The organism is Pseudonocardia hierapolitana, from assembly GCF_007994075.1.
Taxonomy (GTDB): Bacteria; Actinomycetota; Actinomycetes; order Mycobacteriales; family Pseudonocardiaceae; genus Pseudonocardia; species Pseudonocardia hierapolitana.
In genome coordinates this window covers 1920302-2035644 of sequence record NZ_VIWU01000001.1, presented here as the reverse complement: position 1 = coordinate 2035644, position 115343 = coordinate 1920302, and the positions used below count along the sequence as shown (strand labels likewise).

104 protein-coding genes and 1 pseudogene (2 of these 105 running past the window's edge) are annotated in these 115343 nt (G+C 72.5%); 45 read left to right on the top strand and 60 right to left on the bottom strand.

Translation table 11 applies throughout. The features are described 5' to 3' along the window. Both FHX44_RS09545 and FHX44_RS09540 read left to right on the top strand, forming a co-directional pair. Positions 1-930 carry the 3' portion of a tripartite tricarboxylate transporter permease gene (locus tag FHX44_RS09545; RefSeq protein ID WP_212612398.1) on the top strand. Its footprint begins 576 nt before the window's first position, so only the last 930 of its 1506 coding nucleotides appear in the window; its start codon lies beyond the left edge, outside the window; it ends in the stop codon at positions 928-930. A gap of 51 nt (positions 931-981) precedes the next feature. Further along, complete coding sequence (locus FHX44_RS09540; protein ID WP_147255149.1) at positions 982-2391, top strand: Nramp family divalent metal transporter; 1410 nt, start codon at positions 982-984, stop codon at positions 2389-2391. Here FHX44_RS09540 and FHX44_RS09535 read toward each other — a convergent pair. After that, positions 2384-3103, bottom strand: a complete 720-nt coding sequence (locus FHX44_RS09535) for a FadR/GntR family transcriptional regulator (protein ID WP_170308853.1) — start codon at positions 3101-3103, stop codon at positions 2384-2386. The two genes, FHX44_RS09540 and FHX44_RS09535, sit on opposite strands and share 8 nt — an antisense overlap. A 74-nt stretch (positions 3104-3177) precedes the next feature. On the opposite strand from FHX44_RS09535, the gene FHX44_RS09530 reads away from it, so the two are divergent. Beyond that, positions 3178-4890: a GAF domain-containing SpoIIE family protein phosphatase gene (locus FHX44_RS09530; protein ID WP_246170919.1), complete on the top strand. Its 1713-nt coding sequence runs from the start codon at positions 3178-3180 to the stop codon at positions 4888-4890. A 213-nt stretch (positions 4891-5103) separates the two neighbouring features. Next, on the top strand, positions 5104-5616 hold the full coding sequence (locus tag FHX44_RS09525; RefSeq protein WP_212612397.1) for a hypothetical protein: 513 nt from the start codon (positions 5104-5106) through the stop codon (positions 5614-5616). A gap of 55 nt (positions 5617-5671) precedes the next feature. Here the strand turns inward: FHX44_RS09525 and FHX44_RS09520 are convergent, their stop codons facing one another. The 3 genes from FHX44_RS09520 to FHX44_RS09510 all read right to left on the bottom strand — a co-directional run bounded on the left by FHX44_RS09520 (position 5672) and on the right by FHX44_RS09510 (position 7443). After that, positions 5672-5965: a WhiB family transcriptional regulator gene (locus tag FHX44_RS09520; RefSeq protein ID WP_142105004.1), complete on the bottom strand. Its 294-nt coding sequence runs from the start codon at positions 5963-5965 to the stop codon at positions 5672-5674. A 139-nt stretch (positions 5966-6104) separates the two neighbouring features. Further along, positions 6105-6518: an STAS domain-containing protein gene (locus FHX44_RS09515; protein WP_147255145.1), complete on the bottom strand. Its 414-nt coding sequence runs from the start codon at positions 6516-6518 to the stop codon at positions 6105-6107. 133 nt (positions 6519-6651) lie between these two features. Continuing rightward, positions 6652-7443 (bottom strand): coiled-coil domain-containing protein, encoded by a 792-nt coding sequence (locus FHX44_RS09510; RefSeq protein WP_147255144.1) that lies wholly within the window; start codon positions 7441-7443, stop codon positions 6652-6654. 394 nt (positions 7444-7837) lie between these two features. Here FHX44_RS09510 and FHX44_RS09505 point away from each other — a divergent pair, with 394 nt between their 5' ends. The 4 genes from FHX44_RS09505 to FHX44_RS09490 all read left to right on the top strand — a co-directional run bounded on the left by FHX44_RS09505 (position 7838) and on the right by FHX44_RS09490 (position 12317). Beyond that, complete coding sequence (locus FHX44_RS09505) at positions 7838-9148, top strand: alkaline phosphatase PhoX (protein WP_147261038.1); 1311 nt, start codon at positions 7838-7840, stop codon at positions 9146-9148. An 8-nt stretch (positions 9149-9156) separates the two neighbouring features. Then, the gene (cds1, locus tag FHX44_RS09500; RefSeq protein ID WP_212612396.1) at positions 9157-10263 is read left to right on the top strand and encodes an L-cysteine desulfhydrase Cds1; all 1107 of its coding nucleotides are present in this window, start codon (positions 9157-9159) and stop codon (positions 10261-10263) included. 58 nt (positions 10264-10321) lie between these two features. Next, positions 10322-10648, top strand: coding sequence for a hypothetical protein (locus tag FHX44_RS09495; protein ID WP_147255143.1), 327 nt, complete (start codon positions 10322-10324; stop codon positions 10646-10648). Positions 10649-10943: 295 nt separating this feature from the next. Next, a complete protein-coding gene (locus FHX44_RS09490) occupies positions 10944-12317 on the top strand; it encodes an alkaline phosphatase PhoX (protein WP_147255142.1) in 1374 nt (457 codons plus the stop codon). A 224-nt stretch (positions 12318-12541) separates the two neighbouring features. Here the strand turns inward: FHX44_RS09490 and FHX44_RS09485 are convergent, their stop codons facing one another. The 12 genes from FHX44_RS09485 to FHX44_RS09430 form a co-directional block, all read right to left on the bottom strand. Next, positions 12542-13912 (bottom strand): amidase, encoded by a 1371-nt coding sequence (locus tag FHX44_RS09485; protein WP_147255141.1) that lies wholly within the window; start codon positions 13910-13912, stop codon positions 12542-12544. A gap of 91 nt (positions 13913-14003) precedes the next feature. Beyond that, positions 14004-14402 (bottom strand): STAS domain-containing protein, encoded by a 399-nt coding sequence (locus FHX44_RS09480; protein WP_246170287.1) that lies wholly within the window; start codon positions 14400-14402, stop codon positions 14004-14006. Between the two features lie 130 nt (positions 14403-14532). Then, positions 14533-15885: a right-handed parallel beta-helix repeat-containing protein gene (locus FHX44_RS09475; protein WP_147255140.1), complete on the bottom strand. Its 1353-nt coding sequence runs from the start codon at positions 15883-15885 to the stop codon at positions 14533-14535. Between the two features lie 26 nt (positions 15886-15911). Continuing rightward, on the bottom strand, positions 15912-17900 hold the full coding sequence (locus FHX44_RS09470; RefSeq protein ID WP_147255139.1) for a right-handed parallel beta-helix repeat-containing protein: 1989 nt from the start codon (positions 17898-17900) through the stop codon (positions 15912-15914). After that, positions 17897-19183, bottom strand: a complete 1287-nt coding sequence (locus tag FHX44_RS09465; RefSeq protein WP_147255138.1) for a glycosyltransferase — start codon at positions 19181-19183, stop codon at positions 17897-17899. The genes FHX44_RS09470 and FHX44_RS09465 overlap by 4 nt, the downstream gene beginning before the upstream one ends. Further along, entirely contained in the window at positions 19180-20127 is a 948-nt protein-coding gene (locus FHX44_RS09460; protein WP_147255137.1) for a 2-dehydropantoate 2-reductase N-terminal domain-containing protein, read from the bottom strand. The genes FHX44_RS09465 and FHX44_RS09460 overlap by 4 nt, the downstream gene beginning before the upstream one ends. 455 nt (positions 20128-20582) lie before the next feature. Further along, complete coding sequence (locus tag FHX44_RS09455) at positions 20583-21368, bottom strand: polysaccharide lyase family 7 protein (protein ID WP_170308852.1); 786 nt, start codon at positions 21366-21368, stop codon at positions 20583-20585. Positions 21369-21519: 151 nt separating this feature from the next. After that, entirely contained in the window at positions 21520-22878 is a 1359-nt protein-coding gene (locus FHX44_RS09450; RefSeq protein WP_170308851.1) for a right-handed parallel beta-helix repeat-containing protein, read from the bottom strand. A 44-nt stretch (positions 22879-22922) separates the two neighbouring features. Continuing rightward, entirely contained in the window at positions 22923-23825 is a 903-nt protein-coding gene (locus FHX44_RS09445; protein WP_212612395.1) for a polysaccharide lyase, read from the bottom strand. 7 nt (positions 23826-23832) lie between these two features. Further along, on the bottom strand, positions 23833-26034 hold the full coding sequence (locus FHX44_RS09440) for a right-handed parallel beta-helix repeat-containing protein (RefSeq protein ID WP_147255134.1): 2202 nt from the start codon (positions 26032-26034) through the stop codon (positions 23833-23835). Further along, positions 26031-27281, bottom strand: coding sequence for a glycosyltransferase (locus FHX44_RS09435; RefSeq protein ID WP_147255133.1), 1251 nt, complete (start codon positions 27279-27281; stop codon positions 26031-26033). The genes FHX44_RS09440 and FHX44_RS09435 overlap by 4 nt, the downstream gene beginning before the upstream one ends. After that, positions 27278-28261 carry a nucleotide sugar dehydrogenase gene (locus tag FHX44_RS09430; RefSeq protein ID WP_147255132.1) on the bottom strand — a complete coding sequence of 328 codons (984 nt, stop codon included), beginning with the start codon at positions 28259-28261 and terminating at the stop codon, positions 27278-27280. The genes FHX44_RS09435 and FHX44_RS09430 overlap by 4 nt, the downstream gene beginning before the upstream one ends. A 704-nt stretch (positions 28262-28965) precedes the next feature. Between FHX44_RS09430 and FHX44_RS09425 the strand changes: the two genes are divergently transcribed. Together FHX44_RS09425 and FHX44_RS09420 are read left to right on the top strand one after the other, a co-directional pair. Continuing rightward, positions 28966-29928, top strand: coding sequence for a patatin-like phospholipase family protein (locus FHX44_RS09425; protein WP_147261035.1), 963 nt, complete (start codon positions 28966-28968; stop codon positions 29926-29928). A 19-nt stretch (positions 29929-29947) separates the two neighbouring features. After that, positions 29948-31228: a competence/damage-inducible protein A gene (locus tag FHX44_RS09420; protein WP_147255131.1), complete on the top strand. Its 1281-nt coding sequence runs from the start codon at positions 29948-29950 to the stop codon at positions 31226-31228. Between the two features lie 736 nt (positions 31229-31964). Here FHX44_RS09420 and FHX44_RS09415 read toward each other — a convergent pair. From FHX44_RS09415 to FHX44_RS09405, 3 genes are all read right to left on the bottom strand, one after another. Further along, on the bottom strand, positions 31965-32633 hold the full coding sequence (locus FHX44_RS09415) for a transposase (protein WP_147255130.1): 669 nt from the start codon (positions 32631-32633) through the stop codon (positions 31965-31967). Beyond that, complete coding sequence (locus FHX44_RS09410; protein ID WP_147254181.1) at positions 32633-33070, bottom strand: IS110 family transposase; 438 nt, start codon at positions 33068-33070, stop codon at positions 32633-32635. Before FHX44_RS09410 ends, FHX44_RS09415 begins: the two co-directional genes overlap by 1 nt. 295 nt (positions 33071-33365) lie before the next feature. Further along, on the bottom strand, positions 33366-33968 hold the full coding sequence (locus tag FHX44_RS09405) for a superoxide dismutase (protein WP_147255129.1): 603 nt from the start codon (positions 33966-33968) through the stop codon (positions 33366-33368). Positions 33969-34056: 88 nt separating this feature from the next. Here FHX44_RS09405 and FHX44_RS09400 point away from each other — a divergent pair, with 88 nt between their 5' ends. Then, on the top strand, positions 34057-34344 hold the full coding sequence (locus FHX44_RS09400) for a hypothetical protein (protein WP_147255128.1): 288 nt from the start codon (positions 34057-34059) through the stop codon (positions 34342-34344). 179 nt (positions 34345-34523) lie between these two features. Beyond that, complete coding sequence (locus FHX44_RS09395; RefSeq protein ID WP_147255127.1) at positions 34524-34949, top strand: hypothetical protein; 426 nt, start codon at positions 34524-34526, stop codon at positions 34947-34949. A 7-nt stretch (positions 34950-34956) separates the two neighbouring features. Here the strand turns inward: FHX44_RS09395 and FHX44_RS09390 are convergent, their stop codons facing one another. From FHX44_RS09390 to FHX44_RS09355, 7 genes are all read right to left on the bottom strand, one after another. After that, positions 34957-36258 (bottom strand): hemolysin family protein, encoded by a 1302-nt coding sequence (locus tag FHX44_RS09390; RefSeq protein ID WP_147255126.1) that lies wholly within the window; start codon positions 36256-36258, stop codon positions 34957-34959. Positions 36259-36268: 10 nt separating this feature from the next. After that, positions 36269-38047: a PDR/VanB family oxidoreductase gene (locus FHX44_RS09385; RefSeq protein ID WP_246170286.1), complete on the bottom strand. Its 1779-nt coding sequence runs from the start codon at positions 38045-38047 to the stop codon at positions 36269-36271. Between the two features lie 106 nt (positions 38048-38153). Next, the gene (locus FHX44_RS09375; protein ID WP_147255125.1) at positions 38154-38759 is read right to left on the bottom strand and encodes a PadR family transcriptional regulator; all 606 of its coding nucleotides are present in this window, start codon (positions 38757-38759) and stop codon (positions 38154-38156) included. Between the two features lie 6 nt (positions 38760-38765). Then, positions 38766-39899, bottom strand: a complete 1134-nt coding sequence (locus tag FHX44_RS09370) for an epoxide hydrolase family protein (RefSeq protein ID WP_147255124.1) — start codon at positions 39897-39899, stop codon at positions 38766-38768. Next, entirely contained in the window at positions 39899-40657 is a 759-nt protein-coding gene (locus tag FHX44_RS09365; RefSeq protein ID WP_147255123.1) for an SDR family NAD(P)-dependent oxidoreductase, read from the bottom strand. Before FHX44_RS09365 ends, FHX44_RS09370 begins: the two co-directional genes overlap by 1 nt. A 10-nt stretch (positions 40658-40667) precedes the next feature. Continuing rightward, a complete protein-coding gene (locus FHX44_RS09360) occupies positions 40668-41669 on the bottom strand; it encodes an acetamidase/formamidase family protein (protein WP_147255122.1) in 1002 nt (333 codons plus the stop codon). A 66-nt stretch (positions 41670-41735) separates the two neighbouring features. Continuing rightward, complete coding sequence (locus FHX44_RS09355) at positions 41736-42536, bottom strand: IclR family transcriptional regulator (RefSeq protein ID WP_147255121.1); 801 nt, start codon at positions 42534-42536, stop codon at positions 41736-41738. Positions 42537-42614: 78 nt separating this feature from the next. On the opposite strand from FHX44_RS09355, the gene FHX44_RS09350 reads away from it, so the two are divergent. The 4 genes from FHX44_RS09350 to FHX44_RS09335 are packed head-to-tail and all read left to right on the top strand — an operon-like array spanning position 42615 to position 45510. Then, positions 42615-43787: a 4-hydroxybenzoate 3-monooxygenase gene (locus tag FHX44_RS09350; protein WP_147255120.1), complete on the top strand. Its 1173-nt coding sequence runs from the start codon at positions 42615-42617 to the stop codon at positions 43785-43787. A 49-nt stretch (positions 43788-43836) separates the two neighbouring features. Next, positions 43837-44565, top strand: a complete 729-nt coding sequence (gene pcaH / locus FHX44_RS09345) for a protocatechuate 3,4-dioxygenase subunit beta (protein ID WP_147255119.1) — start codon at positions 43837-43839, stop codon at positions 44563-44565. After that, on the top strand, positions 44558-45106 hold the full coding sequence (pcaG, locus tag FHX44_RS09340) for a protocatechuate 3,4-dioxygenase subunit alpha (RefSeq protein WP_147255118.1): 549 nt from the start codon (positions 44558-44560) through the stop codon (positions 45104-45106). Before pcaH ends, pcaG begins: the two co-directional genes overlap by 8 nt. An 11-nt stretch (positions 45107-45117) precedes the next feature. Continuing rightward, positions 45118-45510, top strand: coding sequence for a nuclear transport factor 2 family protein (locus FHX44_RS09335; protein WP_147255117.1), 393 nt, complete (start codon positions 45118-45120; stop codon positions 45508-45510). A 7-nt stretch (positions 45511-45517) separates the two neighbouring features. On the opposite strand, the gene FHX44_RS09330 is transcribed toward FHX44_RS09335, so the two are convergent. The 3 genes from FHX44_RS09330 to FHX44_RS09320 are packed head-to-tail and all read right to left on the bottom strand — an operon-like array spanning position 45518 to position 47883. Next, complete coding sequence (locus FHX44_RS09330; protein ID WP_147255116.1) at positions 45518-46123, bottom strand: response regulator transcription factor; 606 nt, start codon at positions 46121-46123, stop codon at positions 45518-45520. Continuing rightward, a complete protein-coding gene (locus FHX44_RS09325) occupies positions 46123-47238 on the bottom strand; it encodes a sensor histidine kinase (RefSeq protein ID WP_147255115.1) in 1116 nt (371 codons plus the stop codon). The genes FHX44_RS09330 and FHX44_RS09325 overlap by 1 nt, the downstream gene beginning before the upstream one ends. 9 nt (positions 47239-47247) lie before the next feature. Further along, positions 47248-47883, bottom strand: a complete 636-nt coding sequence (locus FHX44_RS09320) for a VC0807 family protein (RefSeq protein ID WP_147255114.1) — start codon at positions 47881-47883, stop codon at positions 47248-47250. A 188-nt stretch (positions 47884-48071) separates the two neighbouring features. Between FHX44_RS09320 and FHX44_RS09315 the strand changes: the two genes are divergently transcribed. The 4 genes from FHX44_RS09315 (at position 48072) to FHX44_RS09305 (ending at position 50929) form a co-directional block, all read left to right on the top strand. After that, positions 48072-48569, top strand: coding sequence for a GtrA family protein (locus FHX44_RS09315; protein ID WP_147255113.1), 498 nt, complete (start codon positions 48072-48074; stop codon positions 48567-48569). Next, positions 48551-48706: a hypothetical protein gene (locus tag FHX44_RS42080; RefSeq protein WP_170308850.1), complete on the top strand. Its 156-nt coding sequence runs from the start codon at positions 48551-48553 to the stop codon at positions 48704-48706. Before FHX44_RS09315 ends, FHX44_RS42080 begins: the two co-directional genes overlap by 19 nt. A 37-nt stretch (positions 48707-48743) precedes the next feature. Beyond that, complete coding sequence (locus tag FHX44_RS09310) at positions 48744-49742, top strand: glutathione S-transferase family protein (RefSeq protein ID WP_147255112.1); 999 nt, start codon at positions 48744-48746, stop codon at positions 49740-49742. A 62-nt stretch (positions 49743-49804) separates the two neighbouring features. Then, positions 49805-50929, top strand: coding sequence for a glycoside hydrolase family 3 N-terminal domain-containing protein (locus FHX44_RS09305; protein WP_147255111.1), 1125 nt, complete (start codon positions 49805-49807; stop codon positions 50927-50929). Between the two features lie 37 nt (positions 50930-50966). On the opposite strand, the gene FHX44_RS09300 is transcribed toward FHX44_RS09305, so the two are convergent. Then, positions 50967-56600 (bottom strand): ATP-binding protein, encoded by a 5634-nt coding sequence (locus tag FHX44_RS09300; RefSeq protein WP_281287882.1) that lies wholly within the window; start codon positions 56598-56600, stop codon positions 50967-50969. A gap of 115 nt (positions 56601-56715) precedes the next feature. On the opposite strand from FHX44_RS09300, the gene FHX44_RS09295 reads away from it, so the two are divergent. Both FHX44_RS09295 and FHX44_RS09290 read left to right on the top strand, forming a co-directional pair. Then, positions 56716-57585 (top strand): alpha/beta fold hydrolase, encoded by an 870-nt coding sequence (locus FHX44_RS09295; protein ID WP_246170285.1) that lies wholly within the window; start codon positions 56716-56718, stop codon positions 57583-57585. Positions 57586-57748: 163 nt separating this feature from the next. After that, positions 57749-58114, top strand: coding sequence for a VOC family protein (locus FHX44_RS09290; RefSeq protein WP_147261032.1), 366 nt, complete (start codon positions 57749-57751; stop codon positions 58112-58114). On the opposite strand, the gene FHX44_RS09285 is transcribed toward FHX44_RS09290, so the two are convergent. Both FHX44_RS09285 and FHX44_RS09280 read right to left on the bottom strand, forming a co-directional pair. Next, on the bottom strand, positions 58038-58496 hold the full coding sequence (locus tag FHX44_RS09285) for an NUDIX hydrolase (protein ID WP_147255109.1): 459 nt from the start codon (positions 58494-58496) through the stop codon (positions 58038-58040). The genes FHX44_RS09290 and FHX44_RS09285 overlap by 77 nt on opposite strands. 68 nt (positions 58497-58564) lie before the next feature. Further along, the gene (locus FHX44_RS09280) at positions 58565-59992 is read right to left on the bottom strand and encodes an MFS transporter (protein ID WP_246170284.1); all 1428 of its coding nucleotides are present in this window, start codon (positions 59990-59992) and stop codon (positions 58565-58567) included. Positions 59993-60233: 241 nt separating this feature from the next. On the opposite strand from FHX44_RS09280, the gene FHX44_RS09275 reads away from it, so the two are divergent. The 9 genes and pseudogenes from FHX44_RS09275 to FHX44_RS09235 all read left to right on the top strand — a co-directional run bounded on the left by FHX44_RS09275 (position 60234) and on the right by FHX44_RS09235 (position 70220). Further along, the gene (locus FHX44_RS09275; RefSeq protein WP_147261031.1) at positions 60234-61568 is read left to right on the top strand and encodes an ATP-dependent 6-phosphofructokinase; all 1335 of its coding nucleotides are present in this window, start codon (positions 60234-60236) and stop codon (positions 61566-61568) included. Positions 61569-61809: 241 nt separating this feature from the next. Continuing rightward, complete coding sequence (locus tag FHX44_RS09270; RefSeq protein ID WP_170308849.1) at positions 61810-62619, top strand: MBL fold metallo-hydrolase; 810 nt, start codon at positions 61810-61812, stop codon at positions 62617-62619. Further along, positions 62616-63212 (top strand): DedA family protein, encoded by a 597-nt coding sequence (locus tag FHX44_RS09265; RefSeq protein WP_147255107.1) that lies wholly within the window; start codon positions 62616-62618, stop codon positions 63210-63212. Before FHX44_RS09270 ends, FHX44_RS09265 begins: the two co-directional genes overlap by 4 nt. Beyond that, positions 63212-65323, top strand: a complete 2112-nt coding sequence (locus FHX44_RS09260; RefSeq protein WP_147261029.1) for a phage holin family protein — start codon at positions 63212-63214, stop codon at positions 65321-65323. Before FHX44_RS09265 ends, FHX44_RS09260 begins: the two co-directional genes overlap by 1 nt. Continuing rightward, positions 65320-66021: an alpha/beta fold hydrolase gene (locus FHX44_RS09255; RefSeq protein ID WP_212612394.1), complete on the top strand. Its 702-nt coding sequence runs from the start codon at positions 65320-65322 to the stop codon at positions 66019-66021. The genes FHX44_RS09260 and FHX44_RS09255 overlap by 4 nt, the downstream gene beginning before the upstream one ends. A 93-nt stretch (positions 66022-66114) precedes the next feature. Beyond that, positions 66115-66570, top strand: a pseudogene (locus FHX44_RS09250) (FHA domain-containing protein); the annotation flags it as partial. A 62-nt stretch (positions 66571-66632) separates the two neighbouring features. After that, positions 66633-67121 (top strand): MarR family winged helix-turn-helix transcriptional regulator, encoded by a 489-nt coding sequence (locus tag FHX44_RS09245; protein WP_147255105.1) that lies wholly within the window; start codon positions 66633-66635, stop codon positions 67119-67121. A gap of 66 nt (positions 67122-67187) precedes the next feature. Then, positions 67188-68594, top strand: coding sequence for an MFS transporter (locus FHX44_RS09240; protein WP_147255104.1), 1407 nt, complete (start codon positions 67188-67190; stop codon positions 68592-68594). Between the two features lie 456 nt (positions 68595-69050). Continuing rightward, a complete protein-coding gene (locus FHX44_RS09235; protein WP_147255103.1) occupies positions 69051-70220 on the top strand; it encodes a CaiB/BaiF CoA transferase family protein in 1170 nt (389 codons plus the stop codon). A 63-nt stretch (positions 70221-70283) separates the two neighbouring features. On the opposite strand, the gene FHX44_RS09230 is transcribed toward FHX44_RS09235, so the two are convergent. The 6 genes from FHX44_RS09230 to FHX44_RS09205 form a co-directional block, all read right to left on the bottom strand. Beyond that, complete coding sequence (locus FHX44_RS09230) at positions 70284-71681, bottom strand: S1C family serine protease (protein WP_212612393.1); 1398 nt, start codon at positions 71679-71681, stop codon at positions 70284-70286. 125 nt (positions 71682-71806) lie between these two features. Then, positions 71807-73399, bottom strand: a complete 1593-nt coding sequence (locus tag FHX44_RS09225) for a trypsin-like peptidase domain-containing protein (RefSeq protein WP_147255102.1) — start codon at positions 73397-73399, stop codon at positions 71807-71809. Between the two features lie 121 nt (positions 73400-73520). Continuing rightward, a complete protein-coding gene (locus FHX44_RS09220; protein ID WP_246170282.1) occupies positions 73521-74330 on the bottom strand; it encodes a carbohydrate ABC transporter permease in 810 nt (269 codons plus the stop codon). Further along, entirely contained in the window at positions 74327-75286 is a 960-nt protein-coding gene (locus FHX44_RS09215; RefSeq protein WP_147255101.1) for a carbohydrate ABC transporter permease, read from the bottom strand. Before FHX44_RS09215 ends, FHX44_RS09220 begins: the two co-directional genes overlap by 4 nt. A 34-nt stretch (positions 75287-75320) precedes the next feature. Next, positions 75321-76484, bottom strand: a complete 1164-nt coding sequence (locus FHX44_RS09210; protein ID WP_212612392.1) for a sugar ABC transporter substrate-binding protein — start codon at positions 76482-76484, stop codon at positions 75321-75323. Between the two features lie 530 nt (positions 76485-77014). Continuing rightward, entirely contained in the window at positions 77015-77737 is a 723-nt protein-coding gene (locus FHX44_RS09205) for a GntR family transcriptional regulator (RefSeq protein WP_147255100.1), read from the bottom strand. A 135-nt stretch (positions 77738-77872) separates the two neighbouring features. On the opposite strand from FHX44_RS09205, the gene FHX44_RS09200 reads away from it, so the two are divergent. Further along, positions 77873-79096: a TMEM165/GDT1 family protein gene (locus FHX44_RS09200; protein ID WP_147255099.1), complete on the top strand. Its 1224-nt coding sequence runs from the start codon at positions 77873-77875 to the stop codon at positions 79094-79096. Between the two features lie 43 nt (positions 79097-79139). Here the strand turns inward: FHX44_RS09200 and FHX44_RS09195 are convergent, their stop codons facing one another. The 4 genes from FHX44_RS09195 to FHX44_RS09185 all read right to left on the bottom strand — a co-directional run bounded on the left by FHX44_RS09195 (position 79140) and on the right by FHX44_RS09185 (position 81995). Beyond that, positions 79140-79616 carry a hypothetical protein gene (locus FHX44_RS09195; protein ID WP_147255098.1) on the bottom strand — a complete coding sequence of 159 codons (477 nt, stop codon included), beginning with the start codon at positions 79614-79616 and terminating at the stop codon, positions 79140-79142. After that, positions 79613-80500 (bottom strand): ParA family protein, encoded by an 888-nt coding sequence (locus tag FHX44_RS09190; protein WP_170308848.1) that lies wholly within the window; start codon positions 80498-80500, stop codon positions 79613-79615. The genes FHX44_RS09195 and FHX44_RS09190 overlap by 4 nt, the downstream gene beginning before the upstream one ends. Before the next feature lie 356 nt (positions 80501-80856). Continuing rightward, positions 80857-81021: a hypothetical protein gene (locus FHX44_RS42075; RefSeq protein WP_170308847.1), complete on the bottom strand. Its 165-nt coding sequence runs from the start codon at positions 81019-81021 to the stop codon at positions 80857-80859. 80 nt (positions 81022-81101) lie between these two features. Continuing rightward, positions 81102-81995 carry a TIGR03620 family F420-dependent LLM class oxidoreductase gene (locus FHX44_RS09185; protein ID WP_147255096.1) on the bottom strand — a complete coding sequence of 298 codons (894 nt, stop codon included), beginning with the start codon at positions 81993-81995 and terminating at the stop codon, positions 81102-81104. A gap of 60 nt (positions 81996-82055) precedes the next feature. Here FHX44_RS09185 and FHX44_RS09180 point away from each other — a divergent pair, with 60 nt between their 5' ends. Further along, positions 82056-82619, top strand: coding sequence for a TetR/AcrR family transcriptional regulator (locus FHX44_RS09180; protein WP_147255095.1), 564 nt, complete (start codon positions 82056-82058; stop codon positions 82617-82619). Positions 82620-82659: 40 nt separating this feature from the next. On the opposite strand, the gene FHX44_RS09175 is transcribed toward FHX44_RS09180, so the two are convergent. The 4 genes from FHX44_RS09175 to FHX44_RS09160 all read right to left on the bottom strand — a co-directional run bounded on the left by FHX44_RS09175 (position 82660) and on the right by FHX44_RS09160 (position 86873). Then, a complete protein-coding gene (locus tag FHX44_RS09175) occupies positions 82660-83535 on the bottom strand; it encodes an alpha/beta fold hydrolase (RefSeq protein ID WP_147255094.1) in 876 nt (291 codons plus the stop codon). A 122-nt stretch (positions 83536-83657) separates the two neighbouring features. Beyond that, positions 83658-83969 carry an integration host factor, actinobacterial type gene (gene mihF / locus FHX44_RS09170; RefSeq protein ID WP_147255093.1) on the bottom strand — a complete coding sequence of 104 codons (312 nt, stop codon included), beginning with the start codon at positions 83967-83969 and terminating at the stop codon, positions 83658-83660. A 141-nt stretch (positions 83970-84110) separates the two neighbouring features. Then, positions 84111-85013: an SMP-30/gluconolactonase/LRE family protein gene (locus tag FHX44_RS09165; protein ID WP_147255092.1), complete on the bottom strand. Its 903-nt coding sequence runs from the start codon at positions 85011-85013 to the stop codon at positions 84111-84113. A gap of 516 nt (positions 85014-85529) precedes the next feature. Further along, positions 85530-86873 carry a cation:dicarboxylate symporter family transporter gene (locus tag FHX44_RS09160; protein ID WP_147255091.1) on the bottom strand — a complete coding sequence of 448 codons (1344 nt, stop codon included), beginning with the start codon at positions 86871-86873 and terminating at the stop codon, positions 85530-85532. A 157-nt stretch (positions 86874-87030) separates the two neighbouring features. Between FHX44_RS09160 and FHX44_RS09155 the strand changes: the two genes are divergently transcribed. Together FHX44_RS09155 and FHX44_RS09150 are read left to right on the top strand one after the other, a co-directional pair. After that, the gene (locus FHX44_RS09155; RefSeq protein ID WP_147255090.1) at positions 87031-88605 is read left to right on the top strand and encodes a sensor histidine kinase; all 1575 of its coding nucleotides are present in this window, start codon (positions 87031-87033) and stop codon (positions 88603-88605) included. Continuing rightward, a complete protein-coding gene (locus FHX44_RS09150; RefSeq protein WP_147255089.1) occupies positions 88602-89288 on the top strand; it encodes a response regulator in 687 nt (228 codons plus the stop codon). Before FHX44_RS09155 ends, FHX44_RS09150 begins: the two co-directional genes overlap by 4 nt. A gap of 145 nt (positions 89289-89433) precedes the next feature. On the opposite strand, the gene FHX44_RS09145 is transcribed toward FHX44_RS09150, so the two are convergent. Continuing rightward, positions 89434-91062 (bottom strand): LCP family protein, encoded by a 1629-nt coding sequence (locus FHX44_RS09145; RefSeq protein WP_170308846.1) that lies wholly within the window; start codon positions 91060-91062, stop codon positions 89434-89436. A 657-nt stretch (positions 91063-91719) separates the two neighbouring features. On the opposite strand from FHX44_RS09145, the gene FHX44_RS09140 reads away from it, so the two are divergent. Continuing rightward, positions 91720-92448 (top strand): IspD/TarI family cytidylyltransferase, encoded by a 729-nt coding sequence (locus FHX44_RS09140; RefSeq protein WP_246170281.1) that lies wholly within the window; start codon positions 91720-91722, stop codon positions 92446-92448. Positions 92449-92506: 58 nt separating this feature from the next. Continuing rightward, entirely contained in the window at positions 92507-92992 is a 486-nt protein-coding gene (locus FHX44_RS09135) for an STAS domain-containing protein (protein WP_147255086.1), read from the top strand. A 1-nt stretch (position 92993) separates the two neighbouring features. On the opposite strand, the gene FHX44_RS09130 is transcribed toward FHX44_RS09135, so the two are convergent. The 4 genes from FHX44_RS09130 to FHX44_RS09115 form a co-directional block, all read right to left on the bottom strand. Further along, complete coding sequence (locus FHX44_RS09130) at positions 92994-94220, bottom strand: D-arabinono-1,4-lactone oxidase (RefSeq protein ID WP_212612391.1); 1227 nt, start codon at positions 94218-94220, stop codon at positions 92994-92996. A 210-nt stretch (positions 94221-94430) separates the two neighbouring features. Beyond that, complete coding sequence (locus FHX44_RS09125; protein ID WP_147255085.1) at positions 94431-94811, bottom strand: hypothetical protein; 381 nt, start codon at positions 94809-94811, stop codon at positions 94431-94433. Positions 94812-95049: 238 nt separating this feature from the next. Next, entirely contained in the window at positions 95050-95838 is a 789-nt protein-coding gene (locus FHX44_RS09120; protein WP_147255084.1) for a PP2C family protein-serine/threonine phosphatase, read from the bottom strand. A gap of 85 nt (positions 95839-95923) precedes the next feature. Beyond that, a complete protein-coding gene (locus FHX44_RS09115) occupies positions 95924-96274 on the bottom strand; it encodes a nuclear transport factor 2 family protein (protein WP_147255083.1) in 351 nt (116 codons plus the stop codon). Between the two features lie 209 nt (positions 96275-96483). Between FHX44_RS09115 and FHX44_RS09110 the strand changes: the two genes are divergently transcribed. The 3 genes from FHX44_RS09110 (at position 96484) to FHX44_RS09105 (ending at position 99003) form a co-directional block, all read left to right on the top strand. Further along, positions 96484-98079 carry a non-homologous end-joining DNA ligase LigD gene (locus FHX44_RS09110; protein ID WP_147255082.1) on the top strand — a complete coding sequence of 532 codons (1596 nt, stop codon included), beginning with the start codon at positions 96484-96486 and terminating at the stop codon, positions 98077-98079. 90 nt (positions 98080-98169) lie between these two features. Continuing rightward, entirely contained in the window at positions 98170-98343 is a 174-nt protein-coding gene (locus FHX44_RS42070; protein ID WP_170308845.1) for a hypothetical protein, read from the top strand. Between the two features lie 27 nt (positions 98344-98370). Further along, complete coding sequence (locus tag FHX44_RS09105) at positions 98371-99003, top strand: TetR/AcrR family transcriptional regulator (protein WP_246170280.1); 633 nt, start codon at positions 98371-98373, stop codon at positions 99001-99003. Positions 99004-99007: 4 nt separating this feature from the next. Here FHX44_RS09105 and FHX44_RS09100 read toward each other — a convergent pair whose 3' ends face one another. Beyond that, positions 99008-100000: an ABC transporter substrate-binding protein gene (locus FHX44_RS09100; protein ID WP_147255081.1), complete on the bottom strand. Its 993-nt coding sequence runs from the start codon at positions 99998-100000 to the stop codon at positions 99008-99010. A 105-nt stretch (positions 100001-100105) separates the two neighbouring features. Here FHX44_RS09100 and FHX44_RS09095 point away from each other — a divergent pair, with 105 nt between their 5' ends. Next, the gene (locus FHX44_RS09095) at positions 100106-101551 is read left to right on the top strand and encodes an FAD-dependent oxidoreductase (protein ID WP_170308844.1); all 1446 of its coding nucleotides are present in this window, start codon (positions 100106-100108) and stop codon (positions 101549-101551) included. Positions 101552-101635: 84 nt separating this feature from the next. Beyond that, positions 101636-101863 carry a hypothetical protein gene (locus FHX44_RS09090; protein WP_147255079.1) on the top strand — a complete coding sequence of 76 codons (228 nt, stop codon included), beginning with the start codon at positions 101636-101638 and terminating at the stop codon, positions 101861-101863. A 52-nt stretch (positions 101864-101915) separates the two neighbouring features. On the opposite strand, the gene FHX44_RS09085 is transcribed toward FHX44_RS09090, so the two are convergent. Next, positions 101916-103307: a cytosine permease gene (locus FHX44_RS09085; protein WP_147255078.1), complete on the bottom strand. Its 1392-nt coding sequence runs from the start codon at positions 103305-103307 to the stop codon at positions 101916-101918. A gap of 116 nt (positions 103308-103423) precedes the next feature. Here FHX44_RS09085 and FHX44_RS09080 point away from each other — a divergent pair, with 116 nt between their 5' ends. Beyond that, positions 103424-104983 carry a PucR family transcriptional regulator gene (locus FHX44_RS09080; protein WP_246170279.1) on the top strand — a complete coding sequence of 520 codons (1560 nt, stop codon included), beginning with the start codon at positions 103424-103426 and terminating at the stop codon, positions 104981-104983. Here the strand turns inward: FHX44_RS09080 and FHX44_RS09075 are convergent. Further along, a complete protein-coding gene (locus FHX44_RS09075; RefSeq protein ID WP_147255076.1) occupies positions 104960-105826 on the bottom strand; it encodes a polysaccharide deacetylase family protein in 867 nt (288 codons plus the stop codon). The two genes, FHX44_RS09080 and FHX44_RS09075, sit on opposite strands and share 24 nt — an antisense overlap. Continuing rightward, entirely contained in the window at positions 105823-106464 is a 642-nt protein-coding gene (locus FHX44_RS09070; RefSeq protein WP_147261023.1) for a DUF1989 domain-containing protein, read from the bottom strand. Before FHX44_RS09070 ends, FHX44_RS09075 begins: the two co-directional genes overlap by 4 nt. Before the next feature lie 130 nt (positions 106465-106594). Between FHX44_RS09070 and FHX44_RS09065 the strand changes: the two genes are divergently transcribed. After that, positions 106595-107119: a pyridoxamine 5'-phosphate oxidase family protein gene (locus FHX44_RS09065; RefSeq protein WP_147255075.1), complete on the top strand. Its 525-nt coding sequence runs from the start codon at positions 106595-106597 to the stop codon at positions 107117-107119. 167 nt (positions 107120-107286) lie between these two features. On the opposite strand, the gene FHX44_RS09060 is transcribed toward FHX44_RS09065, so the two are convergent. The 5 genes from FHX44_RS09060 to FHX44_RS09040 all read right to left on the bottom strand — a co-directional run bounded on the left by FHX44_RS09060 (position 107287) and on the right by FHX44_RS09040 (position 114093). Further along, positions 107287-108159, bottom strand: a complete 873-nt coding sequence (locus tag FHX44_RS09060; protein ID WP_147255074.1) for an alpha/beta fold hydrolase — start codon at positions 108157-108159, stop codon at positions 107287-107289. A gap of 68 nt (positions 108160-108227) precedes the next feature. Continuing rightward, positions 108228-109343 carry an oxidoreductase gene (locus FHX44_RS09055; RefSeq protein ID WP_147255073.1) on the bottom strand — a complete coding sequence of 372 codons (1116 nt, stop codon included), beginning with the start codon at positions 109341-109343 and terminating at the stop codon, positions 108228-108230. A gap of 78 nt (positions 109344-109421) precedes the next feature. Further along, positions 109422-110072: a SanA/YdcF family protein gene (locus FHX44_RS09050; protein ID WP_246170278.1), complete on the bottom strand. Its 651-nt coding sequence runs from the start codon at positions 110070-110072 to the stop codon at positions 109422-109424. Next, the gene (locus FHX44_RS09045; protein WP_147255072.1) at positions 110069-112120 is read right to left on the bottom strand and encodes an NAD(+) synthase; all 2052 of its coding nucleotides are present in this window, start codon (positions 112118-112120) and stop codon (positions 110069-110071) included. The genes FHX44_RS09050 and FHX44_RS09045 overlap by 4 nt, the downstream gene beginning before the upstream one ends. A gap of 89 nt (positions 112121-112209) precedes the next feature. Next, positions 112210-114093, bottom strand: a complete 1884-nt coding sequence (locus FHX44_RS09040; protein WP_246170917.1) for an ABC transporter ATP-binding protein — start codon at positions 114091-114093, stop codon at positions 112210-112212. Between the two features lie 429 nt (positions 114094-114522). On the opposite strand from FHX44_RS09040, the gene FHX44_RS09035 reads away from it, so the two are divergent. Further along, a protein-coding gene (locus FHX44_RS09035; protein WP_147255070.1) for an Nramp family divalent metal transporter crosses the window boundary here: on the top strand, positions 114523-115343 show its 5' portion. Its footprint extends 676 nt past the window's final position; only the first 821 of its 1497 coding nucleotides appear in the window; its start codon is at positions 114523-114525; its stop codon lies off the right edge, out of view.

The window sequence follows — 115343 nt, the reverse complement described above, 5'->3', positions numbered from 1 at the left end:
GGCAGCACCGACCTGCTGCAGGGGATCAGCTTCATCCCCGCAATGATCGGACTTTTCGGGCTGTCGGAGGTGCTGCGTGGCGTGCTGCGCCCGGGTGGCCCGGTGCACGTCGCGCGGTTGCGCACGCAGGGGATGTTCCGCGAGACCCTGCACACGCTCCGCCGGTACTGGCGCGGCGTGGTCAGCGGGAACGCCATCGGAAGCGTGATCGGGGCGCTGCCCGGCGCGGGCGGTGACATCGCCGCCTGGGTCTCCTACGCCGCCACGAAGAACGCCTCCAAAGAGGGGCACCTCTTCGGCAAGGGGGAGGGCCACGTCGAGCCGATCGTCTCCGCGGGTTCGGCGAACAACGCCGCGCTCGCGTCGGCGTACGTCCCGACGCTCGTGTTCGGCATCCCCGGCGACACGATCACCGCGATCCTGCTCGGCGTGCTGCTGGTGAAGGGGGTCCAGCCCGGTCCAGAGCTCTTCAACACCGACGCACCGCTGCTCTACGGCATATACCTGATCTTCATCCTGGCGAACCTGCTGCTGATCCCGCTCGGGTACCTGGCGATCAAGGGCAGCTCGTGGCTCCTGCGGGTGCCGACGTCGGTGCTGATGCCCGTGATCGTGGCGTTCTGCGTCGTCGGCTCGTTCTCGATCAACAACGGCTACCTCGAGATCGTGATCATGCTCGTGCTCGGGGTGCTCGGCTACCTGCTGGAGCGTTCCGGCTTCCCGCTGGCGCCGGTGGTGCTCGGGCTCGTGCTCGGGCCGATCGTCGAGAAGAACTTCATGCAAAGTGTGATCAAGACCAACTGGGACCTCAGCCAGTTCCTGACGCGGCCGATCAGCGCGGTGCTGGTGGCCCTGACCGTGCTCGTGCTGGTCTATCCGCTGCTGCGCGGGCTCGTTCGGCGCAGGTCCGCGGTTGACGCTTCCGGGTGATGGGTACCACGATCCCCCAGACATCTGATGAGTGAGCTTGAGAGGACGAGGATGTCCGAGAGCACCGAGAAGCCAACGGGGATCGAGACCACCGACCCGTACACGCTCACCGCGGACGGGATCAAGGAGCCGCCGGTCGGCTGGCGGGCGAGCATGCGGTACTTCGGCCCCGGCCTGATCCTCAGCGCCTCGATCGTGGGGTCCGGTGAGCTGATCGCCACCACCGCACTCGGCGCCCAGGCCGGGTTCGTGCTGCTCTGGCTGGTGATCGTCAGCACGCTGGTGAAGGTGGCGGTCCAGATCGAGCTGGCGCGGTGGACGATCGCCACGGGCCAGCCCGCGCTCACCGGCTATGCCAAGGTCCCCCCGAAGATCTTCGGGATCGGCTGGGTGAACCTGCTGTGGGCGGTGCTGGCCCTGTCCAAGCTGTTGCAGCTCGGCGGGATCATCGGTGGCACGGCCGTCGCGTTCAGCATCCTGCTGCCGATCGGCGGCGACCCGCTCGCATTCATCTCCCTGCTGTTCTGGACCACGGTCCTCGCCATCGCCAGCATCGCGCTGCTCTACTCCAACCGCTACTCGCTGATCGAGCGCGGCGCGGCGCTGCTCGTCGTGACGTTCACGGCCATCACGGTGCTCATCGCGCTCGGCCTGCCGGCCACCCCGTTCGCCTACGGGCTCGACGACCTCGGCAGTGGTCTCGCGTTCCTGATCCCGGCCGGGGCGCTCGGCGCGGCCCTGGCGATGTTCGGCATCACCGGCGTCGGCGCGGACGAGATCACCTTCTACACGTACTGGTGCGTGGAGAAGGGCTACGCGCGCTGGGTCGGCCCGAACGACGGCAGCGAGGCGTGGGTCCGGCGGGCGAACGGCTGGATCCGGGTGATGTACAAGGACGCGATGGTGTCCTGGGTGATCTACACCTTCGGGACGATCGCGTTCTACCTGATGGGCGCGGCCGTGCTGCACCCGCAGGGCCTCGCCCCCCAGGGCAACACGATGATCACCACGCTGTCCCGGATGTACACCGACACCCTCGGTGAGTGGGCGAGCGTCGTCTTCCTGCTCGGCGCGATCGCGGTGCTCGGGTCGACGATGTGGGCGGCGATCCCCAGCTGGTCGCGCATGTACACGAACCTGCTGGCCACGTTCGGGGTGCTGGACTGGCAGGACCCGGTCGCCCGGCTCAAGTGGATCCGGATCTTCACCGTCGCGCTGCCACTGCTGTGGGGCGTGATCTACCTGACGATCCAGTCGCCGGTGATCATGGTGCAGATCGCCGGCGTGATGACGGGGATCTTCCTCATCGGCGTGGTGTGGGCCGTGTACTGGCTGCGCCGGAACGAGACCGACTCACGCCTGCACGGCGGGCGCGCGTTCGCGGTGTGCCTCGCCGTGAGCAGCGTGGCGATCGCCATGCTCGGGGTGTACTCGCTGCTCGACGTCGTCGGGATCATCTAGTGCCTGCGCCCGCCGGGTCGAGGTAGCGCTCGACGTCCTCCTCGGTCTGCTGCAGGTGGGCCTCCATCGCCGCCCGCGCCTGCACGGGGTCGCCCGCCTCGATCGCGCGCAGGATCGCGGCGTGGCGGTCGAGGGCGTGGCTGCGGAAGTCCGGCACCGCGGAGGTCTCCTCGCGCATCGCGCGCAGCACGGAGGTGAGCGGCTCGAACAGCGCGTCGAGGAAGACGTTGTCGGCCGCCTCGAAGAGCGCGGTGTGGAAGGCGAGGTCGGCGTCGGCGGTGGCGGCCACGTCGCCGCGGGCGTGCCCGTCGAGCATCTGCTGGTGCAGCGTCCGGAGCCGCTCCAGGTGGTGCTCCTGGCGGCGCACCGCGGCGAGTTCGACGATCGCGACCTCGACGGCCCTGCGGGCCTCCATCAGCCGCCGCGGCAGCAGCAGCGGGTCGCCGCCGGCGCGGCTGCGGGCCAGGAGCAGCCTGCCGTCGAGGGGGGACCACAGGCTGGTGGGGTTCACGAGGGTGGAGCGCCCCTGCTGCACGTCGAGCACGCGGGTGGGGACGAGCGAGCGGATCGCCTCGCGCACCGTGAGGCGGCTGACGCCGAACCGGGCGGCGAGCTCGGACTCGCTCGGCAACGGCCCGCCGACCGGGAACGTGCCGTCGACCACGAGGTCGAGCAGCTGTTCGGCCACGACGTCGGCTCGCCCGGGGCGCATCCACCCACCATAGAGGGGTGGCCGGGGCGTGAAGGGCGCGCCTCCCGTGACCATTCTCCTACTCTGGGTGCGTGATGGATCGCGGCGAACGGCAGCTGGAGGGCCTCGGCGAACGTGCCGTCATCGCCACCCACCGGTCGTTCACGATCACCGACCCGCGGCAGGTCGACAACCCGCTGGTGTGGGTCAACCCGTCGTTCACCGCGCTGACCGGCTACCCGGCGGAGGAGGTGGTCGGGCGTAACTGCCGGTTCCTGCAGGGCCGCAACACCGACCGCGTCGCTGTGTCGCGCGTCGCGGACGCGTTGCGGCAACACCGCCCGATCACCGAGGTGCTGCTGAACTACCGCCGGGACGGCACGGCGTTCTGGAACGAGATCGCGATCTCCCCGGTCTTCGACAGCACAGGTGATCTCGTCAACTTCGTCGGTGTGCAGGGCGACGTCACCGAGCGGGTCGTCGTCGAGCAGGAGCGGCGGGCCGCGCTGGCCGAGGCCGAGGAGGCCCGCGGGCAGCTGCGGATGCTCGCCGAGGCCACCACCCAGATGACCGCCGCGCTCGGCGTCGTGGACGCGTGCGAGCGACTGGCCCGCAGCCTCGTACCGGCGCTCGCCGACCTGTGTGCGGTGGACGTGCTCGACGTGCCCGGACGCGGGGTGCCGCGCCGGCTCGTCGTCGCCGCGCGGGACGCGGTGGACGAGGAACGGCTGCGCGACCTCGGGCGGCTGCGCAACTACCACGTGGGCGGCGGCAGCGACACCGGCCACGTCCTGGCGGGCGATCGTCCGGTGCTCGTGCCGGACCTGCCCGAGCGCGGCGCCGACCGCTACCCGGAGGACCCCGCCGCTGCGGGCGTCTACGACACGTTGCGCCTGCGGTCGGTGATGGTCGTGCCGGTGCGGGCCCGTGGCCGGGTGCTGGGCGCGCTCACGCTGCTCACCCAGCATCCCTACGGTCGTCGCTACGGCCCACGCGACCTGCACCTTGCCACGGACATCGCCGGCCGGGCCGGGCTCGCGATCGACAACGCCCGGCTGTACGAGGCCGACCACGCCGCCGCCGTCACGCTCCAGCGCAGCCTGTTGCCCGCGGTGTCGGACGTCGACGGAGTGCAGGTGGCCGCCCGGTACCTGGTCGGCGTCGACGGCAACCAGGTCGGCGGCGACTGGTACGACGTGCTCGACCTGCCCGACGGCGCGCTCGGCCTCGCCATCGGCGACGTCGCGGGTCACGATCTGCGCGCCGCCGCCGCGATGGGTCAGCTGCGCGGCGTGCTGCGGTCCTACGCGTGGGACGGAGGGCACCCCGGTTCCGTGCTCGACCGGTGCGATCAGCTGGTGCAGGGCCTGGAGATGGCGGCGATGGCCACGGCCGTCTACGCCCGTGTCGAACCGCCCGACCCGGACGGCGCGCGGATCCTCTGCTACGCCAACGCAGGCCATCCGGCTCCGTTGCTGGTCGAACCCGACGGCACGCTGGTGCGGCTGGACGAGCAGCGGTCCCCGATGATCGGAGCGATCCGCGGGCTCGGCAGGCGCGCCGGCCCCGGCCGGGCCGAGGCGGTGCGCCGCTGTCTGCCCGGCACGCTGCTCCTGCTCTACACCGACGGGCTCACAGACGTCGCGGGCGAGGACGCGGACGGGCGGACCTCGCTGCTGGAGCGGACGCTCGCACAGCTGCCGCTCGACGCCGCGGCGGACGACGTCGTGGAGCGGGTTCTCGAGGTGTGCAGCCCGCGGCGCCTGCGCGACGACGTCGCTCTGCTGGCCGTCCGCCTCGATCGCTGACACGGAGTCTGCGCAGGTGGGAGCGCCGAACGGCGTTCACCTGCCGTTCCACCGCCTACCCCGCCGTAAGGCGCCACTCACGGATCACGTACCGCCGCTCGCCGTACGGACCGTCGGTACGGCGGTGCCAGGGCCTCGCGTGGGAGTTGACTCTGCGTGGATCGTCTGTCCCCGGGGGCGGGGCGGCGACCGTTCGAGGGGGACACGTTGCAGATGGTTGCGGTTCCGGAGATGCCGGTCTCCGAGCCGGTGGCGGGGGTCGTCACCGGCGGCTCGGCCGTTCCCGCATCGCGGGCAGTAGCCGTCACCGTCAGCCCGATGGAGCTGTTGCGCCCCGAGTCGCATCTCGCCGAGCTCATCGCGGGTTTCCCGCAGGTCGAACTGCTCGTGGCGGTCGACGACAGCAGGCCCGACCCGGAGGACGACCTCGACGAGGTCGGTGAGGAGCTGCGGGCGAGCGCATCCCGGCTCGGGCTGTCCGGGCTCGCGTTGCACCGGCTCGGCCTGCCCAACCCGCTTCCCGCCACCGCGGAGAGCGATCTGGTGGCGGCGATGAGCGAGCTGGTGGGCTTCGACCCGGAGCCGGGCCTGTACTGCCTGGCCCCCGCTCCGGCGCCCGCAGACCCGGCCCGCAGCGTCGTCGAGCGCGCGGTGCAGCGGATCGCCCGGGTGTACGGGGTCCCGCTGCTGCGCTACCGGTGCCTGGAGCTGGCCGTCGTCACGTAGACCGAGCGGACACGAAGGGCGGGTCCGCTCGGACCCGCCCTTCTCGTTCGACCGCTCAACTGGCCATCGCGATGCCGCGCTGTTCGAGGATCACCCGTCGCTCGGCTTCCGCGAGACCGCCCCACACGCCGAACGGCTCCCTGGTCTGGAGCGCGAACTCACGGCATTGCTCGATCACCGGGCAGCGCCGGCACACTTCCTTGGCCTGCGCGGTGCGCCGCGCGCGTGAGGGGTTGCGCTCCCCGTCGGGGTGGAAGAAGACGCCGCTGTCCATGCCCCGGCATGCCCCTAGACGCTGCCACTGCCACGCGTGGTCCATGGGGCCGGGGAGCCGCGAAACGTCGCTCATCGTCACCTCTTGTCGTTCGTGCCCGACGTTCCGGGCGACCGAGGTGCTTCTTCCCAGGCCGATCGACGACCAAACACGTCAGAACGCGCACCACCCAGATGTGAGCCAGCTCACATCGGCCGCGATGTTTCTCCGCTGGTCAGGTGGCCGCGAGCGCGCGCTCCACGGTGTCGTGGATGTCGAAGAGGGGAATGAGGCCTGCGATCGTCAGCGGCCGGAGCACGCGACGGGCGGTGCAGGCCAGCCGCAGCTCGACGCCGGCGGTGTGGGCGGCCTCGCGCACCTCGATGAGCACCGCGAGGCCGCTGGTGCCCAGGAAGGTGACCCCGTCGAGGTCGAGTACGACGAGCTCCACCCCGGCGTCGGGCTCGAACTGGTCGAGCACTGCGAAGCGCAGCTGTGGGGAGGTGAGCATGTCGACCTCGCCGCCGACCTCGATGACGACCTGCCCGTCGGCCGGGCGGGTGGTCGACAGCGTGATTTGGTCGTCGGCATCGCCGCCTCGTCGAATCGACGAGGGGTCAGCCTGCAGGTTCTCGCGCGTCTCGGACATCGGTCGCAACCGTAAGGCTATGAGCCGTCCCGTGCCACCGGAAGCGGCAGACGGCCCGGACGGGTCAGGTGGAGGGACCCGTCCGGGCCGTCTGCGGGGTGCGGATCGGAACGGACGATCAGCGCTGCCGCGGCTACGCGCGGGCGGTGACGGCGTTGCGTTCCGCGGAGTCGTTGTTGGTGTTGGTGGTGGTGCGCGTGAGGGCCTCGCCGAGCTCGGTGCCGAGGAGCTTGTGGAGCCGGGCCATCTCGTTGCGCACGCCCTCGTGGAGCGAGCCGATGCGCCGCAGCTCCTGCTCGGCGGCCTCACGGCGACGCTTGAGGTCCTGGTCGCTGCGGTTGAGCACCTCCTTGGCGCGGGCCTGCGCCTCGGAGAGCACCTTGTCGGCCGCGGCGCGCGCGTCGTCGGTGATGCGGCTGGCGTCCTCGCGGGCGGCCGCGAGCATGGCGGCGGCCTGCTGCTCCCGCTCCTGGATGGCCACGTTGCGCTGGGCGGCCTCCTGGTCGAGCTCGGCCGACCGTGCGATGAGCTTCTGCTCGACCTCGTGGCGGTGCCGCTCGGCGTCGGCACGGGCCTGCTCCACGAGCGCGGTGGCCTCGTTGGCGGCGCGGCTGCGGACGTCGGCCGCCTCGTGCTCGGCGAGTCGCAGGATCTTCTCCGCGCGGAACCCGAAGCTCTCCTGGGAGATGGGCCCGTCCGGCTGCTGCGCGCGGGCGGTGCGCAGTTCGCCCTCGAGGGCCCGCGCGTGCTGCTCGGCGGCCTTGCGCGCCGTCTCGGCGGCGTTGATGCGATCACGGAGCTCGCGCACCTGCGCATCGACCTGGTCGCGGTCGTAGCCGCGGCGGACGATGTCGAACGACGCTCCTGCTGGGGACGGGACGCCCCCACTGCTGTGGACGGAGTTCTGGGGGGTGCTGATCGTCACGGCCGGTAGTGTGTTCGCTCGAACCGGTGTTCCTCCATATGGCGTCGGCGGGCGGGTGTCCTCCTGCGTCCGACGGTGTTCGGCATCACTGCAGCGCACGGCCTTGCGGGGCGTGCGGTCGACGAGCTGCGGCCTGCGGCGCCCCCGCCGCATGGGGCACGTGACGTGCGAAGATCGCTTTTCGGAGGCGCCGCGCGCTCGTGCGACGTGACTTCAGAGCGTGATTGTGCACTAACCCAGGGTGGAGCGACTGCTTCACCCACCCCGGCGCGGACTTCACACGAGGCCGGCACCGTGTGAAGTCCGGGCCGGGGTGGGTGAAGTCGCCCCGATGGAGGTACGTGACCGCACGTCGTGGCCCGCCTCGCGCCGTCCGTCCGCTTTCATCGGACCCATGGGGCTGTCGCGGCGTTCGTTCCTCCGGCGGTCGGCGGCGGGGGTCCTGCTGGCCGGGAGCACCGACGTCCTGCGGATCGCCGCACCGCCTGCCGGGTACGGGCCGGTCGTCGACGACCCAGCGGGGCGGCTGGCGCTGCCCGAGGGGTTCACGTACGCGGTCGTCACCGAGGCGGGGTTGACGGCGCTGGAGACAGGGGAGCCCACCCCGCGCAACCACGACGGCACGGGCGCGTTCGCCGCCGCAGGTGGCGGCACGGTGCTCGTGCTCAACCACGAGATCCGCGAGGGGGCGGGCACGGAGCTCGCCGTGCCGCACCTCGACGGGCTGGTCTACGACCCCGGGGCGGCGGGCGGCTGCACGATCGTCACGACCGACGCGCAGGGACGGCGGATCTCCGAGCGCGTCGGGATCGCGGGCACGTCCACCAACTGCGCGGGCGGCGTGACGCCCTGGCAGACCTGGCTGACGTGCGAGGAGACCGAGGCGCGCGCCGGTGAGCGCGGTTACGACCGCGACCACGGCTACGTCTTCGAGGTGGACCCGTTCGACCGGGCGGCGATCGTCGACCCGCGCCCGGTGAAGGCACTGGGCCGCTACTCCCACGAGGCACTCGCGGTGGACCCGGCCACCGGCGGCATCTACCTCACCGAGGACGCTTCCGGGCCGAACGGGCTCGTCTACCGCTGGATGCCGCCCACGGGCTTCCAGGGCGGCCGTGGGGCGCTGCGCGGGCTCGGAGACACCGACGGCGTGCTGGCGGCCATGCGCTGCACCGACGAGGCAGACAGGCACGTGGACGACCTGTCGCGGGCCACCTCGCCCGGCACCATCTACGCCGTGGAATGGGTGGAGGTGCCGGACCGCGACGCCCGGGAGGAGTCGGTGCGCAAGCAGTTCGACGACGGCCGCGTCACCCGGGCCCACAAGCTGGAGGGCGCGTGGTGGGGCAACGGGGGCGCGTACATCGTGTCGAGCTTCTCGAGCAGCCACCGCGGGCAGGTGTGGTTCTACGACCCGCGCCGCTCGACGTTCACCTTGCGGCTGCTGTTCACCGGCGAGGACGACGGTGCCGACGGGCCGGACAACATCAGCGTCTCCCCGCACGGGGGCGTGATCATCGCCGAGGACGGGAACGGGGGCAACCACCTCGTCGGCGCCGCCGAGGACGGCACGACGTTCCGGCTCGCCCGCGGCGAGCGCGGCAGCGAGTTCACCGGCCCCGTCTTCAGCGCGGACGGCCGCGTGCTCTTCGCCAACGTGCAGGTGCCGGGCACGATGTTCGCCATCACGGGCCCCTGGGGTTGACTGGTGGCGTGTCCGGACCCGTCGACCGCTCCTGTGACCGCACCCGCGCCTGGGTCACCGAGGCCATCCGGCGCGTCGAGGCCGACGCCAACCGCTCCGCGGACACCCACCTGCACGTCTTCCCGCTGCCGCCGGAGTGGGGCATCGACGTGTACCTCAAGGACGAGTCCGTGCACCCCACGGGCAGCCTCAAGCACCGGCTCGCCCGCTCGCTCTTCCTCTACGCGCTGACGAGCGGCTGGATCGTCGAGGGCACCACGGTGGTGGAGGCGAGCTCGGGCTCCACGGCCGTCTCCGAGGCGTACTTCGCGCAGCTGATCGGGGTGCCGTTCGTGACCGTGATGCCGCGCACCACGAGCCCGGAGAAGATCGCGCTGATCGAGCGGTACGGCGGGCGCTGCCACTTCGTCGACCGGGCGCCGGACATGTACGCGGAGGCCCAGCGGCTCGCCGACGAGAGCGGCGGGCACTACATCGACCAGTTCACCTACGCCGAGCGGGCCACCGACTGGCGGGGCAACAACAACATCGCCGAATCGATCTTCGAGCAGCTGGCGATGGAGCGGTTCCCGGTGCCGGAGTGGATCGTGGTGGGCGCGGGCACCGGCGGCACGTCGGCGACGATCGGGCGGTACCTGCGCTACCGCCGCCACCCCACCCGCCTGGCCGTCGTCGACCCGGAGAACTCGGCGTTCTTCCCCGGCTGGACGCTCGACGCCCCGGAATACGCCACCGGCATGCCGTCGCGGATCGAGGGGATCGGCCGGCCCCGGATGGAGCCGAGCTTCGTGCCCACCGTGATCGACCTGATGGTCCCCGTGCCGGACGCGGCGAGCGTGGCGGCGGCCCGGCACCTGCACGCGGTCACCGGGCGCTGGGCGGGCGGGTCGACGGGCACCAACCTGTGGGGCGTCTGGCAGCTGGTGGCGCGGATGCGGGCGGACGGCGTGCGGGGCAGCGTCGTCACGCTGATCTGCGACGGCGGCGACCGCTACCAGCACAGCTACTACGACGACGCCTGGCTGCAGCGGCAGGGGATGGACCTCACGCCGTACACGACGACGCTGGAGCACTTCCTCGCCACGGGGGAGTGGAAGCCGCCCGCGCAGGCATGATCGATCGATCATTGCTGCGGGTGGAACCGGATCGGACCGGGCGGCGTCAGTGCGGGCCATGCCGATCGATCTGTGCCGGCCGTTCCGCGGGACCGACGCCGTCGCCGCCGGGCTCGTCACGCCCAAGGTCCTGAGGGGCCCGCGTTTCCGCCGCCTGTTCACCGGGATCTACGTCCGCGCCGACGTCGAGGTCACTCCGGAGGTGCGCTCGCGTGCCGCCCACCTGCTCGTCGACGGCCGTGGCGTGCTCGGCGGGTTCTCCGCGGCCGAGCTGCTGGGTGCGTCGTGCTGGCCACTGGACCTCCCCGCCGAGGCGCTCGGCCGCATCCCGAGCCGCGCACTGATCGTTCCCAGCTACGGCCTGCCGCCCTGGCGAGGGCGCTGAGCGCGATTTCGGAACGATCACGGGCCGGTGATCCGTCCGAGATCGGTGGATCCGCCCTCGCCAGGGCGTAAGGCCGCATCTCGCATCGATCACGGCTCGTTGATCGATCCCAGTTTCACCCGAATTGCCTTCTCCCGGGCGCTGTGCCGTATTTCGGAGCGATCAGCGCTCGCCGGTCCGACCGCCGCCGGACGGGCGGCGTTCACCTGTTCGTCGCAACCGCGGGTCACGATCTCCGCCGGCCACCACTCGGTCGGGTGAACCCGACCGGCCGCTCCCCGAACTGGAGACCACCATGACCGAGGCTCTGTCCCGCCGCGGGTTCCTCAGCCGAAGTGCCGCCGCCGGGTTCGGCGTCGTGCTGCTCGGTGCCAGCGACGTGCTGCTCACCGCTCCCAACGCCGCTGCCGCGCCGGCGGCCCCGGGGTACGGGCCGCTGATCCCCGACCCGGCCGGACGTCTCGCGCTGCCGCAGGGCTTCCGCTACTCGATCGTCACCGAGGCCGGCGTCACCAAGCTCGACTCGGGCGAGCCCACCCCGAGCCACCACGACGGGGCGGGCGCCTTCCGGGGGCGGGCGGGCGGCACCACGATCGTCTACAACCACGAGATCCGTGACCCCCTCGCCACGACCCCGTTCCCGGTGCCGCACCGCGACGGCCTCACCTACGACCCGGGCAGCGCGGGCGGCTGCACGATCGTCGAGACCGACCGGGACGGCAACCGCGTGCGGGAGTACGTGGGGATCGCCGGGACGTCCACGAACTGCGCCGGCGGGATCACCCCCTGGAACACCTGGCTGACCTGCGAGGAGACCGAGGACCGGGCCGGAGCGGGCGGGCGGGTGAAGGACCACGGGTACGTGTTCGAGGTCGACCCGTTCGACCTGGCTGCCAACCGGGACCCTGAGCCGATCAAGGCGCTCGGACGGTTCTCGCACGAGGCCGTGGCGGTCGACCCGCAGCGCGGCGACATCATCCTCACCGAGGACGCGTCGAACCCGAACGGGCTGCTGTACCGATGGGCACCGCCGCGGGGCTACCGCGGTCGGAAGGGCGGGCTGCGCGCGCTCGGCCCGACCGACGGTGACTTCGGCGCGATGCGGTGCACCGACGCGGCCGGGGCGCACGTGGACGACCTGTCGCGCGGCATCGAGGTCGGCACCACTTACGACGTGACATGGGTCCCCGTCCCGGACCGCGACGCGCGCACGACGTCCACCCGCAGCCAGTTCGGCCCCGGCGAGATCACCCGCGGGCGCAAGTTCGAGGGCGCCTGGTGGGGCGACGGCGGGGCCTACGTCGTCACGAGCTTCGCCCGCGAGGAGAGCCCGGTGCCGCACGACGGGCAGGTGTGGTTCTACGACCCGAGGCGGTCGACGCTCACCCTGAAGCTGCGGTTCGCACCGGGTGGCGAGCTCGACGGCCCGGACAACATCACCGTCTCCTCGTGGGGAGGGCTGATCCTCGCCGAGGACGGCGAGGGCACTCAGCACCTCGTGGGCGTCACCGAGGGCGGCGAGGCGTTCGAACTGGCCCGCAACCAGGTGGCGGGCGACTCCGAGTTCGCCGGCCCCGTCTACTCGCACGACAAGAAGGTGCTGTTCGCGAGCATCCAGACGCCGGGCATCATGTATGCGATCACCGGCCCGTGGCGGAACCAGCGCTGACCCGCGAAGGGCTTCCCGCCGCCGGCAGCAGGTGGCCTCGGGATCGATGCCGCCGTGATCGGCAGATCGGTGCGAGAACGGCCGGATCCGGCTGCGTTCGCGTCGAGCCGCTGATCACGGCTGGCGTTGGTCTGTTCCGCGGAACGCACCCGGTGCCGCTGTGGGGCCGAGCCGTTTCGTGGGCGCGGCCGCCGCCGAACGGGCCGCACACCATGTTCACGGAACTAGGCGTACACCCTGGGCGCCGCCGCGCCAGCCGTCGGCACCGCCCGGCGCTCCAGCTTCGCCGCCGCCGCCAGCAGGGCGGCCTCAGCGCCCGGGCGGCCGACCAGCTGGACGCCCACGGGGCGTCCGCCGATGAGGACCGGGGCCACCACGGCGGGCAGGCCGGCGAGGTTCCAGGCGGGGGTGCAGGAGAGCCGGGTGGCCGTGGTCAGCAGGCTCGAGGTGTAGCCGTGCCCGAGCATCGCGCCCGCGCGGAGCGGCGGCTGGGCGGTGGCCGGGCCGAGCAGCACGTCGTAGCCGCCGTCGTCCATCCAGCCGAGCACGCGCTCGCGCCACGCGGTGGCGGTGTCCGGGCGGGGCGGTGCGACGCGCAGGATGCGGCGGCCCTTGCGCACGACGGTGGCGGTGCACCGCTCCGCGGCGCCCATGTCGAGGTCGAGCGCCTCGGCGTCCAGGGCCACTCCCGCCTGCCAGCGGCGCAGCCACTGGGTGGCGAGCCCGCGGGGGTAGGGCGGGTCGGCGAAGCTGACGATCGCGCCGCCGGGTCCGGCGCGCAGCCGGGCGGCCGCGCCGATCGCGGCGGCCCGGTGGTCGGCGTGCAGCCCGCGGGACGGCCACGGCCCGCGCAGCGACAGTGCGATGCGGCGCGGGCCCGGCACGTCGAGGTCGATCGGGTCGCCTGCGAGCACGCCCAGCATCAGAGCGGCGTCCTCCGCGGTGCGCGCGATGGGACCGGTGGCGCCGAGCCCGCACCAGTGCTCGTCGGCCCCGCGGGGAAGCGGCACGACGTGCGGGCCGGGCTTGAGGCCGACGAGGCCGCAGCAGGCCGCTGGGACCCTGGCCGCGCCACCGCCGTCGGTGGCGAGCGCCAGCACCGCCATCCGGGCGGCGACGGCCGCTGCGGCGCCGGAGCCGCCCGGGTCGAGGGAGAGGTCGAGGGGGTTGCGCGGTGCCGCTTGAGTGGCCTGGGTGAACGCCCACGCCGCGAGCTCGGGCATCCGCGCCTTCCCCACGACGACGGCGCCCGCGGCGCGCAGCCGCTTCACCAGATCGTCGTCGCGGCGGGCCGGCTCGGCCGACGTCGCGGCCGACCCGTGGCGGGTGGGGTATCCCGCGACGTCGATGTCGTCCGGCACGGCGACCGGCACGCCGGCGAGCGGGAGCGCGAAGCGGTCGGGGCGGGCGTCGACACCACCGGCCTCCGCGAGCACCCGGACCGGGTCGTGCTCGGCGAAGGCACCGACCTCGGGGTCGTACTCGGCGATCCTGGCCAGGTGGGCGCGGGCGACGTCGACCGCGCTGCTGCGCCCGTCACGCACCCGCGCAACGATCTCGGCGGCGGTGAGCCCGGTCAGGTCGAGGGCGTCCATCGCGCAACCATGGCACCAAAAGCGCTGATCATGGGGAGGACCCGCCGGACAGACCCCCGGTCGGGGGTGTCGATCCGGCGGTCCACCTCGCTCAGCCCGCGGGCTCGAGCGCCTGCGGCACGCCCTCGGCGATGTCGAAGATCCCCAGCAGTCCGGTGGCCTCGAGGGCGCGGGTGACGATCCGCGAGCCGGGCACGAGCCGCAGCGTGTGCCGCCTGCGGTCGGCCTCGTCCTTGGCCGCGACGAGCACGGCGAGGCCGGCCGAGCCGAGGAACGTGACGTCGGTGAGGTCGAGGACCAGCAGCGGCACGGCCGCGACCTGCTCGTCGAGGCGGGTGCGCAGCACCGGAGCGGTGAGGGTGTCGATCTCCCCGACGACGTGCACGACCCGTGCGTCGGGGCCGTGGCTGACCACGTCGAACCGTACGACCTCGCCGATCTCGTCGCTGTCGTCCATGGGTCCGTGGTCGGCGGGGATGTCGCCGCTCATGCGCACCGGCTCCTCGATGTGGGTGTCGTGGACTCGGGGGGCGGTCTGTCCTCGCGGGCCGCTGTTCAACCCTACGGACGGCCTCGGAGGCGCACAACAACACCCCCCTTCGCCCGCCGGGCGGCTCGGCTCAGCCCGCGATGATCGCCGCTTCGTGGTTGTCGAAGATCGCGTTGTCGCCGTCGGGAACGACCGCGGAGCCCTTCAGCATGATCCCCGACCGGTTGGCGAAGATCAGGTTTCCGGCGATGTCGACGTCGCCGTCGATGTCGACGTACACGCCGTACCGCCCGTTCTCGCCGAGCGTGTTCGCGCGCACCGTGGTGAGAGCCGCCTCGCTCACGACGCGGATCCCGTCCTGCTGGTTGCCGCGGCTCTGGTTGTTCTCGACGAGGTTGTTCTGGGACGTCTGCGTGATGCCGATCCCGGACTCGATGTTGTCGTAGACCCGGTTGCCGCGGATGGCGTTGTCGTTGGACTCGTTGACGTTGATGCCCTGCGCTGCGTTGGCGAAGGTGTCGTTGCCCTCGACCGTGTTCCGGTCCGACCGCAGGTAGACCACGATGCCGTGGTGGTTGTTGCGGTACACGACGTTGTCGCGGATGACGTTGTCGACGCAGTCCTCGGCGAGGATGATGCCGTGCTTGCCGTTGTCGTGGACGACGTTGCGTTCGATCGTGAGGTTGTGTGAGCCCGTGTGCGGGTCGATGCCGTAGAGGACGTTGTCGTGGAACTCGTTGTCGGCCACGACGAGCCCGCCCACCTCGTAGCTGTACAGGCCGAAGTAGTTGTGCGACACGATGCTGTCGGTGATCTTCCCGCCGGTGCCCTCGGTGCGCCAGGACAGGCCGTAGGACTCGACCTCCCCGTGGCCGAGGTAGCGGATCTCGGCGTGGTCGATGGTCATCTGCGTGCCGTCACGGGCGAGCAGGAAGCCGCGGCCGTCGGCGGGCTCGGTGTCGACGGTGCCCTTGGCCGGGTCCCAGGAGGTGATGCAGACGCCGCTCACGTCGACGTTGCCACCGAAGGCCTTCACGGAGGCGTACCGGCCCGCCGTGCTGAGCAGCTTGAGCCACCGGGTGGTCGGGGCGGCGAGCTGCAGGGAGGTGCCGGGCAGCACCGCGAGGTCCGCGCCGAGCAGCCACTCGCCCGGCGCCTCCTCGCGCAGGAGGTCCGGGTTGCCCACGGCCTGTGCGAGCGCCGGCATGGTCACGCCCTGCCCGGCCGAGAGCACAACGGCGTTCTGGGCCGGGTCGAAGCGGGCCTGCACGCCCGCGGGCGGCGGTGCTGCCGGCCCTTCGGGCGCCTCCCGGCTGCAGGGCCGGGCCGGGTCGATCTGGACCGCGGCGGCCGCCTCGTGCCGCACCAGCTGCTGCGGCTCCGGAGGGATGCTCCCGACCACGGCGAGCACGACCGCGCTGCCGAGCACCCCGAGCGTCGCCACGAGGAGGGCGGCCCGGGCCGGTATCTGTGACGTGTTCATGGTCCCTCCTCGGCAGGCGGCGCGGGTCAGCTCGTCGCGCCGACGGGCACCGGCGGCAGCCGGCGCCTGCGGATGCCCGCCCGCCGCTGCCGGGTGGTGTGCACCTGCTCGAGCACGATGGCCAGCAGGATCAGCGGCACGCCGATCGCGCTGAGCAGGTTGAGCGGCGGCAGGCTGAGGTCGTTCGTGCCGTGCTGCTGGATCGGCCCGCGCAGCGCCTCGAGCGCGTGCACGCTGGAGCCGGTCAGGTGGAACGAGCTCCCCGGCGCGGCGTTGACGCCGAGGCTGAGCGCGTCGATGCGCATCTCGTCGGCCCGCACGAGGTCGGGCGACCGGGAGTGGATGCCCTCGGCGGCGCCGTCGATCGTGACACCGGAGATCGTGCTGGCCGCCGCGACGTCGATGCCCGTCGTGCCGCCGGTGATGCGCCCGCCGATGATCTCGGCGTCCGTGCTGGCGGTCCGCACCGCGTCCGACTCCACGTTGCGTGCCACGAGGTCCGCGATCACCACGCCGGTGGTGCCCGGGGTGGCCACGATGCCGTCCCGCCCGCCGTCCACGACCAGCCCCGCGAGGCGGATGCCCTCCGCGCCGCGCTCGACCCGCACGGCGGCGCGCGAGTCGCTGATCTGCACACCGCTCAGCAGCACGTGCTTGCCGCCGATCCCGACGCCGGCCACGCGGGCGCCGTCGATCGTCGAGTCGCGCAGCTCGAACCCGTCGGTGCTCTTCTCGACCACCACACCGCGCCTGCCGCCCGAGGTCCGCACGTGGTCGAGCGCGATCCGCGCGCTGCCGACGTGGACGAACACGCCTGCCGGCTGGTCGGTGGCGCTGAGGCCGGACACATGGACATCGGTGGAGCGATTGATCCGCAGGCCGCCCGCCTGGTCGGCCGTGGTGGTGATCCCGGAGAGCTCGGTGCGCGCCTGGCCGACCACCACCACGCCGTAGCCGCCGTTGCCGTTCGTCGTGATGTCGGTCACCGGACGGCCGGTGCTCTCCCCGGCGACCACCACGCCGTTGTCGCCGTTGCCGAGGGCCCGGATGCCGCGCATCGTCGTGCCGCGATCGCCGGTGAGCACGAGCCCGTCCCCGACCGAGTCGGTGAACGTGACGTCCTCGAGGTGCACGGCATCGGACCGGGACAGCTCCACGCCCGTGGTGTTGCGCTGCACCGTGGTGCGCACCAGCGAGCCGGTGGCGCCCTGGTTGAACGTCACGCCTGCCCGGCCCCCGTCGATCCCGGTGGACGGGGTGCCGAGGTCGCTGATCGTCGAGTCGACCGCGTCGAGCCGGCCGCGCGCGGAGACGGCGAAGAAGGGCCGGCCTGCGGCTGTGGGCGTCACGGCCTGCCGGGTGGCCGGATCGGCCGAGGTGACGGTGACACCCGTCAGCGACACCCGGCCGCTGCCGGTGTAGATCGCCGCCGCGTCCTGCGCGGTGGCGCCGCCGATCAGCTCGAGCCGCTTGATCGGGTCGCCCACCTCGAGCGCGGTCCCCGGGGTGAGCACGATCGCCGCGCTGAGCGTGGCGGTGCCCTCGGACGTCGCCAGCCAGTCGCTGGGCAGCGCCCGGTCGAGCGTGTTGATCGAGATGGAGCCGCCGCCCCGGCCGACCTGGCGGGTGAGGCGGCCGTCGGTCACCACGTCGATCCGGTTCGATCGCACGACGGCCATCCGGTGCGGCCGGCCACGCTTCTCCCAGGTCACACGGACCTTCCTGGCCGCTTCGGCGCGCTTGGCGGCCGCCCGGGCGGCCCGCGCCGCGGCCTGCGCCCGTGCCCGCGCTTGAGCCGCGGCGCGCTCGGCGGCTTCCGGGTCGGGCTGGGGTGCCTGCAGCGGTGCCGCGACCGGAGCAGCGGCAGGGGCGGCTGCAGGCGCCCGGACCGGCGCGGGTGCCGCGTTCGCGACGCCGCCGAACACTCCGAACACCTCGCCGCTCAGCAGGACGCCGACGGTCCCGAGCACCGCACCGGCGGCGGCCAACCTGCCGATCCGGTGGCGCCCGGTCATACCGCCGCCTCCGTGCGGGACTGGCTCGGCCTCTGCTGCTCCCGGCCCTCGGCCCGCGCCTGCGCTTCTGGCTCCTGCTGCTGGTGCAGGTGTGCGCCCGGCTGCGACGTGCGCACCACCTCGCCGTTCTCGACGGCGACCTGGCGGGTGAGCCAGCGCTGGCGGCGGATGGTGAGAAGCGCCTGGATCTTGATCAATGCCATGACCCAGGAGACGAAGACGTAGCCGGGCACCAGGAAGAAGCTGGACGGCCTGCGCCTGATGTGCGGCAGCAGCTTGGCCGAGCGGCTGATCTGCCACCACAGCGCGAGCACGGCCGCGAAGATCCAGTTCTGGTGGACGAGCGCGACGACCATGAAGATCGGGCCGAGCAGGAGCGTGAAGCCGCTGACGGCCTTGTCGACCATCGTGTAGGCGAGGAACGGATGGCGCCACACCCAGGGCCGCGACAGCGCACGCAGGTCCGAGCGCCAGGTGTTGCGCGCCCAGCGCAGCCGCTGGCGGAAGAAGATCCGCCACTGGTCCGGGAAGGTGGACCAGACCTCGGCGGTGCGCTGCATGTAGGTGAGGTGGCCGCGTTCGAGGATGAGCGTCGTGAGGCGCTTGTCGTCACCCGACAGGCAGGGCACACCCCAGAACGTCTCGTCCATGAAGTCGTCCTCGATCTCCAGCAGCAGGTGGCGCCGGTAGATCGCGGTCCGCCCGGAGAGGCACGAGACGGACCGGCCCAGGTAGGTCTGGCTGGCGTTCTCGTCGAAGTAGCGGTGGTCGAGGAACATGTCGGTGATCCGCGCCAGGAACCCGCGTGCGCCGTAGACGGACTGCCGGGTGCCGACACCGCCGATGCGGGGGTCCGCGAACGGCTTGCACACCTCGATGGCGACGTCGGGGGCCCACACGGTGTCCGAGTCGACCAGCGCCACCAGGTCGGTCGTCGCCTTGCGCCAGCCCCGGCGCAGTGCGTCCCGCTTGCCGGGCACGGTGGTGACCACGACCGTCACCGGATAGCGGCGGGCGATCTCCTGGCAGATCCGGTCCGAGGCGTCGATGACGAGGATGACCTCGTCGACGTCGTTGGCCAGCCACGACTCGATCGCCGCCGCGAAGATCTGCGGGTCCTCCTGGTAGACCGGCACGACCAGGCTCATCGACAGGCGGTGCTCGGCGAGGACGGGCCGGTAGAGCACCGCCGGGATGCGCCGGGCGAGCCAACAGGCCCAGCGGAACAGGCCGAGGACCCCCAGCGGGGTGCCCAGCACGTAGTAGTAGACGGGAAGGTTCATGCCGACTCGCGGTCGGAGCCCGCCATCGCGCGGGCCCGCATCTGGTCGGCGGCTGCGGCCTGGTTGGCGATCTCGTGGTCGACGAATTCTGCGAGGCGGTCGTTCGTCTCGACCACCGCGGAGAGCAGCGGCATGTCCACCCCGATCGTGTCGGCGAATCCGAGGAAGCCCTTGGTGTCCTTGGGCAGGCACACCCCGCCGTAGGGGGCGCCGCCGCGGATTCCGTACTGCGGGTTGATCGAGCCCTCGGCCGAGCGGGCCACGGTGGCGGCGATCGGGTCGAGGTCGAGGCCGAGCTTGCGGGCGACCAGCCACATCTCGTTCCAGAAGCTGATCTTGGTGGCGTTGAAGATGTTGTGCGCGCACTTGACGAGCTCGGCCTCGGCCGGATCCGCGAACGTGCGCAGCTCACCGCCGAAGGGCGACAGCAGGTCCCGCAGCCGCTGGACGGTCTGCGGATCGCGACTGGCGATCACGGTCATCCACGGGTGGGCGAAGTCCTCGGCCGCGGACACCGCGCGCAGGAACTCGGGGTTCGACGCCAGCCCGAAGCCCTCGCCCACGGCGCGGCCGGATTGCTCCTCGAGCACCGTGCGGACCAGGCCCTCGGTGGTGCCGGGCGGCACCGTGGAGCGCACGACGACGGTGTGGTGCGCCCGTGCCGTGGCGAGGGCGCGGCCGACGGCGGCGGTGCCGGCGGTGAACGCGGACAGGTCGTAGCGGTGGCCGTCGTTGGGTGTGGGCAGGGTCAGGAAGATGAGCGACTCCGGTTCGCCGGTCAGGTCGATCTCGGTGCGCACGTCCAGGCCACGCTCCCGCAGCTCGCGCACCCGCTCCGGTGCGATGTCGATGAACGTGACGTCGTGACCGGCCGCCAGGAAGCCCTCACCCGTCGCCGTTCCCACGACGCCCGAACCGACGATGAAGATCCTCGACGACTGCATGGAATTGCACCTTCCCCTATTTCTGAGCGGCCGAACCCGTCGCGTCAGGGGAGATGGTTCCGCAATCGAGCGGCTCCACGATCGTGTAACTGCTGATTACGCTTCGTATCCGGGCACTGTGGGCTATTGGTAGGTCGGTAGCCTGTTGGGGCAGCTCAGGGGTGAGATATGGGCCTCACCGGCGCCTCGAGGGCGATCGTGGCGACGGATGTCGTTCAACCAAGGGTAACCATGATTGTGATGTGGGTCACTAAAAAATACACCTGGTCCGGTGAATCCAGAGCAATTGCCGGGTCACCCGTATCCATCCGGAAAACACCCATTCGGGTGGCCGCGGGTCGCCACCCGGCGCAAAAATGACCCCCTGTGCGACCGCTCGGCGACCTGTCGCCCGGTCGGGCGCACCCCGGCGGCGGAAGCAGCGTTTGCCGGCGGCGCAGGCGCACCGGATCCGTTCACCCAGAGTGCTCGACCTCGAGGGAGTACAGGACGACCTCGGCGACGGCGTCCGGAGCCTCGCCGCGTTCCGGATTGGACTGGACGTAGCTGCCGGTCTTGAAGTACCAGCCGTCACCGCTGATCGGGAGGTCGGCGACCAGCCTGTCGTCGTGGAAGACCTCGACCTCGCGGTTGGCGGCCACGATGCGCAGGTCGTACGGGGTCCCGAGCTCGTAGTGCGGGTCGATGACGATCTCGCTGCGGCCGTCGTCGTACTCGACCTCGAGCTGCGTGCCCTCGAGCCGCACCATCACGACGTCGTCGTCCTCGTCGTGGATCTGTGCCGTCACGACGTGCGGCTTCGCCTGCGGCAGCTTCGTCACGGCCTGCCGGAGCCTCATGGTGTGGGTGCCGGACTCGTTCGACCAGCTCGCCGGCGCACCGCCCCGCATCTCCCGCAGCTCCGAGCGCGGGTACTTGCTGTTCCTGGTGGTGGCACCGCCTGCGTGGGCGCAGAACACGATGCCGTCGCGCGCGTCGTTCAGCCGGAACCAGTCGCCGACGAAGGAACCGAGGGCGGGCGGGTAGACGTCGTCCGGGTCGCCCTTCTCGCCCGTGGGCAGCGTGAGGTACCAGTTGTCGAGGTCGACCAGGTCCGCGGGGAACTTCACGTCGCGGATCGGGCTGAGCGCCCGTTCCCACAGCTGGCCCAGCAGCGGACCGATGCCCGGTCCGGGGTCGGGGATCGGGACCGGTGGGAGCGCGACGACCAGCGCGGCGAGGAGCGGGGAGATGCGCGGCACGAGACCCTCCCGGTCGGACGTCGATCGGGCGCACAAGATCGGCCCGGGCGCATCAGGTTAGATGTGCCCGGGCCGGCCCCGCCCGTGATCGGGCGGCTCGTTCGGGTGGAACGCGGTCCCGGTCAGGTGATGACGCGGAACCTCGGCGCGCTCAGTCGTTGACGATCGGGGCCTGCTGGTTGTCGAAGATCGAGTTCGTTCCGTCGGGCACGACGGCCGAGCCCTTCAGCATGATCCCCGACCGGTTGGCGAAGATCGTGTTGTCCGCGATGTCCACGTCGCCGTCGATGTCGACGTACACGCCGTACCGGCCGTTCTCGCCCACCGTGTTGGCGCGGACCGTGCTCCGGGCCGACTCGCTCACCACACGCACACCGTCCTGCTTGTTCCCCCGGACCTGGTTGTTCTCGACGAGGTTGTTCTCGGAGGTCTGGGTGACGCCGATGCCGGACTCGTTGTTGTCGTAGACGCGGTTGTTCCGGATGACGCTGTCGTGCGACTCGTTGATGTTGATGCCCTGGGCGGCGTTGGCGAAGGTGTCGTTGCCTTCGATCGTGTTCCGGTCCGACCGCAGGTAGAGCACGATCCCGTGGTGGGCGTTGCGGTAGACGGTGTTGTTGCGGATGACGCTGTCGGTGCAGTCCTCGGCGAGGATGATGCCGTGCTTGCCGTTGTCGTGGACGACGTTGCCCTCGATGGTCATGTTGTGTGACCCGGTGTGCGGGTCGATGCCGTACAGCTGGTTGTCGTGGAACTCGTTGTTGGTGATGACGAGCCCGTTCACCTCGTAGCTGTAGAGGCCGAAGTAGTTGTTGGACACGACGCTGTTGGTGATCTTCCCGGTCGTGCCCTCGGTGCGCCAGGAGAGCCCGTAGGACTCGACCGTGCCGTTGCCGAGGAAGCGGAGCTCGGCGTTGTCGATGTCCATCCGCGCGCCGTCGCGGGCGAGCAGGTAGCCGCGGCCGTCGTCGAGGTTCGTGTCGGCGGCGTTCGCTCCCGGGTCCCACGACGTGATGCAGGAGCCGACGACGTCCAGGCCCCCGCCGGAGGGCTTCAGCGATGCGAACTTGCCGTTCTCGCTGATCAGCTTGAGCCACTTGACCTCGGGCGCCGCGATCCGCAGCGAGGCCCCGTTGAGGATGGCGATGTCGGCGCGCAGCTCCCACACGCCGTCGCCCGTGTCGCGCAGCGTGTTGCCGCTGACGCGCTGGGCCAGCGCAGGCAGCGTCACCCCCTCGCCTGCGGTCAGGTTGATCGTGTTCGAGGCGGCGTCGAACCGGGCGGTGGGCGCGCCACCCCCCTCTTCGCCTCCACCGCCGCCCGAGGCGTCCCGCACGCACGGCTGGGCGGGGTCCACCTTCTCGTTGGGTGGCGCCTCCTTCCGCGTGAGCGGGTCGGGGGCCGGGTTGCCGCAGGCGCTCGCCAGCAGTGCGGCGACGGCCAGGAGTACCCCGAGCACGGCGGTCCGGCCACGGGGACGGGCAGCGTGGGAGGCGGTCGGTCGAGACATCGTCTGGGTCATCCTCGGGTCTGCACCGGATGTGACGCCGGTGGTCATGATGCGCCCGGGGTGCCGCAGTCGCTGTCGTCGTCGGACGCAGGCGGCTCCCCCGGTGGGGGCTCCGAGCCCTCGGTGAGGTCGAACTCGGCGAAGTCGGCGTACTGGTCCGCGGGGCTCGCCCAGGACGAGTCGCCGCCGCCGAAGAAGGTGGAGAAGAAGAGCCCGTCGATCCGGAGCGCGCCGCCGGTGCGGAACTGCAGGTCGCCGCGGTCCAGCACGAGCCGGTCGTCCTGCCAGACCGAGATCCGGCCGTCGGACTCGTCAGGGGTGTTCAGCTGCACCCGCTGCCGGATGGTGGTCCACAACCCGGGCGCGAACGACCAGCACCCCCGCCCGAGCGACGTGCCGTGCTCCTCGGAGGTCGGGAGGTACGCGTACACCTCGCCCGCGCCGTCGGCCCGCCACATGTAGCGGGTGGAGAAGCCGTCGCTGCCGTCCGGTATCTCGCCGCCGCTGTTGCCCGCGCCGCCGTAGAGCCCGGGCAGCTTGCCGCCCTTGACGAAGTCGAAGCCCTCCGGGAACCGCACCTGGTAGGTCAGATCGACCACGTCGGTGGGTCCGGGCAGTCGCATGCGCGCCTGCATCCCGCCGTCGGGCCCGTCGGTGCCGCGGCTCGCCGACCCGGCGGGGTAGAACGCGCGCAGCAGCTCCCCGCTCGGCGCGTCCGGGTCCTCCACCACCTGGGAGATGTCCAGTCCGAACCCACCGTCCCCGGTGTGGCGCAGCCCGTTGCCGAGGAACTCCTCCAACGCCGCCGGTTCGACGCCGCTGCCGGTGGTACCGGGGGCCGGGGGCTCCGCGTCCGAGGACGACGCACCGCCGCCGCAGCCCGCGACGCCCACGAGCAGGACGCCGAGGACCGCGGCGGCGGCGCGCCGGGACGGAGATCTGGACATCGCGTTCCTAGCCGGCACCCACCGGGATCGCCGGGGGCAGGCGCTTCTTGTTGCCGCCCACCTTGCGCTGGCGGAATGAGTGCACCTGCTCCAGCACGATGGCCAGCAGGATCAGCGGCACGCCCATGGCGGCCAGCAGGTTGAGCGGGGGAAGGCTGATGTTGTTCGCGCCTTCCGGTGTGAACACCCCGCGGACGGCCTCCAGCGCGTGCACGCTCGAGTTGGCGAGCACCATCTGGCTACCGGGCGACACGTCGAGCCCCAGGTCGGTGGCCTCGATCGCGACGTTCTCCGCGCGCACCATCTCGGACGAGCGGACCCGCATGCCCGCGCTGGGCCCGTTGATCGCCACCGCGGTGATCGTGGCCGGTCCGGTGACCTGGATGCCGGTGGCACCACCGTTGATCGTGCCGCCGCTGACCACGGCGTGCGGGGTGCCGAGACGGATCGCGCCGTCCTCGACGTTGTTGGCCGTGAGGTCGGTGATGGTGACGTCCTGCGCACCCGGCGAGGAGACGACCCCGTCGCGACCGCCGTCGATCGTCGTGCCGGTGAGCTTGACGTGCGCGGCGCCGCGCTCGACGCGCACACCCGCCTTGGCGTCGGTGATCTGCACGCCGTTGACCTGGATCTCCTTGCCACCGACGTTCACGCCGGCGACCCGGGCACCCTCGATGGTCGAGTTCTTCAGCTCCAGGTTGGTGGTGCTCTTCTCGACCACCACGCCCCGGCGCCCGCCGTTCGTGCGGACGTTGTCGAGCACGATGCCGGTGCTGCCGACGTGGGTGAAGATGCCGATCGGCTGGTCGGTGGCTGCGAAGTCGGTGACCGTGACGTTCTCCACCTGGTTCAGCCGCAGGCCGCCCGCCTCGTCGGCCTCGGTGCTGATGCCACTGATCTTGGTGCCCTTCTGCACCGTCACGACCAGGCCGTAGAGCTTGTTGTTCAGCGTGGTGAGTCCGCTGATCGGCCGGTCGGAGTTGTCCCCGCCGACGAACATCCCGTTGCCGCCGTTCTTCTCGGCGCGGAGATTGGCCATGCGGGTGCCCCGGTCGCCGTTGAGGACGATGCCGTCGCCCTCGGACTCGGTGACCGTCAGCCCGTCGAGCTGCACGCCCTGGGCCTTCGAGACCTCCACGCCGACGTTGTTGCGCTGCAGCGTGGTGCGGACGAGCGATCCGGTGCTGCCCGGGTTGAAGCCCACGGCGGGTTCCGCGGTCGCCTGGCCGTGCTCGGGGACGCCCATGTCGGTGATGGTGACGTCCGTGGCGTTGATCTCGCCGCCGCCCGCCGCTTCGAGGAAGGGCCGGCCGACCGCGTCCATCGGCAGCTGCTGCCCGCCGCGGTCGACGCCCGAGAGCGTGGTGTTCTTCAGCGTCAGCCGCCCGCTGCCGGTGTAGATCGCGGAGGCGTCCGGCACCTCGGGTCCACCGGTCAGCTTGACGGTGGGGATGTCGGCGATCTCGAAGTTGACGCCCGGCGTCAGGACGATGGCCGTGTTCACCGTGGCGGTGTCGCCGTCGATGGTGATCCAGTCGGCCGGCAGCATGCGATCGAGCCCCTGCAGGTCCAGCGAGCCGGGGCGCCGCGGGACGAGGGTGGTGAGCCGCCCGTTGTCGACGACCTCGACGCGGTCCGTGCGGATGGTGACCATCTGGCGGGGCCGGCCGCGCTCGTCCCACGACGCACGCGCCTTGGCTGCCTGCTCGGCGCGCTCGGCGGCCTCTCGCCGCTGCCGCTCGATCTCCTTGAGGCGCTTCTCCTCGGCCTTGCGGGCAGCTTCGGCCGCCTCCTTCGCGGCCTTCTCCTCCGCCTTGCGCTGCTCCTCCTGCTGGCGCTTCTCTTCGAGCTCCTGCTGGGAGGGTCCGGTGGGCCTCGGGGTGACGGCGCGCGGTGGGTCGGGGTCGGGGTTCGTGTTGCCGCCACCGCTGCCGCCGCCGCTGCCGCCACCGTCGCCGGGGTCGCTTCCGCCGCCGCTCCCGCCGCCGTCGCCGCCGGGGTCGCTGCCGGAGCCACTCCCGTCACCGCCGGGGTCGGTGGCACTACCACCGGTGTCGCTGCCCCCTGGCGGAGTCGACTGGGCCACGGCGTTGCCCGCGGTCGCAGCCGCGGCCGAGCCCGCGGTGACGGGAAGCGTGAGCGCGCCGATGGCGAGGCTCGCCAGGATGATCCTGGCGAGACCGCGCGTGTGATTACGGGAGCTGGTCATGCGGCCCTCCCAACACCGACCGCCCGCATGGGGATGGTCGCGTCGTCCTCGATGCCGCCGCCGGCGCCCGCGGTGCGGACGACCTGCCCGTTCTCGACGGCGACCTGGCGGGTGCCCCACTTCTGGTAGCGGATCGTCATCAGGGCACGGATCTTGATGAGCGCCATGAGCCACGAGACGACCACGTAGCCCAGGACGAAGAAGAAGCTCGACGGCCGTCGCACGATGTGCGGGAGGAACTTCGCCGCGCGGCTGATCTGCCACCAGGCGATGAGGATGCCGGCGACGACCCACTCCTGCGCGATCAGCGCGGTGACCAGGAAGATCGGACCGAGCAGGACGGTGAAGCCCGACAGGGCCTTGTCGACCATGGTGTAGGCGAGGAACGGGTGCTTCCAGATCCAGGCCTTCGACAGCGCCCGCATGTCGGAGCGCCAGGTGTTGCGGGCCCAGCGCACGCGCTGCTTGAAGAAGATGGCCCACTTGTCGGGGAACGTCGACCACACCACGGCGGTGCGCTGCATGTAGGTGAGGTAGCCGTGCTCGAGCGTGAGCGTGGTGAGGCGCTTGTCGTCCCCGGAGAGGCAGGGGATGCCCCAGAACGACTCCTCCATGAACTCGGCCTCGATCTCCAGCAGCAGGCTGCGGCGGTAGATCGCGGTGCGGCCCGACAGGCACGCGACGGCCTGACCCAGCAGGGTCTGGCTGGCGTTCTCGTCGAAGTACCGGTTGTCGAGGAACATGTCGGTGATCCGCGCCAGGAACCCCTTGGTGCCGTAGACGCTCTGCCGGGTGCCGACCCCGCCGATGCGGGGGTCGGCGAACGGCTTGCACACCTCGGCGGCCACGTCGGGGGCCCAGATGGTGTCGGAGTCGACGAGGGCGACGAGCTCGGTGCGGGCGGCGCGCCAACCGCGGCGCAACGCGTCCCGCTTGCCCGGGACGTCGGTGATCACGATCCGGACCGGGTACCTGCGTGCGATCTCCTGGCAGGTCGTGTCCGATGCGTCGATGACGAGGATGACCTCCTCGACACCGTTGGCCAACCAGGACTCGATCGCCATGGCGAAGATCTCGGGGTCCTCCTGGTAGGTGGGGACCACGATGCTCATGGGGAGCCGGTAGTTGTTGACGACCGGTTTGTAGAGCACTGCCGGGATCCGGCGGACCAGCCACGTGGCCCACCGGATCAGGCCGAGCACCCCGAGCGGGGTGCCCAGCACGTAGTAATACGCAGGTAGATTCATGCCGGCTCGTGCTGCTGCTGTCCGCTCGCCCCAGCAGCAGCCGTCTCCTTTCCACTGGCGGCCATGCGCAGCTGGGCGTGAGTAGCGGCGTGCGTGGCGGTGTCGACCTCTTCTGAAACGATCGCGGCGAGGCGGTCGTTCGTTTCAACCACCGCGGCGAGCAGCGGCATGTCGACGTCGATGGTCTTGGCGAACCCGAGGAAGCCGCAGGTGTCCTTGGGCAGGCAGACCCCGCCGTAGGGGGCGCCGCCGCGGATGCCGTACTCGGGGTTGATCGAGCCCTCCGCGGAGCGGGCCACGGTGGCGGCGATCGGGTCGAGGTCCAGGCCCAGCTTCTGGGCGACCAGCCACATCTCGTTCCAGAAGCTGATCTTGGTGGCGTTGAAGATGTTGTGCGCGGCCTTGATGAACTCGGCCTCGGCCGGGTCGGAGAAGGTGCGCAGCTCGCCACCGAAGGGGGACAGCAGCTCGCGCAGCCGCTCGACGTTCTGCGGGTCGCGGCTGGCGATGATGGTCATCCAGGGGTTGGCGAAGTCCTCGGCGGCCGAGACCGCGCGCAGGAACTCGGGGTTCGAGGCCAGCCCGAAGCCCTCGTTGGCCACCATCCCGGAGTTCTCCTCCAGGGTGGTCTTGACCAGGCCCTCCGTGGTGCCCGGGGGAACGGTGGAGCGCACCACGACCGTGTGGCGGGCAGCGGAGCCCTTGAGTGCGCGTCCGACCGACGCGGTGCCGGCCTCGAACGCCGACAGGTCGTAGCGGTGCCCCTCGTGCGGCGTGGGCAGGGTCAGGAAGATCAGCGACTCGGGCTCGTCGGTCAGGTCGATCTCGGTGCGGGCATCCCACCCGCGTGCCGTGAGCTCCTTGACCCGCGCCTCGTTGATGTCGATGAACGTCACGTCGTGGCCGGCCTCGCGGAGGCCGCCACCCGTTGCAGCTCCCACGACACCCGATCCGACGATGAAGATCCTCGACGACTGCATGGAATGCCCCTCCAATTCTTGACGACCGTTCCGGCCGCCTCTGACAGACGATGGTTTCGCAACCGATAGGTCCACGATCGCCCAGGTCCGTCGTTACGCAGCGCAACCACAGTGGTGGAAGCAGCCACTCGGATGCCCGGGTTTCCCCAGGTCGGTGACAGGGTACCTGTCGGGCTGATCAGCCGGTGGAGTGAGGGACCTGAGAGCTTCACAGCTCTTTGTAACCAAAGCCTGTGATCTGAGTCACCTTATGAATCACTCGCTCGGACCAATTCGACGGCACGTCGCCGAATAGCAGTAACGTTCCAAGGGGAACCGTTCGACGTTTCGACATTGCCGTTCGGCGCCACTGCTCGACAATGGGCGCGTCCCGCTCGCCGCTCGGCGCGCGCTGACATGCTGCGCGCAACCTCGGCGCGCTCGGCTCGTTCGACTGAGTCGACCGCGACGGCGAGCGGTCACTCCGCGTGCTCCCCGCCGCTGCGCCGCCCGCGCGACGGCGAACCCGTCCGGGTCACCAGCCCTTCGGACCTGCGGATCGTCCCCCGTGGAGGGCGGTCGGGGCGTCCTGCCCCGCGGCGCCGATCGACAGCCTAGCCGCGGTGAACGACGTCCATGGCCGCTGCCCGTCGTCATCGCCCGAGCACCGGTCGTGGCTGCGAGGTCGGCGACTCCGCCGCTCCCGTTACCCTTCTCGGGTGCCGATGGTGTCTCCCGTCCCCTTCCTGCACGGTGACCGGGAGGTCATCGAGGTCCTGCACGAGCGGAAAGCAGCCCGCACCACGCCCGGCGCTCGTGACGACGATCACCGGGTCGCCCTCGTCATCGGCGGGGGCGGGATGCGCGGCGCGTACGTGGCGGGAATGCTGCGCGCGCTCGACCGGGCCGGCCTCGTGCCCGCCTTCGACGAGGTCTACGGGGCGTCGTCCGGTGGGTTCAGCGGGGCGGCCTTCCTCACCGGAGAGGCCGCCGCCTGCGCAGCGAGCTACCCCGAGGACCTCTCCACGGACGTGTTCATCAACATGCGCCGGCTGGGCAGCCGGCGCCCGGTCGTCGCCCTCGACCACCTCGTGCACGACGTGCTCGGTGACCGCAAGCCCCTCGCGTGGCACGAGCTGGGGCGCACACCCGCGCCGTTGCGCATCGTGGCAACCGATGCGGCGGACCTGACCGCCCACACGCTGGAGGGCATGGAGACGGTCGAGGACTGGCAGCGGGCGCTGCGCGCGAGCGCGGCCATCCCGCTCCTGGCCGGCCCCCCGATCTCCTGGGGCGGCCGGCGCTGGGTGGACGGGTCGGTCGCCGAACCGCTCGCCATGGCGCGGGCCCTGCGCGGCGGTGCCACCCACGTGCTCGTGCTGCTGTGCCGGGGGAGCGACGACCTGCACGGGGACCCCGACGCCGGGCTCTCCCTGTGGGCCCGCGCGCTCGACCGGATCGTCCCCGGGCTCGGCTCGCTCGCCCAGGGTTCCCGCCGCTACGGCGCCGACCTGCGCCTGGTCACCGACGCCGCGCACCCGGAGCGGGGGCCGGGCCACCTCGCCGCGATCGGCCCGGCCCGCTCCGCCGGCATGGGCGCGCTGTGCGTCGACCCGGTGCGGGTGGGTGAGGCGGTGCAGATCGGGGACGAGTCGGCGGCCGTGGCGTTGGAGGCGGTAGCCGCCTGATCCGGATACGGTCGCCGGTGTGGGTGCTCTCCGGCCGCGGGCCGCCGTCGTCGTCACCGGAAGCGAGCTGCTGACGGGGGCGATCTCCGATCGCAACGGCCCGTGGCTCGCCCGCGAGCTCGCCGCGCTCGGCTTCGAGGTGGCGCACGTGCAGCTCGTCGGCGACCGGCCCGACGACCTCGCCCGTGCCCTGGAGCGCGCCGACGACGACGGCTGCGAGCTGGTCGTCACCAGCGGCGGCCTCGGCCCGACGGCCGACGACCTGACCGGCGAGGTCGTCGCCCGGTTCGCGGGCGTGCCGCTCGACCTGGACGAGGCGATGTACGCGCGGATCGCGCAGATCCTGGCCGGTTTCGCCGCCCGCACCGGATTCGGCGGCCCCGCGCTGGACGCGGCGAACCGCAAACAGGCCATGGTGCCCAGGGGCGCGGTGGCGCTCGACCCGGTCGGTACGGCTCCCGGGCTCGTGGTGCCCCGTCCCGGCGGACCGCTCGTCGTGGTGTTGCCCGGGCCGCCTCGTGAGCTGCAGGGGATGTGGCCCGCCGCGCTGGCCTCGGCGCCCGTGCGGGACCTGCTGGCGCGCGTGCCCGCCGCAGGCGCCCGGTCGTTGCGCTACTTCGGCCTGCCGGAGTCCGAGATCGCGGCCACCCTGCGGGCGATCGAGGCGGAGTGCGACCTGTCCGACGTCGAGATCACCACCTGTCTACGCCGCTCCGAGCTGGAGGTGGACCTGCGCCCGCAACCGGGCGCCGAGGCGGTGGCCGAGGCCGTGCACGCCGAGCTGGCCGCCCGGCACGCCCGGCACCTGGTGAGCGCCGACGGCACCAGCACCGACGAGCTGCTGGCCCGTGCCCTGCGCGAGCGCGGGTGGACCGTCGCCACCGGGGAGTCGTGCACCGGCGGCATGCTCGCCGCGAGGCTGGTCGATCTGGCCGGGTCGTCCGACTACGTCGCGGGTGGGGTGGTCGCCTACTCGAACCAGGCCAAGACCGACCTGCTCGGCGTGCCCGCCGAGATGATCGCCACTCACGGCGCCGTGTCGCCGGAGGTGGCGCGGGCGTTGGCCGACGGCGCCCGCGAGCGGTTCGGCGCCGACGTCGGCGTCGGGATCACGGGGGTGGCCGGGCCGGGCGGCGGCACCGAGGCGAAGCCCGTGGGCTACGTCTGCTTCTGCGTCACCACGGCCGACGGGCAGGTGATCGCCCGGGACCCCCGCCTGCCCGGCGGGCGCACGGACATCCGGGAGCGGTCCACGGACGTGGGCATGCACCTGCTCCTCCGGGCGGCTCGGGGGGCCTGACCTGCTGGGTGCGAGTTCGGGTGGGTTGGCGCGATTCTCGAGTGCCGCTCGCGTCGGTCGGTCGGAGATGTACATCTCCAGGCCCCGCTCGCCCTCTCGGATCCACCACCGGGACTCGAGCGGGCGCGACGCGCGTTGCGCGGATGCGGTCGGGCGGGTGGCCGGCTTGGAGAACACCGATCCCGTGGGCGCCCTGCGAGATGCGGCCTCGCCTCCCGCACCTGCGTGCGAGCCCGTTCCGGTTGAGTAGCGGGGGCAACTGGCCTGTGGTCGTCCTACCAGGGATGATCTGCACCACAGGATAGTTGCGTAGGCACCCGGCGGAGACGGGCTCGTCGTGAACCGCCGTGCCCTCCGGTCGGGGACGGCCGCCCACGCAACGACGGGGTTCGGTAGTTCTGCCAACCCGGCCACGACGGCGGGTGCGTGGCGCGGGCAACGGGGCGGGCTGCACGGGCAGCCGGGAGAGGTGCGCGACCAGCGTCCGGCGCGGGGTGTCGGGAACGGCGCGCCCAAGCCGCGCATCCCATGATCAGGTCGGCACCACGGGGCTCGGGTCGAGATCGAACCCCCGTGGTGTCGACTTGATCATGCAAACCCCGCGTGATCGTTCCGAAGTGCTGCTCAGTTCCCTCGCCGCCCAGCTTGGACCGATCATGCCGCGCTGATCGTTCCGAGACCACGTTGAGCGCCCTCGCGAGGGCCGGTTCCTGCATCTCGGACGCTTCTATATCTGTCAAGCGGCTGAGGACGCGTTGCTGCTTGTGGTCGTGATGGTCGCGGTGAGGAAGCGGTAGAGCTCGCGCGCGATGTAGCGCTTGAGGCAGCGTCGGATCTCTCGGGTGGTCTTCCCTTCGGCGGTGCGGCGGGCGAGGTAGGCCTTGGTCGTGGGGCAGCTGCGCATGCGGACCATCGCGATGGTGTGCAGTGCGCTGTTGAGGGCGCGGTCACCGCCGCGGTTGAGCCGGTGCCGCTTGATGTGGCCGCTGCTGGCCTCGAGCGGGCTGGCGCCGGCGAGCGCGGCGAAGGCGCCCTCGTTGCGGCAGCGCCCGGGGTGGGAGAAGCTGATGATCGCTTGGGCGGCGATGATCGGGCCGATGCCGCGGCGGTCGGTCAGCCCGGGAGCGAGGTCGTCCACGATGCGCTGGAGTTCGCGGCTGTTGGCCCGTAGTGCGCGGTGAGACCCTCGCAGTGCGAGAGCGAGGCGCCGGATCTCGGCCTGGCGCACGACCTGCTCGCGGCTGGCATCGCGGGCCGGACGGTGGCGGGCCAGCGCAGCGAGCCTGGTGTCGGTGAGCGTGCCACGGGCGAAGTCACGGTCGCGGTCGTCGCCGCCCAGCAGCAGTGCGCGTAGCCGGTTGGTCTGAGCGGTCGAGCTGTCGGTGAGCTCGTGGCGGGCGTCCATCAGGATCCGGCGTCCATCAGGATCCGCAGCGCTTCGCGGTCACCATCGGCGCGCGGGCTCGGGAGCTGGTCGGCGTCAAGCCGCAGCGCGGTGAGCACGGCCAGGTGCGCGTCGATCGCGTCGGACTTTCCCCGACCGCGACGGGACTTGCGGTTGGGCTGCTCGCACTCGATCACCATCACACCGGCACCGCTGACTGCGCGCGCTAGTCCGATGCCGTAGCTGCGGGTGCCCTCGATCGCGACGGCGACCCGCGACCCGGGAGCGTGATCGCCGATCCAGGCCAGCAGCTCGGCGTAGCCGCGGGAGTCATTGCTGACCTGGCAGGTCGCGACCGGGGCTCCGGTCGGGAGGGCGATTTCTGCGTCGTGGGTGTCGTCGTGGGTGTCACGGTGGGTGTCGACACCGACGACGGCGTCGACACGTTCTGCCAACATGGGCACGGGCCTGGTCCTTCTGACGGGGAACGGGTCCAACAGGCGGCACCGGCCCGGGTGAGGGTCACCACGTGGCACATCTGTGACGGGTCACGCCGTAACCGGCGGACAGGCTTCTGATCAGGCCAACCGGTGAGCCGGGCCGGTGCCGGCGACCACGACGGAACAAGTCCGAGACAGGGCACGCCGAAGCGGCCAGATCGATCACGAGTCACATCGGGTCACCGGCACCGAGCCTGACGGTTCTCCACCCAGGAGCACCGCACCGACACACTCACAGATCGATCACCAGGCGTCAGGCCCCGCGGGCCTTGTCGAAGCGCTCGGCCGCGTCGGCCCAGTTGATGACGTTCCACCAGGCCTTGACGTAGTCGGGCTTGACGTTGCGGTACTGCAGGTAGAAGGCGTGTTCCCACATGTCGAGCAGGACGAGGGGGATCTGGCCTGCGGGGAGGTTGGCCTGCTGGTCGTAGAGCTGGTGGATGAGCAGGCGTCGGCCGAGGGTGTCCCAGCCGAGGATGGCCCAGCCGGAGCCCTGGATGGTGGTGGCGGCGGCGGTGAAGTGGGCCTGGAAGGCGTCGAAGGAGCCGAAGTGCTCGTCGAGGGCGGCGGCGAGTTCGCCGGTGGGCTTGTCGCCGCCGTCGGGGGAGAGGTTCTGCCAGAAGGTGGAGTGGTTGACGTGGCCGCCGAGGTTGAAGGCGAGGGTCTTCTCGAGGCCGACGATGGCGCCGAAGTCGCCTCTGTCGCGGGCTTCGGCGAGCTTGTCGAGGGTCTGGTTGAGGGCGCCGACGTAGGTCTGGTGGTGCTTGGAGTGGTGCAGCTCCATGATCTCGCCTGCGATGTGCGGGGCGAGGGCGCCGTAGTCGTAGGGCAGGTCGGGGAGGCTGTACTGGATCATCGGGACTTCCTCGCTCTGGATCACGTGTGAGGTAGGCGCGATCCTTACGCTCTTGCCAGTAGTTCGCAACTGTGACTACCGTGCGGCCGTGAACCGACGTGTCGCCTTCGTGCTCCGCGTCTCGTTCTCGCGGGCTGCTCGGCGCCGACCGCTCCGGGGGGTGCGGCCGGCGCGGGCGTGGACCAGACGCGGATGGCACTGGCGGAGGCCCGGGGCCCACGGCGTCGACCGGCAGCTGGGGTCCGCGCTCGCAGCGCAGCTACCCGAACCCGCACCGGACCTGATGTCCTCCACGGTTGCGCTGCGCACGGACGAGGAGCCGCTCGCGGTGCGGGCGGACCGGGTCGAGCGGCCGTTCACTGGCCGGGCCGGGTAATTGCAAGTAGATTGCAATTACCTCGTGCTGGTGGTCGTTCTGGCAGCTCGACGTCGGCGGGGGCGCGGGCCCGGCCGTTCGACGGCCGGGCCCGTGTGTAACTCAGGGACACCCAGGAGCGTTTATCTCGAGGGGGAGTCGGTGTCGGGCGCGCACGCAGTGCGTGCCGGGGGGAACGCATGGGGATATGGGCTGCATGGCCAGGTCGCGCCAAGGCCGTCGGGAGGGCGGGTCCGCCGCACCCGCACGAGGAGGGGCTCGCGCTCACCCGTGACGAGCAACGCCGGTTCGACGAGATCGCTCGCCGGATCGATCAGGACGAGATCCCGATCCCGCCGACCAGCGGGGCCGTCCCACCGCGGCTGGCGGCCATCGGCCTGTTCCTGGTCGGCGCGACCGGGGTCTTCACCGGCCTCGCCCGCGGCGACGCGGTCGTGATGGCGGTGGTCGGGATCGTCCCGGCCGTGTCGGCGACGCTCCTGATCGCGCTGGCGAGAGGGAGCGGTGCCCCGGCAGCGGCGGCCGGCTCACCGGTCAAGCGGCTCTGGTGGTGGCTCACCGCCACCGCCGGGCAGCGGGGCGACGAGGCGGACGAGTCGGCATAGCGCCGGATCAGGTCTCGTCCTGCTCGATGCGCACGGTCGCGACGCGCCGGCCGTCCATCTCGGTCACGACCAGCGTCGCGCCGCCCGCCGGGACGCGGTCGCCGACCGCGGGGATCCGCCCGAGCGCGTCCTGGACGTAACCACCGAGCGTGTCGAACTCCCCCTCCGGCAGGTCGAGACCGGCCCGGTCGCGGACCTCGTCGCGGTGCAGGAGCCCGTCGAGGAGCACGTCGCGACCGTCGCCCGTCGTCGCGGCCCGGTCCTGTGCTGCGCGCCGCGGAGCGTCGAACTCGTCGTCGATGTCACCGACGATCTCCTCGATCAGGTCCTCGAGCGTGACGATGCCGGCGGTGCCGCCGTACTCGTCGATGACGACGGCGAGGTGCACCCGCTTGGCGCGCATCTCCGCGAGGGCGACGAACATCGGCTTGTTCTCGGGCACGGCGTGCACCGGGCGCATGACGTCGGCGACGGTGCGCCCGTCGGGTCCGTCGAGCAGTGCGGTGGTGAGCAGGTCGCGCACGTGGACCACGCCGACGACGTCGTCGACACCCTCGCCGACCACCGGGTACCGGGAGTGCGGCTTCCCCACGATCTCGCGGGTCGCCGTCGCGAGATCGGTGGCAGCTGGCAGGAAGTCGACCTCGGTGCGGGGCAGCATGACCTCGCGCAGGTGCCGGTCCGCCGCGTCGAACACGTCGGCCAGCACGCGGCGTTCCTCGCGGTCGAGCTGCTCGTGGGTGGCGACCATGTCGCGCAGCTCCTCCTCGGTGACCTGGTCGCGGCCGGCCCGTGGGTCGAGGCCGAGCAGCCGGACGACCGCGTCGGTCGTCCGCGACAGGAGCCAGATGGCCGGCCGGAACAGCGATGCGATGCGGTCGAGCACCGGGGCGACGAACAGCGACACGCCCTCGGCGCGCTGCAGGGCCAGCCGCTTGGGCACGAGCTCGCCCAGGACGAGGGAGACGAACGAGATCAACGCCGTGACCACGATCAGCGCGATCGTGGTCGCGAGCCCGGCCGGCAGGCCCCACGAGGTGAGCAGGGCGCCGAGCGGTTCGGCGAGGGTGGACCCGCCGTAGGCGGCGGAGAAGAACCCGGCGAGCGTCACGCCGATCTGCACAGCGGCGAGGAACCGGTTGGGGTCCTCCCGCAGCCGGGCCACCTTCGCCCCGCGCCTGCTGCGCGACGACAGCCGCGAGACCTGGCCCTCCCGCAGCGACACCATCGCCAGCTCCGAGGCCGAGAAATAGCCGCCGATCAGGACGAACAGCAGTACCAGGCCGATGCTCAGGGCGATGCCGTCCACGCACAGGACACTAGATGTCCAGCACGATCCGCCCTCCGTGCGCGCGCGAGACGCAGGGGTAGATGACGTCGGTGCGGTCGCGCTCGTGCGCCTCGAGCAGGCTGTCGCGGTGGTCGGGGGCGCCGGCGAGCACGCGGGTGATGCAGCTGCCGCATACGCCCTCCTCGCACGACGCGTCGAGGGTCGGGTCCACGTCGTGGATGGCGGCGAGGAGGGTGCGGCCGGCGGGAACGTGGACGGTCGAGCCGGTGCGGCGCAGCTCGGCGTCGAAGGGCAGGTCCGGCCGGTGGTCCCCGCGGTCCGCGGCCGCGAACCGCTCCGTGTGCAGGACCCCGTGCGGGGGCATCGCGCCCGCCACGGCATCGAGCAGCGACGCAGGCCCGCAGCAGTAGACGCCGACACCCGCGGGTGCCTCCGCCAGCAGCCGGTGCAGGTCGGGGCGGGCCGTCGTGTCCGCGGGCGCCAGCCGGACGTTGTGTGGGTACTGACGGGCGAGCGCGTCCGCGAAGGGCATCGAACGCAGCGATCTCCCGCGGTAGAGCAGCAGCCACGGCGCGCCGTCCGCGTGGAGGCGCCGGATCATCGGCAGGAACGGGGTGATGCCGATCCCGCCTGCGATGAAGAGGTGGGCCGGTGCGGTTTCGAGCGGGAAGTGGTTGCGCGGCCCGCGGATCCGGAGCCGCGCTCCGGCGCGCAGCTGGTGGATCTCGGCCGACCCGCCGCGCCCCGCCGGCTCGCGCAGCACCGCCACGCGGTACTCGTCGAGCTCCGCGGGATCACCGCAGAGGGAGTACTGGCGCACCCGTCCCGAGGGCAGGACGAGGTCGATGTGCGCTCCGGGCTCCCAGCCGGGAAGCCGCCCACCGCCGGTGGAGCGTAGGGTGAGCGCGACGGTGTCGGCGGCGATCGTCCTCGTCTCCGCGACCACGACCGGGATCGCCGGGCGACCGGGTGCCGTCCGCTTGCGGCGGCCCCACCGCGTCCTGCCACCCGGCTTGTACAGCGACAGCAGCAGCGCGGCCACGAGGCTGAGCAACGCGACGCCGAAGCCCCAGAACACGACGTCCGCGGCCGCGTCGATCCCGTCGGGCCCACCGCCTGCCGCCGCGAGGCGAGCGGCCTGCTCGCCTGCGGACTCCAGCGCGTCGTGCAGGAACCCGAATGCCATCACGAGGATCGCGACCGAGATCGACAGCTTGGTCACGACCCAGTGATACGTGACCAGGCCCCATGCCGTGGTCAGCCCGAGCGCGATCCCGCTGAGCGACGTGGCGAGGTTCGCCCACGGCAGCAGCGTCGTGTCGAAGGTGGCCATGAGCTCGTAGACGACCGCTGCGACGTGGACGTCCTCCGTCGTCAGGGCCACCACCGACATGGCGACGAAGGTCACGGCGGTGCCGACCCAGGACGCGGAGCTCACGACGTGCGCGGCGACGAGGGCCTTGTGCTGCCGTCTCGGCAGCCGTCCCGCGAGCAGCGACATGGCCGGCACGACGAGCCAGCTGCAGAACATCGCGATCAGGTCGGCGACGACGAAGGCCTGCACGACCGTGCAGGCGAGCAGCACCCAGCACAGCCCGGCGGTGAGCCGCCGGTGAGCGGCGGGTCGGGCCGTCAGCGCGCCCGTACCGCACGCGAGCAGCGCGAGCAGGTACCAGAGCGGGACGTGCAGCGCAGGCAGGTTCGGTGGGAAGAGCGGCGGCAGCTGGGTCATGACGAGGGCGATTGCGCCGTAGCCGAACAGCAGTGCGCGGGCGCCGCGGGCTCCCGGTGGGGCGAGGGTGGTCAACCGCTGCTCTTCGTTCGATAGTCATTATCGACTAGTCGACGCTAACTAGGGCGCGGACGGCGGCCATCGGGGATGTCCCCGAGGGGATCCCTGGTCGCGGTGATCGTCAGACGTTCTGGGGCTTTGCGTGGAACTCGCGCCAGAACCGCCCGAACCCGGTCTGCTCAGCCGTCTCGATGCGGACGACGAGCCCGCGGACGAATTCACGTTCGGCATCCACGAGCGCCAACCGGTACTCGTGCTCGACGAGGAAGAGCGGGTCGACCTCGGACGCCTCGATGTGCGCTCGGATCCGGTCGGCCTCCGCGCTCAGCGCGTCGAGGCGCTCACCGAGCAGCTCCCGCACGGTGGAAGGGGGCAGGACGACGATCAACGAGAGCGCGGCCTCGAACTGCCGGTACTCCTTGACCGGCGTGGCGACGAGCTCCCGCATCCAGTCCCGCAGCTCGGCGCGACCCGCGTCGGTGAGCGCGTAGATCGTGCGCTCCGGGCGGCGGGAGTCGCGCTGGGTCTCGACCGGGACGACGAAAGCGGCCCGCTGGAGCTGCTCGATCACCATGTAGAGCGAGCTGTGCCGGTAGCGGATGCTCTCCTGCTGCTTGCGCGCGGTGAACAGCTTCCCCAGCTCGTAGGGGTGCATCGGGCGCTCGGCGAGATAGGCGAGCACCGCGAGGGCGAGCGGGTTGCTGATCACACGTCGCGCGGGCGGCATGCGGGGTCAGCGCAGCTTGCGGAAGAAGGTGCGCAGCTCGTCGACCAGGACGTCCGGCTGCTCCAGAGCCGCGAAGTGGCCGCCGACCGTGGGCTCGCTCCAGTGGCGCAGGTCGGTGTAGCGCCGCTCGATCCAGTGTCGCGGCAGCCGCACCAGCTCCTGCGGGAAGAGCGTGACCCCGGTGGGCACGGGCACCTCGTCCATCCGCCTGCGTTTGTAGCTCTCCCAGTACAGGCGGGCCGACGACGCGCCTGCGTCGGGGAGCCAGTAGAGCATCACGTTGTCGAGCAGGCGGTCGCGGGAGATGACGTTCTCCGGGTGGCCCGCGCAGTCGGTCCAGTCCCAGAACTTCTCGACGATCCACATGCACTGCCCGGTGGGAGAGTCGGCGAGGCCGTAACCGAGCGTCTGGGGCCGGGTCGACTGCTCGTGCGAGTAGCCGGCCCCCACCTTCATGAACGTCTTGCGGGCGGCGAGGCCCTTCCGCTCGGCCTCGGTGAGGGGCTTCGCCTCGTCGTCCGGCGGAGGCGCGGCCAGCGGCATCGTGAGGTGGATGCCGACGAGGTTCTCGGGGGCCCCGGTGCCCAGCGCGGAGGCGATCCCCGCCCCCCAGTCGCCGCCGTGCGCCGCGTACCGGTCGTAGCCGAGCCGGTCCATGAGCTGGGCCCACGCGGTGGCGATCCGCTCCACGCCCCATCCGGGAACGGTCGGCTTGCCGCTGAACCCGTAGCCGGGCAGCGACGGGATCACGAGGTGGAACGCGTCGGCCGGGTCCGGCGGATCGGTGAGCGCCGCGACGATGTCCAGGAACTCCACGATCGACCCCGGCCAGCCGTGGGTGAGCAGCAGTGGCAACGCTCCCCGATGCCGGGACCGGACGTGCAGCAGGTGCACCTCGACGGTGTCGTCGCCCCCGCCGTCCAAACCGGTGCGGAACTGGGGGAGTGCGTTGAGCTCGGCCTCGCAGCGCCGCCAGTCGTAGCTGCGGCCCCAGTAGCCGCACAGCTCGCGGGCGTAGTCCAGCGGCACGCCCTGCGTCCACCCCTCCGCCGTCGCGGGGTCGGGCCATCGGGTGCGGGCGAGGCGCTCGCGCAGGTCGTCCAGGTCGGACTCGGGTACCTCGATGCGGAATTCCCGCACTACAACTGCACTCCTCTGGTCAGGGCACCGTCGACCACGAGGTTGGTGCCGCTGATGAACGACGCGCGTGGGCTCGCGAGCATCGTGACCGCGTACGCGACCTCCTCGTCGGTGCACATGCGGCCCGTCGGGTTGAGCGCGAGCGCCTTCGCGAAGAACTCCGGGTTGTTGCGTTCGATGTTCTGCCACACGCCGCCGTCGAAGTAGACGTTGCCCGGGGAGACGGAGTTGGCCCGCACCTTGCCCGCGTTCTGGTGGGCGAGGCCTGCCATGTAGTGGACGAGCGCGGCCTTGATCCCGCCGTACGAACCTGCGAAGAAGTCGACCTCTCGCCCGGACACGCTGGACACCGCGATCACGTTGCCGTCGTCGCTTCGTTCCAGATGTGGCAGCGCGGCGTTGACCAGCCGCACGGTGTGCATGAGGTCGACCTCGAACTCCGTGCGCCAGCTCTCCTCGTCCTGTCCGGCCTTGATCGCGCTGACGTTGGCGACCGCGACATCGACGCCGCCCCAGCGATCGGCCGTCGCCGCCACCCAGTCGACGAGACCCGGGCCGTCGGTGACGTCGAGCGCGGTGCCCGCGACGTCGTGCCCGGCGCCTCGCAGCGCCTCCTCCGCGGCCTTGACGTCCGCGTCGGTGCGGGCGCAGAAGGCCACCCGGGCCCCCTCGGCGGCCAGTGCCTCGACGATCGCCCGCCCGATCCCCTTCGTGCCACCCGTGACGAGGGCGACCTTCCCGGCAAGTTGCAGATCCACTCGGGCTCCTTCAGGTGAGGGTGGTGGCCTGCTCGCGCAGGTGGCGGTGCATGCCGCCGAAGGCGTCGGCGGCGGGCAACAGCGACTTCTCGATCTTCGTGACGGCGCTGTAGTTCGTGTCGCAGACGTTCGCGAGCGGAGAGCGGCTGATCTGGGTGAGCAGCTGGTAGGCGTCGAGCCGGTCGAGCCCGTACAGCTCGCCGAGCCAGGCGATCATGCCGACCTGACTGGCCCGCCACGCGTCCTCGAGGGGACGCGCCGACCCGACCACGACGTAGTCCTCGTCGTGTTCGAGGCGCGGCCACGCCGGCGCGTGTCCCTTGACGAGCTCGACGATCAGGGTGACGTCCATGGCGCCCTCGACGGCGGTGCCGCAGCTCTCGCCCTCGCCCTGGCGGTAGTGGCCGTCGCCGACGGAGAAGAGCGCGCCCTCGACGTTCACGCCGAGGAAGCAGGTGGTGCCCGCCCGCATCTCCGGGGTGTCCATGTTGCCGCCGAAGGTGTCGGGCACGAGGCTCGATCGGACCTCGCGGCCCGGCGGCGCCACCCCGACCGTGCCCAGCATCGGCGCGATCGGCAGCTCCAGGCTGAGCGAGCTGCGCTGCGCCTCGAACCGGACGATGCCGCGGGCGCGGTCCAGCTCGTAGATCCACGTCTGCTCGGGGAGCGGGTCGTTCAGCAGGGCGGTGCGGTCGGTGCCGGTGAGCGCGCCGAAGAACGGGATCGTGCTGGACGCCGCCCAGTCCCGGGCCGGGGTGAGGTCGACGATGTGCAGGGCCAGGGTGTCGCCCGGCTCCGCCCCCTCGACGAAGAACGGCCCCGTCTGCGGGTTGACCTCCGCCATGTTGAGCACCTGCGACGGCTTGTCGGTCGTGCGCTGCAACCGGCCGGAGAAGGCGTCCTCGGTCCAGAGCTTCAAGACCGTGCCGGGCGTGATCCGGTGGGTCGGGGCGACACCGCCGAACGTCCACGCGTACTGGTCGGGCTGCGGCCGGAACTCCAGGACGTCCACCCGGCAGATCGTGGGCCCAGGGGAGGGCCGGCGCAAGCCCGGCGCCGGAGTTCAGGAAAGCCACATTCAGGGCCTTGCGGTTCCGGAATGTGGCTTTCCGGAACCTCGGGTACCCCGTCCCGGGCCGGGTTCGGGGGCGCCGAGGGTCCTCGAGATGCCTCTGGCGGCCGCTCTCACCACCGGAATGTACGAGCGCGCGTCCGACGTCTCGGCCGGGACCACCACCGACAGCGCCGCCACCACGTCCCCGCGGGGTCCGTGCACGGGGGCGGCGACCGAGAGCGCGATCAGCTCGATCTGCCCGTCGCTCACCGCCACGCCGGTGCGCCGGACCTCGGCGAGCACGCGCCGGACCTCCCCCGGGTCGCACATCGTCTTGGCGGTGTAGCGCTTCAGCGGTGCGGCGAGCACCTGTTCCTGCAGCTCCGCGGGGGCGTTGGCCAGCAGGACGAGGCCCACCCCGGTGGCGTGCAACGGAAGGCGGCCACCCACGCGCGTGATCACGTTGACGGCGCCGCGGCCCGAGATCCGCTCGACGTACACGACCTCGGTGCCGTCGAGCACCGCGAGCTGGACGTTCTGCCGGGTGACCTCGTAGAGGTCCTCGAGGAACGGCATGGCCGACTCCCGCAGCCCCAGCCCGCGCGGCGCGAGCGCGCCGACCTCCCACAGCCGCAGCCCGATCCGGTAGCGCCCGTCGGTGCCCCGTTCGAGGGCTCCCCATTCGGCGAGCTCACCGACGAGCCGGTGGGTGGTGGTGAGCGGCAGGTTCGCGCGCCGGGAGAGCTCGGTGAGCCCGAGCTCGGGGCGCTCGGCGGTGAACGCGGCGAGCACCCGCAGCACGCGTCCCGTCACCGTCTCGGTCATCAGGTGAGTGTGCCGTGCCTCTTCCGCTGGCCGGAAGCCGCGTCGAGGACGCGGTCGGTGTGCGTCAGGCTTCCCGGCATGCGCACGCAGGTCGGCATCGTCGGGGCGGGACCAGCGGGGCTGCTGCTGTCGCACCTCCTGGCCCTCTCCGGCATCGACTCGGTGGTGCTCGAGACCCGCAGCCGCGAGTACGTGCAGCAGCGGGTGCGGGCGGGTGTGCTGGAGCACCCCACCGTGGAGCTGCTGCGCGAGGTCGGGCTCGCCGAGCGGCTCGACCGCGAGGGGATGCCGCACGAGGGGATCTCGCTGCGCTTCGAGGGCGTGGACCACCGCATCGACTTCACCGACCTCGTCGGCCGCGGGATCACCGTGTACGGGCAGCAGGAGGTCGTGAAGGACCTGATCACCCGGCGCCTCGCCGACGGCGGCGACCTTCGTTTCGAGGTCTCCGACGTGGTGCTCGACGGCCTCGCAGACTCGCCGGTGATCTCCTACACCGACACCACCGGCACCCGCCACGAGCTGCGCTGCGACATCGTCGCAGGCTGCGACGGCTTCCACGGGATCAGCCGCGACACGTACTCGCCGGAGGTGTTCGACCGCGAGTACCCCTACGCGTGGCTCGGGATCCTCGCCAAGGCCGCCCCCACCCAGCACGAGCTCGCCTACGCCAACCACGCGAACGGGTTCGCGCTCTACTCGATGCGCAGCCCGGAGATCACCCGCCTCTACCTGCAGGTGCCGCCGGACACCGACCTCGCCGACTGGCCGGACAACCGGATATGGGACGAGCTGGCCACGCGCCTTGCCGCCGATGGCTTCACGCTCAACGAGGGCCCGGTCCTGGAGAAGGGCGTCACGGGGATGCGCAGCTTCGTGGCCGAGCCCATGCGGCACGGGCGGCTCTTCCTCGCGGGCGACGCGGCGCACATCGTGCCGCCCACCGGGGCGAAGGGCATGAACCTCGCCGTCGCCGACGTGCGAGTCCTGGCCGAGGCGCTCACCGCCTACCTCGCAGGCGGCGACGAAGCCGGTCTCGACGCGTACTCCGACACGTGCCTGCGCCGCGTCTGGCGGGCGGAGCACTTCTCGTGGTGGATGACGTCGATGCTGCACAACGCCCCGGACGGGGACCCGTTCACCCGCCGCCTCCAGCTCTCGCAGCTGCACTACACCGTGACGTCGAGAGCCGCGGCCACCAGTCTCGCCGAGAACTACACCGGCCTGCCTCATCGAGCCATGCATGTCTGACGGCTGAACGCCGCCAGGCGGACAACCGTCAGTGAAAGGACTGATCATCGTGACGCTCGCCCAGCCCGCCGGCTACCGGCAGCCACCGCCGGGCACGCACCCGCCGCTGGACCACCCCGGCTACAAGAGCACCGCCCTGCGGGCGCCGTCGCAGGCGCCGATCGTGCTGCCGAACCGGCTCACCGAGGTCACCGGACCGCTGCTGACGGCGGGCCACAGCGACCTGATCGGCCCCAGCGACCACGACCTCACCACCCAGCACGCGGGCGAGCCGATCGGCCAGCGGATCGTCGTGTTCGGCCGCGTCCTCGACAGCGACGGGCGTCCCGTGCCCGACACGCTCGTCGAGGTGTGGCAGGCCAACGCGTCCGGCCGCTACCCGCACAAGAACGACAACTGGGCCGGCGCGCTCGACCCGAACTTCACCGGCGGCGGGCGGGTGCTCACCAACAACAAGGGCGAGTACTCGTTCACCACGATCAAGCCCGGCGCCTACCCGTGGGGCAACCACCACAACGCGTGGCGCCCGGCGCACATCCACTTCTCGCTCTTCGGTCGCGCGTTCACCCAGCGGCTCGTCACGCAGATGTACTTCCCGGACGACCCCCTGTTCGGCCAGGACCCGATCTTCAACTCGGTCCCGGACCCGAAGGCCCGCGAGCGCATGATCTCGACGTTCGACCTCGAGGCCACCCGGCCGGAGTGGGCGCTCGCCTACCGCTGGGACATCGTGCTGCGCGGCCGCGAGCAGACCCCCTTCGAGGAGCCCCATGAGTGACCTGCTCACCCCGTCGCAGACGGTCGGGCCGTTCCTGTCGATCGGCCTGACCTGGTCCGACGGCCACCTGGTCGTCCCCGAGGGCAGCCCGGGGGCGATCCGCATCTCCGGCATCGTGCGCGACGGCGCGGGCGCCCCGGTGCCCGATGGCGTGATCGAGACCTGGCAGGCCGACGCCGACGGCCGCTTCGACCACCCCGACGACCCGCGGGGCGCCTCCGGCTCCGGGTTCGCCGGATTCGGCCGCTGCCCGACCGACGGCGAGGGCCACTACCAGATCGTCACGGTGAAGCCGGGCGCGCTGGGGGACGGGCAGGCGCCGCACATCGACGTCACGGTGCTGGCGCGCGGGCTGCTCGACCGGCTCGTCACCCGCATCTACTTCCCGGACGAGACCGAGGCCAACGCCGCCGACCCGCTGCTGTCGTCGCTTCCGCCCGAACGCGCGGCCACCCTGGTGGCCGAGCACGCAGGCGAGGGCGAGCTGCGGTTCGACATCCGCCTGCAGGGCGAGGGGGAGACGGTCTTCCTCCAGATCTGACCGGAGGCTCGATGTCGGACGAGACCGGTGCACGACAGGCGGTCGAGGCGGAGCTGGAGGCCGTCGAGGACGAGTGGGCACGCGCGATCGTCTCGAACGACGCCGCACGGATCGCCGGCTTCATGGCGGACGACTGGGTGATGGTCTCCGCGTCCGGCGTGACGACCAAGGAGCAGTTCCTGTCCGTGGTCGAGTCCGGGGCGTTGACCCACTCGGCCATGGACCGCGTCGGCGACTCCCGGGTGCGGGCCCACGGTGACACGGCGCTCCTCACCGCGCGCATGACGAACACCGCGCACTACGAAGGCAGGCGGTTCGACGCCGACGAGTGGGTGACGGACGTGTTCGTGCACCGCGGTGGTCGCTGGCTCTGCGTGCTGAGCCAGATCACCCCCGTCGCCTGAGACGGGCTCACAGCCAGCCGTTCTCCTCGGCGATGCGGGCGGCCTCTGCGCGGTTGGCGGCGCCCGTCTTGCCGATCACGGAGGACAGGTGGTTGCGGACGGTGCCGCCCGACAGGTTCACGGCGCGGGCGATGTCGGCGACGTTCGCGCCGTCCCGGGCCGCGCGCAGCACGTCGCGCTCCCGTTCGGTGAACGGGCTGACGCCGCGGGCGAGGGATTCCGCGGCCAGTCCGGGGTCGACCACGCGCAGCCCCGCGTGCACCCTGCGGATCGCCTCCACCAGCTGCTCCGGCGGCGAGTCCTTCACCACGAAGCCGGCGGCGCCTGCGGCCATGGCACGGGCGAAGTAGCCCGGCCTGCCGAACGTCGTGCACATGACGATGCGGCAGGTCGGCAGCGCGGCGTGCAGCCGCTGCGCCGCGGTCAGCCCGTCCGTGCCGGGCATCTGCACGTCCAGCAGTGCGACGTCGGGCGAAGCGCGGCGGGCGGCCTCGACGACCTCGTCCCCGTCGCCGACGTCGGCCACCACCTCGATGTCGGGCTCCAGGTCGAGCATCGCCGCCAGTGCACCGCGGACGAGCGCCTGGTCGTCGGCCAGCAGCACCCGGATCATCACGCCTCCGCGTACAGGCGGAAACCCTTGGCCGGCAACGATTCCGCGGTCAGCCGGCCGCCCACGGCGGCCATCCGTTCGGTGAGACCGGTGAGGCCGCTCCCGGCCTCGACCCCGTCGGTGGGCCGGCCGTCGTCGCGGATCTCCAGGCAGCGCGGGCCCATCCGGACGACGCAGCGGGTGGCGCCGCTGTGCCGGATCACGTTGGTGACGCCCTCGCGCAGGACGTACGCGAACGGCTCCCGCAGCTCCTCCGCGACGTCGTCGACGGCCTGCGGGAGATCCCCCGCGATGTCGGCCGCCCGCAGCGCCTCGTGGGCCCCGGCGAGCTCGGCGGCCAGCGAGGGCCGCCGGTAACCGGACACGGTGGCGCGGATCTCCGTGAGCGCCTGGCGGGACAGCCGCTCGGCGTCGCCCAGCTCGGTGAGGGCCCGTCCCGGATCGGCCCCGCTCTCCAGGATCCGCCGGGCCAGGCCGGTCTTGACGGTGATCGTGGTGAGGCTGTGGCCCAGTACGTCGTGCAGGTCCCTGGCCAGGCGGGACCGCTCGTCGGCCACGGCGAGCGCGCGGATGCGGTCGTGCGCGGCGCGGAGCTGGTTGACCGTGCGGATCAGCTGGGTCACGGCCACCACGCCTGCGGTCATCATGAGCAGCACGAACGTGTCGCTCCAGTCGACCGCGCCGTCCACCGCCCGCGTGCCGGCCATCACCGCGGCGGTGGTGAGCAGGCCGAGCGCTGCGCCCCACCGCAGCGGCAGCAGGATGATCCCGGCGGCCACCGCGTAAGCCAGCATCGTCAGGTCGCTCGGGTCGCCGGTCACCAGCGCGAACGCGGCACCGATGACGTACAGCCAGCCGATGAGGAGGGTCCGCCCGGCCGGCCCGTACAGCGGTCCGAAGTACAGCGTGAGCAGGTAGCTCGCTGCGTACGCCGAGGCGACGGCGACCAGTGCGGCCGCGGACCCGCCCCACTCCTCGATCACGTTGCGCACGAGGAAGGCCAGGAACACCGCGGAGGCGATCACGCTCCGCAGCCGGACCCGGCGGGTGGCCGCGGGGTCCACGGGGCGCCAGACCGGCCATTCCCGGAGGTCGACGCCCGGCTCGGCACTCACGATCCGACCTTACGACCGGCTGGCGCGGCGGCGCTTCACCGTGGCGAGCGTCCACAGCACGAGCAACCCCATCGCGCCGAAGCGGAGGAGCTGTGACAGCCCGGCCGCGGCGTCGACGGGCAGGGTGTACGCGACCACCACGCGGGCCACCGCCTCGGCCAGCATCCCGGCGCCCCAGCCGATGGTCAGCATCCGGAACGTGCGCCGGAACCCCGGCGACCCGCACCACAGGCGATCGAGCTCGGCGCGGGCTTCCGGTTGGAAGCGCGCCGCGGCGTGCCAGATCATCGGCCGGCCGAACCCGCAGCTCGCGAGGAAGATCAGCCCGGCGACGGCGGTGCTGAACGACTCCTTCGCCACCAGGAAGCGGGCGTCCCCGGTGAGCAACGCGAAGCCCAGCCCCACCCCGAACTCGGCGAGCATGAACGCGGCGAACCCGTCGAAGCGGCGGGTGCGCAGCCACACGTACGCGATCCGCAGGCCCGCCGTCACCGTGCCGCCGAGCAGCGCGACGGACGGCGAGGCGCCCACGGCGCGAAGTCCGTAGTACGCCGCCAGGCTGAGCCCGATGTCCCGGAACAGGCCCAGGAACATCGCCCGACGAGGGGCCGCGGTAGCGGGGGTGCGCGGGGTCGTCTGCGTCATGTCCGAGAGCCTGCGTCTCGCGGGCCGGCGGCGACCACGACAGCGGTCACGACGTGACCGTGACATCCGTCAGGCCGGGAATGACGCTCCGCTCACAGCGTTCGCACGAGTGAGCGACAGCGCGTCCCCCGGTCCGGATGAGATAAGAGGGGATCGACGAGGGACGCGGCCGGAAGGGCGTGGTGGACATGGCGAGCGCGGTGGTCGCGCCGGCATGGTCGCGGCTGCGGCACCCGCTGTTCCTGCAGGTGGCCCGCTACGTGATGGTCGGCGGCCTCGGCACGGCCGTCAACGCCGCCACTTTCCTGCTCCTGCGCACCGCCGGGCTGGACGCGGTGCCTGCGAGCCTCGTCGCGCTGCTCGTGAGCACCGCCGTGAGCACGGAGGCGAACGGCCGGTTCACGTTCGGGGGCACGGCCGTGCACCGGTGGCGGGCCCGGGTGCAGGTCGGCGGCACTGTCCTGTTCTACGCGTTCTACAGCTCTGCCGTCCTGCTGCTGCTCGGGCTGGTCGTCGATGCGCCGACACCGGTGGAGGAGACCGTCGCGCTCGCCGCGGCGAGCGTTCTCGGCGGCGTCGGCCGCTTCCTCGTGATGCGCTACTGGGTGTTCGGCACGAGCGATGTCCCCGTCCAGCCGGTTGCCCCGAAACCTGGCACGGTGGACGCATGGGACGAACGAGCCTGAGCCGGACGATCGCGGCGGTCCTCGCAGGCGCCGCTCTCTTCCTGACCGCGGGTTCCTGCGGTGGCGGCGACGACGACGGCGACGACGCCCCCGGCGTCACGCAGCAGGAAGACGGCGACGGCGAGGGCGACGACTGACCGGTGCAGCGGCCCGCGGCCGCATAGATTCGGGTCCATGGCTGCCACCCAGTCCCGAACCGACGCCTTCGAACGCGAGCCGGTCGCGCTCACCGAACGGATCACCTCCGACGGGTCGTCGCACTGGCCCGCCGAGCCCGGCCGGTACCGGCTGGTGGTCGCGCGGGCGTGCCCGTGGGCGAACCGGAGCGTGATCGTCCGGCGGTTGCTCGGCCTGGAGCCGGTGCTGTCGATGGGCATCGCAGGACCGCTGCACGACGAGCGGAGCTGGCGGTTCCACAACGATCCCGACAACCGGGACCCGGTGCTCGGCATCGAGTACCTCCGCGAGGCGTACGAGAAGGCCCACCCGGGCTTCGACGCAGGCGTCACCGTCCCGACCGTCGTCGAGATCGCCAGCGGCAAGGCGGTGACCAACAACTTCCAGTGCCTCACGCTGGACTTCTCGACGCAGTGGCGCGCGTACCACCGCGAGGGTGCTCCCGACCTGTACCCGGAGCAGCACCGGGCCGAGATCGACGAGATCAACGAGGCCGTCTACGACGACGTCAACAACGGCGTCTACAAGGCCGGCTTCGCCAAGGGGCAGGGGTCGTACGAGAAGGCCTACCGTGCGCTGTTCACGCGGCTCGACCGGCTGTCCGAGCGACTCGCCACCCGTCGCTACCTCGTCGGGGACACGATCACCGAGGCCGACGTCCGGCTGTGGACCACGCTCGTCCGGTTCGACGCCGTCTACCACGGCCACTTCAAGTGCAACCGGCAGAAGCTCGCCGAGATGCCGGTGCTGTGGGCCTACGCGCGCGACCTGTTCCAGACCCCCGGTTTCGGCGACACGATCGACTTCGAGCAGATCAAGCAGCACTACTACGGCGTGCACGCCGAGATCAACCCGACCGGGATCGTCCCGCTCGGCCCCGATCCCCGTGGCTGGCTCACTGCGCACGGGCGCGAGGAGCTGGGCGGGCGGCCGTTCGGCGACGGCACCCCGCCCGGCCCGCCACCGGAGGCGGAGCGGGTGCCGGCGATCGCCTGAGCCACCACGACCCACACGGGGCGGATCGGGGCGCGGTCCCGGGCGGAGGAGGATGGGCCGCGATGACGGTTCGCAAGTCGCTCGCAGTGGTGCTCGGAGTCCTCGCGGGGCTGGTCCTCACGACGGTCCCGGCGGCCGCGACGCCGGCGCCGCCGCCCCCGCTCACCGGCGAGCACCTGGGACCCGACCGGCTCCCGCGCTGCGCCGAGGTGGTGGCGACGATGACCCCGCGGGACAAGCTGGCCCAGCGGCTCATGGTCGGTGTCGATGCCGCCGACCCGCGCGCGACCGCGGAGAACGTGCGCACCACCCAGGTGGGTGGGATCTTCGTCGGCGGCAACGCCACCGCGCTGCTCACCGACCAGGCGCTGCGCGGGGTGCAGGCGATGTCCCGCGTCCCGCTCGCCGTGGCCGTCGACGACGAGGGCGGGCGCGTCCAGCGCATCGACGACCTCGACGGTGAGCTGCCCAGCGCCCGGGCGATGGCCCGCACCCGCACGCCCGAGCAGGTGCGCGCGCTGGGCGAGGAGCGCGGACGGGAGCAGCTCGCGCGCGGCATCACGATGAACCTCGCCCCGACCGTCGACGTCACCGGCCGGTCGGCAGCCATCGGGGACCGTTCGTTCGGCGACGACCCCGAGTCCGTCGGCAGCTATGCGGCCGCGTTCGCCGAGGGCCAACGGGCCGCGGGCGTCTACACGGTGCTCAAGCACTTCCCGGGGCACGGGCGGGCGAACGGCGACTCGCACAAGGGCCGCGTCTCCACCCCGCCGCTGGACGACCTGCGCGCCGACGACCTGCGCCCGTACGCCGCGCTGCTCGGCCCGGGGGGCCCGCTCGCCGACGGGCGCACGGGCGTGCTCGTGGGGCACCTGGACGTCCCCGGCCTCACCACGGACATGCCCAGCTCGCTCACGCCCGAGGTGTACGCGCTCCTGCGCGGCGAGATCGGCTTCGACGGCCTGGTGCTCACCGACGACCTCGGCGCGATGGACGCCGTCACCGACGAGTTCACGCTGCCCGAGGCGGTCGAGCGCGCACTGGCCGCAGGCGCCGACATGGCGCTCTGGTCCAGCGGGGGCCGCATCACGCCGGTGCTGGACCACCTGGAGCGGGCGCGCCTGGATCCCGCCGCGAACGACGCCGCCGTCGCGAGGGTCCTTCGCGCCAAGCGCGCCTGCTCCTGACAGCGACTCGCCCGCACTCACACCGCGACTCGCGGGGTCAGCGATGGCTGCCGGCCTTCTCCATTCCCCGTCGGACGGCGTCGGCCAGGTACGGGCGCAGGCCGGTGGCCGGGACGATCACGTCCACCGAGCCCACCCGCTGGGCGCGTTCGACGCTGTGCGCGGCGTCGAACTCGTCGGCCACCTTCCCGAGCACCTCAGCCCGCACGCCGGGGCGCAGCGTCGCGAGCTCGTTGGTGAGCCGCGCGGCCTCCTCCTCGGCGCCGTTCTGGCGGGCCTCGGCGATGCGGGCCTCCAGGTCGGCGATGCGCGGGTCGGCGGCGGTGCGCTTGTTGACCTCGCCTGCGAACACGACGGCCGCGGCAGGCGCCCCGCCGATCACCGAGGCGTAGGAGCCCTCGACGGCGGCGACCTCCATGTTGTCGTTGAGCGTTCCGCTGAACACCACGAACGCTCCGCCGTGGTAGCGGGAGACCACGCAGAACACGATCGGACCGTCGAAGTTGACGACCGCCCGGCCGATCTCGGCGCCGTACTCCAGCTGCATCTGGCGCAGCGACTCGGGGGAGCCGTCGAAGCCGGAGAGGTTGGCGAGGATCACCAGCGGGCGGTTGCCGCTCGCGGCGTTGATCCCGCGGGCCATCTTCTTCGACGACTTCGGGAACAGCGTGCCCGCCGTGAACGTGGTCGGCCCGTCCATCGGCAGCGGCCCGCGCCGGGGCAGCGGCCGGGACTCGACGCCGATCAGGCAGATCGGCTGCCCGCCCAGGTGCGCGTCGAGCACGACCACGCCGTCGGCGTCGATCATGTCGATCCAGCGCTCGAGCGTGGGGTGGTCGGCGTCGGAGACCGCACGCAGCAGCGAGCGGATGTCGAACGGCTTCTTGCGCTCCGGGTTGGCGGAGAAGACCTCCCCGACGGTCGCGAAATCGCAGCCGGGGCCGGAGTGCGGCGAGCCGGAGATGTCGCGGTCCACCGGGTCGCTCGTGGGTGCGGGCCGGGGGAACCGCTCGCCGGGCGCGCGGTAGGTGTGCTCGTAGTGGGCGAGCAGCACGTCCACGGCGCCGGACAGGTCCGGCGCCCAGTACTGGGCCTGCCCGTTCGGGCCCATGATCCGGTCGTAGCCGCCGATGCCGAAGTTGTCCTCCGCGGAGACACCGCCGGAGTAGTCGAGGCTCTGCTTGCCGGTGAGCACCATCGCGCTGTCCGGCGTCATCACCAGGATGCCCTTGGTGTGCATGAGCATCGTGGCCTCGGCGTTCCAGTACGGCTGGGCGCCGACGTTGATGCCGGTGACGACGACGTTGATCTCGCCGCCCTCCTGCGTGAACTCGACGATCCCGCGCAGGGCCCGCGCGATCCAGTCCATGTTCTCCACGCCGGAGTCCATGGCGATCTTCGCGCCGGCCGACACCGCGAACCACTCGATCGGCGCGTCGAGCCGCCGTGCGAGCTCGATCGCGGCGAGCACGCGGGCGCACTCGGGCTCGGCGAGCGCGCCGAGGGCCTTGGTCGGGTCGCCGATGAGCACGACGCGGGTCATGCCCTCCGGGTAGCGCTGCGTCGGCGTGGTGACGGTTCCGAGCACGATGTTGGCCGTGTTCTGCCCCGGCGGGCGCTCCACGACCACCGGCGCGCCGTCCGGGCCGAGGTCGTACTCGGTGAACCCGCCGGTCGGCCCGCCGCGGTCCGGGTTGCGCAGCAGCATCGGCACCAGCTCGTACGGGTAGACCGCGCCGCGCCGCCGCGCCCGGATCACCTTCTGCGCGTACGCGTCGAGCTCGCGCATCGGCTCCGTGGGCGGCTCGGTGACCTGCACGGTCAGCCCGGCCCCCGGCGGCCGCGACATGCGCAGGAGGAACTCGCGCGGCTCCCCGCTGCCGTCGCCCACGTGCCGGAACTGGACGAGCACCTGCTCCAGGCCCAGCCCGACGGTGCGTGGGGCCAGCACGTGGACGACCGAGTCGAGCTCCTCCAGCGGCACGTCCACGACCGGCCAGACGTAGAGCAGCACCCGGTTCCAGTCCAGTCGCGCGTCCTCCCGGCTCGCGGCGCGCGCCGAGCGGATGGCGTCGAGGCAGGAGTCGAGCACCTGCTCCAGCTGGGGCAGGGCGCGGATCCGGCCACTGTGCGGAGCGCCAGCGGAGCCATTGACACTGCCGTCCTCGCCGTTGCGCAGGATGGTGAGCTCACGGACGTCCGACAGCGCGATGAGCCGCTTGTCGTCGGGCACGTTGCGGCCGACGGCGCGGAACAGGTGCACGTCGATCGGCGACGGCAGGCGGGTGAGCTCGAAGTCGGCGAGGCGCCACAGCCCGAGCCGCTCGGCGACCATCGGGTGCACGCCGCGCAGCGTCCGGTCCTCGACCGGCCGCCGGTCCGGACCCGCCGTGAACGTGAACCACGCCGACCGCTCGTCCCCGCGCGGGCGGCGCACCGCCACCGCGACGCGGGCGAGCCGCTCCGGCAGCCGACCGAGCATCGCGCGGATCTTCTCCGACGAGCGCTCCGGGTCGGCGTCGGGCGCCTCCCCGGCGATGATGTAGAGGTCGAGCAGCACCCTGCTCTCGTCGGGCAGCTGCGCGATGATCCGCCTCAGGTCTCCCTGCACGGCCATCGGTTCGCCCCACGCCGGCGCGTCGGGCGCGGTGTGCACGGTGGTGGCGAGCACGGTGAGCTCCCGGCCCTCGTGCTCGTAGGCGGCCGTCAGCAGCGGACGCCCGCCGCGGTCGGTGACCTGCAGGTCGCACAGGGTGCGGATGCGGTAGTAGCGCCGCGTCATCACCTCGAGCATCGCAGCGTGGTGCTGCGCGCCGAAGACCCCGAGGATGGGCTCGCCCGCGGACACGATGGTGTCGATCTGCTGCGCCCGCACCGCGGGGTCGTCCGACAGCCGGTCGAGCTCCGCCCGCACCTCGGCCTGGCCCGCGGCGCGCTCGGCCGCGATCAGCGGTGCGTCGAACAAGGTGTAGCGCACGCGCCGGGCCAGGCTGCCGACCACCGGGTGCCGCAGCTGGGTGGCCGTGACGAGCCGGTCGAGCATGCGCTGGTAGTCGACGCGCGCGGCGGGCGGGAGCGAGTCGGGATGGCTCAGCCGCCATTCGAGGAGCTCCAGCACCACCGGCACGTGCGCGGTGGCCCGGCGGTGCGCGAGGAACATCCGGTACAGCGCGCTGTGCAGCGCGTCGGCCGAGACGGTGTCCGACGGCGTCAGCTCCGGCACGCCGTAATGCCCCAGTGCCCGGCGCAGCTTGTCGCGGAACGACTCCGGCAGGCCCTCGGCGTCGGCGTCGCGCGAGCGCAGGAACGCGTACAGGTACTCCTGCGGGTTCCGTGCCTCCTCACCGGCCGGGTCGACCTGCTGCGTCTCGTCCTCGGGGCCGCGCCGGTTGCGCGAGAGCGCGCACATGTCGGCGAAGATGCGCAACACGGCGGTCTCGCCCGCGAGCACCCCCGGGTCGTCCGGGGGGAGCTGCGCGCGGGCGGAGGAGAGTGCCGCGAGGAGCGGGTGGGCGTCGCGCTCGTCGATGTCGTAGCCCAGTACCAGGAACCGGAGCGACCGGAGCGCGTCGTCCGCCCGCGCGGCCGCGTCGGACCCGATGACCGGCGGTCCGGCCAGCTCGGCGAAGTCGGCCCGGTCGCCGCCCGTCGAACCGCCGATGTCGCCGTCGGGTTCGAGGCGGACCAGCTTGGTGCCGCCGTCCACCTGGGTGTTCGCCGCGACGAGCACCTCACGCACGCGGCCGCTGACGGGCGCGCGCAGCGCCGTCTCCAGCTTCATGCTCTCCACGACGGCCACGACGTCGCCCGCCTCGACGGCGTCGCCCGGCGCCACCGGGATCGAGACGATCATCGCGGGGGCGGGCGCGCGCACGAGCCCGGCCTCGCCGCCGGAGATCCGGTGCACGGCGCCGTCGACCTCGACGAGGAAGTCCGAGCCCTGCGGTACGGAGAGCACCGTGTAGGACTGCCCCGCGACGGTGAGCTTGCGCTCGAACCGGCCGGTGCGCTCCGCGTCGACGTCGACGGCCTTGCCGTCCAGCTCCACGTGGTAGCGGGTGCCGCGCGACTGCGCCACGCGCAGCCGGTACGACTCGCCCGCGGCCCGGACGTCCACCTGGTACCAGGTCTCGTGCCCCACCTCGGGGCGTCCCCGCTCGGCCGAGGCGAACAGCCGCTCGCGCTGGCGCGCCACGTGCGCGTCCTGCGCCTCCACCGCCGTGGCGAGCAGCGCGACGTCCAGGCGCCGCGGCGGCTCGTAGCCGGCGGCCATCATCATGTCGAGCCAGGTGGTGTCGAGCTCGCCCGCCCGGACCTCGGGACGGTCGAGCAGGTCGAGCAGGAACGCCTTGTTGGTGGTGCCGCCGTCGATCACGGCGGCGGTCTGCTTGAGCGCGCGGTGCAGGCGGGCCCGCGCCTCGTCGCGGTCGCGGCCCCACGCGATCACCTTGGCGATCATGGAGTCGAACTGCGGCGGGATCACGTCCCCGGTGGCCACGCCGGTGTCCACCCGGACACCGGGGCCGCTGGGCAGCGCGAGGTGCTCGATCCGGCCCGGCGCGGGGGCGAAGCCCTGCTCGGGGTCCTCAGCGGTGAGCCGGGCCTCGATCGCGTGCCCGCGGGCAGGCGGGGCCCCCGGCGCGATGTCGGCGAGCTTGCCGCCCGCGGCGACGTGCAGCTGCAACTTGACGATGTCGACGCCGGTGGTGGCCTCCGTGACCGGGTGCTCCACCTGCAGCCGCGTGTTGACCTCGAGGAACGACAGCAGGCGCTCGCCCGGCTCGTACAGGAACTCGACGGTGCCCGCGTTGACGTAGCCCGCCGCCTGCACCAGCCGCGCGGCCGAGGTGCGCAGCAGCTGCTCCTGCTCGGCGTCGAGCGCGGTGGACGCCGACTCCTCGATCACCTTCTGGTTGCGCCGCTGCACCGAGCAGTCGCGCACGCCGAGCGTCCAGACGTCGCCGCTCGCGTCGGCCACGACCTGCACCTCGACGTGGCGGCCACCGCGGATGGCCCGCTCCAGGAACACGGTCGCATCGCCCGCGGTCTTCGACGCCTCCGAGCTCGCCCGCTCGAACGCCTCGGCCAGCTGCTCGGCGGAGTCGACGCGGCGGATGCCGCGCCCGCCGCCGCCCGCCGTCGCCTTGACCATGAGGGGGTAACCGATCCGCTCGGCGTGCTCGCGGGCCGCGGCGAGATCGGCGACCGGCCCGCCGCTCCACGCGGCCATGGGCACGCCGACCTCCTCGGCCAGCAGCTTCGACGCGATCTTGTCGCCGAGCCGTTCCATCACCTCGGGCGACGGGCCGACGAACACGATCCCGAGCTCGCGGCACAGCCGGGCGAACTCGGCCTTCTCGGAGACGAAGCCCCAGCCGGGCCACACGGCGTCGGCGCGGGCGGCGCGCAGCCCGCGCTCCAGCTCCGCGTAGTCGAGGTAGGGGCTCGTCGCGAACGCCTGTTCCGGGTCCTCGGGGCCGATCAGCACCGCCTCGTCGGCTTCCCGGACGAACATGGCGTGCCGGTCGACCGCCGTGTAGAGCGCGATCGTGCGCAGCGGTGCCGCCCCGTTCCCGCCGGTCAGTTGTGCGTTCCACTCGCGCACCGCGTGGATGAGGCGCATCGCCGGCTCGCCGCGGTTGACGATGGCGACCCGCTGGAACTGCGTCACGATCTTCTTCACTCCCGTCGCTGGTGGCCCGATGCACCGTACGCCGCGCCCACCCAACTCGACGCCACCCGCGCCGCACAACCGACAGGCGGGGGACGGCGGGCAGAATGTGGCGGTGCTCAACGGCTCTGTGCGTGCGGCGAACCGGGACGGTCTGACGTTCGACGTGCACGAGCTGGGCCCACCGGGCGGCGATCCGGTCCTGCTGCTGCACGGGTTCCCGCAGCGGGGCGAGTCATGGCACGCCGTCGCCACCCGGCTCGCGGAGCGCGGCTACCGCACGCTGGCCCCCGACCAGCGCGGCTACTCGCCGCGCGCCCGCCCGACGGGCCGGGACGCCTACCGGCTGGGGGAGATGGTGGACGACGCGCTCGCGGTGGTGGACCAGCTGGTCGACCCTGCCGCGCGCGTGCACATCGTCGGCCACGACTGGGGCGCCGCCGTCGCATGGCGGCTCGCGGCCCGGCACGGCGAGCGGCTCCGCACGCTGTCCGCCGTGTCGGTGCCCCCGCCCGCGGCCTACCTGCGCTCGCTCCTGACGACGCGGCAGGGGCTCGCGTCCTGGTACGTCTACGCCTTCCAGCTGCCCTGGCTGCCCGAACGGCTGCTCGCCGCGAACGGAGGCCCGTTCTCGCGGAGGTTCGTGGCGGCGCTGCGCCGCACCGGCCAGTCGAAGGCGGCGGCGCAGCGCGACGCGGCAGGCCTCGCCGACCGGGCCGCGCTCACGGCCGCGATCAACTGGTACCGAGGCATGTTCTCCGGGCCCATCGGCGACCCGGACCCGCCGGTGCGGGTGCCCACGCTGTTCGTCTGGAGCGACGGCGATACCGCGCTCACCCGGCAGTCCACCGAGCTGGTGCGGAGGTACGTCGCCGGCCCGTTCCGGTACGCCGAGCTGCGGGGCGTGAGCCACTGGATCCCCGACGAGGCCCCCGACCGGCTGGCGGAGCTCGTCCTCGAGCACGTCACCGACCACTCGTCCTAAAGTGCCCCCCATCGCGTACCCAGCACGCATCTCAACGGCCCAGCTTCCCGCTGGGCGCACCGCCGAACCGGCCGAGTACGCCAGTACGAGGCCGGTCCGCCGGCACACCCAGCAGAAACCTGGATCCGCCGATACACGCACCGAGCACGCGATGGGGGGCACTATGGAGATCCTGGCCGGACGGGTGCTGCTGCGGCCCCTCGACATGCAGCGCAGCCTCACGTTCTACCGCGACGTGCTCGGGCTCGCGATCGCCCGCGAGTTCCCCGGTGGCACCGTGTTCTTCCTCGGCGGCGGCTTCCTGGAGCTCTCCGGGAGCGCGGACGCCCCGGCCAGCCCCGCGGTCGCGCTCTGGCTGCAGGTCCGCGACCTCGCCGCGGCCCACCGCGAGCTGGCCGACCACGTCGTGCGCGAGCCGCGGCAGGAGCCGTGGGGGCTGCACGAGATGTGGATCACCGATCCGGACGGCACCCGCATCGTTCTGGTGCAGGTGCCGGAGGACCACCCGATCCGCCGCGACCTGCGCTGAGCCACGTCGCGATGGAGCGGCGGTAGCCGTCGGGAAGGTTCAGCCCGTCGGTCTCGCTCGGGCTGAAGAGCCCGATCTCCTCGTGCTCGTGGGAGACCACCGGCTCGACATCGCTCTCCGGGTAGCAGCCGTAGGTGACGACGAAGACGTGCTTCCCGGCGGCGGCGATCCAGTACATCCAGCTGTCGAGGATCGGCCCGGTGCGCACCCTCCACCCCGTCTCCTCGAGGATCTCCCGGGCGACGCACTCCTCGGGGGTCTCGCCGATCTCGATCCGGCCGCCGGGGAGCTCCCACTCGGCACGGTCGTTCCTGAGCAGCAGCACTCGCTCAGCAGGGGCGAGCACGACCCCCTTGACGGAGATCGGGAACGTGGACGGCACGACCTCATCGTGTCATCGAGGTGATCGCGTCAGGCTCGCGCGAGCCACCAACGCCGCGCGGGGTGAGCTCAAGCGGCCCGGGCCGGGCTCGCCGTGGCCGTGTCGGGGAGGGCGTCGGTCGAGGCGGCGCGCGGGGTGAGAGCGGCGATCGTGGCGCCGATGGCGGCGGCGCCCGCGGCGGCCAGGTAGATCACCCTGTACGCGGCCGCGGCGGGCAGGGTCTGGCCGGCGACGGAGGTCGTCAGCCCGGTGGCGATGGCCGCGACGAACGAGCTGCACGACGACGTGCCGAGCATCCGCATCAGCGTGTTGAGGCTGTTGGCGGCCGCGGTCTCGCCGGGCGGAACGCCGTCCATGATGAGCAGCGGGATCGCGGAGTAGGCCAGCGCGGCGCCGATCGCCGTGGTGGTGGACGCCGCCACGATCAGCGGGAGCGATCCGGGGAGCGTGGCCATCAGGACGTTGCCCAGCGCGAGGATCGTCGCGCCGAGCACCAGCGTGGTGCGCGCGCCGCGCCGCCGCGAGACCCTGGCCGACACCGGGGAGAAGATCGTCATCGCCCCGCCGATCGGCAGCAGAACGAGGCCCGCCGCCACCAGCGAGAGGCCGAAGCCGTACCCGGTGGCGACCGGGGCCTGCAGGATCTGGGTCGTCACGAGGAAGCCCGCGAACATCCCGAAGCCGATCACGATCGAGGCGACGTTCGTCCACAGCACGGCGGGGCGGGCGGAGAGCCGCAGGTCGACCAGCGGTCGGCGCGATCGAAGCTCCCATGCGACCCACAGCGCGAACAGGACGGCGGCCGCGACGAGCAGCCCGAGCACGGCCGCGCTGCCCCAGCCCCACTCGTTGCCCTTCGAGATCGCGAGCAGCAGGCAGACGAGTGCCGCCGACAGGCCGACCGCCCCCGCCAGGTCGAACCGGCCGCCGGAGCGCAGCGGCGACTCGCGCACGACGATGAGCACGAGCAGGACCTGCACGGCGCCGAGCACCGCGGCCCCGGCGAAGAGCCACCGCCAGCTCGCCTGCTGCGCGACGAAGCCCGTGAGCGGCAGCCCGATCGCCCCTCCGATCCCCAGCGACGAGCTCATCAGGGCGATCCCGCTGCCCACCCGCTCCGGTGGGAGCACGTCGCGCATCACGCTGATCCCGAGCGCGATCACGCCCATCGCCACGCCCTGCAGCGCCCGTGCGGCGATGAGCACGCCGACGTTCGGGGCGGCGGCACCGAGCGCCGACCCCACCGTCACGATGCCGAGCCCGGCGAGCAGGATCCGGCGCTTGCCGTACATGTCACCGAGCCGACCCATGACCGGAGCGCAGACGGCCGCGGCCACCAGCGTGGCCGTGACCAGCCACGCCACCGTCGCAGGCGAGGCCGACAGCAGCCGCGGGAACTGCGGGAGCAGCGGGACGACCAGGGTCTGCATCAGCGAGACGGCCAACCCGCACGACGCGAGCACGCCGATGACGACCGTCGGGCGTGGGGAGGTCACCACATCAGATGAGCACGGGGTCGTTGGCATTCGCAAGCTTGTGGAATCGGGAACACCTCGGGGATCGGGCTGGTCCGCGGGGACGTGAGCAGGCATCCTGTACCGGTCAAGAGGGCCACCGTCCCAGCGCCGCGGCGTGGCCGACCTTGCTGCCGATGCAGGGAGCGCCGTGAGCACCGCCTTCTCCGAAGCTCATGACGGGGAGCACGACGGACCGGGGCACGAGGCCTCCGTCGTCGAGCTGCCCCGCCTCGAGCCGACGCCCGACCTCACGATCAACACGCTGGGACCCGCCCGCATCACGTCCCCGATGGCGACCCTGCTGGACGCCACCCGGACCACCGAGCACTACATCAACGAGAACGACCGCGTACTGCTCGACGACACGCTCACCGGCATCTCCGCCCGCGGTGTGGCACCGGACCAGCTGCCTGGCATGGAGCCGTGCGGCCCGCGTCGGAAGATCTTCTTCGATCCGGCGAAGACGCGCGCGGCGATCGTCACCTGCGGCGGCCTGTGCCCGGGGCTCAACGACGTGATCGCCGGACTGGTCCGCACGCTGACCTACCACTACCGGGTGCGCCGGGTGGTGGGCATCCGCAACGGCTACCAGGGGTTCGTGCCCCGGTACGGCCACGACGTCGTCGACCTCACCCCCGAATCCGTGCGTGACATCGCCACCGACGGCGGCACCGTGCTCGGCACCTCGCGCGGGCCCCAGGACCCCGACGAGATCGTCGACTGCCTGGAGCGGCTGCACATCAACGTCCTGTTCGTCGTGGGCGGCGACGGGTCGATGCGCGGGGCCATGCAGATCGCACGCACGATCGCCGATCGCGGCCTCCTGATCGCCGTCGTCGGCATCCCGAAGACGATCGACAACGACATCCCCTACATCGACCAGAGCTTCGGCTTCCAGACCGCGTTCAGCCTGGCCAGCGACGCCATCCGGGCCGCGCAGGTCGAGGCCAAGTCCACGGCCAACGGGATCGGCCTCGTCAAGCTGATGGGGCGCCACTCCGGGTTCATCGCCTGCTACGCGGCGCTGGCCCGCAGCGGCGCCGACGCCGTGCTGATCCCGGAGGTCCCGTTCGCGCTGGACGGCGAGCACGGACTGCTCGCACACGTGCGGCGGCGGGTGTCCGAGCGGGGGCACGCGGTGGTGGTCGTGGCCGAGGGCGCGGGCCAGGAGCTGCTCGGCGGGGTCGACGAGGACGCCCGGGACGCGTCGGGCAACGCGCGGCTGCAGGACATCGGCCCCTGGTTGCGGCGGCGCATCGCCGACCACTTCTCCGACGCGGGCATCGAGACGTCGATCCGCTACATCGACCCGAGCTACGCGATCCGCAGCGTGCCGGCCAACCCGTACGACTCCGTGTACTGCGTGCGGCTGTCGCAGGCGGCGGTGCACGCGGCGATGTCCGGGCGCACCGAGATGGTGGTGGGCCGCTACCGGCGCCGGTTCGTGCACATCCCGATGCACGTGGCCGTGAGCCGGCGCAACCAGGTCGACCCGCACGGTGACCTGTGGATGGCGGTGCTGGAGTCCACCGGCCAGCCCGCGCGCTTCGGCTGACGGCACGCCTCCTCGCCTCGGGGTCCGGCAGACGCTCCCCGTGTGCCGCCATGCGCCGGTCGACGGGTCGCATGGACGGAGATGGGTCGCGTGCACGGCCGCCCTGACCGGCGGCACGCACGCCTTTCATCGGCGCGCCCCGGTGTGCGGCGACGCCCCCGTCGACGGGGAGCGTGGGCGGCGCCGGGGTGTGAGGAGGCGGCGTGGACCGTTCGTGACCGCGACCGGCGATACTGGGGCCGTGCGCGGGCTCGCGATGCACTTCCTCGGTCACTCCACCGTGCGGCTGGAGATGGCCGGGTCCGTCGTGCTCACCGACCCGGTGCTCACCGGCCGCGTCGGCCCGTTGCGCCGGACGAGCCCGCCGCCCGACCGCGCCCACTTCGCCGACACCGACCTGGTGCTGCTGTCCCACCTGCACAGCGATCACCTGCACCTGCCGTCGTTGCGCCTGTTGCCGCGCACGGCGCGTGTGGTGGTACCGCGGGGGGCCGGCCGGTGGCTGCGCGGGCATGGCATCCGCAACGTCGACGAGCTCGCCCCTGGCGAGGAGCTCGAGCACGGCGCCCTGCGGGTGCACGGGGTGCCTGCTGCCCACAGCGGGCACCGGTTCGGGCCGCGCTCCACCCGGGGGCCGCAGGCCGTGGCGATGGGACACGTCGTCGAGTCCGGTGGGCACCGGGTCTACGCGGCGGGCGACACGGACCTGTTCCCCGGCATGGCCGGCTTCGGTCCGCTCGCCGCCGCCCTGCTGCCGGTGTGGGGGTGGGGACTCTCGCTCGGGCCGGGTCACCTCGACCCGCACCGCGCCGCCGAGGCGGTCGGGCTGCTGCGCCCGCGGGTGGCCGTGCCGGTCCACTGGGGCACGCTCGCCGTGAGCGGCATGCCGCAGCTGCCCGGGCGGATCGGCGCGCGGATGCGCAAGCTGCTCGTCGAACCGCCGCGCCGGTTCGCCGCTGCCGTGGCCGCGGCGGGGGAGCGCACGCAGGTGCTCGTCACGGAGCCGGGTGCCGCGGTGGCGCTGGACGGAGCGCGGCCGGTGGCGCGATGACCGGATGGACGGACCCGTCCGCGCTCGGCTACTCCGCGCTCTTCGGGGGCGTGCTGATCGGTTCGATCGTGCCGATCGTGCCCACCGGTGCGGTCGTGGGCGCCGCCGCCGCGGTCGCCGTCTCCAGCGGCAGCATGTCGCTCCCGCTCGTGCTCCTGCTGTCCGTCATCGGGGCGCTGCTCGGCGATGTCGCCACGTTCGCCGTCGCCCACGCGGGAAGCTCCGCCGCCCAGCGGTGGGTCACCGGGCGGCAGTCGCCGGAACGACTGGCGGCGGCGCGGGCGCAGTTCGAGCGCAGGGGCGGCGTGCTCATCATCGTCGGACGGTTGGTGCCGGCGGGCCGGATCCCCGTGCTGCTCGCCGCGGGGGCGCTCGAGTACCCGTGGCGGCGCCTCGTGCCGGCAGCCACCCTCGGCTGCGTGCTCTGGGCGATCGCCTACGCCGCGCTGGGCGTGCTGTCCGGAGGGCTGTTCGACGACCCGGTGCCTGCCACGATCCTGGCGGCGTTGTTCGTGCTGGTACTCGCCGGGGTCGGCTCGCTCGTGTCCACGTGGCTGCGGCGCAGGCGGGCTCGGTCCGGGGTCGTGCGGTGATGGTGCCTGCGGGCGGCGGGCGGCTCCTGCGCGGTGGGCGGGTCGTCGCGCGCGTGGTGCTCGTGTGGGTGCTCGCGGTCGGTGCCCTGAACCTGCTCGACACGTGGCTCACCGGCTTCTCGATGCCCGAGTGGTGGCAGCCGACGGTGTGCGCGCTGCTCTTCGGCGTGCTGAGCGCGGTGGTGTGGCCGCTGGTGCTGCGCGTCGCGCTCCCGGTTGCCGTGTTCACGCTGGGCATCGGCTCGTTCCTGCTGCTCGGCGCGGGCGTGCTGGCGATCTCGTTCGCGGTGCCCGGCGTGGTGGTCACCGACCTCGGTACGGCCGTGGTCGTGGCCGTCGCGGTGGCGGCGCTCGGGTCGCTCGTGAGCAGCGTGGTGGGCCTCGACGAGGACGAGCTGTTCTTCCGTCGCGCCGCGCGCCGCGGCGCCCGCAGCGGCACATCCGGCGACGAGACGATGCCACCGGGCGTGCTGCTGCTGCAGGTCGACGGGCTCGGCATCGACACGCTGCGGCGCGCCGTCCGGACCGGTGACATGCCCGCGGTGGCCCGGATGCTCGACGACGGCAGCCACGGGCTCGCCGCGTGGCACACGGACTGGAGCTCGCAGACCGGTGCGAGCGTCTGCGGGATCCTGCACGGCGACAACGACGACATCATCGGGTTCCGCTGGTACGAGAAGGACCGCGACCACATGATGGTGTGCTCGAGCCCGGAGGACGCCGCGGAGATCGAGCGCCGCCACTCCGACGGGTGCGGCCTGCTCGCCGTCGACGGTGCGGCCAGGGCAAGTCTGTTCACCGGCGACGCCGCGCACACCAGCCTCACGATGAGCGCGTTGCCGCTGATCAGCGGGGCGGGCAGGCGCGGCCGCGGGCGTGACGGCGTCGGCGCCGGCTACTACACCTACTTCGCCAACCCCGCCAACGCGTTGCGCAGCGGCGTCGGCGCGCTCGTCGACGTCGGGCGCGAGATCTCGGCGGCGGTGCGGCAGCGCCGCGCCGGCGTGCGGCCGCGGGTGAGCCGGGGCGGGTTCTACCCGTTGGCCCGTGCCGCCACCACGGTGATCGCCCGGGACGTCGTGGTCTCGGCGGTCATCGAGGACATGATGGCCGGCCGGGCCGTCGTGTACGCCGACTTCATGGGGTACGACGAGGTGGGCCACCACTCCGGCGTCGAGCGCTTCGACACGCTCGCCGTGCTCAGGGGGATCGATCGGCAGATCGGCAGGCTGCACCGCGCCACCCAGCTCGCCCCGCGGCGCTACCACATCGTCGCGCTGTCCGACCACGGGCAGACCCAGGGTTGGGCCTTCGCCGACCGGTTCGGCGAGTCGGTCGAGGCGCTGGTCGGGCGGCTGTGCGGGGAGCCGCAGCCGGACCCGCGGCGCGGCGCGCACTCGGAGTCGAGCAGCACCGCCGAGAGCTGGCAGGTCGACGCCGTGCTCGCCGAGGCGTCGTCCGTCGGCGGCCCGATCGCGCGCCGGCTGCGCGACCGCGTGGAGCGGGCGGGCGGCGCCGACCGGCCGCGCACGCCCAGCGGCGCGCCGGGCGCGGTCGCGCGGGTCGCGCCCGGGGTCGTGGTCGTCGCGTCCGGCCACCTCGCGATGGTGTCGTTCACCGAGCACGAGGGCCGCGTGGAGCTGGAGACGATCGAGCGGGAGTACCCGGAGCTGCTGCCCTCGCTCGTCGACCATCCCGGCGTCGGGTTCGTGCTGGTGCGCAGCGCCGAGTTCGGGCCCGTCGTGCTCGGGCGCGACGGGCTGCGCAGGCTGGCCACCGACGTCGTCATCGGCGACGACCCGCTCGTGCCCTACGGCCCGCACGCCGCCGACCTGGTGCGTCGCGTCGACGCCTTCCCCCATTGCGCCGACGTGATGATCAACAGCCGGTACGACCCGGTCCGCGACGAGGCCTCGCCGTTCGAACCGCACGTGGGGTCGCACGGGGGACTGGGCGGGTCGCAGTCCCGAGGATTCCTCCTGTACCCCACCGATTTCCCGCCGCCCCACGAGATCGTCGGCGCCGAGGCCCTGCACGGGGTGCTGCGGGGTTGGCTCCGCCACCTGGGCCACCCCGAGCCGCAGCGCGCCGTGCGAGGATCGCCCGTGTGAGTGACTCCTTCGTCCTGATCCACGGGGCGTGGCACGGCGGGTGGTGCTGGCGACGGGTGGCCCGGCTGCTTCGGGAGGCCGGCCACGAGGTGTTCACGCCGACGCTCACCGGCTTCGGCGAGCGGGCCCATCTGCTCAGCGCCGACATCGGCCCGGACACGCTCGTCCAGGACGTCGTGGGCGTGCTGGAGAGCGAGGAGCTGACCGACGTCGTGCTGGTGGGGCACAGCTTCGGGGCAATCGTCGCGCTCGCGGTCGCGGAGCGGGCGCCGGAGCGAGTGCGGCGGGTCGTGCTGCTGGACGGGCTGGTGGTCGAGGTGGGGCAGACCGCATTCGACGGGCTCCCGCCGGAGTCGGCCGCCGCGCGCAGGGCAGCGGCGGAAGCCACTGGCGACGTCGCGTTCCCGCCTCCGGCTGGTGCGGCGTTCGGGCTGGCCGAGCCGGAGGACATCGCCTGGGTCGACCGCAGGCTCACGCCGCACCCGGTGCGCACCTACGCCGAGCCGTTCCCGCTGCGCGCTCCGCTCGGTGGTGGCCGGCCCGTCACGTACATCGCATGCACCGACCCGGCCTACCCAGCGGTCCACTCGGCCCACGCGATCGCTCGGCGCGAGGGCTGGGAGTTCCGGGAGCTGGCGGCCGGGCACGACGCCATGATCAGTGCACCCGGGGCGACGGCGGACCTGCTGACGAGCTAGCGGTGCAATCCGGGGGGCTGGACGTGCGCGCCACGCAGGCGGCAGCGTGCGCGTGCCGGCGGGGCGTCCGTTCGTCATCGGCGTGGCCCGGACGCCGACCTCGACCTGCCGCACTCGCGCGTATCGCGCCGGCACGCCGTCGTCGAGCTCACCGAGGACGGCTGGACGCTCACCGACAGCTCCAGCAACGGCACCTACCTCGACGACGACCGGATCACCGTGCTGCGGCTGGACCGTCCGGTGGTCCTGCGGCTCGGTAGAGGTACCGGGGCCACCACGGTCGCGCTGCACCCCGTGGCCGGCCCTCCCGTGCCGGCTCCGACGGGGGCCGGCTCGACGTCGGCTGTGGCCGGGCCGCCGAACACGGCCCCTCCGATCCCCGTCGCCGCGGGCCCCTCGCAGCGGCCCGGCCGGGACACCACCGTCCACTTCGTCACCTCCGGCCGCCTGACGATCGGGCGGCTACGCGACGTGCTCGCCGTGCAGCTCGCGGTGCTGCTGGGTGTCGCGGCCTGGCTCCTGCGCCGGCAGGACCCGGTGCGGCGGTAGAGCTGTGGACAGAAGGGTCCGTTTCGGATTGTTCCGTTACGGATCGTCTGTACTCTGGCTTCATGGACACGCGCAGCGACGACGAGATCCGGGCCGACCTCTCCTACCTGTTCGACAAGGCGAGCCAGGCCCTCTCCGCGCGGATGGGCACCGTGCTCGGCGAGCTGGGGATGAGCGTGCGCGACTACTGCGTGCTCTCGAAGGCCGGCGCCCACGAGTTCACCCAGGGCGAGCTCGCGGAGCTGGCGCTGCTGGACAAGACCACGATGGTCGTCACCTGCGACAACCTCGAGAAGGCCGGTCTGGCGGAACGCACGCCGTCGCCTGCTGACCGCCGGGTGCGGATCGTCCGCACCACGGAGGCGGGCGACGACGCCGTGGCGAAGGCCCGTGGCATGATCGACGACCTCTACACCGAGGTGCTCGGCGTGCTGACCCCTGAGCAGCGCGCGGTGCTGCTGGACTCGCTGATGAAGCTGGTCACCCACGACGGTCCGCTGTCGGCCGTCGAGCCGAACCCGCACGCGCCGCGCCGGAAGCGGGGCGCCTGACCGTCCCGTAACAGGCAGTCTCAATTAGGATTGTCTGTTAAAAAACTATCTGCTACGGTCCATCTCATGACGAGGTCGACCGCTCCCACCGCCCGAACCGCACCGTCGCGCTGGCTCGCGCTCGCCGTGCTCTGCGGCGCAATGCTCATGATCATTCTCGACGGCACGATCACCAGCGTCGCGCTGCCGGTGCTGCAGGCCGAGCTGGGTTTCACGACGGCGGGGCTGGCCTGGACGGTCAACGCCTACCTCGTGCCCCTCGGCGGCCTGCTGCTGCTCGCCGGGCGGCTCGGCGATCTCTACGGCCGGCGCCGGATGCTGCTCAGCGGCCTCACGCTGTTCGTGCTGGCCTCGCTGCTCTGCGGGCTGGCGATCGACGCCTCGATGCTCATCGCGGCGCGGTTCGTGCAGGGGATCGGGGCCGCGATGGCCTCCGCCGTCGTGCTCGGCATGGTCGTGGCGCTCTTCCCGGAGCCGGGGGAGCGGGCGCGGGCCATGGGTGTCTACGCGTTCGTCGGCGCGGCGGGGGCCTCCATCGGCACGCTGCTGGGCGGCGTGCTCACCGACACCGTCGGCTGGCGGTGGATCTTCCTCGTCAACGTGCCGATCGGCGTGGCAGCGGTGCTGCTCGCGTTGCGGTACGTCGCCGCCGCCATTCCCGCCGATCGCTCCGCGCGCCCCGACGTGCTCGGTGGGCTGCTGGTCACCGCAGGCCTGGTGCTCGCCGTGTTCACGATCGTCGACACCTCGGGGGCGGGCGTGCGGCTCGGAATGGCCGCGGTCGCGCTGGCCCTGCTCGCCGGGTTCGTCGTCCGCCAGCAGCGTGCCACCGAGCCGCTCGTGCGGCTGGGGATCTTCCGCTCGCGGGCGCTCTCCGGTGGCAACGTGGCGCAGCTGCTCATGGTGGCGGGGATGCTCGGCTTCCAGTTCACCGCGGCGCTCTACCTGCAGCAGGCGCTCGGGTACACGCCGGCGCAGACCGGGTTCGCGCTGCTGCCGATCACGCTCACGATCGCGCTGGTGTCGCTCACGGCGTCCGGCCGGCTGATCGCGCGGTCCGGGGCCCGGACCGTCCTGCTCGCAGGCGAGATCCTGCTCGTGGCCGGCCTGTTGTTGCTCACCCGCCCGCCGGTCGGCAGCTACCTGGTCGACGTGCTCCCGTCGATGCTCGTGCTGGGCATCGGCGCAGGGCTCGCCCTGCCCGCCGTCACGACGCTGATGATGTCCGACGCCACGCCCGAGGACGCAGGCCTCGCCTCCGGCCTGGCCAACACCAGCCAGCAGGTCGGTGGTGCGCTGGGCACGGCGGTGCTCGCCGCGCTGGCCGCGGCCCGCACCGATGCCGCCACCGCCGCGGGCGCCTCCCCGATCGAGGCCCTGACCAGCGGCTACCAGCTGGCGTTCTTCACGAGCGCGCTCGCGGTCGCCGCCGCCGTCGCCGTCACGGTGACGGTGCTGCGCCGCCACGCCTGAGCCTCGATCGCGCGGCGCTCTCGTCCACGCCTCCTGGACGAGAGCGCCGTTCGTGTATCGACGCCACATGATCCATCCGAGACGCGGCGAATCGCCCTGCCGAGGGCGCTCAGCGTGGTCTCGGAACGATCAACGCGGCATGATCGATCCTGGTAGGGCGACCACAGGTCAGTTGCCCCGCTACTCAACCGGGACGGGCTCGCACGCAGGTGCGGGAGGCGAGGCGAGCATCTCGCAAGGCGCCCACGGGATCGGTGTTCTCCAAGCCGGCCACCCGCCCGACCGCATCCGCGCAACGCGCGTCGCGCCCGCTCGAGTCCCGGTGGTGGATCAGAGAGGGCGAGCGGGCAGGGGGGTGGTGGATCTCCGACCGACCGACGCGACGGCACTCGAGGATTGCGCCGACCCACCCCGACTCGCACAAGCGTCGCCGGCACAGTTCCTAGGATCTGCAGCGTGAGCAATGCCAACGACGTCGTCGACGGAAGCCCGGTCAGCGGCCCACTCTCCGGAGTGCTGGTCGCCGACTTCTCCCGCATCCTGGCCGGGCCGTACGCCACGATGCTGCTGGCCGACCTCGGCGCCACCGTCATCAAGGTCGAGGGCCCGCGCACCGGGGACGACACGCGCACCTGGGTGCCGCCCACCAGCGCGGACGGCACCGCCACCTACTACCTGTCGATCAACCGGAACAAGCGGTCGATCGTGCTCGACCTCGCCGACCCGGCCGACCTCGACGTCGCGAAGCGGCTCGCCGCCCGTGCCGACGTCATGATCGAGAACTTCAAGCCGGGCGGCCTCGCGCGGTTCGGGCTCGACCACGACGCGGTGTCGGCCGCCAACCCGCGGGTCGTCTACTGCTCGATCAGCGGTTTCGGCACGGCCGGCGGGGCGGCGCTGCCCGGATACGACCTGCTCGTGCAGGCCACGTCCGGTCTGATGAGCCTCACCGGCGACGCCGACGGGCCGCCCTACCGCGCGGGCGTCGCGGTGTTCGACGTGATCACCGGCCTGCACGCGGCGCTCGCGATCGTCGCCGCGCTGCACCACCGCGAGCGCACCGGTGAGGGGCAGAAGGTGGAGACGAACCTGCTGTCGGCGGCGCTGTCCGGCCTGGTCAACCAGGCGTCGGCGGTGCTCGCGGGTGGGGTGGTGCCCGGCAGGCTCGGCAACGCCCACCTGTCCCTCTTCCCGTACGAGCCGCTGCCCACCGGCGACGGTGAGCTGATCGTCATCGCCGGCAACGACGGCCAGTTCCGCAAGCTCGTCACCGCCATCGGCGCCCCCGAGCTGCTCGACGACCCGCGCTTCGCCACGATGGGCTCCCGCAACGCCCACCGCGACGAGCTGCGCCCGCTGCTGCTCGCGCGGCTGGCGACGAAGACGGCGCAGGAGTGGTTCGACATCCTCGCGCCCGCGGGTGTGCCCTGCGGTCCGATCAACACCCTCGACGAGGGCCTCGCGCTGGCGAAGCGCCTCGGCCTCGACCCGGTGGTGGAGCCGGGCGGCGTCCCGAGCGTCCGCAACCCCGTGACGTACTCGGCGACCCCGCCGTCCTACCGCAAGCCGCCGCCCGCGCTCGATGCGGACGGCGAGGAGATCCGGGCCTGGCTCCTGTCGGAATGACAGGAAAGCCACATTCAAGGCCTACGAGGCCCTGAATGTGGCTTTCCTGTACCCAGGGAGCGGTCAGTTGCCGCCACCGAACGGGTTGCCGAAGGGGTTCTGGCCGCCGAACGGGGTGCGGCTTCCGCCGCCGCTCGGGCTGGTCGTCGCCGCCTGGTCGGGCTGGCTGCCCAGCGTGACGTTCACGGTGCGCTCGGCGCCGCCGTTCGTGACGGTCAGTGCGACCTGCTCGCCGGGGGCGTGCGCCCCGACCCGGGCCATGAGGTCCGCGAAGTCGGCCACCGGTGCGTCGCCGACCTTCGTGACGACGTCGCCCGCCCGCAGCCCGGCCGCCTCGGCGGGTGCGCCCGGCTGCACGGCCGCGATCTGCGCGCCGTCGTCGCTGCTGGCGGCGATGCTGCCCTGCACCCCGAGCACCGGCTTGGTGGCGGCACCGGTGTTCATGATCTCCTCGGCCACGCGGCGGGCCTGGTCGATCGGGATCGCGAAGCCGAGCCCGATGCTGCCGGCGTTCTGGCCCGTGGTCTCGATGGCCGAGTTGATGCCGACGACCTGGCCGTCGAGGTTCACCAGCGGGCCACCGGAGTTGCCCGGGTTGATCGGGGCGTCGGTCTGCAGGCCGTTGTAGACGACCGCCTGGCCGTCCTCGCCCTGCACCGTGACGGTGCGGTTCTGCGCGCTGACGATGCCGGTGGTGACGGTGCCGGTGAGGCCGCGCGGTGACCCGATCGCCACGACGGGCTGGCCGACCTGCAGCGAGGAGCTGTCGCCGAGCGTCGCCGGCGTGAGCCCGGAGGCGCCCTGCAGCCGGATCACCGCGATGTCGTAGCTGGGCGAGCTGCCGACGACCGTGGCCGGGTGCTCGCTGCCGTCCTGGAGGGTGACCGTGAGCTCGCGGCTACCGGCGACGACGTGGTTGTTGGTCAGGATGTCCCCGCCCGCGGTGAGGACGACGCCGCTTCCCTCGGCCTCGCCCTGCGCGAGGGTGGCGCGGATGTCGACGGTGCTGGGCAGCACCGTCTGGGCGGCTGCGGTGACCGAACCGGGCGCGGCGTTCACCGAGCTCGAGCCCTGCGGCGCCGACGAGAGGCTGGTGCCGCCGGAGCCGTCGCCGAGCAGCGCGTACGCGCCGCCGAAACCGGCGCCGCCGCCGACGAGGCCGGCGATCACCGCGGTGGCCACGACCGCCGCCATCCCGCGCTGCCTGCGCGGCTGGGGCGGCAGCGTGGCCGTGGGCGGGCCCTGGAAGTGGTCCGGCGGCGGCGGGAAGAAGCCGCCAGCAGGCCCCTGCGGCTGGCCGTACGCGGCCGAGGGGTCGCCAGGAGGGGCCTGCTGGCCGGCACCTTGCGCGTGCGCCGGTCCCGCGGCGCCCGCGTACGACGGAACGGGGTACTGCGCGGTACGGGAGTCACCGGTCGAGGCGCTCGCGTCCCGGCCGTGCTCCCTCTGCTCGTCGCTCATGCCAACGACGATGCGCCAGGAATCTGAGGCCGTCCTGAGGACCACCTGGGAATACCAGTCGAAACCCCTGATCGGGCTATCGGGTGCACCATCTCGGCGACGACATCGGCGCGTGCACGGCCGCGCTACTTCCTGCCGTCTGCAGGTGCCGGCGGCTCGGGCCTCGCCGGATGGGCCACGGCGGCCGGTGTGCGCAGCACGACCGTGGCGCCGTCGCGCGGGCTGACGAGGGCCGGGCCGTTTCGCGCCGGGCCGTTTCGAGGCGGGCCGTTTCGAACGGGACCGATTCCAGCCGGAGCCGCGCCGTATCGAGCCGGGCCGCGCGGGGCCGGGGGGTAGGGGTGGTACGGCCGCCCGGCGGCCCCCACCGGCTGCTGTGCAGGTGCCGCGAACGGCGCGCCCGGTCCGCCCGGCCATTGCCCCTGGGCGTGCGGCCAGGCGAGTGACGCCGGCGGTGCCGGCACGTACACCGCGGGCTTCGTGCGGCGCCTGCGCGTCATCAGTACCGCGCCGACCACCACGATGAGCAGGACGGTTCCGCCCCCCGCGCTCACCCAGACGAGCATCTGATCGCGGTGGTTCTCGGATGCGTCGCCGTGTCGTCCACGGGCTGCTTCTGCATCGGCGCGCAGCTTGCCGGCCCGGGCGTGCGCGGGCACCTCCTGCAGAAGGCGGTCCAGTGCGTCGATCGCGTCGGTGTACTCGCCCGCGTAGTAGGCGCCGAGGGCCTCGCGGTAGAGCAGGTCGCGTGGGCCCGCTTCGTTGCGCATGCCGTTGCGGCTGAGCAGCTCGGCGATCCCGCTCGCGGGGACGACGAAGTTGAACGGCTGCGTGTCGCTCCCGCGGAGGCTGTTGATGCCGATCACCCGGCCGGCGTGGTCGACGGTCGGGCCGCCGCTCATGCCGTGGTCGAGCGCGGCGCTGATCTCGTAGACGGATCCGCTGCCGACGCTCTGGGTGCCGTTGACGGCACCGTCCTTGATCGACGGCTGCGCGTCCGGGCCTGCGAGCTCGCCCACGGTTCGCGGGTAGCCGGCAGCGAGCAGCTGTGTGCCTACGGGGACGTCGGTGCCGGTGGAGAGCTCGAGCGTGGGCAGGTTCGGGCTCTCGACCTTCAGCAGCGCGACGTCGCCCTCCATGAGCGGCCGGACGTCGACGACGCGGGCCGGCAGCCCGTCGGCCGGAGCGCCGGGGATGCCGCTGACGCGGATCTCGCTCACGATGGGGGAGTCGGCGGTGCGTCCCTGGACGCTCCAGGTGGAGCGGCCGTGGGCGATCACGTCTTCCAGCCGGAGATGGGGCATGGCCGCGACCAGCTGTTCTGCGGCCGCCTGGATGAACGGCTCCCGCGCACCACCCGGGCCGGTCGTGTCGACGCAGTGGCCTGCGGTGGCGACGTAACCGTCGGGGTGCACCCCGAATCCGGTGCAGGTGGCCGTGTACGTGAAGGGGCGGCCACCGTTGGCGTACGCACCGTCCTGGTTGTGCACCCAGCCGGTGAACGTCCCGGTGATGCGCACCAGGGCGGGTTGCAGAGTGGCAGCGGCCCGTTCCGACGGCGAGGCGACCTCGTGCGGCGGTCGCACGACATCCCCGGCCGGGGCGCCGCACGCCGTGACCACCAGTGCCGCGGCGACGGCCACGGCCCACCGGGCCAGACGTGACAGCGCCGGCGCGGCCGTCGGCTCGGGAACCGGCTCGTCGGTTCGTGGCTCCATTGTTTGGCCCCCGATCGGTGCCCAGATGCTCCTGATCAACCTGACATCGGGGACGACCTCGCTCGGATCGGACCGGTTGGGGGACCTGGAATGAGACCCCGATCACACGGCGCGGCCCGGGTCACCCCTTGACCGCGCCTGCGACCAGGCCGTCGGTGAGCCGCTTCTGTGCGATCACGAAGAACACCATCACCGGGATCGTGATCAGTGTGGACGCGGCCATCACCGCGCCCCAGTCGGTGGCGTGCTGCCCGAAGAAGCGGCGCAGCCCGACGGCCACCGTGTAGTTCTGGTCGTCGGACATGAACGTCAGGGCGAAGATGAACTCGTTCCAGGCCACGATGAACGAGAACACGCTCGTGGCGACGAGCCCCGGGGCCACCAGCGGCAGCAGCACCGACCGGAACATCCGGCCCCATGAGGCGCCGTCGAGGTAGGCGGCCTCCTCCAGTTCGACGGGCACGGCGGCGACGAACCCGCGCAGGGTCCAGATCGCGAACGGCAGCGAGAACGCCAGGTACACGACGACGAGCCCGGCGAGCGTGTCGAGCATCGCCATGGTGCGTGCCTGGATGAACAGCGGGATGACCAGCGCCTCCACCGGCACCATCTGGATGATCAGCACCATCACCAGCACCGAGGTGCGGAACCGGAACCGGAACCGGGCGACGGCCACGGCGGCCAGCAGCGCGAGCAGGGCGCCCGCGAGCACGGTGGCGAGCGCGACGGTGAGCGAGTTCGTCAGGTACCGGCCGAAGCCGCCCTCGGTGACGACGTAGGCGAAGTTGTCCAGCGTCCACTCGTCCGGCCACAGGGTGCGCGAGCCGGCGTTCGCCTCGCCGTTCAGCGCCGTGACGATCATGAGGTAGACGGGGAACAGCGTGAAGACGAGCACGCCGGTGACGGCCAGCCCCTTCGCGGCGGCCCTCACAGCTCCTCGTCCCGGAACAGCAGCCGTAGGTAGGCGACCGTGACCACCAGCAGCAGCGCGGTGAGCAGCACCGCGATCGCGGCGCCGAGGCCGTAGCGGTTCTGGGCGAAGGACTCGACGTAGGACCAGGTGCCGAGCGTGAGCACGTTGCGGTTGACCCCGTCGCCGCCGGGCATCAGGTAGATCTGGGTGAAGACCTTGAAGTCCCAGATCGTCGACAGCACGGTGACCACGGCGAACACCGGCCGTAGCATCGGGAACGTCAGCGACCAGAAGCGGCGCCACGGGCCGGCGCCGTCCACGATCGCCGCCTCCGTGAGCTCCCGCGGGATCGTCAGCAGGCCGGCGAGCACCGTGAGCGCCACGAACGGGAACCCGTGGTGCACCACGTTGAGCGCGGCGACGGCGTAGAACGACAGCCGGTTGGAGAACGGGTTCGCGGTGGCGGCGTCGAGGAGGCCGAGCGCGTCGAGCGCCTGCACCGCGATGCCGTCGCCCGGCGTGAACACGAACACCCACACGTACGTGCCGGTGACCGCCGGCATCGCCCAGGCCACCATGATCGCCGTGGTGACGAGGCCGCGGACGAGGGGTGTGAGCCGGGCCAGCAGCAGCGCCACCAGCGTGCCGAACACGACGGTGAGCGCCACCGCCACCACGGCGAACACCACGGTGTTGGGCAGCACCGTGGCCCACAGGTCCGCGTTGCCGAGCAGCTCCGCGTAGTTGTCGAACCCGACCCACTTCGTGCGGCCCGACACCAGTTCGCGCAGGCCGAAGTCCTGCAGCGAGAGCGCCAGCACCCGCAGCAGCGGGTAGAGCAGCAGCCCGCCCATCACCAGCAGGGCGGGCGCGAGCAGCAGCCACGGCCGGGCGGCCCCGGCGCGGCGGCACGGCCGGCGTGGTGCGGGTGGCGCCACGCCGAGATCGACGTCGGTGCGCTCGGCGACGGTCATGTTGTCGCCCCCGCGGGAGGGAGTGCGTCGGCGGTCATGCGCCGCTGGCGAAGATCTCGTTCATCTCCGCCGCCGCGGCGGAGGTGGCCTGCTCCACGGTGGCCTCGCCGGTGAGGATGGAGCGCATCATCGCCGCGATCGTCTTCTTGCCCTGGATCTGGCCGAAGGCCGGCGTGACCGGCACGCTGCGCCCGGCCTCGGCCATCTGCCGGGCGAACGGCGCGACGAGCGGATCGGGCGAGCGGACGGCCTCGTCCAGCAGTGCCGTGCTCCCCGGGAAGTAGCCGGACTGCTGCGCCCACTTCGCGGCGAACTCCCCGGTGCCCATCATCTCGACGAGCTGCCACGCCAGATCCGGGTCGTCGCTGGTCTCGAAGACCGACAGCAGCGAGCCGCCCAGCACGGAGGGGGCGAGCCCACCGGTCGGGCCCGGGATCGGGAACGCGCCGATCTTGCCCTGCAGGTCGGGGGCGTCCTCGACGATCGCCTTGGGCACCCAGTTGCCGGAGAAGATCATCGCGGCCTGTCCCTTGGCGAACGCGTCGGACACGTCGGTGCCCCGCCAGTTGGCCGCCGCGGGCGTGGAGAAGCCGTGCTCAAGCGCGAGGTCGGCGTAGAACTGGATGCCCTGGCGGGCCTGGGGCGAGTCGACGCCGCTGGTCCACGCGCCGCCGTTCTGCGTGGCGACCTGACCGCCTGTGCCCCAGAGGAACGGGTACACGACGAACTCGTCGTCGCCCGCGATCGGCAGCGGGACGAGATCGGGGCGGGCCTGCTTGATCCGCTGCCCCACGGCGACCAGCTCGTCCCACGTGGTGGGTGGCGCGAGGCCGAGCTCGGCGAAGACGTCGGTGCGGTAGATGACCGAGCGGACCCCGGCGTACCAGGGCATGCCGTAGAGCGCGTCACCGAGCGTGCCCGCCTCGGCCAGCCCGGCGACCAGGTCATCGGTGAGACCCGCGTCCCGCACGCGGGGGGCGAGGTCGGCCAGCGCACCCGCGTCGGCGAACTCGGCGACCCACGTGGTGCCGACCTCCGCGACGTCCGGCGTCGTGCCGCCCGCGATGGAGGTGACGAACTTGTCGTGCGCGCCGGCCCACTGCACGAACTGGACGTCGAGCGTTGCGCCGGTCCGCTGCTGGAACGCCGCGGAGAGCTCGGAGAAGAACGGCTGGGCGTCCGGGTTGGTGCCCTCCATGATCCAGACGGTTAGCGTGCGGTCACCACTCCCGTCGGAGGCCGCATCACCGCCGCAGCCGGTCAGGGCCAACGCCGCCGCGGCGAGAACCGCCACCGCGCTCCGTCGTGCCGTCCGGGATCCTGGCATCGACGACATGGAGTCCCCTTCCGACGCTTTGAGACCAGAGGTCTAAATGGTCGGACTGTAGTGTCGGTCACCCCGATGACGTCAAGCGTGACCATGTAACGGTTGGATGAGCCGCCGCCGGAGCGAAGCGGAGGCGGTTCTACGCTCGCGGGCCGGCGCTGTCCTGCGGGGGAGGCGCGCAGGGAGCGAGGAACGAGCGACCGAGCACCGGAGGAGCAGGGCAGCGCCTCGAAGGGCCCGCGAGCACGCCGGAGCGAAGCGGAGGCAGTTCTACGCTCGCGGGCCGGCGCTGTCCTGCGGGGGAGGCGCGCAGGGAGCGAGGAACGAGCGACCGAGCACCGGAGGAGCAGGGCAGCGCCTCGAAGGGCCCGCGAGCACGCCGGAGCGAAGCGGAGGCAGTTCTACGCTGTAGGGAAAATGTCGGCCATGATCCGGTACCGGTCGCCCCGGTAGACCGACCGCACGAACTCGGCCACCCGCCCGCCGTCCACGCGGCAGGTGCGCTCGAAGCAGAACGCGGGCGCACCCGGCTCGATGCCGAGCACCGCCGCGTCCTCGGCGCTGGTGAGCGCGGCCTCTGCGGTCTGGGTGCCGGACGCGATGCGGTGGCCGTAGCGCTCGGCGAGCAGCTCGTAGTAGGAGCGGTCCTCCAGGTCGGCGCCGGTGAGCCCGGGCACGAGGTCGCCCGGGACGTGCAGGTCCTCCACCGCCATGGGTTCGTCGTCGGCCAGCCGGAGCCGCCGCACGTGCAGCACGGGCGTGCCGGTCGGCACCTCGAGCAGCGCGGCCAGCATGACCCCTGCAGGAGCGAAGCCCGACCTCAGCGTGCGACTGCCGGGGCGCAGGCCGCGCGAGCGCATGTCGGCCGAGAACGAGTTGGCCGCGAGGCGGTGCGCCACCTTGGCCGGCGCGACGAACGTGCCTGCACCCTGCCTGCGGACGAGCACGGCCTCGGCGACGAGCCCGTCGACGGCGCGGCGCAGCGTCATCCGGGCGACGCCGAGCTCCCGCGCCAGGTCGCGCTCGGCCGGCAGCGGCTCGCCGGGGGACATCGCGGCGATCAGCTCGGCGAGCCGCGCGCGCAGGCGCCGCTGCTTGTCGGTCTCCGCCGACGGAGCGCTCATAGCCCATTGGTACACCAGCGGTCGCCCTGGGCGCGATCCCCCGCGGTTAGCGGCCCCGACCCGGCTCGTTAGCTCACGCTAACCGAATTTTGCAGTCCAGCCGCTGCCGTGAACGCTCGTAGCGTCGACCGCGACATGGACGGATTCCTGCTCGCCTTCGCCGTCAGCTTCGGGGTCGTGTTCGTCGCCGAGCTCGGCGACAAGTCCCAGCTGATGGCCCTCGCGTTCGCCACGCGCTACCGCGCGCTGCCGGTGCTCGTGGGCATCACGCTCGCCACCACGGCGGTGCACCTGCTCTCCGTCGCGGTCGGGCACGGGCTGGGCAGCGCACTCCCCACCGGCTGGATCGCGCTCGTGGCCGCCGTCGCGTTCATCGGGTTCGGCGCCTGGACCCTGCGCGGGGACCGGCTCACCGCGGGTGAGCGGGCGAAGGCCGAGCGAGCCACCGGCTCGGCCGTCCTCACCTCGTCGGTGGCGTTCTTCCTCGCCGAGCTCGGCGACAAGACGATGCTCGCGACGATCACCCTCGCCACCCAGTACGGCTGGTTCGGCGTGTGGGTCGGTTCCACGCTCGGGATGGTGGCCGCGGACGCGCTGGCGATCGTCGTCGGGCGGAAGCTGGGGCGGCTGCTGCCCGAGCGCGCCGTGGCGATCGGCGCCGCCGTGCTGTTCTTCCTGTTCGGCGTCTCGCTCGCGGCGGACGCCGCGGGGGAGCTCACCGGCCGCTCCACCTGGACCGTGGTCGCAGACGTGCTGGACCACCACGCCGCAGGCTGGCTGGCGCTCACGATCGCCGCCCTCGTTGCGGTGCTGGCCGCGGTCGGCGGACGCAGGCTGCTGCACGCCTCGCCCGCCCGCCGCGAGATCGGCCGGGCGGCGCGGGTGCCCGGCTCGGCAGCGTGGTGGGCGCGCCTGCTCTACGGCGTCGCTACCGTGCTCGGCCTGGTGGCACCGCTGCTGGTCGCCGCCGACGTCATCGATCCGATCGCGCTGTTCGACGACCCCGGCGTCGTCGTGATCGGCGCAGGGCTCGCCCTGCTCGGGGTGTCCCTGGTCCTCGCCTCGCAGTTCGAGCTGCGCCGTGGTGGCCCCGCCGACCCGGTGCTCGCCCGCAGCGGCCTGCGGTCGCGGATGCGCAACCCGGGGCTCACCGGAATCGTGCTCGCCACCGCGGGCACGCTCGTCATGGTGCCGACGCTGGTCGGGGTGCTGGCCGCGGTGCTGCTGGTCGTGTCGGTGCGGATCCAGGTGCGTGCGGTGCGGGAACCGATGCTGGCGCAGCTGCACGGCGAGGAGTACCTCGCCTACGCGGCACGGACGGGCCGCTACCTACCCCGGCTGACGCCGTCGCGGTCGTGAGTGGACAGGAGTGCCGGAGCACTCCTATCCACTCACGACCGGTTCAGGGCTTCGACCAGGCGCCGCCGGACATGGCGGCGGAGCGGACCCGGAAGCCCGCCGTGCCCTCGATGATGTCGCGGCGGAGCTGGGTCTTCGTGCGGCCCGTGCTGTTCACCGTGGGCCCCAGTGCGCGGGCGATCTCCTTCAGCACCGGCACCGTGAACTCGACGCCGCGCTTCTGCAGGTAGTCGGACACCTCGCCGGGCGTGGCGAACCGGTTGATGTCGGCGACCGCGGCCTCGATGTCGACGCCCGACGGCCGCTGCACGGCCTCGCGGCGGCGCACGGTAGGAGCCGGCGTCGGGGCCGTCGCCGGCTGGTAGACGAGCTTGCCCGCGCCGGAGGCGATGGCCTCGAGCTGCTCGCGGCTGAGCGACTCGAGCAGTGCAACGGCCTTCTGCAGCGCGATCGCGAGCGGCTGTGAAGGGAGCGGGGAGCTGGGGAGCGACTCGACGTCGATCGGCTCGTGTCCCATCATGCTGCGATCCTCTCCAGCCGGCCCGACAGCTCGGACACCATGTCGCGGAGCTCGCGCGTGGCCGCGCGGCCCGTACCTCCGAGGATCACCGGGACCCCGTGTTCGGGTGCTGGGCCGTAGACGGCCTTGCTGTCGCGGATCGTGGTGGCGAACGTCGGCACCTCCCGGGCCTCGATCCGGCTGATCACGCTGCGCTGCGCCTCGATCGGGGCGCCGTTCTGGTTCTGCACCATCGTGAACACGACGGACGCAGCGGGCCGCTCGACCGGCACCGGGGAGTGCTCGTTGTACTCCTCGACGAACGAGCGGATCTTGAGGCCGAGCGAGTCGATGCCGTTGGTCGACAGGTAGTCCGGCTTGGTCGGGATCAGCAGCAGGTCGCTGGCGGCGACGGCGTTCTTGGCGATGAGCCCGAAGTTGGGGGCGCAGTCGATGAGGACCGTGTCGTAGTCGGCGAAATCCTCGTGGGCGAGCATCTGGCGCAGGCTCCCGTGCAGCTCGCCGAAGCGGCCCGGTGCCGCGAGCAGCTCGGCCGCGAGATTGGTCTCCACGTCCGTGAGGTCGCGGTGGGCGGCGATGAGGTCGAGCTGCCCGGTTCCACGCGCCAGCTTGTCCTGGACGCGAGGCGGGGTGGAGACGAGCTTCGCCGGGCTCTCCTCGTTCCCGCTCCCGATCCGATCGAACCAGTGCTTGATCGTCTTCTCCGGCAGCAGGTCAGCCGTCCATTCGCTCTGAGTGAAGAACGAGATCGTGAGGCTGGCCTGCCCGTCCAGATCGATGAGCAGCACCTTCTGACCTCGGGCCGCGAAACCGGCGCCGAGGTTGGCCGTGAGGGTGGTCTTGCCCACCCCTCCCTTGTGGTTGATGACGGCGACGACCTTCACCCGTTCTCCTCCCGCAGCACGCCGCGCGAACGATGCCATACGCCCAGAGGAGGGCTGCACCTAGGCCAATCGGCGTACGCCGACTGCAGTGCGGCGGCATCGGCGCACCGGCCGAGGGGGCAGACTCTAGGGCCGCGCATCGGAGGCCCGACACGGGGGCTCCGCAGCGGAGTGGATCAGTTACGCGCCCTACCAGCGGAGATGCGATTCACGCCGCGTAGGGCGTCGCGCCGGGCCGGTCTACCCCGGATGGACTGAGGGAAGGATCACTCGATCGGGTGAGTGGGCTTGCGCAGCGACGGATCGTCATCACACAGTGCCGACGTCACGCGAGCCGGGGTCACTCGACCGGCGGCTCAGCGGTCGTAGTCGTCGTCGTCCGGCAGAGCGATGCGCTGCTCGGCGACGTCGGCGGGGTCGGCCTCGGACGGCAGGTCGGTCCTGTCCTCCGCGGGCTCCTCGCTGCCGTCGGCGCTCTGCAGCTGCTCGACCACGTCGGCGTCCGGGTTCTCGATGCCCATGCTGTCCCTCCGTCGTCTGGACGTGCCCGCCGAGTGTGCCCCGCGAGACGATCGCTCACACCACCCGTGCGTGCTCCGCGTTACAGCATGGCCGGGGCCAGCTCACGCAGCGCCGCCAGACCCACGACGGGGTGCGGCTCCGGGGTGACGATCGAGATGCAGACGTGGTCGGCGCCCGCCGCGAACTGTTCCTGCACCTGCGCGGTCACGGCATCCACGTCTCCGAACGCGGTGAGCGCGTCGACGAGGCGGTCGCTCCCCCCGTCGGCGAGGTCCGACTCGTCGAACCCGCGGAGCTGCCGCATCATCCGCCAGCGGGACGGAGCGACGTGGACGTTCGCGATGAAACCTGCGAGCGCCGTGCGGGCCGTCTCCCGGGCCCGGCCCCGGTCGGGGTCGAGAACGACGTTCTGGTGCGCGACGAGCAGCGTGTCCGGGCCGACGCGTTCCCGCGCGTACGCGGTGTGTTCCACGGGCATCAGGAACGGGTGGGCGCCCCAGGTCCGCTTCGCCGCCAACTCGAGCATGCGGGGGCCGAGCGCCGCGAGCACCCGCGGCGCGGGGGTGGCCGGTGCCGGCGCCGTGGTCCTCGCGGCGTCCATCGCGTCGAGGAAGCCGGCCATCGTCGCCGCCGGTGACGTCCACGCACGCCCGACCTCGTCGGCGATGACCTTCGCCCCCACCCCGAGCCCGAGCACGAACCGGCCGGGGAACGCCTCGGCGAGGGTGCGCTCGGCGCGGGCGAGGGTGGTGGGCTCGTGGCGCGGGATGGAGACGACACCGGGCGCGACGACGATGCGCCGGGTGGCGCCGAGCAGCAGCGCCGACTGCGTGGGCGCGTCCCGTCCGGTGCCCTCGCCGAACCAGAGCGTTCCGTACCCCAGCTCGTCCACCTCGCGCGCCGCGTCCGCGACCTGCGCCCACGGCAGGTGGTCGAAGCCCCACGTCCACACCCCGACGCGCCCGATCTCCATGCTGTCCCCCGGTTCACCTAATGTGAGGTTGCCTCACGAAGGCTGAGCGGAGGGTGCCTCATGTCAAGTGCTCCGCGGCGCGCCGACGCACGCCGCAACCGGGCGCGGCTGCTCGAGACGGCGCACGCCCTGTTCGCCGAGCGCGGCACGGACGCGTCCCTCGAGGAGGTGGCCCGGCGCGCAGGGGTCGCCATCGGCACCCTCTACCGGCACTTCCCGACGAGGGAGGACCTGCTCGCCGGGCTGTTCGAGCGGAGCCTGCAGGAGCTCGCGGACGAGGCCGACGCCCTGCTGGCCGAACCGGTCGGTGTGGAGGACGTGCTCGGCTGGCTGCGCCTGTTCGCGTCGCACAGCGGCACCTACCGCGGGCTGCCGCGGTCGGTGCTGGTGGGGCTGGACGAGGAGGGCTCGCCGCTGCACGCGTCGTGCACCCGGATGCAGGGAGGGGCGGCGCGGCTCTTCGCGGCGGCTCGGGCCGCGGGGTCCATCCGGGCGGACGTGTCGACCGAGGACGTGCTCGCGATCGTCGCCGGGATCGCGTGGGTGGTCGAGCAGGTCGGCGGCGATGGCCGCGCCGACCGCCTGCTCGGCCTCGTCCGCGACGCCCTCGCGGCCGTGCGGTAGTCGATCCGTCCGCAGGTCCCTACTCGACCACCGGGAGCACTCAGGCGGGCGCGGCGGCGGCCCGCGTGGTCTGGGAGAGGATCGCGGCGGCCAGCGGGGAGATCACGGTGCGGTTGATCGCATGGCCCATGCCCGGGATCCGGACCAGCCTGCCCTGCCCGATCGAGCGGGCGAGCACGCTCGCGTTGGGCGGCGGGAACGCCGGGTCCTCCGGCGCCTCGATCACGAGCGTCGGCACGGTGACGCCCGCCAGCTCGGGGCCGCGCTCCATGCCGTCGGTGTCCATCCGGGCGTGCGCCACCACCGGCTCGTGCCGGCCGGTGTGGGCGATCACCCGCTCCTCCAGCGCGCGGAACTCCGCGGGGTCGAACAGGGTGCCGGAGCCGTTGAGCATCCGCCAGTGCTCCAGCCGCCACGCGATCTCGCCCTCGAGGTCGCGCGGATCGTCCATCTCGGCCCACAGCCGCAGCAGCGCCTCCTCCGGACCGGGGAGGGCCGGCGCGGTCGTGGGGTCGGGGAACGGCAGCGGGCCGGTGCAGAAGAGGGTGGCGGTGGCGATGCGGTCGGGATGGTCGAGCAGGATCAGCTGCACGAGGTACCCGCCCATCGACATCCCGACCACGTGGGCGCGGGGCACGTCGAGCGCGTCGAGCACCGCGAGCGCGTCGTCGGCGAGGTCGCCGATGCCGTAGGGATCGTCCTCGAAGGTGGCCGTGGAGCGTCCGGTGTCGCGGTGGTCGTAGCGGATGACGCGATGGTGCTCGGCGAGCTGGGCGACGAGGGCGTCCGGCCAGACCAGGCCGGACGAGTTGGCGCCCATCACGAGCAGCAGCGGTTCACCCGGGTGGGGCCCGGTGGGCTCGATGTCCTCGACCCACAGGCGGACACCGGGCTCGACGTCGACGAAACGTTCCACGGCGTGCAGCCTGCCCGTCGGCGGTGTCGGTGTCGATCGATGGGGGCGCCCGCGTGGCGGGCGCCACCCCGCCCGGGCCCGGGACCAGATGGTGATCTAGGCCGGGCGCCGGGCGGCGGGTGTCACTTGAGCGCGTCGATGAGCGCCTGGCGCTGGCGCTCGCCGAGGCCGGCGGCGCGACGCGACGCGTCGATGCCGGTCTGCTCCAGCAGCGCCGAGACCTTGGCGGGACCGTAGCCGGGCAGGCTCTTGAGAAGGTCGGCGACCTTCGTCTTGCCGACGACCTGGTCGGTCTTGGCGCGGTCGAGCACCGCGGGAATCGTCTGCTCGCCACGGGCGATCGCGTCGCGGAGCTCCTTGCGAGCGGTGCGGGCGGCCGCGGCCTTCTTCAGGGCCTCGGCGCGCTGCTCCGGAGTGAGCGTGGGCAGTGCCATGTCGACTTCTCTCCTCTCCGTGCGTCCACCCCGGCTGGGATGTGCGCAGGTCATCTTGGCCGTCAAGGGTGACAGAACCGCGCAGCGCCACGCGCGCGCCCCCCGTTCCGCGCCGAACGGTCTTCCCCGGTCGGGGGCGTTTCATCCCCGGTAGGGGAGTGGTTCGAGCCCGCGCACACCCGGCACACAGCGGTACAGGGCGCCTGCGCGGCCGTCCGACACACCCGCACCCATCGCCGATGTCGTGATCCACAGCTCGTCCAGCTCCGGACCGGCGAACGCGCAGGCAGTGGGGTGTGTGGTGGGTAGCAGGACCACGATGTCGAGCTCGCCGTCGGCCGTGTAGCGGTGCACGGCGGAGCCACCCCACAGCGCCACCCAGACCCCGCCCTCGGCGTCGACGGTGAGGCCGTCGGGCGTGCCGCCCTCGACCTCGACGAACGGTTCCCGCGAGGTCACAGCGGGTGCGGCGAGGTCGACGGTCAGCACGTCGATCCGGCGGGTGTGGGAGTCGACGTAGTAGGCGCGGGCGCCGTCCGGTGTCCAGCAGAGGCCGTTGGAGACCGTGACGCCGGTGAGCATCGTGGCGACCGAGCCGTCCGGGGCGAGCCGGTACAGCGAGCCGCGGCCGGGCGTGGAGTCGTAGGCCATCGAGCCGCACCAGAACGCGCCGGAGGGGTCGCAGCCCCCGTCGTTCATCCGGACGGTCTCGTCCTGCCACAGCTCGCCGAGCGACCGGGCGCCCCCGCCTCCCGCTGGGCCCTCCCCGCGCGCTCCCGGCTCGTCGAGCAGGCCGAACCCGCGCTCCAGGGCCACGACCCAGCCGCCGCGGGCCCGCGGGCGCAGCGCGGCGAGCACGTCGCCCACGTGCCGGCGGCGCACCTCGGCCTGCTCCACCCCGTCGCGCAGCAGGTCGACGGTGAGCAGGTCACCGCGCAGCATGTCGACGGAGGCGAGCACCCCACGGCTCGCGTCCCACACGGGCCCCTCACCGTGCTCGGCGACGGCGGCGGTGGCCTGCTCGGCGGCGATCTCTCGACTCATGCCGTCCAGTAGAGCAGCGCGCCGCGGGCGACGGCGTTCGTCGACACGCGCGAGATAGACCTCAGCGGGGTTCGATCGAGCTCAGACCCCGCTGGTGTCTACCTCGAGCGCGTTGTCGGGTGGCCTCACCGGCCTGAGATGCGCCGCCGCGCACCCGTTGTCCGTCCACGCACGCCTTGTCGTGCCACGCGACCCGTCGACGGGGTGCATGAGCCGAGAAGGGGCGCCTGACCGGCGGAGAATTCCGAAGCATTGATCATGTCCGCCCACACCGCCTTCGGTGGCGCTGCGCGCCCGAAGGGCAGGCCCGTGGCCTGCCCGTGTTGTGCTGCCCGGAGGGGTCGCAGAGGCTCGGAGGTCAAGGGTCGCGTAGCGATCGCGGAGCGACGCCGTAGGCGCCCTTGAGCTCTGAGGGGCGGCCCCGCACGATGCGCGGCGCCACCGAAGGCCGTGATGGCCAGAGCGCGCACGCCGAACGGCGCCCCATGGGTGGGCGGGGCACCGTCCGGCTGGGGATCAAGCGCTGGTGGCGGCCTTCTCCGGCTGGGGAGCGGACGGCTGGGGCGCCTCGTCCGCGTCGTCGAGCATCGTGGCCTCGTCGAAGGGGTCCTCGCCGCGCAGCACGCGATCGGCCTTCTCGCGGTCGAACTCGCCCACCCAGTGCCCGATCAGGACGGTCGCGACGGCGTTGCCCGCGAAGTTGGTGAGCGCCCTGGCCTCGGACATGAACCGGTCGATCCCGACGATGATGCCGACGCCGTCGACGAGGTCCGGCCGGTGCGATGCGAGCCCGCCCGCCAGCGTGGCGAGCCCGGCGCCGGTGACGCCCGCGGCACCCTTCGACGCGATGATCATGAACAGCAGCAGGCCGATCTGCTCGCTGATGGCCATCGGCCTGCCGAGGGCGTCGGCGATGAAGAGCGAGGCCATCGTCAGGTAGATCGCGGTGCCGTCGAGGTTGAACGAGTAGCCGGTGGGCACCGTGATGCCGACGACCGGCCGCGAGATGCCGGCGTGCTCCATCTTCGCGATCAGGCGCGGCAGCGCCGACTCCGACGACGAGGTCGAGACGATCAGCAGGAACTCGCGGCCGAGGTAGCGCAGCAGCGAGAAGATGTTGATGCCGGCCGCGAACCGCAGGAGCGTCCCCAGCACGACGAACACGAACAGCACGCAGGTGATGTAGAACGCGGCCATCACCTGGAACAGCGCGACGATCGCCGACCAGCCGGTCTCGCCCACCACCGCGGCGATGGCGCCGAACGCGCCGACCGGCGCGGCCCACATGATCATCGCGAGCACCCGGAAGACCAGCCGCTCGACGTGCTTGACGCCGCGCAGGATCGGCTCGCCGGACCGGCCGAGCGCCTGCACCGCGAACCCGACCAGCAGCGCGACGAACAGCGTGGACAGCACGCTGTCGCCGACGAGCGGGGAGAACAGGGTCGTCGGGATGATGCCCATCAGGAACTCCGAGGTCGACTCGCCCTCGGGCGCGTTGTAGGCCTCGATACCGCCCACGTCCAGGCCGGTGCCCGGCTGCACGATGTTGCCCACGACCAGGCCGATGACCAGCGCGACCGTGGACATCGCGATGAAGTACCCGAGCGCGAGCCCGCCGACGCGACCCACCTTCGCCGCCTGGCGGATCGACCCGATGCCGAGCACGATCGTGCAGAAGATGACCGGCGAGATCATCATCTTGATCAGGTTGACGAACGCGGTGCCGACCGGCTTGAGCGCCTCGCCGAGCGCCGGGGCGGCCAGGCCGACCACGACGCCCGCGAGCACTGCGACGATCACGGCGATGTAGAGGTAATGCGTGCGATCCCGCCGGGGTGGCGAGCTGGTGTCTGTCACGGGTTCCTCCGAAGCCGACGACTCTGGCGAATTCAGGCGATTGCACCGGTGCCGGGATACCGGCGACCATCGCGGCGAGCATGCGGCGCGGGCTGGTTATCGTCGCTCTTCTGTTCATTTCGTACGACGACTTCGAGACCTGAGCGAGGAGCGGTCGATGGGGCGCGCAGGCGGTTGGAGCCTCGCCCGGCAGCTGTTCGCGTTGCAGGCCGCGATCGCCGGGATCGTGCTGATCGGGCTGGCCCTGGCCAGTTACCTGCAGCTGCGGGAGGCCGAGCGGGCGGCCACCGCGGAGGAGATGCTCGGCATCGCCCACACACTGGCCGTGTCGCCTGACGTGCGGGCCGCGCTCGACGACCCCCGGCCCAGCGCGGTGCTGCAGCCGCTCGCCGAGCGGGTGCGGGCCGACACCGCCACCGACTTCGTCGTCGTGATGACCCCCGACGGGATCCGCTACTCGCACCCCACGCCCAGCGAGATCGGTCGCCGGTTCGTCGGGACGATCGCGCCGGCGGCCGCAGGGGACAACCACTTCACCGAGACCTACACCGGCACGCTCGGCCCGTCGGTCCGCGCGGTCGTGCCGGTGTTCGACGGCGGGCGCGTGGTGGCACTGGTCTCGGTGGGACGGTCGATCACGGCCGTGGCCCGCGACCTGGAACGGCAGGTGCCGCTCGTGCTCGCCGCCGTCGCGGCCGCGCTGCTGCTGGCCGCCGCCGGATCGTGGCTGGTGAGCCGGTGGCTGCGGCGCTCAACGCACGACATGGGCCCGGCCGAGCTGGCGCGGATGTACGAGTACTACGACGCGGTGCTGCACGCGGTGCGTGAAGGGCTGCTGCTGCTCGACCGCGAGGGCCGGGTGCAGCTGGTGAACGACGAGGCACGCCGGCTGCTGGCGCTCCCGGCCGACGTCAACGGTCGCCGGGTGGACGAGATCGGGCTGCCGGCACCGCTGGGTGATGCGCTCGCCGATGGGCAGGCCCGCGACGACGAGATCCACCTGACGGCCGACCGGATCGTGGTCGTGAGCCAGGGCGCGGCGCGCTGGGGCGGCCGCCACCTCGGCACCGTCGTCACCCTGCGGGACCACACGGAGCTGCGGCAGCTGGTCAGCGAGCTGCAGACCGTGCGCGGGTTCGCCGACTCGCTGCACGCTCAGGCGCACGAGGCGGCCAACCAGCTGCACACCGTCATCTCGCTGATCGAGCTCGGGCGCGCCGACGAGGCCCTCGAGTTCGCCGCGGCCGAGCTGGAGACCGCCCAGCACCTCACCGACGCCGTCGTCTCCGGGATCGCGGTGCCCGAGGTCGCGGCGCTGGTCGTCGGCAAGGCGGCCGCGGCGGGCGAGAGGGGTGTCGAGCTGCGCCTCGAGGAGGGCACGCACGTGCCGGGTGGGCTCGCCGACCCCCGCGATCTGGTCACCATCGTCGGGAACCTGCTCGACAACGCCATCGACGCCGCGCAGGACGGCCCGCAGCCGCGCTGGGTGCGCTTCGGCGCCGACGTCGACGACGACGCGGTGGAGCTGCGGATCAGCGACAGCGGGCCCGGGATCGCGCCCGAGGACGCCGAGCGCGCCTTCGAGCGCGGTTTCAGCACCAAACCGCACGACGGCATGGGGCGCGGACTCGGGCTCGCCCTGGTGCGCCGGGCCGCCCAGCGCCACGGTGGTGCGGTCCACCTCACGGGGAAGGCGGAGTTCACGGTGCGGCTGCCGCTGGTGCGGGCGTGATCCGCACGCTCGTCGTCGAGGACGATCCCGTGGCCGCCGCCGCCCACGCGAGCTACGTCGAGCGCGTGCGGGGCTTCACGGTCGCCGCGAGCGCCGCGTCCGGAGCCGACGCGCTGCGCGCCCTGGCGACCACCCCCGTCGACCTCGTGCTGCTCGACGTCCACCTGCCCGACACGAACGGGCTCGAGGTGCTGCGCCGGATGCGGGCCGCGGGGCACACGGCGGACGTGATCATGGTGACCCGGGCGCGGGACGTCGCCGTGGTGCAGGCCGCCGTCGCGTTCGGCGCCACGCAGTACCTGGTCAAGCCGTTCACGTTCAGCGCCGTACGCCGCAAGCTGGAGGGGTACCTGGACTACCGCGAGCGGCTCGGTGCCGGCCCAGTAGTGGCCCAGGACGACGTCGACGACCTGTTCGGGCGCCTCCGCGCACCCGCGGAGGCCGGCGGCCTGCCCAAGGGCGTGAGCCGGGAGTCGCTGGACGCCGTCCGCGCGGCGCTGGAAGGCGCGGACGGGTGCACCGCCGCGGAGGTGGCCGAGGCCGTCGGGGCTTCCCGCGTGACCGCCCGGCGCTACCTGGAGTACCTGGTGGAGACCGGCCTCGCCGAGCGTGCCGCCCGCTACGGCCCCACCGGGCGGCCGCAGACCGAGTACCGGTGGCGGCCCGGCGGGGCGTCCGGCTGAACCCTCGGGCTCACCGCCGGCGGCCGGCGCAGTGAACGCGGTCTGGTGATCGGCAGGTCGGTGCGAGAACGGCCGGATGCGGCCGCGTTCGCACCGAATCGCTGATCATGGCGGGCGTGGCTGCGTTCAGCTCGTCCAGGGCCTCTCAGCAGGACTCCGCCAGGGAGGTGGGGGTGGCCGAGGCCTCCTGCTCCTCCTCGGACGCCGAGTCCTCCTCGTCGTCGTCGCGACCGGCGCGGGTGGTGGGGGCCGCCGCCCTCGTGGGGGGAGCGGGCGGGGCCGGGGGACGGTTCACCGCGTCCTGGACGACCTCACGCATGTAGGAGAAGTTCGGGTCCCCGGTGCTGAAGTGGCCGTCATCGGTGGACGGGTCGGGGAGGCTCGGGTCGAACGACACGCTCTCCAGCGAGACCCCGTTGCCGGCGAGCGCCGCGAGCGCAGGCAGCACGGCCTGCGGGATGTTGGTGGACACGCTGTTGGTGGTGGCCGACGCGACGCTCTGGAAGTTGGTGAGCATGTCGGCGGGGCTCTTCTGCGTGAGGATGGTCTGCAGGAGGCAGCGCTGGCGGCCCATGCGGGCGTAGTCGGAGGAGTTGGTGCGGGAGCGGGCGAACGCGAGCGCCTGCTCGCCGGACAGCTGCTGGACGCCGGGCTCGATGTAGCCGTCGGGGCGCACGTGGCGGCCGCTCGGGGTGATCCCGCCGATCGGGATGCGTTCCGGTCCGACGTCGACGGTCAGGCCGCCGAGCGCATCGATGATCGATGCGAACCCGGCCATGTTGACCTCGATGTAGTAGTCGAGCTGCAGGCCCAGCATGTAGGCGACCGTCTCGTGGAGCAGGTTCAGGCCCGGGTCGGACGTCGGGCCTTCCGGGGCCATCTTCGGGTGCGTGAGCCCCCACGCGTACACGGCGTTGAGCAGGTAGTCGCCCGACAGCGGGTCGTCGGGGTTGTGGAAGCCGTCCGGGAACTCCTCGCCCATCGGGGAGTCCGGCGGGAACTGGGCGAACATGATGTTGCGGGGCAGCGCGAACAGGACGGTGCGGCCGGTCTTCGTGTCGATGTTGGCGACCATCATCGTGTCGGTGCGTGCGCCCTTGCGGTCCGGCCCGGCGTCGCTGCCCACGAGCAGGACGTTGAGCTTCGGCTTCGCGATGGCCTCGGCCGCCGAGGTGCCGCCGCCCCCTGCGAAGAGGTCGCCGAGCAGGGTGCGCTGCGAGTTGGCGAGGTTGGCGCCGAATCCGAGTGGCGCGGCCACCACCAGGCACAGCGCGACGACCGTGGCCACGCCGATCGTCTGCCGGACCGCCCCGAGCCCCGGCGGCCGTGCGAGCAGGTAGGCGCGGACGATCACCGCCACCCAGGCGATCGCCGCCACCACGCAGCCGATGGTGGCCATGAGCAGCACGTTGGACGACAGGGCCGTCTTGAGCAGCTCGGTGGTGTCCGAGGTGAGCACCAGGATCACGAGCACGGCGATGACCAGCAGGAACGTGCCGAGGATCACGGCGCCGGTGCGGGTGCGGTGCAGCATGAGGTGGCCCGAGCCGGGCGCCACGGTGGATGCAGCGGCGGCGGCGAGCGCCTTGCCGAAGGAACGCCGGGGCGCCCCCTCCTCCGCCTCCTGTTCCACCTCGTCGGCCGGAGGTCCGGGGCGACGACGGGTGGGGGTGCGCGCCACCGAGGTGCGTGCAGGCGGGACAGCTCCGTTGCGGACGGTCGGGGGCTCGGGGTCGTCGTCCAGCGGCGTGGCCAGCGGCGGGGCAGTGGGCATGGCCGTGGTCACTGCGGCGCGCGCCGCTGCCGAGGACCTGCGATGCGCCCCGCGCGACGGGGGGCGCGGGTTGCCCGGTGCGGGCCGGGGAACGGGACTGGTGGCGGGCTCCGCGTCGCGCGGCCGTGGTGGACGGTGAACCGGCATCGCACGGGTGGCGTCGGACGGAGCCACGGGCCGCGGCGGCTGCGGGTGGCGCGAAGGCGGCACGGCTCGGTGCCCGCGGTCGGAGCGGCGGGCCGCCGGCGGCGGGGGCTGCTGGCGCGGGTGCTGCTGCCGTGGCGGTTGCTGGCGCTCCTGCGGTTGGCGCGGCGGTTGCCGGCTGGGGGGTTGCTGCCGGGAGAACCCCTGGCGGGGCGCCTGCCGCGGTGGAGGCGTCGCTCGGTCGCGGCCGGGCACGCGCTGTCTGTCGTCGGTCATGCGCACCCCCCTCTGGCGGTCGGTCCTCCGGCGGCGGGACGAGGAATTCGCCGGAGCCTACTGGGAGTGATCGCAGGCACCGCGGCGCACCTCGTCAGGTGGGGGATTCGAGCGGTTCTCCCCGTCCCTCCGCCGATGTCGGCAGTGGTCGGGACGCCGCTGTCACCCGTGGAGACGATACGGACCGCTCCGGCGGTGTGCGGGGCGATCCGGCACACAGGTGCCACACTTGGCCCTGTGGAACCGCCATCGCCGGGCCCGGCCGCGGCCGCAGCCATCGTGCTGGCGGGCGGCAGCGGCACGCGTCTGGGCGCCGAGCGGAACAAGGTCTACCTGCCCCTGCGCGGGAGGCCGGTGCTCGCCTGGTCGCTCGCGACGTTCGCCGGCATGCCGGAGGTCGGCGCCGTCGTGCTGGTGGTGCGCGAGCCGGACCGGCCGCTCGCCGAGCAGGTACTCGCCGAGCACACCGCGGGCGGCGTCGAGGTGGTCGTCGGCGGGCGCACGCGGCAGGAGTCCGAGCTGGCCGGGCTGCGCCGGCTCGCCGCCCGCATCGACGCCGGCGCGGTCGACGCGGTGCTCGTGCACGACGCCGCGCGTCCGCTCGCCACCCGGGAGCTCGCGTCGTCGGTGCTGGCAGCTGCGCGGGCCGAGGGTGGGGCGGTGCCGGGCCTTTGGCGGGACGACCTCGCCGCGGCGGCCCCCGACGGGGCCGGGCTTGTCGGTCCGTCACCCGATCGGCTCGTCGCGGTGCAGACGCCGCAGGCGTTCCGGGCCGCGCCGTTGCTCGCGGCCTACGAGGAGGCCGCCGCTTGCGGGTTCGTCGGCACCGACACCGCGTCCTGCATGGAGCGCTTCGCGCCCGACGTGCCGATCCGCTGGGTGCCGGGTGACGAGCGCAACATCAAGATCACCTACGCGCACGACCTGCTCGTCGCCGAGCACGCCGCACCGATCGGGACGGTATGAGCGCCCACCTCCGGGGTACAGCTGATCCGGAGGGACCGGCGCGCGGTGGGAGGTACGGGTGGCGCGTTTCTACGGGGCACAGCTGTCGGTGGAGGTGCGTTCGCCGAACCTGTGTGTGGTCGGGGTGGCCGGAGTGCTCGACCAGGCGACCGTCGGGCGGCTGGCGGGGCTGGTCGCCACCCGGGCCGCCCGGCCCGGCGGCTCAGGGCACCTCGTCGTCGATCTCGGCGAGGTCAGCTTCTTCGCCACCGACGACTTCGGGGTGCTTCGCCGGGCGAGGGACGGGGCCTGCGCCGCCGGGATCCAGCTGCACCTGGCGGGTCTGAGCGCACGGGAGCCACTGCTCCCCGAGGCCATCACCGCCGAACTCGCGGAGTTCTCGTCGTTCTCCACGGTGGAGCGGGCGGAGCGGGAGCTGATGGGGCGGTCGGCGACAGTGGTGGGGGTCGGCCGGCCACGCAGCAGCCAAGGCTGGCCGTGCCCGTCGGTCCCCGTCGCGGACGACGGGCGCGAGACCAGCCCCGGCACATCGCTGACCGGCTGACTCAGGCGCCCAGCACACGCTCGACGTGCGGGTTGGTGAACCGGCGGTTCGGATCGAGCCGGTCCCGGACGGCCTGGAAGCGGTCCCACGCCGGGTAGCGGGGTGCGAGCGCCGCGGCGTCGAGCAGGTGGCGCTTGCCCCAGTGCGGCCGCCCGTCGTGGTCGAGCGCCGCGGCCTGCACATCGCGGAAGTAGGGCTCCCACGGCATGCCCTCGAACGCGTGCACGGCCACGTAGGCCGTGTCCCGCTGCCATGAAGGGCTGAGGAAGGACTCCTCGTCGGCCGCGGTGAACCGCACCTCGATCGGGAAGTTCACGACGTGCTGCTCCGCCGCGCGCAGGGCGGCCCGCAGCACGGGCACGCACGCCGCGCGGGGCACCGCCCACTCCATTTCGGTGAACCGCACCCGGCGCCGGCCGGTGAACACGCGGTGACTCACGTTCGTGTGGACGCTCGCGGTGAACGCGGCCGCCACCTGGCGGTTCAGGCGCGGGATCGCGGCCGGGAACCGCCTGCCGAGCCGGCAGACCGCACCGATCAGGCCGTTGGGCACGAGCTCCTCGTCCAGTAGCCGGCGCAGCGCGCCCCGCGGCGCGGCGGGGGCGCCGGTGCGCGTGTTGGTGCGGGTGAGTGCCCGGTCGGAGTGGGGGAAGACGTAGAACTCGAAGTGGTCGCTGCCGGCCACGTGCTCGTCGAGCCGGCCGAGCGTCTCGTCCAGTGGCCGGGCCCGGTCCTCGGCGCGCAGGCGGAACGCGGGCACGACCCGCAGCGTCACGCTCGCAACGACGCCGAGCGCGCCGAGGCTCACCCGGGCGGCGCACAGCTCGTCGCTGCCGGGAGCGCACCGCAGCACGCTGCCGTCGGCGAGCACGAGCTCCAGCTCCTCGACCTGCGTGGCGAGGTTGCCCAGCCGCGCCCCGGTGCCGTGCGTGGCCGTGGAGATCGCGCCCGCCACGCTCTGCCGGTCGATGTCGCCGAGGTTGGGCAGGGCGAGGCCGAGCGCGTCGAGGACGGCGTTCAGTGAGTGCAGCCGGATGCCGGCGCCCACCCGCACCAGACCGGCGGCCCGGTCGACGGCGAGCACGTCGGCGAGCCCGTCGAGCTGCAGCAACACGCCGTCCGTGGCGACGAGGTCGCCGAAGGAGTGCCCGGCGCCGGCCACGCGCACGGTCCGCGCACCTGCATCACGCACCGCGGCGGCCAGCTCCTCGACGGAACCCGGTCGCACGACGGCGGCCGGTGCGCAGCGCTCGTCCGGCCCAGTTGATCCACGTCACGGCGAGCAGGATGCCGCGAGCAGGGCTCCCGCACCACCGTCTCCGACCCGGTGCGAAAACGGTCGGATTCCGGACGTGTTCCGCCTCGAATTGGATTGTGGCCCGGAACGTGAAACGGCGCCGGGCCCGAAGGCCCGGCGCCGTTCTCGCCCTGTCGACGATCAGTCGTCGATCTCGGCGCTGTCGCCGGACTCGGCCTCCGCCGTGCAGGAGTCGTCGATCGTGTTGTCACCGTCGGACTCGGCGTCCGTGTCGCTGCTCAGCAGGCCGATCGCACCGGTCAGCTGGGCGAGGACGTGGGTGTCGTTGAGCGGCACCTGGACGCCCAGGACGTTCACCGGCACCTGGTTGTCGCACACGTTCACGGGCACGGCGAGGTTGTTGCCCCCGACGTTGAGCAGCCCGCCGTGGGTCGAGCCGTCGATGTGGTTGACGTCCTCGACCTTGGTCTTGCCGTGGTCGTCGCCGGCGAAGGCGAGCGGGCTGACCGCGAGCAGGCCAGCAGCGGCCGTGGCCACGACGATTCCAGCCTTCTTCAGCACAGTTCATCTCCTGTTGAGTGTCCGGAGTCGACCGGAGCCAACCCATCCAAGGTCAGCGGATATGACGGGGAGCCTTCGCTGACTACGGAAAAAGTTAGCGGGACACGGTGGGGCGAAACAAATCACGTACCACCATCGAGTGAGCCGCGCACTCTGCGTTTGGTTACGCCCTCTTTCCGGTTGCAATGAATCCGGATTCAGGCATGTGGCCCGCCGAGGCCGTCACGCATCGTGAAGATCATTCACCTGGATGGGCCGGGATGACGACCACGGTGACGTTGTCGCGGCCGCCCGCGTCGAGGGCGAGCGCCGTCAGGGCCTCCGCGGCCGCGATCGGCCCGCCGTCTGCCAGCTCCGGGAGCGCGACGGCAGCGACGTCGGTGGCGCCGGGCAGGTAGTTCCAGAGCCCGTCGCTGCAGAGCAGCAGCGCGCCCGGGCCGGCCGGGTGCAGCATCGCGATCTCCGCCTCCCCCGTGCCACCGGCACCGAGCCAGCGCGTGATCGCGTGAGCCCGCGGGTCCCGCATCGCCGCCGCTTCGTCGAGCACGCCGGCGACGACCATCTGAGCGGCCCACGAGTGGTCGGTGGTCACGAGGCGGGCGGGCTCGGCGGCGTCGGGCGGGGCGAGCCAGTAGGCGCGGCTGTCGCCGATCCAGCCGACGGCGATCTCGCCGGGACGCGCCAGCGCGCACACGAGCGTGCAGGACGGTGCGTGGGGATCGCCCGCGCGGCCGAGGACCGCCACCGCGGACGCGGCCGCGCGGACGGCGGCGTCCACGCGCTCGGGGGCCGGGGCGGTGCTGGTGAGCAGCACGTCGAGCGCGGTGTCGGCCGCCAGCCGCGAGGCCTGCTGGGGCGCGAGCGACGTGGACACGCCGTCGCAGACCACGGCCGCCACCGTGCCGTCCTGCAGCCGGCCGAGCGCCATCGCATCCTCGTTGCGCTCGTGGACGTGGCCGCGGTCGGTGACCCCGGCGACCACCTCGAGGTCGGTCTCGACCCGGTCGGTGCCTTCCGGCTCCGCCATCCGCGCCCCCCGCCGCCCCGGCTCCGTCCCGGCCCGGAGTGACCGGGCCGCAGCGCAGGGTAGCGAACGATCGCTGCAGGCACGGCTACTCGGACCCGCCCGGCGCGGCGGAGGTGACGCCGCACCCGGCCGGATCCCGGCCGGCGAGCAGCGCGATCAGGGCCGGCACGCCCACCTCGTGCCACTCGGCGACCACCTTGCCGTCCGCCCAGCGCGCCCACATCCGGTCGACCACGCGCAGCCGCCGCTGCGCGATCGTCGCGCTCCATACGAGTTCGGCAACGGTCACGTCGGCATCGCCGAGCACCCGCCCGACCTCGGCCCGCGTGTCCGGGACGGCCCCGCGCAACCGCTCGAGCGCGGCGAGCACGTCATCGATGTCGTCGATGCGCCCGCCGGTGCCGGCCTCGCAGTACGCGTAACCGGCACCGGTCATGGCGCGCACGGCAGCCAGTCACCCTCGTTGCAACACGCCACCCGGGTGCGAACCAGCTGTGCGAGCTCGGTACCCATCGATGTCCTCCCCTCAGCGGTGTCACCTCGGAGGAGGGCGCGGGCCCGCCGGGTGATTCACCTTCGGGGGGTCTCGGCGCCGCGACGCACGCGACGGTGCTGCGCGAGGACCGAGCGGGGTACCCCGTAGGCATGACCGACCAGGCGGACCGCCTCGCCACCTACCGATCGATGCGCGACTTCGGCGCCACGCCCGAGCCGGCGGGCGGTCGGGTCGCGCCGGCCACGGGGCGGTTCGTCGTGCAGCGCCACCGGGCGCGGCGGCTGCACTACGACTTCCGGCTCGAGATCGACGGCGTGCTGGTGAGCTGGGCGGTGCCGAAGGGCCCGTCGCTGGACCCGAAGGCGCGGCAGCTGGCCGTCCACGTCGAGGACCACCCGATCGAGTACTTCGACTTCGAGGGGATCATCCCGCGCGGGGAGTACGGCGGTGGGGACGTCGTGGTCTGGGACTGGGGGACGTGGGAGCCCGCGCGCACCGACGACCCGGCCGCCGCCGTCGCGGACGGCGAGCTGCACTTCGACGTGCGTGGCGAGAAGCTCGCCGGACGGTTCGTGCTGGTCCGCACGGGCAAGGACCGGTCGGGCAAGGAGCAGTGGCTGATGCTGCACAAGAACGACGACCACGCCGTCGCCGGCTGGGACCCGGAGGAGCACCCGCGGTCGGTCAAGAGCGGCCGCACCAACGACGAGGTGGCGGCCGAGCCGGACGCCCTGTGGCTGAGTGACCGGCCCGCCGCCGAGGCCGCCGTCGCCCTCGGCGGCACCGCGCCGACGTGGGACCCGCCGACGCCCGACGAGCTGACCGCCCTCGACGCGCTGGGGCGGAAGGGCCGGTGGACGGTCCAGGGGCTCGACGTGCAGCTCACCAACCTGGACAAGGTGCTCTTCCCGGGGCGTGACGGCGAGCCGCCGGTCACGAAGCGGGACTTCGTCCGCTACCACGCGCAGGTCGCCCCGCACATGCTCCCGTTCCTCCACGACCGCCCGGTGAACCTGCACCGCTATCCCGACGGGACCGACAAGCCCGGCTTCTGGCACAAGGAGATGCCCGACTACGCGCCGGAGTGGCTCACGCAGTGGCGCAACGAGGAGGCGGATCCGGGCGAGACGGTCTGTTATGCGGTGGTGGACAGCGTGGCGGCGCTCGTCTGGATGGCGAACTGGGGCGCGGTCGAGCTCAACCCCTGGACGTCCCGGCTGCCGGACGTCCACGAGCCGACGTGGGCGCTGATCGACGTCGACCCCGGCGAGCGCTCCTCGTTCGCCGACGTCCTCGTGCTCGCCGGTCTCTACCGCACCGCGCTGCAGCACCTGGGTGTCACGGCGGCGCCCAAGGTCACCGGCAAGCGCGGCGTGCAGATCTGGGTGCCGGTGGCGGGCGGGTACACGTTCGCCGACACCCGCGGGTGGGTGGAGAAGGTGTCGCGGGCGATCGGACGCACGGTGCCGGACATGATCAGCTGGGAGTGGCAGAAGGACCGCCGGCGCGGCCTGGCCCGCCTCGACTACACGCAGAACGCGATCAACAAGACCCTGATCGCCCCGTACAGCGCGCGGCCCGCGCCTGGTGCCCCGGTCTCCGTCCCGATCACGTGGGACGAGCTCGACGATCCCGACCTGCGCCCCGACCGCTGGACGATCCGCACCGTCCTCGACCGGGTGGAGGAGGCGGGCGACCCGCTCGCCGAGCTGATCGGCAGGCCGCAGCGGCTCCCGGAGCTGTAGCGGCCGGTCCACGGGCACATACGTCGTCCCGTGCGGGGTACAGCGTCGGAACAACCGGACGATCTGCCGACCGAGCACGAGGAGACGGCCATGACTGCACCCGACGCGCAGCCGGAGGCCGAGCCCGGCTTCGCGCACGACCCCGAGCGCGCCGAGGCGTACGCCGAGGCGGTGGGGATCGACCCGACACCGCAGGAGGTCGACACCTACCTGGAGATCGCGGGCGACGAGCCCCTCGGCGACGGGTCCGACGCGGAGCGCTGAGCTCTCGCCGTACGGCAGGATGCGGGGGTGACGACCGCAGGCAGGCCGGTGCGCCGTCAGGCGCGCGGGGAGCGGCGCATCGCCGAGATCCTCGACGCCGCGCTGGCCCTGTTCGCCGAGGTCGGCTACGAGGCGGCGTCCACCAACCGGATCGCGGCGCGGGCCGGCATCTCGCCCGGCTCGCTGTACCAGTTCTTCGCCAACAAGGAGGCGATCGCCGAGGCGCTGTCGGCGCGCCTCGCCGAGCGGATGGCGGCGGCGCACGCGGCCGCGTTCGAGGGAGCGGACGTGGCCGATCTGCCGCTCGAGGACCTGCTGGACCGGATCCTCGATCCGCTGATCGCGTTCAGCCTGGCCAACCCCGGTGCGAAGGCGCTGCTCGCGGGTCCCGACGCGCCCGCCCAGCTGGCCGCGGCCACCCGGCCGTTGCAGGAGACCCTGCTCGGCCGCGTGACGGCGGTGATCGGGGCACGGGTGCCCGCCCTGCCTCCGGCCGACCGGGAGCGGGCCGCCCTCGTCGCCGTGCAGATCGTGCGGTCGATGACAGGGGTGATCGCGGCTGCCGCCGGACCGGAGCGGGCCGCGCTCGTCGGTGAGCTGAAGCGGGCGTTGAAGGGCTACCTGTCGACGCTCGAGGATCGTGCGTCAGCGGGTCGGTGAGCCGTCAGGCCAGGAACGCCTGCAGGTCGTCGAGCACACGGGACGCGCCCATCGGGCCGAGGCCGAGGAACCACACCTCGTCGTCGACGGGGCGTGCGGTGCCGCGCTGCACGGCGCCGAGCCGGTTCCACAGCTCCCCGCCGACCACCGAGCCCTCGGCCGTGCCCTCCTTCGGGCCGTAGCTGGAGTAGAAGATCCAGTCGGCGTCGGACTCCGAGATCCGTTCCGGTGAGATCTCCGCGGCGAGCTCCTGGATGTCCTGGTTGGCCGGGCGCGGGAGCCCGACGTCCTTCAGGACGACGCCGATCATCGAGAGGTTGCCGTAGAGCCGGATGCGCTCGGGCATGAACCGCAGCAGCGAGATCGTGGGCGGCTGGGTGAAGCGCGCCCGGATCGCGTCGGCGCGGCGCTGGTAGTCGTTGAGCAGCTCCGTGGCCTTGGTCTCCTCGCCGAGCGCGGCGCCCGCGAGCAGCAGGTTCTCCTTCCACGGGAACCCGGGCCGGATGCTCAGCACGGTCGGGGCGATCGCCGACAGCTGGTCGTACAGCTCGTCGACGCGCAGCTGGCTGCCGAGGATCAGGTCCGGCTGCAGCGCGGCGATCGCCTCCAGCCGCAGCCCGTCGAGCGAGCCGACGTTCGTGCTGCCGGCGAGCTGCGGCTGCAGGTACGAGGGGACGGTGCCGTTCGGGGTGGCCGTCCCGATCGGGACGATGCCCAGCGCGAGCACGGCGTCGATCTCCCCGGTGTCGAGGACGACGACCCGCTGGGGCTTCTGCTCGAGCCGGGTGGTGCCCCGGGCGTGGGTGATCGTCCGCGGGAACACGCCGGGCGCGGCGTCGGCACCCAGCTTGGCCGTGGCCTCGTCGGCGGTGGAGAAGAGCCGGCCTCCGGTGGCCACGTCCGTGTTGCCGGGCCCCGCTGACCCCGTGTCGGGGGTCCCGCCGCATCCCGCCACCAGTGCCAGGACCAGCGCCCCGGCTGCCGCCATCCACCTCATCGAGCCTCCCTGTCCAGAACTGAGGAGAGGCTAACTTGTCTCGATCCGAGCAAAACCGCCGGTGGGCGGCGGATATCGTCACTCTGTGGAAGTGAGCGGGTCCCGGTGAGCGTCGTCGAGACCGACGTCCTGGTGGTCGGGGGCGGCCTCGCCGGGTTGACCACGGCCGCGTTCCTCGCACGGCACGGCACCCGGGTGCTCCTCGCCGAACGGCACCCGTCCACGTCGATGCATCCGAAGGCGCGCCTGGTGAACGTCCGCTCCATGGAGCTGTACCGCGCACTCGGTGTGGAGGATTCCGTCCGCGCGGCGGGCGAGCCGAACGCCGGGTTCGTCCTGGCCGACACCCTCGCGGGCGAGCACGAGACCTGGGTGCCGCCGCCGTCCGACGAGGCGTCCGGTGGCGACCTGAGCCCGACCACGCCCTACTCCTGCGACCAGCAGCGGATCGAGCCGATCCTGCGCGCCCGCGCGGTCGATCTCGGCGCCGACGTCCGCTTCTCCACGACCGCGACGGCGCTCACCGACCACGGTGACGGCGTGACCGCAACGCTCGACGGGTCCGGCGCCGCGACGGTACGCGCCCGCTACGCCGTCGCGGCCGACGGTGCCCACAGCCCGCTGTGCACGAGGCTCGCCATCGGGCGGCACGGCGAGCCGGTCGAGGGCACGGCGGTGAGCGTGCTGTTCCGCGCCGACCTCGAGCCCGCGCTGCGCGGCCGCCGGGTCGACGCGCTGCTGGCCCGCGCGGCGGAAGCGTTCCTGTTCGCCCGGGGCAACGCCGCCGAGCGGACGTGGCAGCTGGGCACGTACCTGCGGGCCGAGTGGGATCCGCAGCGCGTCGGCGCGTACGTGGGCGACGTCGTCCGCGCCGCGACCGGCCTTCCGGAGCTCCAGCCGGTCATCGAGAGCGTGCAGACGTGGACCAGCGGGGCGTACGTCGCCGACCGGTTCCGCAGCGGGCGGGTCTTCCTCGTCGGCGACGCCGCACACGTCATGCCGCCCTACGGCGGGTTCGGCGGCAACACCGGGGTGCAGGACGCCCACAACCTGGCGTGGAAGCTCGCCGCGGTCTGCCGCGGCGACGCACCCGATCCGCTGCTCGACACCTACGAGGCCGAGCGCGCGCCGATCGCCGAGCTCACGGTCGCGCAGGCGCTCCTGCGCTCGCGCAAGGCCCCGGGCCGGCCTCCCCTCCCCGACCAGATCGACGCCACCACCCTCGTCCTCGGGTTCTGCTACCCGAGCGGGCACGCCTCCGTGACCGGTCTCGTGGAGGATCCCGCCTACCCGTCGGGCCGGCCGGGCACCCGCGCCCCTCACATCGAGCTCGTCGACGGTCGCAGCATGCTCGACCTCTTCGACCCGACGGCGTTCACCGCGGTGCGTGATCCCGGCACCGCAGGGCCGTCGCACGCGCACCGGATGCGCGAGGTCGGGCGCGAGCAGGTCGCGCGGCGACACCGGAACCGCTGGGCCGCCGTGTACGGCGGTCGGACCGTCCTCGTCCGGCCCGACGGCGTCATCGCCGCCTCCGATGGTTGGCGGTGAGCCGCTCCGGCGCGTGTCGCTCCCCACAGTGGGTACGCCGTGGTTATCCGGACAGTCGCCGACGAACGAGGAGGCAGCGAGCTGATGTCCACGACCGAGACCGGGCAGGTCACCGGGACCAAGGACAAGGACTACAACATCATCTGGTTCACGGAGGCGTGCCTGAGCAACGCCCTGCGACTGGAGACCTACATCCAGGACGCCGAGCGGGACGGCGACAACGAGCTCGCCGAGTTCTTCCGGAAGGCGCAGGGCGAGAGCCGCAAGGGCGCGGAGCAGGGCAAGCAGCTGCTCGCCCGGCGGATCAGCTGATACCGGCACCCCGGCCCGTCGACGTGAATCGCGCCGGCGGGCCGTCGCACTCTCACATGCGGCGGGCCAGCAGCCGGTACAGACCGCCCGCCACGAGACCGCCGGCGAGCCAGGAGAAGTCGGTGCCGCCCATGGCCACCGCGACCGGACCCTGCATCGCAGGCACCAGCCCGTACTGCCAGCTCCAACCGGCCACCAACCCCGATCCGAGCGCCACGAGCGCGCCGCGGCGCACGGACCCGAACGGCGAGGCGTCCGGCGCCGCGTAGAGCCCCGCGACGTCGACGCGGCCGCGGCGCAGCACGAAGTAGTCCACCAGCACGATCGCCGCCCACGGACTGATCCACACCAGGATCGAGACCATCCACTGGTCGAACGCGTGCGCGAAGCTGTCGGCCCGGACGAACACCACGAGCACGGCCGACGCGACGATCCCGGCCACGAGCGTGAGCTTCCACCGGGCGACGCGGATCCCGACCGTCAGTGCGGCCAGCGAACACGAGTACAGGTTCAGGATGTTCGTCGCCACCGGACCGTGCATGATCAGCAGCAGCACGGGGACGGCCATCGCGCCGAACGTGCTCACCACCAGCTCGGACGGGTCGCCGGTGCCCCCTGCACTCGCCAGGCACGCGCCGAGCGCGGCCAGCCACACCGTCGGGACGTACATGCCGAGCGCCGAGGCCCAGAACACCGAGCGGCCGGACGCGCGCACCCGGACGAAACGGCTGTAGTCCGCCGAGTAGGGCACCCACGAGATGCCCCAGCCGACGCCGATGGCGGTGAGCAGCTGCGTGACGGCCGTGAGCTTGTCGCCGGCGGTGACCGCGCTGCCGCCGGTCCAGTCGACGTCGGTCTGCGCCATGGCGAGCACCGTCATCACGATCATGACGACGACGGTCGCCGGCACCGTGTACTTCTCGAACGTGCGGATCGCGTAGAAGCCGTACAGGGCGAGGCCGAGCTGCACGACCATGATCACTGCGGCGACCGCGTACTCCAGCCCCACGCCGCCCTGTACCCCCATCCGGGCCAGCACGGCGAGCGCGAGGTCGAGCACCACCCAGGTGTTGACGCCGACCCATGCCATCGTCAGCAGGCCCTGCACGACGCCCGGGACCACCGCGCCGCGGATCCCGAACGGCGCCCGCCCGAGCACCATCTGGTTCACCGCCGTCCGGTGGCCGATGACGTTGAACAGGCCGAACACCGCGCAGCCGACGACGTTGCCGAGCGCGACCACGACCAGCGTCTCGACCAGCGACAGCCCGAGCGTGATCCCGAGTGCCCCGAGCACCCAGTTGATCGGGGCGATGTTCGCCCCCGCCCAGATCCAGAACTGCTCCCACGGTGTCGAGTCGCGGCTGGACGGCGGGATCGGATCGATCCCGTGCGCGTCGAAGGGGACGGTCTCGGTCTGCTCGGTCGTTCGGGTTGCGGCCACGGTGACGCCTCTCTGTGCGACGAGGCGTCCAGGCAATCAGGGACAGGGCCGCACGTGGACTGGAGGAACATCTAGGGATCAGCCGCTGGGCTGGATAGATTTCCACCGTGCTCACGATGCGCGCCCTTCTCGCCGACCCGGCGCTCGAGCTGCGCCTGCTCGTTCCGGGCCCGGAGGGGGCGCTGGACGCCGAGGTCGTGTGGGTGCACAACACCGAACTGGCCGACCCGTCCCGGTACGTGCGCGAGCGCGAGCTGGTGCTCACCAACGGCCTCTGGCTGGGGGCCGCGGAGCCGGCCGGCTTCGTGGCGGGTGCCCGGCGCGCCGGTGCCGCGGGGATCGTGTTCGGGCTGCGCGCCGAGCGGACGAGCACGCCCGAGGAGCTGATCGAGGCCTGCCGGGCCGCGGACCTGCCGCTGCTGGAGATCTCCGTCGACGTGCCGTTCACGGCGATCACCCGGGCGGCCGCAGCCAGCTACGCGTCCGAGCGCCAGGAGGCCCTCGTCGGGCTGGTGCGCAGGGGCAACGCGCTGGCCGCGGCGATCTCGCACGGAGCGGGCGCGTCCGGGGTGCTCGCGGTGCTGCGCCGGGACCACGACCTGCCGCTCGCCGTCGTCGACCGGATGGGACGCGTGCTCGGCGTGGCCGGCGCGGAGCTCGACGCCGAGCAGGCGGGTATCGCGGCGCGGGCGCTCGCCCGCCGCCCGCGACCCCTCGAAGTGGACCTCGGCTCCGCGGGCCGGGCCACGATCTACCCGGTGGGTGCGGTGGGCGACGTCGACGCCGCCCTGCTGTGCCTGCGGCCGGTCACGGAGCTGGACCGGGCGGAGCGCGACGCGCTGGAGCAGGCGGCGCGGTTCCTGTCCCTCGAGGTCGCGCGCCAGCAGACCGTGCAGGCCATCGAGCAGCGCTTCGCCAGCGAGCTGCTGGACATGGTGCTCTCTGGTGCGCACCGCGCCGCGGAGGTGCCGGGCAGGCTGCGCGCCTTCGGCGTCGACCCGGACGCCCCGCTCACCGTGTGCGCCGTCGCCTTCCGGTCCGGCGATCCGACGCTCCCCGGAATCGTCGAGACGATCACGGACTTCTTCCTCGCCGAGAGCCTCCCCGCGCTCGTCGCGGGCGGGAGCCAGGACGTCGTGGCCGTCCTGCCGTGGCGCAGGCCGCCCTCCGACCTGGCGGCGCTCGCCGCGCGCCTCGTCACCGCACTGGCCTCGCGCTTCCCCGACCGGGACCCGGTGGCCGGGATCGGTGGCACGGCGGCGAACGCCGCGGACCTGCGGGGGCCGCTGTCCCAGGCCCGCGAGGCGATGCGGGTGCTCCGGTCCCGGCCCGGCGGCAGCGCCGTGACGACGTTCGCCGAGCTCGGCGGCTACCGGCTCCTGCTGGGCCTGCAGGAGCCCGAGCAGCTGCTCCGGTTCGCCGAGACCGTGCTCGGGCCCCTGCGCGAGCACGACCGCCGCCGCGGCGGGGAGCTGGAGGTGACCCTTCGGGCGTTCCTCGACCACGACGGCCAGTGGGCTGCCACCGCCGAAGCGCTCTACGTGCACGTCAACACCCTGCGCAACCGCCTGTCGCGCATCGCCGAACTCACGGGCCGCGACGTCGGCCGCACCGCCGACCGGGTGGACCTCTTCCTCGCGCTGGAAGCCGCCTCAGTCGGGGAAGACCTCCGCTGACACGTCCGGGCGTTCCGGGTGGCGCACGGGAAGAGCGCAGTCCGACAGCGCAGCTTCCGCCACGTCCCGGCATCGGGCGAAGCGCACGTCACCGCGGTCGAGCGCGAACTCGATCAGCTTCCGCAGCGCGACGATCCGGCTCGGCCGCCCGGACAGGAACGGGTGGACGCACAGGTTGAACAGGCACCGGTACTGCCGCATCGCGTCCAGCTCGTCGCACCACATCCCCAGCACCGTCGACGGCGCGGTGATCACCGAACCGACCTGCGGGGCGGGCAGGAACGCGTACTGCTCCCAGTCGTCGAGCGACCAGTGCACCGGCAGCTCGGCGATCTCGCCACCGCCTGCTGCGAGCCGGTAGGGCCGGTCGTCGGCCATCAGCGACGAGTCGTAGCGCAGGCCGTGCTCGGCGACCAGCGCGGGCGTTCGCCAGCTCGCCTCCCACATCGCCGCGCGGTGGCCGCTGATCGGGATGCCCTGCTCGGCGAACACCGCGAGCGCCCGTTCGAAGTCGGCGCGCTCCTGCGCCGCCGTCATCGCCGTCGGTGGCCGGTGGGAGTAGGAGTGGTGCGCCACCTCGTGGCCGCGCTCCGCGATCGACGCCGCCAGGCCGGGCCGCTGCTGCGCCACCCACCCGGGCACGAAGAACGTGGCGGGCACCGCGAGCTCGTCGAGCAGGTCCAGGATCCGGGGAACGCCGACCTCCGGCCCGAAGGCCTGGTGCGACATCGTCGACATGTGGTCGGCGTAGCCCCGGCCCGCGGCGAGCACGGGCGTCTCCGCGTCGACGTCGAAGGTCAGCGTCGCGACGGCCGCCGCGCCGCCGTGCCAGCTTCCGCTCATGCCTGCCGACCCTGCCCGGCCAGCACCTCCACCGCGAGCGGGGACGGTTCTCCGCGGTTGATCCCGACCAGGTCCTGCGGGCACGACGACACCACGACCACCGCGTCCAGCTCCGCCCGGAAGGTGATCGCGTCCCCCGCCGCGGTCGGGGCGGGCAACCAGGAGAGCGTGCCGTCGGCGCCGACCGGGATCCGCATGAACACGTTGATCGGCTGGGGCGTCGGGCCGGTGTAGGGGTGCCCGATGGCGGCGAGGGCCTCGCGCAGGTTCGCCGCGCAGGAGCGGTGGCCGGGCGCGCCGAGCTGGGCGTACCGCTGCGGGTCGCACGCGGCGATCAGCATGTCGTGCAAGCCCGGGGAGGTGTCGGCGACGAGCGTGAGGATCGGGCGCCTGCGGTCGGTCACGAACGGATCCCCGACGGCGGGGAAGAGCCGGCTCGTCGCCGCGCGGGTGTGCGCGGCGCTGTGATGTTCGTTCCCGGGATGCTCGCCGGGGGTCTCGAGCGCGAACGCGAAGACGTCGCCGACCTGCCCGCCTGCCACGTCGACGACCCGGACCAGCTCACCCGCCCGTACGCGCGCCGCCCGCCCCGATCCGCCGGGGACCTCGATCCGTCTGGTGATCGTGTCGCTCTGCATACCCTTCACCCAACCTCCGCGCGACGCGGCGGGCGAGGGCGGAACCTCCATCGAACGGCCCACCCATTGGGCGAAGCTCCAGCGCACTTCGTGACCACGTCCTGTCAGGTTTCAATGCCATGCTCGTCGCGTGTACGAAACCGAACCGGAGCTCCGGGACCTGCAGAACCTCATCGACGCCTCGCTCGGCCGGTCCACCGCGCACCTGCAGTCGATCATCACCGGCGAGCGCAGCCTGACCGCCGAGCAGCTGGCGCGGGTGCTCACCGGGATGTGCGTCCTCGTGCTGTCCACCGTCACCGCGAAGGGCGAGCCGCGCGTCAGCGCCGTCGACGGGCACTTCCTGCACGGCCGCTGGGTGTTCGGCACGGCGCGCGGCGCCGCGAAGGCGCGACACCTGCGCGCCCGGCCGGCGGCGAGCGTCGCGCACCTGCGCGGGGAGGAGTTGGGGGTGTTCGTCCACGGCACGGTCGAGGAGCTCGTCTCCGCGGACGGGATCACCCATCCCGACTGGCCAGCGATCCACGAGTACCTGCGCGGGTTCTACGGCGACACGTCGTTCGACTGGAACGACGTCGTCTACTACCGGTTGCGGCCGACCTGGATGACGGTCTACGCCACCGAGCCGGAGCGGCTGCTCGCGCAGGCCTCCTAGCTAGTGCTCCCCGCCGGAGGTTCGCCAAGGGTCTCGGCGGCCCAGCTCCACGTTGGACGCAGCGGCGAACAGCCCGAGTACGCCCGGTACGAGGCCGGCCCGCCGGCACACCAGCGGAAACCTGGATCCGCCGATTTACGCACCAACCTTCCTTGCCGGGGCACCAGTCAGGCGGGGTGCACCCGGGCGAGGAAGGCGCGCGACAGCGCGACGATCTCGTCGAGGTGCGTCTCCAGCGCCCAGTGCCCGGCGTCGAGCAGGTGCAGTTCGGCGTCGGGCAGGTCGCGCAGGTAGGCCCGGGCGGCGCCCTCGGGCATGTAGCCGTCGTGCGGGCCCCACGCGATCAGCGTGGGTGGCCGGTGCTCGCGCAGGTACGCCTGCTGCCGCGGGAACCACGCCTGTGTCGACCCCTGGTCGGCCAGCAGCCGGACCAGGTGCTCGCGCCGGCCGTGGCGCTGCACCAATGCCCAGTGCAACGTCCACAGGTCGGGGCTGATCTGCTCCACCTGACGCTCCGGGACCTCGCCGACGAACTCGTCGCGGAATCCCTCCTCGCTCACCGCGGCCCGCAGCCGGTCCCGGCCCTCCGGGGTGGGGTCGTCCCAGAACGCCTTCAGCGGCGCGTACTTCGGGCCGTGCTCCTCCGGGTAGATGTCGCCGTTCTGCAGGATCAGCCCCGCCACCCGCTCCGGGGCGCTCATCGCCAGCCGCAGGCCGAACTGGGACCCGTAGTCGTGCAGGTAGATCGCGTAGCGCTGCAGTCCGAGCACGTCCACGAAGCGGCGCAGGTACTGCGCGTACGCGTCGAACGTGTAGGGGAAGCGATCCGGGTCGGGGGTCGCGCTGTGGCCGAACCCGGGGTGGTCGGGCGCGACGAGGCGCCAGCGATCGCCCAGCGCCGCCATGTAGTGGCGGAACTGGAACGACGAGCACGGGTAGCCGTGGGGCAGCACGACCACCGGGGCGTCGGCCGGGCCCGCCTCCCGGTAGAAGATCTCGATGCCGTCCACATCGACGCGGCGGTGGGCGACCGGAACCATGCGTCCTCCTCGTGTCGTGGTCCGTCACGAGTGGGATCGCCCCGATGAGTAAGGCTTAAACCTATAAATCAACCATTACGGCCACGGCGAGCGTTCTCGAGCGTCACGCGCGGGGAGAGCATCGCGCGGTCGAAGGGCCGCAGCGGGGTTCCGGTGGCGAGCCGGCGCGGCAGGTCGGGGTTGGCGAGCGCGCCGCGGGCCACGGCGAGCAGGTCCGCGTGCCCGTCGGCCAGCACCTGCTCGGCCTGGCGCGGGTCGTGCATGCCGCCGTTGGCGATCACCGGCAGCCCGGTCGCGCTGCGGGCGAGCCCGGTGGTCGTGCACCCGCCGTCGAGCAGCGCCGTCTCCAGGAAGGCCCGGCCCTCGCTGGCGATGTGCAGGTAGTCGGCCCGCGCATCCGCGAGCGCGCTGTAGATGGTCTCCGCCTCCCAGCGGCCGCCCGGCCAGCGGTACTCGAAGTCGTTGACCTTGGTCTGGGACAACCGGACGCCGACCAGGAACTCGGACCCGACGGCGGCGCGGACGGCACCGGTCACCTCGGCGGTGAGCCGCACCCGGTTCGCGACGGAGCCGCCGTAGGCGTCGGTGCGCAGGTTGGTGTACTCGGTGAGGAACTGGTCGAGCAGGTAGCCGTTGGCGGCGTGGATCTCGACGCCGTCGAAGCCCGCCTCCCGGGCCCGCACGGCCGCGGCGGCGAAGCCCTCGACGATCCGCTCCAGGCCGTCGGCGTTCAGCTCGGCCGGGACGGGCCACGGCCCGCTGCCGCCGTACTCGGGCATCATCTCCCCGCGCGGCTGCACGGCGGACGGGCCGACGGTGCTGGTGCGGTGCGGGTTGCCCTGCGACAGCGCGCCGGCGTGCATCAGCTGCGCGATCATCACGGCACCCGCGGCGTGCACGCGTCGGGTCACGGCCCGCCACCCGTCGACGTGCGCATCGGCCGCGAGCCCGGGCTGGTTGAAGTAGCCCTGGCTGTACTCAGCGTCCGGGTAGGTGCCCTCGGTGACGATCAGGCCGAACCCGCCCTCGGCGAACTCGGCGTAGTAGTCGGCCATCTCCGGGGTCGGCACGCCGTCCGCGGTCGCGGAGGTGCGGGTCATGGGCGCCACGGCCAGCCGGTTGCGCAGTGTGTGGACGCCGAGCCGGGCCGGGGCGAGTGCGGGGTGGGTGGTCGCGGTGGTCATGTGCCCCAGTCAAACCGCGAGCCGACCCGGCGACGATGGACGAACCTCCAGAAGTGGGTCTGCCAGCTGGAGGAAGGTTCAGGACTCCGAGGACGAACGCGGCGCGCGCAGCGCGTCGGCCAGCGTGCTCGTCGGTGGGCCCATGCGCTGCGGCTCCGGCCGCAAGAGCGTGTCGCCGAGGGCCTTGACCGCGGCCGGGACCTCGCGCAGCCATCCGTAGACCGTGGCGAGCCCGCGCGCCTCCAGGCTCGCGTCACCCACCCCGGTGGCGTCGATGCCTGCAGCGCCGCACAGGACGACCGCGCGTGGCAGGTGGAACCGCTGCGTGACGACGATCGCCGAGCGCACGCCGAACACCTCGCGTGCCCGCACGCACGAGTCCCACGTCCGGAAGCCCGCGGCGTCACCGACGATCTTGGCGTCCGGGACGCCCGCGGCGAGCAGGTAGCGCTGCATCGCCGCAGGCTCGTCGTCGGCCCCGGTCACGAGCACGGCGTCCACCGTGCCGCGGTGGTAGAGGTCGGCGGCGATGTCCAGGCGCCGGGCGAGCAGCAGGCTCGGCCGGCCATCCCGGCGCAGCCCGGCGCCCAGCACGATCGCGACGGGCCGGGCGTCTGCCCGGTCGACGGTGGTGCGCCTGCCGTCGGTGGACGCGGCGAACCAGGCCAGCGGTGTGGCGACGAGCATCGGCGCCAGCAGCGCCAGGAGGACCCAGAGTTTCCGGCTCACCCTTTCCACTCTGCCGGGATCTCCCTGTGGATCTCGTCAAGCCAGATGCGGGCCGACATGTCCGACGGCGCCCGCCAGTCTCCCCGCGGCGAGAGGGATCCGCCCGCCGCCACCTTCGGCCCGTTCGGCAGTGCCGACCGCTTGAACTGGCTGAACCCGTAGAAGCGCTGCGCGAACACCTCGAGCCAGTGCTTGATCTCGCCCAGCGTGTACGACGGCCGCTCGTCCTCGGGGAACCCGGCAGGCCAGTCGCCCTGCCGGGGGTCGTGCCACGCGTGCCAGGCGAGGAAGGCGATCTTCGACGGGCGGAAGCCGTAGCGCAGGACGTGGAAGAGCGAGAAGTCCTGCAACGAGTACGGCCCGACCTTCGCCTCGCTGCTCTGCACCTCCTCGTCCTCGCCGGTCGGGACCAGCTCGGGCGTGATCTCGGTGTCGAGGACGTCGGTGAGCACGGCGTTCACGTCGTCGTCGAACTGCTTCGACGACACCACCCAGCGGATCAGGTGCTGGATCAGCGTCTTCGGCACCCCGCCGTTGACGTTGTAGTGCGACATCTGGTCGCCGACGCCGTAGGTCGACCACCCGAGCGCCAGCTCGGAGAGGTCGCCGGTGCCCAGCACGATCCCGCCGCGCTGGTTGGCGGCGCGGAACAGGTAGTCGGTGCGCAGTCCGGCCTGGACGTTCTCGAACGTCACGTCGTACACCGGCTCGCCCTGGGAGAACGGATGCTCCAGGTTCTTCAGCATCAACCGGGCCGTCTCGGTGATGTCGAGCTCGGTGAACGTGATCCCGAGTGCCTCGGCGAGCCGCGTGGCGTTGCCCTTCGTGCGGGTGCCGGTGGCGAACCCGGGCAGCGTGAACCCGAGGATGTCGCTGCGCGGACGGCCCTCCCGGTCCATCGCCTTCGCCGCGACGATCAGCGCGTGCGTGGAGTCCAGCCCGCCCGACACGCCGATCACGACCTTGGGCCGGCCGATGGCGCGCATCCGCTGTTCCAGGCCGGAGACCTGGATGCTGTAGGCCTCGTAGCAGTCCTGCTCCAGCCGCGACTCGTCGGCCGGCACGAACGGGAACCGCTCGACCTCCCTGTGGAACCCGATGTCCCCGTCCGGTGGATCCAGCCGGAACTCGACGCGCCGGTACGCGCCGGTGCGGTCGGCGTAGTGGCGGCGGTTGTCGTCGAACGTGCCCATCCGCAGCCGCTCGGCCCGCAGCAGGTCCAGGTCGACGTCGGCCACCGAGCGGCGCGGGCCCTTCGGGAACCGCTCGGTGTCGGCGAGCAGCACCCCGTTCTCCCAGATCATCGTCTGGCCGTCCCACGACAGATCCGTGGTGGACTCGCCCTCGCCCGCGGCGGCGTAGACGTACGCGGCCAGGCAGCGCGACGACGCCGACCGCGCGAGCAGGCAGCGGTCCTCGGCGCGCCCCACCGTGATCGGGCTGCCCGAGAGGTTGGCGAGCACGGTCGCGCCGGCGAGCGCCGCCTCCGCGCTGGGCGGGATCGGGACCCACATGTCCTCGCACACCTCGACGTGCAGCACGAACCCCGGCACGTCCTCGGCCGCGAACAGCAGGTCGGGCCCGAACGGGACCTCCGAATCGCCGATCCGCAGCGTGCCGCGCACGTCGTCGCCGGGTGCCATCTGCCGCCGCTCGTAGAACTCCCGGTACGTCGGCAGGTACGACTTCGGTGCCACCCCGAGGACCCGCCCGCGGTGGATCACGACCGCCGTGTTGTGGACGCGGTGCCGGTACCGCAGCGGCGCCCCGACCACCAGCACCGGGAGCAGGTCGGTCGAGCCCGCCACGACCTGCAGCACCGCCTCCTCGACGGCATCGAGCAGCGTGTCCTGCATCAGGATGTCCTCGATCGAGTAGCCCGACAGCGCGAGCTCGGGGAAGACCGCGAGCCCGGCCCCGTCCGCGTGGCACTCCCGTGCCGCCTGCAGCACGGCCTCGGCGTTCGCCGCGGGCTGCGCGATCGAGGTGCGGATGGTGCATGAGGCGACCCGGAGGAACCCGTGCCGGTAGGGGGAGCGGAAGTCCACGCGTCGAGTCTGCCGGAGGCGGATCACGCGTGCAGCACGCCGCCCCTCCGCCCGGCCGAGACCCCTCAACTCGGCCGGGCGGCTTCCGGTCAGCTGCCGGCCAGTGCGACAGCGGTCTCGGTGCTGATCCCGTCGTCGCTGCTCGGCTGGTCGAACTGCGTGCGGTGCAGCTCGGCGTAGCGACCGCCACGGGCGAGGAGCTCGGTGTGGGTGCCGCGCTCCACGATCCGGCCCCCCTCGAGCACGAGGATCTGGTCGGCGGCGCGGATGGTGGACAGCCGGTGGGCGATCACGATCGCCGTGCGGCCGTGCAGGGCCTCGCCCAGCGCTTCCTGCACCGCGGCCTCCGAGGTGGAGTCGAGGTGGGCGGTGGCCTCGTCGAGCACCACGACCCGCGGCTTCGCCAGCAGCAGGCGGGCGATGGTGAGCCGTTGCCGCTCGCCGCCGGACAGGCGGTAGCCGCGCTCACCGACGATGGTGTCGAGGCCGTCGGGCAGGGACGCCACGAGCTCGCCGAGGCGTGCGCGCTCCAGCGCGTCCCAGAGGTGGGCGTCGGTGGCCCCGGGGGCGGCCAGGAGCAGGTTGGACCGGATCGACTCGTGGAACAGGTGGCCGTCCTGGGTGACGAGGCCGAGCGCCCCGCGGATCGTGTCGAACGAGAGGTCGCGCACGTCGACGCCGCCGATCTCGACCGAGCCCGAGTCGACGTCGTACAGCCGGGGGAGCAGCTGCGCGATGGTGGACTTGCCCGCGCCCGACGACCCGACGAGCGCGATCATCTGTCCCGGTTCGGCCCGGAACGAGACGTCGTGCAGCACCTGCTCGCCGCCGCGGGTGTCGAGCCGCGCGACCTCTTCGAGGGATGCCAGCGACACCTTGTCGGCGGACGGGTAGGCGAAGTCGACCGCGCCGAACTCCACCGACAGCGGCCCGTCGGGCAGCGACTCGGGGTTCTCCGGTTCCGCGACCAGGGGCGGCAGGTCGAGCACCTCGAACACCCGCTCGAAGCTCACCAGCGCGCTCATGACCTCGACCCGGGCGCTGGCAAGGGCCGTGAGCGGCGCGTACAGGCGGGTGAGCAGTAGCGCGAGCGCCACCACGTCGCCGGAGCTCACGCCGCCGGACAGCGCCAGCCACCCGCCCACGCCGTAGACGAGCGCGAGTGCCAGCGCGGACACGAGCGTGAGCGCCGAGACGAACACCCACTGCACCATGGCGGTGCGCACGCCGATGTCGCGGACCCGGGCGGCGCGGGCGACGAACTCGCGCGTCTCGTCGGCCGGCCTGCCGAACAGCTTGATGAGCGTGGCGCCCGGCGCGGAGAAGCGCTCGGTCATCTGCGTGCCCATGGCGGCGTTGTGGTCGGCCGCCTCCCGTTCGAGGGAGGCGAGCCTGCGGCCCATCCGCCGCGCCGGCAGCACGAACAAGGGCAGCAGCACGAGGGCGAGCAGCGTGACCTGCCACGACAGGCTGAGCATCACCGCGAGCGTGAGCGCGAGCTGGACGAGGTTGCCGACCACTCCGGACAGCGTGTCGCTGAACGCCCGCTGCGCGCCGATGACGTCGTTGTTCAGCCGACTCACCAGCGCGCCGGTGCGGGTGCGGGTGAAGAAGGCGACGGGCTGGCGCTGGACGTGGTCGAACACGGCCGCCCGCAGGTCGAGGATGAGTCCTTCGCCGAGCGTCGCGGAGAGCCAGCGCTGCAGGATGCCACCGCCCGCCTCCGCGACCGCGATCACGGCGATCAGGACGGCGAGACCGATCACGACGTCGACCGACCCGCCGACGTTGATCGTGTCGAAAACGCGCCCGGCGAGCACGGGGGTGGCCACGGCGAGCGCTGCGCCGATGACGCTGACCAGCAGGAACGCGGCGATCCGGCGGCGGTGGGGCCGGGCGAACGCCCAGATCCGCCGCAGCGTGGCCACCGAGAACGGCCGTTTCTCCTCCTGGGCGTGGGCAGCCTGGTACATCGACTGCCACGCCACCATCTCCATGCTCACGTGCCGCTCCTCGCTCTCGCCGTCCGCCCGCCGTTACGACCGCTCCGCCCGTCGAAACTCATCGGTGGGGGTGGGGCGCGGTGTCAGTCTGGCGAGGGGGTCGGACAGTTCTCCTCCGAATTGGATCCGGCTCCTCGTGCAGCGACGGTAGGAGTTGAAGTCAGGTACAGGTCAAGCCCGCGTCCACCGCCTCCCCGTGCGACGGTCGGCGCGCCGGCCGACGTGGACGAGCGACACCACGTGGAGCGGGGATCCGGCTGGTCCGAGTGCACGTCGCCGACTCGTGGTAGCCGCCCCGGCGGGGATCACGGCCGGGCGGGTGACCGCTCTTGACCCGGCCGGGTGACGGGATCACCCTCTGGTGACCGATGTCACATCGACGTGGTCCCGGAGGTCGCGATGACCGAGGTGCAACGGACCTACCCGCTCGGCGTCAGCCGGCCAGACCTCGCGGTAGCGGATCTGCCGACGCCGGAGGAAGTGTTCAACGTTCGCAAGATCGGCCCCCGCGAACTGGTCATGTACGCGATCGGGCCCAGCCTGATCGCGCTGGGCGTCTCGATCGGCAGCGGCGAGTGGCTGCTCGGGCCGCAGGCCGTGGGCCAGTACGGGTTCATCGGGGTGGGCTGGGTGATCCTCATCTCGGCCCTGTTGCAGACCTTCTACAACGTCGAGTGCGCCCGCTACATCGTCGCGACCGGCGAGACCAACACCGTCGGATGGGGCCGCATACCACCCGGGAAGATGCTGTGGGTCCCCGCCGGCGTCTTCATCGTGATCTTCGCGTTCATCGCGGGCGGGTGGGCCGCCTCGGCTGGGCAGGGCCTGTTCGCGCTGGTGAACGGCCGGGTCGCCGAAGCGGGAGAGATGCAGCAGACGCGCTGGTACGCGATCGCGCTGCTCGTCGTCGTGTTCCTGCTCGCCGCGGCTGCCCAGCGGGTCAGCCGGGCGCTGGAGCTGGCCAACTGGGTCATGGTGGGCGCGATCCTGCTGGTCCTGATCGTGGTGGACCTGATCGTCGTGCCGTGGAGCGTGTGGTGGGAGGGCATCAGGGGGTTCGTCACGCCCGCGGCACCACCGGCCGGCATCAGCGCCACCCAGCTCGGGGCGCTCGCCGGGTTCACCGCGATGGCCTCGGGGCTCAACTGGTACCTGATGAGCCATTACCGCGACAAGGGCTACGGCATGGGGCACCGTGCCGGGTTCATCGCCGGCATGCG

Coding starts and splice junctions, on each gene's coding strand:
- FHX44_RS09320 (WP_147255114.1), bottom strand. CDS start 47,883: ATGACGCAGACGACCCCGCGCACCCCCGCTACCGCGGCCCCTCGTCGG.
- FHX44_RS09075 (WP_147255076.1), bottom strand. CDS start 105,826: ATGAGCGGAAGCTGGCACGGCGGCGCGGCGGCCGTCGCGACGCTGACC.
- FHX44_RS09465 (WP_147255138.1), bottom strand. CDS start 19,183: ATGAACCTTCCCGTCTACTACTACGTGCTGGGCACCCCGCTGGGGGTC.
- FHX44_RS09240 (WP_147255104.1), top strand. CDS start 67,188: ATGACGAGGTCGACCGCTCCCACCGCCCGAACCGCACCGTCGCGCTGG.
- FHX44_RS09310 (WP_147255112.1), top strand. CDS start 48,744: ATGGCTGCCACCCAGTCCCGAACCGACGCCTTCGAACGCGAGCCGGTC.
- FHX44_RS09315 (WP_147255113.1), top strand. CDS start 48,072: ATGGCGAGCGCGGTGGTCGCGCCGGCATGGTCGCGGCTGCGGCACCCG.
- FHX44_RS09330 (WP_147255116.1), bottom strand. CDS start 46,123: ATGATCCGGGTGCTGCTGGCCGACGACCAGGCGCTCGTCCGCGGTGCA.
- FHX44_RS09350 (WP_147255120.1), top strand. CDS start 42,615: ATGCGCACGCAGGTCGGCATCGTCGGGGCGGGACCAGCGGGGCTGCTG.
- FHX44_RS09425 (WP_147261035.1), top strand. CDS start 28,966: ATGGTGTCTCCCGTCCCCTTCCTGCACGGTGACCGGGAGGTCATCGAG.
- FHX44_RS09165 (WP_147255092.1), bottom strand. CDS start 85,013: ATGAGTCGAGAGATCGCCGCCGAGCAGGCCACCGCCGCCGTCGCCGAG.
- FHX44_RS09355 (WP_147255121.1), bottom strand. CDS start 42,536: ATGACCGAGACGGTGACGGGACGCGTGCTGCGGGTGCTCGCCGCGTTC.
- FHX44_RS09115 (WP_147255083.1), bottom strand. CDS start 96,274: ATGACCGGTGCCGGTTACGCGTACTGCGAGGCCGGCACCGGCGGGCGC.
- FHX44_RS09145 (WP_170308846.1), bottom strand. CDS start 91,062: ATGCCCACTGCCCCGCCGCTGGCCACGCCGCTGGACGACGACCCCGAG.
- FHX44_RS09245 (WP_147255105.1), top strand. CDS start 66,633: ATGGACACGCGCAGCGACGACGAGATCCGGGCCGACCTCTCCTACCTG.
- FHX44_RS09410 (WP_147254181.1), bottom strand. CDS start 33,070: ATGTTGGCAGAACGTGTCGACGCCGTCGTCGGTGTCGACACCCACCGT.
- FHX44_RS09475 (WP_147255140.1), bottom strand. CDS start 15,885: ATGAACACGTCACAGATACCGGCCCGGGCCGCCCTCCTCGTGGCGACG.
- FHX44_RS09305 (WP_147255111.1), top strand. CDS start 49,805: ATGACGGTTCGCAAGTCGCTCGCAGTGGTGCTCGGAGTCCTCGCGGGG.
- FHX44_RS09290 (WP_147261032.1), top strand. CDS start 57,749: ATGGAGATCCTGGCCGGACGGGTGCTGCTGCGGCCCCTCGACATGCAG.
- FHX44_RS09415 (WP_147255130.1), bottom strand. CDS start 32,633: ATGGACGCCCGCCACGAGCTCACCGACAGCTCGACCGCTCAGACCAAC.
- FHX44_RS09490 (WP_147255142.1), top strand. CDS start 10,944: ATGACCGAGGCTCTGTCCCGCCGCGGGTTCCTCAGCCGAAGTGCCGCC.
- FHX44_RS42080 (WP_170308850.1), top strand. CDS start 48,551: ATGGGACGAACGAGCCTGAGCCGGACGATCGCGGCGGTCCTCGCAGGC.
- FHX44_RS09530 (WP_246170919.1), top strand. CDS start 3,178: ATGGATCGCGGCGAACGGCAGCTGGAGGGCCTCGGCGAACGTGCCGTC.
- FHX44_RS09430 (WP_147255132.1), bottom strand. CDS start 28,261: ATGCAGTCGTCGAGGATCTTCATCGTCGGATCGGGTGTCGTGGGAGCT.
- FHX44_RS09040 (WP_246170917.1), bottom strand. CDS start 114,093: ATGTACCAGGCTGCCCACGCCCAGGAGGAGAAACGGCCGTTCTCGGTG.
- mihF (WP_147255093.1), bottom strand. CDS start 83,969: ATGGCACTGCCCACGCTCACTCCGGAGCAGCGCGCCGAGGCCCTGAAG.
- FHX44_RS09435 (WP_147255133.1), bottom strand. CDS start 27,281: ATGAATCTACCTGCGTATTACTACGTGCTGGGCACCCCGCTCGGGGTG.
- FHX44_RS09505 (WP_147261038.1), top strand. CDS start 7,838: ATGGGGCTGTCGCGGCGTTCGTTCCTCCGGCGGTCGGCGGCGGGGGTC.
- FHX44_RS09195 (WP_147255098.1), bottom strand. CDS start 79,616: ATGATGGGACACGAGCCGATCGACGTCGAGTCGCTCCCCAGCTCCCCG.
- FHX44_RS09265 (WP_147255107.1), top strand. CDS start 62,616: ATGACCGGATGGACGGACCCGTCCGCGCTCGGCTACTCCGCGCTCTTC.
- FHX44_RS09080 (WP_246170279.1), top strand. CDS start 103,424: ATGCGCGCCCTTCTCGCCGACCCGGCGCTCGAGCTGCGCCTGCTCGTT.
- FHX44_RS09440 (WP_147255134.1), bottom strand. CDS start 26,034: ATGACCAGCTCCCGTAATCACACGCGCGGTCTCGCCAGGATCATCCTG.
- FHX44_RS09200 (WP_147255099.1), top strand. CDS start 77,873: ATGGACGGATTCCTGCTCGCCTTCGCCGTCAGCTTCGGGGTCGTGTTC.
- FHX44_RS09540 (WP_147255149.1), top strand. CDS start 982: ATGTCCGAGAGCACCGAGAAGCCAACGGGGATCGAGACCACCGACCCG.
- FHX44_RS09210 (WP_212612392.1), bottom strand. CDS start 76,484: ATGGAGGGCACCAACCCGGACGCCCAGCCGTTCTTCTCCGAGCTCTCC.
- FHX44_RS09180 (WP_147255095.1), top strand. CDS start 82,056: ATGTCAAGTGCTCCGCGGCGCGCCGACGCACGCCGCAACCGGGCGCGG.
- FHX44_RS09515 (WP_147255145.1), bottom strand. CDS start 6,518: ATGTCCGAGACGCGCGAGAACCTGCAGGCTGACCCCTCGTCGATTCGA.
- FHX44_RS09395 (WP_147255127.1), top strand. CDS start 34,524: ATGGGGATATGGGCTGCATGGCCAGGTCGCGCCAAGGCCGTCGGGAGG.
- FHX44_RS09535 (WP_170308853.1), bottom strand. CDS start 3,103: ATGCGCCCCGGGCGAGCCGACGTCGTGGCCGAACAGCTGCTCGACCTC.
- FHX44_RS09520 (WP_142105004.1), bottom strand. CDS start 5,965: ATGAGCGACGTTTCGCGGCTCCCCGGCCCCATGGACCACGCGTGGCAG.
- FHX44_RS09090 (WP_147255079.1), top strand. CDS start 101,636: ATGTCCACGACCGAGACCGGGCAGGTCACCGGGACCAAGGACAAGGAC.
- FHX44_RS09205 (WP_147255100.1), bottom strand. CDS start 77,737: ATGAGCGCTCCGTCGGCGGAGACCGACAAGCAGCGGCGCCTGCGCGCG.
- FHX44_RS09525 (WP_212612397.1), top strand. CDS start 5,104: ATGGTTGCGGTTCCGGAGATGCCGGTCTCCGAGCCGGTGGCGGGGGTC.
- FHX44_RS09260 (WP_147261029.1), top strand. CDS start 63,212: ATGGTGCCTGCGGGCGGCGGGCGGCTCCTGCGCGGTGGGCGGGTCGTC.
- FHX44_RS09495 (WP_147255143.1), top strand. CDS start 10,322: ATGCCGATCGATCTGTGCCGGCCGTTCCGCGGGACCGACGCCGTCGCC.
- FHX44_RS09110 (WP_147255082.1), top strand. CDS start 96,484: ATGACCGACCAGGCGGACCGCCTCGCCACCTACCGATCGATGCGCGAC.
- FHX44_RS09335 (WP_147255117.1), top strand. CDS start 45,118: ATGTCGGACGAGACCGGTGCACGACAGGCGGTCGAGGCGGAGCTGGAG.
- FHX44_RS09460 (WP_147255137.1), bottom strand. CDS start 20,127: ATGCAGTCGTCGAGGATCTTCATCGTCGGTTCGGGCGTCGTGGGAACG.
- FHX44_RS09070 (WP_147261023.1), bottom strand. CDS start 106,464: ATGCAGAGCGACACGATCACCAGACGGATCGAGGTCCCCGGCGGATCG.
- FHX44_RS09405 (WP_147255129.1), bottom strand. CDS start 33,968: ATGATCCAGTACAGCCTCCCCGACCTGCCCTACGACTACGGCGCCCTC.
- FHX44_RS09450 (WP_170308851.1), bottom strand. CDS start 22,878: ATGTCTCGACCGACCGCCTCCCACGCTGCCCGTCCCCGTGGCCGGACC.
- FHX44_RS09375 (WP_147255125.1), bottom strand. CDS start 38,759: ATGCCGCCCGCGCGACGTGTGATCAGCAACCCGCTCGCCCTCGCGGTG.
- FHX44_RS42070 (WP_170308845.1), top strand. CDS start 98,170: ATGACTGCACCCGACGCGCAGCCGGAGGCCGAGCCCGGCTTCGCGCAC.
- FHX44_RS09185 (WP_147255096.1), bottom strand. CDS start 81,995: ATGGAGATCGGGCGCGTCGGGGTGTGGACGTGGGGCTTCGACCACCTG.
- FHX44_RS09155 (WP_147255090.1), top strand. CDS start 87,031: ATGGGGCGCGCAGGCGGTTGGAGCCTCGCCCGGCAGCTGTTCGCGTTG.
- FHX44_RS09060 (WP_147255074.1), bottom strand. CDS start 108,159: ATGGTTCCGGTCGCCCACCGCCGCGTCGATGTGGACGGCATCGAGATC.
- FHX44_RS09230 (WP_212612393.1), bottom strand. CDS start 71,681: ATGAGCGACGAGCAGAGGGAGCACGGCCGGGACGCGAGCGCCTCGACC.
- FHX44_RS09100 (WP_147255081.1), bottom strand. CDS start 100,000: ATGAGGTGGATGGCGGCAGCCGGGGCGCTGGTCCTGGCACTGGTGGCG.
- FHX44_RS09470 (WP_147255139.1), bottom strand. CDS start 17,900: ATGACCGGGCGCCACCGGATCGGCAGGTTGGCCGCCGCCGGTGCGGTG.
- FHX44_RS09445 (WP_212612395.1), bottom strand. CDS start 23,825: ATGTCCAGATCTCCGTCCCGGCGCGCCGCCGCCGCGGTCCTCGGCGTC.
- FHX44_RS09055 (WP_147255073.1), bottom strand. CDS start 109,343: ATGACCACCGCGACCACCCACCCCGCACTCGCCCCGGCCCGGCTCGGC.
- FHX44_RS09485 (WP_147255141.1), bottom strand. CDS start 13,912: ATGGACGCCCTCGACCTGACCGGGCTCACCGCCGCCGAGATCGTTGCG.
- FHX44_RS09120 (WP_147255084.1), bottom strand. CDS start 95,838: ATGGCGGAGCCGGAAGGCACCGACCGGGTCGAGACCGACCTCGAGGTG.
- FHX44_RS09225 (WP_147255102.1), bottom strand. CDS start 73,399: ATGGAGCCACGAACCGACGAGCCGGTTCCCGAGCCGACGGCCGCGCCG.
- FHX44_RS42075 (WP_170308847.1), bottom strand. CDS start 81,021: ATGGGCATCGAGAACCCGGACGCCGACGTGGTCGAGCAGCTGCAGAGC.
- FHX44_RS09480 (WP_246170287.1), bottom strand. CDS start 14,402: ATGAGCGGCGACATCCCCGCCGACCACGGACCCATGGACGACAGCGAC.
- FHX44_RS09215 (WP_147255101.1), bottom strand. CDS start 75,286: ATGACCGTCGCCGAGCGCACCGACGTCGATCTCGGCGTGGCGCCACCC.
- pcaG (WP_147255118.1), top strand. CDS start 44,558: ATGAGTGACCTGCTCACCCCGTCGCAGACGGTCGGGCCGTTCCTGTCG.